Genomic DNA, 107894 nt, shown 5'->3' with positions numbered 1-107894 from the left:
TTGAGAACCGCGACGAAATTGTCGGGTGGGTCGATGGCGCGGTGCAGGCCATCGTGAAGTTCGTCGATGCAGCCGATTCGGCAGCGCAGGCGGTGGGAGGATGGCAAAACGTCTTGCTCGCGCTGGGGGCGCTCAAGATTCTGTCCTGGGTGAGTTCCCTGCTGGATCTGGCTTCTGCATTGGGGGCCGTGGCTAAGGCTCTCGGAACCCTCGGTGGCGCTGGCGCGGCGACTGGTCTGGGTGCGTTGAGAGGCCTGGGACCTGTGGCGTTGAGAGCGGCGGGACCTGTCGCGGCAGGCGCCGCGTTGTTGGTCGGTAGCAAGGGCTTGAACTCAGGCGAGGATGAAACCTTGGCGGCGATGAGAAATCCCGCGCTGAAGAGCCGGGAGGTTATCGATGCGGTCAGGTACTTCGAGTCCAAGGGCTATGCCCGGGAGGCTGCCGTGGGACTGGTGGCCAACCTGCAGGCCCAAAGCAACTTGGACCCCAGGGCCGTGGGTGCGGATGGCGTTTCTGCCGGCATCGGACTATGGAATCCGCGACGCCAGGCCGAGTTCAAGCGCGTATATGGCATGGACATGCGCGAGTCCACGGTCGAACAGCAGCTGGATTTCGCCGCCTGGGAGTTGAAGAACACCAGGCGTAGGGCTGGAGTACATCTGGCCGCTGCTGCCACCCCGGCCCAAGCCGGCGTGGCCGTGTACCGCCACTTTGGATTAAGCAAGTCCGAGGGGGACAGTTCAAGCGAAGAGCGCAAACTCGTCGCCGCTGCCGGGGCAATCCATGGGACGCTTTTCCTCGAAGATCAGGAACGTGGCGCCGCGGCTGCGGCTACTACAGCTGCGGCAGCGCAAGCCAGCGCTGCCGGCATTCCGAGCAGCACGACGACCACCAACAATACGTCCGAAACGCATATCCACGGCCCCATCACGATCATGACCCAGGCGACGGATGGTCCGGGCATCGCTCGGGAATTGGGGAGGACAGGGCGTGGCCACAATCTCGTCCAACAAGGCAATTCGGGGATGTTCTGATGCCATTCATTCCTTATCCCGATGTCCCGAGGAGTCCGGGCGTACCCGCGGTCTTCCGCGAGACGACCATTCCTTCCATCCCTCAACAGGCCGACTTCGGACTTGCAGCGTTGACCGATCAAATGTTCAGTCCTCCCCGTTGGGGCGTGTACGGCAAGGACGGGCGGCAGGTTCTGGTCTTCGAAACCTTCGTGAGCATCAAATTCAATCAGAGCGGCCAGATATCCAGCTTTCCCGTGGAGCAAGGCGGCTTCTCGTCCTTCAACAAGGTAGACACGCCCTACGAAGCGACCATCAAGCTGGCGCATGCCGGCGACCAGGCGTCGCGCGACATCATGTTGTCCGCGCTGAAGCGGATCGTGGGCAGTACAGAGCTGTATGCCGTCGCGACGCCCGAGATCGTCTATCCCTCGGCCAATCTGGTGAAGTACGAGTACAGCCGCGGCGACCGGAACGGGTCCAACCTGCTGCTGGTCGAGCTGACGCTGCGTGAAGTCCGGCAGACAGCGGTTTTGCAGTCCTTGGCCACGCGCGAGCCCAGCGGCGCGGGCGAGCAGAGTAACGGCCAGGTGCAGGCGTTCGAGATTGATGCCTATCCCCGGCGAGACCAGAACAAGGTGGGAGAACTGGAGCCTATCCAATGAAAAGGATTCCGCTAAAGCCCGCGCCGGCGCAAACGCTCAGCGTCGTGCTGTCCGGCCAGAACTGCCAGATCTCCGTCTACCAGAAGTCGACAGGGGTTTATCTGGATCTTGAAGTCGACAATGCGCCGATAGTGGCGACGGTGCTGTGCCATGACCGGGTGCGGCTCGTGCGTTCCCGCTATTTGGGCTTTGTCGGCGATCTGGCGTTTGTCGATACCCAGGGGCATGCCGATCCGCAGTACCAGGGGCTCGGATCGCGTTTTGTCCTGGCCTACATGGAGCCGCTGGAGCTATGAGCCTTGTCAAACGCCGGATAGACGTGACCATCAGCCTGGGGCTGGGGAAGCTCGGCGACGAGAAGGGGCCGGATATTACGCTTAGCGGTTACCGCGCTTCAGTGAATATCCCAGCCCACGCCGCAGGCGAAAGCAGTCGGGTGAAGCTGCTGATCTATGGGTTGAATCAGGAAATGATGAACAGGCTGACGGCGATCGGACTTAAGTCCAAGGAGCGCCGGGGGAAGAACCTTGTCAGCATCAGCGCCGTGGATGATCTCAGCATCGCGCGGGTAGTTTATGAGGGAGACATCGACGCTGCATGGGCGGACTATGAAAAAGCCCCTGAGGGCGTGCTCAATGTCCTGGCGCAAGTCGCCGGTGCCAAAGAGATGAAGCCCGTGCCTGCCAAGTCATATCCGGGTCCCACGGGAGTCCATGGGATCGCGAGCGAAATTGCAGAATCAATGGGCTATGCCTGCGAAAAATATGGGGAGGATATCGTCCTTGCCAACCCGTATCTGTCCGGGACCGACATGGATCAAATGCGCAACTGCGCCCAGGCCGCGCGCATCAATTACACGATTGACCGCGGCACGCTTGCCATCTGGCCCCCCGATGGTTGCAGGAAGGGCGATCCGATCGCCATTTCGCCGCAGACGGGTCTCATCGGTTATCCGGCGTTCACGGGCAGCGGCATTTCGCTCAGAAGTCTCTACAACCCGGATTTCTCGGTGGGAAAGAAAGTGCTGGTGACGAGCGCGATCGAGGTCGCGAATGGCGAATGGACGATAACGGGCTTGTCACATCATCTGGAGGCTGAGGTCCCCGGCGGCGCCTGGCTGTCCCAGGTCAAGTGCGAAAGGAATCTCCATGGCTGAGCAATACGGATACGCAGGTCTGGCGCAAGCCGGCCAGGGCGACAGCGAGTACGGGGCCTTGCAGTTCCTCATCAGCCAGGCCCTGCTCCGAGTCAGCACGGCGACGCTGGTCAAGGTGGTGTCGGTGACAAACGCAGGCGGGCTGTCGCCCGTGGGCTTCGTCGACGTGCAGCCGCTCATCAACCAGCTCGATGGGGCCGGCAATGCCGTGCCACATGGCGTCCTGCATCGCCTTCCTTACTTCCGCCTGCAGGGCGGAGCGGACGCCATCATCCTGGACCCGAAGGCCGGCGATATCGGGATGGCGGCTTTCGCGAATCGGGACATCTCGCTAGTGAAGACTTCGAAGGCGCAGAACAACCCTGGTTCCTGGCGTTCGCACGACATGGCGGATGGACTGTATTTCGGTGGTCTGCTGAATGGGACGCCGGTCCAGTACGTGCAGTTCACGGCCGGCGGCATCAACGTGGTCTCACCCTCCAAGGTGACAGTCAGCGCGCCCGACATCGAATTGAACGCCAGCGCGCAATGCGCGTTGAACTCTCCCCAGATCGTGCTTAACGGCACGGTGCGGCAGGGCGGCGGATCCTTGGGCGGCACGTCCACCTGGCAAGGCGACATGAACACGCTGGGTACGCTGCGCAACAACGGCAAGGACGTGGGCAGTACCCACACGCATTCCGGCGTGCAGAGCGGGCCGGCAAATACGGGAGCACCCAATTGAACACCATGCTGCTAGACCGGACGGCCTGGGATCTGGTGCTCGACGCCGCGGGCAATATCGCGCTGGCGTCCAAGCCCTACGCCGTCGCGCAGGACGTCGCCAGCGCCATCAAGCTGTTCAAGGGCGAACTGTTCTACAACACCCTCCCTGGCGTTCCCTACTGGGAAGAATTCCTGGGCCATCAGCCGCCGCTGGCCTTGGTGCGCGAGCACGTCAGGCGTGCCGCGATGACGGTCCCCGAAGTGGCCAGCGCCAACTGCACGCTGACCTCCTACACCGACCGCGCCCTGGCGGGCTACGTCGCAATCACCCTGCAAGACGGAACGACGCAAACCGTCAGTTTCTGAGGAAACCATGCCGAACAACTCGAAAGTGCCGCGCGTGCAGTTCACGCCGGAAGGGCTGGTGCTGCCCAACGAATCCGCCATCCTCGCGGGTGTCCTCTCGGATATGGACGCCGCGTTCGGCGGCGGGCTGAATCCCGCGCTGGAAACGCCCCAGGGCCAGTTGGCCTCCAGCACCACCGCCATCATCGGCGACAAGAACAACGAATTCGCGGCCTACGTGAACCAGGTCGACCCGGCCTTCGCGCAAGGGCGCATGCAGGACGCCATCGGGCGGATCTACTTCCTGGACCGAAAGCCTGGCACGCCCACCGCCGTCATTGCCACGTGCACAGGCCTTGCGGGCGTGACCATCCCCGTGGGCGCCCGCGCCCAGGCGGTGGATGGCAATCTGTACCTGTGCACCCAGGCGGGAACTATCCCTGCCAGCGGGCGCATCGATCTTCCCTTCGCCTGCTCGGTCGATGGACCGGTGGATTGCGCGCCTGGCGCACTGAACCAGATCTATCAGGTCATCCCCGGTTGGGACTCCGTGTCGAACGCCGACGCCGCAACGGTGGGCAGCCATGTCGAAAGCAGGGTGGAGTTCGAGGAGCGCCGGCGGCAGTCGGTGGCGCTGAACGCCCGCGGCTCGATCCCCGCGATCTACGCCAACGTGGCGAACGTGGAAGGCGTTATCGATGTATATGTGACAGAGAACGATCTCGCCGTGCCGAAAACGGTAGGCGGCGTCGTCCTGCGCTCGCATTCCATCTGGGTAGCGGTGACTGGAGGAGAAGCGGCAGACATCGCGGATGCCATCTGGCGCAAGAAGAGCAACGGTTCCGACTACAACGGCAATACCTCCTACACCGTGGAGGACAAGGAGGGCTACGCCTATCCCTATCCCTCATATGTCGTGACGTGGGAAACGCCTGCGGCATTGCCCGTGCGTTTCGCGGTGCAGCTGGCTGACAACCCGGCCCTGCCATCGGACATTGTGGCTTTGACCAAGCAGGCGATCGCGGACGCCTTCAACGGCGGGGATGGCGGGCAGAGAGCGCGTATCGGTTCGACCATCTATGCGAGCCGGTTCTATGCGCCCATTTCGGTGCTGAGCCCGGCGGTCTCCATACTTTCCTTGCTTCTGGGGGCGGCAACGCCGTCGGCCGCCAGCCTGGCCGTTCCGATCAACCGCCGGCCTACGGTGACGGCGGATGATATCTCGGTGACCTTGATATGAGCGTCGCGCCGAAGCCGGGGCTGGTGGCCCGCACCCTCATCAGCCAGTACGCCAACAGTCCCACGCTGGTCCAGTTGATCAACGACATGGACGACTACATCAACCCGGACGCCGATTTCGACTCCTTCCATGACTTCGTCTGGAACGTCGAGACCGCGCAGGGCTTCGGGCTGGACATCTGGGGCAGGATCGTCGATGTCGGCCGGATGCTGACCATCCCGGGCGACGTCACCTACCTGGGGTATGACGAGGCGCTGAACTGGCAGCCCTTCAACCAGGCGCCGTTCTACACAGGCGAGCAGGCGACGCAGACGTATCGGTTGGCCGACGATGCGTATCGCACGCTGATCCTGGTCAAGGCGCTGGCCAATATTTCGGATTGCACTTCGCCCAGTTTGAACCGGCTGCTGTCGAAACTGTTTGCGGGGCGCGGGCGTTGCTACGTCTCGGACACCGGAAAGATGGAGTTCCGCTATGTGTTCGAGTTTGCGCTGGCACCCCATGAGATCGCCATCCTGACTCAGTCCGGCGCGATACCCAAGCCGGCGGCGGTCCTGGCGAACATTCTGCAGGTCGATCTTTCCACCACGTTCGGATTCCACGAGGCGCTGATGCAGCCGTTCGGCTCGGGCGTATTTTTCACTTCTTCGGGGCTTATCAATGCAAGCTAGCAATGCACCCAACAAATCGGCCGTCCCGTTTGCGAACAGCGGGACGAAGAACACCATTCCTGTCGCATCGCAGACTGGAGTAACGCCCGGACTAGCGTCTTTCACCGATGGGTTTCCGCCTTTGACGATGACGCCGCTGGCGGCGGGAGGGGTTCCCCCGTATGGCGCCGATTTCAACGGGATCTTGAACTTCCTCAGTGCAGCTGTGCGTTGGGGGCAGGCCGGGGCCGGCTACTCCTACGATGTCACGTTCAGCACGGCCATAGGAGGCTATCCCAAAGGGACCGTGCTGAAGCAGGCGGCCGCGAATGGATACTGGCTGAATCTGGCTGACAACAACATGGGCAATCCCGATGCAGGCGGGGCGGACTGGATAGGGCTTCCCGCGGGCATTGCCTCTACCGCCCAGGCGCGGGCGCTGACTGATGACACGACTGCCATCACGCCACTCAAGATGGCACAAGCCTTGGCCGCCGTTACCGGGTATCAACCCTACACGTCACCCGGCGTGTATACCTTCGACAAACCGGCCGGTACGTCAAAGGTATACGTACGCGTCTATGGCGCCGGCGGAGGCGGTGCATGCGGTGTGGCCACGGCGCCAGGGCCAAGCGGCGGCGGTCAGGGTGGCTACTGGGAAGGGCTGTTTGATATCTCGGCGGTTTCGTCCGTCACTGTCACGGTCGGGGCGGGTGGCGCGGGTGGCCCGTCCGTCGGTACTAACGGCACGGCTGGCGGAGCGTCGTCGTTCGGCACTTATTGCTCGTGCGAGGGCGGCGATGGCGGTCTGCTTATCGCCAACAGTCCCGCAGGGGGGATCGTGGCAGGAACGACGGGTTTCGGGTGGCGGGGCGCATACGGTAATTGCCCGCAGTACGGGAGTGGAACGGCGCCCCTCTACGGGGGCGCCGGCGGCGGCGGATGGTCGCCGTTCGCGGGCGCTGACCCGAGCCGTGTTCCTGCGCCTGGCATGGGCGGCGGTGGGCGCATTGCCACTGCCGGCGCGGCAGGCGCCCATGGCGCCGTTCTTATTCAATGGTGAGAGATATGAGACAAATTTGGGCGCATATTCAGGGTGGCGTGGTCGCTGAACTGACCGACGTCGATCCCATGGGGCGATTCCATCCCGACTTCATTTGGGTGGGCGTGAGCGGAGAAGTCATGATTGGCGACTCGTTCAATGACGGAAATTTCTCTCGACCGGAGCCATCGCCTCTGCCTGTCAAGACACGCTACACCTCAAGGGAATTCGTTCGCCGTTTTTCCATGGACGAGCAGTTGGCAATCCGCCAGGCGCAACTTGCCGACATGGAAGTCGGCCTTGTCTACGACGATTTCAACCGGGCGGACTTCATCGACCTGGAGGACCCAGCCGTCGCTGCGGGGATCGATCTGTACGTCAGCAAAGGTTTGCTGCTGCCGAAGCGGCGCGATGAGCTTCTTGCGCCAGATATCTGACCGTTCCATGGCGTACAGATGTCTTCAATACCATCTGGTGTATGCACAGGCCGCGCTTCGCGGGGTCATTTCTTTTCCAAAAGGAGGCGAAATTGAACGTCCAAGATTTCGATGCCCTTGCGGCAAAGTTCGCCGGCGTTCTGGGGGCCGCTGTTTCGATGCGCTATTTGCAAGGATCGTGGCCGGCCAGGCTGAGCATGGCCGCAAGCGGTTCGCTGGTGGCGTATTACGCGGCCCCGTATCTATCGCTGCTGCTGGAGATTCCGGAAGGCCTTGCCGGGTTCTTGACTGGCATGTTCGGCATGGCCGTCGTCTCTCGCGGATGGGATGTGGTGCAGGCTGTTCCCATAGGCGCGTTGTGGCAGGCCGTGATCGACCGAGTGCGCGGCAGAGGGGCCTGACGTGCATCGTTCTATTCATCCGGAGAACTCATCCGTGAGCGCGTTTCAGCTATCACTACGCAGCGTGGATCGCCTCGTCGGTGTGCATCCTGACCTGGTCGCGATTGTCAAACTGGCGATTCAACGAACGCTGACCGATTTCATCGTGATCGAGGGAGTCCGAACCATAGCGCGGCAACGCGAGAACGTGGCCAAGGGCGCCAGCCTGACGATGGCCAGCTACCACTTGCCGCAGGCGGATGGCTGGAGCCATGCTGTGGACCTTGCCCCTCTGATTGATGGGGCGATTCCCTGGAGCAACTGGCAGGCCTTTGTAGATCTGGCCATTGTGGTCAAAGCATGCGCAGCGGAACGCGCGGTTCCCGTGGAATGGGGGGGCGACTGGAAGACGCTCAAGGACGGACCGCACTTCCAGATTCCGCGCGATTGGAAGGGGAGCGCGTGATTCCATCCCTGCGCGCCTTGGCGCCTTACCTGATCGGAGCGACCTTGATGGTCGTCATCGTCCTGGGCGTGCGTTGGTATGGCGCCAACCAATATCAGGCCGGTATCGACCAGGCAAACGCCGATCACGCACTGGCCGAGCTCGCCGAGTTCAAGCGCCAGACGACACGCCTGGGCGGGATCTCCGACACCCTGGAGGGCGCGCTCGCCGCGCTGCGCAACACCGCTCCCAAGACCATCGAGAGGTATACCCGTGTCGAGATCCAGAGCCCTCTGCCTGCTGGCTGCCGCATTGACGCTGAGCGGCTGCGGTACATCAACGAAGCCGGCCGTCTGGCCAATTCTGCCGGCCAATCTGGCGCAGCCGTGTCCGCCGGTGCCGGACGTGACGAGCGATAGCTGGGATGATCTAGCGCGCAGCTATATGGCCTTGGCTGTTCAGTATGGGGAGTGCGCGGCACGGCATCGCACGGTGGTGCAGGCGTGGGAAAAATCCTGATGCGGCCTGACCATTCGTGTGAAGGCGTCGTCTTGCAAAAGTGCATGGAGATTGTCGAGAGCAGTCCGGCGGGCCGTCGCTCCGGACCGTCTTTCACCACCCCAAGCAAAAGCCCGCAGGCACAAGCCGCGGGCTTTTCATTCCTACCCTTCAAAAGGACTCTTCTTCTTCCTGCGATTCACTGGCCGGAGAATTTCACCTGACTTGAGCCGGTACACGTCCTTACCCTCCCAGATCACGGTGCCGCCGGTGGACAGGCGGCATTGCAGCACTATGTGTGGATCGGGACTGTCGTCCGTCGCGGGTTCTTGAATGATATGTCGCTCGATCCGGTATTGGTCTCCAGCTGCCGAGACCGCAATCACATCCTCCAGTCGTCTACATGAGATTGACATGATGAGCCTCCTTCACTGCGCCACGTTGAAACCTGTGGTGCCGAGGTCATCGTCTCGATTGGCCGTATCGCTGTCAATGCTGCTGGGGCCCATCATCCAAGCGTATGCACGGCGCTTCCCCAGGAAGCGTCGTGCATACGCATGAGGCGGTGCATGCGTTTGATCTAGGCTGTTTTCAAGGCCGGGCGGGCGTTGAAATGAGGTCGCGGTTTGATGTATCGGCAGTCGCCGCGCAGCCTGGACCCGACCTTATTCAAGCTTCACATTGGCGGACTGGATGACGCCGCGCCACTTCTTGTAGTCTGCCGCGATGGTCTGCGAGAACTGCGCGGGCGTGGTGGGCATGGCAGTTGCGCCTTGCGCCGCCAGCGCATCCTGTACATCCTTCAGCGCGAGGATCTTGTTGAGCTCCGTGTTCAGCGTCTGGATGATGGGCTTGGGCGTGTTCGCGGGGGCCAGCAGTCCGTACCAGACGCGCACGTCGAAGTCGGGATAGCCGGACTCGGCGATGGTGGGCACGTCGGGCATGGCCGGGCTGCGCTTGAGCGAAGTCACGGCCAGCGGGACGGCGCTGCCGGCCTTGATCTGCGGCGCGGCCGAGGGGATGGACGTGAAGATGACGGGCACCTGGCCGCCGAGCAGGTCGGCCATGGCCGGTCCCGATCCCTTGTACGGGACATGCACCAGCTTGATGCCTGCCTGGAGCTGCAGCAGTTCCGCCGCCAGGTGGGTGATGGTGCCCGCTCCCGGCGAGCCGTAGTTGATGGTTCCGGGCGCCTTCTTGGCGGCGGCGATCAGGTCCTTGAGGGATTTGTACGGGCCGTTCTTGCCGGCCACGATCACCAGCGGGGCTTCGCCGACGATGCCGATGGGCTCGAAGTCCTTGACCGGGTCATAGGCCAGCTTGGCGTAGAGCGAGGGGGCTACGGCCAGGTTGTCGACCTGGCCCATGACGATCTCGTAGCCGTCGGGCTTGGCGCGCGCGGCGGTGGTGATGCCTATGGTGCCGCCGGCGCCGGGCCGGTTCTCGGCGACGACGTTCCATTTGACCGAGTCGGACAGCTTGGCGGCGACGGTGCGCGACAGGAAGTCGGTGCCGCCGCCCGGGGTGAACGGCACGATCACCCGTATGGGCTGGTTCGGGTACTGCTGTGCGGCGGCGGGGGCGCAGGCGGCGAGCGCGCAGGCCGAGAGCATAAGGGCACGTAGCATGGTTGTGGTCTCCATTCCTTGGTGGGCGCGTCCGGTCATGATCGCCAGACGTCGGTTGCTGCGGATGCTGCTGATGCGTACTGCGGATTCTTGGGGGGCGGCGGGCGGGTTCAGGACCTGGCAGTCTAGACGACTCCTTTCTCGCGTAGTTCGCGGATCCGGGCGCCGGACAGCCCCAGTTGCTCCAGGACGGCGTCGGTGTCCGCGCCCAGGGCCGGCGCGGGGCTGCGGGCCTGGCAGGGCGCTTCTGCAAACTTGATTGGAAAGCCCAGCATACGCACTTGCTGGCCGTCGGGATGTGGAACGTCCATGGCCATTTCCTGGTCCGCCACCTGCGGATCGTTGAACACTTCCTGCAGGTTCAGTACCTGTCCGCAAGGTACGCCGTATTGGTTCAGGCGTTCGATCCAATAGTGGCTGTCCCTCTGGCGGGTGCGTGCTTCGATAGCTGCCTTGATGGACGCACGGTTCAGCATGCGGTCGGCGTTGGCCAGGAACTCCGGATGCGCGCGCAGTTCGGGCAGTTCCAGCGCGTCCAGCAGTTTCTCGTACATGGCGTCGTTGGACGGGGCGATCGCGACCTGGCCGTCGGCGGTCTCGAACAGCCCGTAGGGCGCGACGATGCCGTGGTCATTGCCGGTGCGCGGGGGCAGTTCGCCGCTGGCGAAGTAGTTCGACGCCTGGAAGCTGAGCAGTCCTATCATGCTGGACAGCAGGCTGACGCTGATGGAGTCGCCGCGGCCGGTGCGTTCGCGGCGCAACAGCGCGGCGACCACGCCCAGCGCGCCGTTCAGGCCGGCGACCAGATCGCTGATGGGCGGGCCGGCGCGCATGGGCGGATCGTCCTCGCCGCCGTTCAGGCTCATGAAGCCGCTCATGGCCTGGGCGATGAAGTCGAAGGCGGGCCGGTCGCGATAGGGACCGGAGGTGCCGAAGCCGTTGATGCTGCAATGGATGATGTCGGGCCGCAGGGCCTTCAGGGCCTCGTCGCCGAAGCCCATCTTGTCCATGATGCCGGGCCGGTAGTTCTCGATCACGACGTCGCAATGCGGTATCAGCTGACGCAGGATGTCCTTGCCTTCCGCGCTGTACAGGTCCAGCGTCACCGAGCGCTTGTTGCGGTTGTAGTTGGCGAAGTACCAGCTCAGGCCGTCCTTGACCACGCCCTGGCGGCGGATCGGATCGCCCTCGCCGGGGGCTTCGATCTTGATCACTTCTGCGCCCATGTCGGCGAGGATGGAGGTGCAGTACGGCCCCGAGATGATGCGGGTCAGGTCCAGGACGCGGATTCCGGTAAGTGGCATGGTGTGCATCTGCTCAGGTTTTGGTTTTCGGTCAGCCGCCCAGTCCTGGCAGCCATAAGGTCAGTGGAGGAAAGGCGCAGATCAGCGCAAGCACGATCAGCGACCAGATGAAGAAGGGAATGATCTCGCGCACGATGGGGCCTATTGGAGTGCGGCCCACGGCGGATGTGACGAACAGCAGGATGCCGACAGGCGGGGTCAGCATGCCCGTCATCAGGTTCAGGATCAGGATCATGGCGTACTGGATGGGGTCCATGCCCAGCTGGACGCCGATAGGCAGCAGCGCCGGCAAGGTGATGATCATCGCCGGCAGCGGCTCCAGGATCTTGCCCACCAGGATCAGGAACACGTTCACCGTCAACAGCACGACCCAGGGCTGGTCGGAAATGCCCAGTATGCCCTGGGCGATGGTGGCCGCCACGCGCGACTCGCTGATCAGCCAGCTGAACGGCCCGGCGGCTGCCAGCAGGAACAGGACCACCGCCATGGTGCGTCCGGCCGAGTAGAACGCCGACCCCAGTTCGCCCGGCTTCAGTTCCCGGTACACGGCCAGGCCTACGAGCAGGGCGTACATGGCAACGAACGCGGCCGCCTCGGTGTCGGTCAGGAGGCCGAAGCGTATGCCGGCGATGATCAGGACCGGCATCATCAGCGCCCAGATGGACGCGCGCGTGACCTTGGCCCGTTCGGGCCAACTGGCCCGCGGACGCGATTTGTAGCCGTGCCGCCGCGCCTGCCAGGCGCAAATCGCCATGTAGCCTGCCAGCAGCATGAAGCCGGGAATGATGCCGGCCAGGAACAGGCGGATGATGGAGAGGTTGGCCAGCACCGCGTACACGATCATCGGGATCGACGGCGGCAGGATGGGGCCCAGCATGGCGCCGCAGGCGATGACGGCCTCGGGATAGCCGCGCCGGTAGCCCTCCCGCTTCATCGAGGGGATCATCGCGGTGCCGATGGCGCTTGCGTCCGCCACGGCGGAACCGCTGATGCCGGCCATGACCAGGTTGGTGGTCAGGGACACTTGCGACAGGCTGCCGCGCATGTGCCCGACCATGGCCATGGACCAGTTGATGAGCCGCAAGGTGACACCGCCGCGGTTCATGAGTTCGCCCGCCAGGATGAACAGCGGAATCGCGACCAGCGCGGTCTCGTCTATGCCGCCCAGCATCGAGAGCGGAGCCTGCGCGATATCGACCCCGCCGCCGCCCTTGAACAGCATGCCGATCAGGGCCGCGGTGATCATCGCGAAGCCTATGTCCAGCCCCAAAAGGATGAGCACAACGAAAAGCACGACGGAGAAGAGAATCATGGATGCGTTCCCGGAGTGTCGGGCTCGTCGCGCGCGAAGGCGTCATGCGGGGGAGGAGCGTTGGGGATCAGCAGGCGCAAGGCCAGGAACAGCATGAAGAGCACCATGCCCACGGTCAGCGAGGCGTAGCTGACCGCGTAGGTGAACGGCGTTCCCACAATGTCCTGGAAGTTCCCCACGGCAACCACGTCCAGGCCCTTGTAGAACAGGGTCGCGGCCAGCGCCAGCAGCAGGGCATCGAACAGGCGGTCGCGCGCGCGCCGCAGGCGTTCCGGCAAATGGCGGTCGATGATGTCTATCACCACGTTGCGCCGTTCGCGCAGGGCCATGGCGGCGCCGACGAACGCACACCACAGCATGCCTATGCGCGCGACCTGGTCCCAGGCGTCGAACTGCGTTTTCAGCAGATACCGGTCCAGTACCTGGGCGAAGCAGAACACCAGCACCATGGCCAGGGTGAGGGCGACCGCGAGCCGGCCGATCCAGCACACGCTACGGTCGGCTCGCAGGACCAGGCCGCGCCAGCCGGATGTGGCATGAGCCGCCGGGCGTACCGTCGTCGCGGGCATGGGCGCGGCCATCTCCTACTCCTGCATCTTCTGGATGCGTTCGACCATGCCGGCCGGCCAATCCTTGCCTTCGTACTGCTGATAGACCGTGGCCAGGGCCGCCTTGAACGCGGCCTTGTCGGGCTGCGTGTACGTGACGCCGGCTTGCTTCAGGATCTTGACCGCGTTGTCGTCCAGCTCCTGGTCCAGCTTGGTGGCGACCTTGCCGCCGGCCTTGGCCGCCTCGGTCAGCGCCTGGCGCTGCTTGGCGTCCAGGCTTTGCCAGACGCGTTCGGAAATGAACCAGCCGGTCAACTCGTAGGCGTGATCGGTGGCTGCCCAGTACTTGGCTTCTTCATGGAAGCGCAGCGGAATCGACAGGTCGAAGCCGTTGTCCTGGCCGTCTATCATGCCGCGGCCCAGCGCGGTGTAGATCTCGGTCATGCCCAGCGGCACGACCTGCGCGCCGAGCTTCTCGAAGGTGGTTTTCAGGATGGGAATGGACGGAACGCGCAGCTTGAGGCCCTTGACGTCCTCTGGCTTGTTGATCGCGCGCGACACGGTTTGCAGCGCGCGCGGCGAGCGTATGCCGAAGGCCGCGAATACCCGAACTCCGGATTTCTTGGCGACATCGTCGAAAATCTGGGCGAATTCGTCGCTGTTGATGATGCGCTCGGCCTGTTCGCCGCTCTTGAACAGATAGGGCGCGTACAGGATGTTCAGCGGTTGGGCGCCGCGCAGGAACACGACGGAGCCCAGGCCGAAGTAGCCCATGTCCAGGGTGCCTAATTGCATGGAAGACAGGATCTTGCTGATGTCGCCCAATTGCCCGTCTGTATAGATGTGCACTTGCAGGTCGTTCTGGGATTGCTTGGCGGCTTCCTCGGCGAAGGCGCGCATGGCGTGGTCCCAGGGGCTGTTGGACGCGGCGATGGTCGCGATCTTCATTTCCCGCGCCTGCGCCTCGTCCAGGGGCGCGAACACCCCGGCGAGGGTGACCGACAGCGCCAGCAGGGATGCCGAGGCACGGACCAGGAACGGCGAGTGTTTTTTGTTCATGATGTCTCCTCCGGAATGCGGATCCGGCCTACCAGTTCCAGTGCACGGGTTTGATTCCCGCCACCGGCGAATCGAACACCGCCAGGCTGGAACCATTGATGCAGCCCATGTATGCGGTCTTGCGGTCGGGGCCGCCGAAAGCCAGGCTGGTGATGTTCTGCAGCCGCTTGCTGTGGTTGTCGTAGACCATGGGGCGGCTCAGGCGGTTGGCCAGGAACTCGGCTTCCAGCCTATCGATGTGCGCGGCGTCGCCGTCTTCCAGCACGAGCTGCTGGTGTCCTTTGGGGCTGACCCGTATCACCCGGTTGGAGACCACGCTGACCACCCAGATGTGGCCTTCTTCATCGACCGCCATGCCGTCGGGATAGGTACCCTTTCCGAATTCCGTGATGACCGTGCGTTCGCTGAGGTCGCCGTTGGCGCCGATGCGAAAGCGCAGCAGGCGCCGGCCAAAGGTTTCGTTGACGTACAGGTGCGTGCCGCCGGGATCGGTGCGGCATTCGTTGGTCCAATGCACGTCCTGCGCGACGATGCGCGTGCCATGTTCATCATGCAGGGCGATGAAGCCGTCGGCGATGTCGCGGCGGAACTGGTGGTCGCCGCGGCGCACGGTGCTGACGCAGATCCACAGGCGCTCACGGTCGTCCAGCCAGACGAAGTTGACGCTGGGCAGGCGCACGCCGTCGATTTCCATGATGTAGGGCGCGGCGGCGCCGTCGCGCTGCACGCGCCAGACGCCGCCGTCGTCGGCCAGGTTCGCCACGGCGAACGAGCCGTCGCGCAGCAGCGCGAAGCCGTTGGGGATCAGACCGGGCTGGGCGCCGATCAGGCGGGCGTTGCCGTTGGGCAGGATGTGGCGTATGCCGCCGGCCTTGTCCGACACGTAGAGATCGCCCGCCGCCGTGCTCAGCACGCATTCGGGGCGGTTCAGGTTGACGCCGGTCTCGCGCACGGCCGAGAGGCCGATCAGCGGGTCGCGATTCGAGTCTCTGTCCATGCGGCCTCCTTAACCGACCGCGCCAGCGGCCACGTTGTAGTCGTGCAGACGCAGGCGCGGCCCCGCCTTCATCAGCTGGCCGGGCAGGCCGCGGCCGACGATGCCTTCCAGCCGCTGGGCCACCTTGATCAGCGCGCCCAGGTCGATGCCGCTGTCCACGCCCATCTCGTCCAGCAGGTAGACCAGGTCTTCGGTACAGATGTTGCCGGTGGCGCCGGGCGCGAACGGACAGCCGCCCAGCCCCGCCAGCGAGGACTCGTACGAGGTGACGCCCGCGCGCAGGCCTTCCACCACGTTCACCAGGCCGATGCCGCGCGTGTTGTGGAAGTGCAGTGAGATCTTGACGTCGGGATGGTCGGCGCGCAGCGCTTCCACCGTGCTGCGCACCAGTTTGGGCGTGGCCATGCCGGTGGTGTCTCCCAGCGTCACGGCATTGAAGCCCTGCCGGACGAAATGGTCGAAGATGGTCCGGATGCGGTCCAGGTCGACGTCGCCGTCGAAGGGGCAGCCGAAGGCGACGGCGATCGCGCCCTTGCGCTTGATCGGATGGCCCTTCAGCAGTTGCGCGATGTCCTCGATGTCGCGCAGCGATTGCTCGACTGGGCGATTCAGGTTCTTGGTGTTGTGGCTTTCGGTGGCGGACAGGAACACGACGATTTCGTCGGCCTGCGATTGCAGCGCGCGTTCGACGCCTTTGCGATTGGGCGCCAGCGCGCCCAGCACGACGCCGGGGCGCTTGCGCACGCCCTGCAGCACTTCCTGGGCGTCGCGCATCTGCGGCACGGCTCGCGGCGAGACGAAGGACGTGGCTTCGAAGTGCCGCACGCCGGCGTCTATCAGCGCGTTCAGGATCTGGATTTTGGTGTCGGTGGGCACGAATTCGGACTCGATCTGCAGTCCGTCGCGCAGGCCGACTTCCACGATTTCGACTCGGTCTGGAAGGCTCACGGCTTCTGTCTCCTGGCGCCCGGATCCTGCGCCCGCAAGGGCCTCGCGCGGCGACGTCCGGGACATGGGTTGTCGGTCACTATCTTCAGTGAAGGACCCAGGCGGGACAAATCGTGAATCTTCGGCGGGGTATCGCGAAATGCGATGGCTGCAGCCGCATGCTTCGCGCGCGGGCAGACCTGGTTGCCTTATTGCTGCGTTGCGGCTTGGACGATCAGGTGATCCAGCAGCAGCCGGGCGGCTCCCGACAGCGATTCGTTGCTGCGCACGCACAATTTCAATTGGCGGCGCGCCCAGGCATCGGTCAGCGGAACGATGCAAAGCTCGTCACACACATACGCGGACAGGGCCTTGGCAGGCACGATGCCTATCCCCAGGTCCGCGCGCACCATGGACACCAGCGCGTCATAGGACGTGACCTGGAAGCGCAGCCGCAGCGAGCGGTTCATGGAGGCAGCCTCGCGCGTGAACAGATAGTTCGCGGCGCTGCCCCGGTGCATGCCCACGTGGTCGTAATCCAGCGTATCGGCGAACGACACTTGCAGGTGCCGCGATAGAGGGTGTCCCGCTGGCGCGACCAACGCCATGACGTCGCGATGGTAGGGAAAGATATCCAGTCCGTTCTCGTCATCGGACTGCGTGTAGACGCCGATGTCGGCGGCGTTGTCGATCACGGCGCGCGTGACGCCGGCGCTGACGGATTCCTCAAGATCGATCTGCACGTTGGGATGCTGCGTCAGGAAGCGGCGCAGCTCCATGGGCAGGAACTGGGCGATGGAGGACAGGTTGGCCGCGACGCGCACCCGGCCGCGCAAGCCGGTGGAGTAGTCGCGGATCTCCGCGGCCAGATCCTGGGTTTGATGCAGCAGGGTGCGTGCGCGCCGCGCCAGCGCATGGGCGGCGCTGGTCGGCTCCACGCCGCGCGCATGGCGCTGGAACAGCGGCACGTCCAGGACGCGTTCGAGCTCGGACAGGCGCTTGGAAAGCGCGGATGGTGCGATGTGCTCGCGCGTGGCGGCAGCGGCGATGCTGCCTTCTTCCAGCACTGCCAGGAACACCTGCAGGGTATATAGATCCAGACGAGGGGTCATGGGTAGCCGCGCATAGACACGTTCGCGAGGATAGCGGGTGTCTCGCGCGGCGGACCTAGGGGATTACGCCTAGCCGATTTCCACCCAGCCCGGCGCCGCGTCCTGCGCCAGCAGCTCGCCGACGGTGGTCACGGCTATCCGGCCGTCGGCTGTTCCCAGGGCCAGTTGTTCGCCATGCGCGTCCATGGCGTGGACCAGCGTAGGCAGACCGTCCAACCGCATTGCGGCGCGCAGCCGGACTGCGCCCGACGCGGCGTCCAGCAGCAACAGTCCACCATCCAGGAACGCGGCCGCGATCAGCCCTGGGTCGGGCAGGAAAATGACCGCGCTGGCTGACGCGGTGGTTGGATGGCGCCAGAGTTCGCGGTCCCGGTCCAAGGGTTTGCGGTAGATGAAGCCGGTGCAGGCGACATGGACGGCGGGAGAGTAGTGCCGGCCGCTGACGACCAAGCCCGCGCCTTGCGCATCCTCGAGATAGCAGCCGCAAAGCTCCATGGCGTGGCTGTCGGGCTTGCCATTGGCCTTGAGCACGGGCCAAAGCGGTTTGACTTGGCCGTCGGGCGCGACCATGCACAGGCGTTTGGCCTCGTGGGAGCTTGCCGGCGTGCCCTGCACGCAGAACAGCGACGGTGCGCCGCTGATGCGGAGGTAGTGATTGAAGCAGTCGTAGTGTCCCAGGTCCACGCGCCGTTCGGCGCCCGAATGCAGGTCGCGCAACCGGTCCTGCGCGTTCCTGGCCGGGGGGACGCGGTTCATGCGGCCCAGCAATACACCGGAGGACGATGCCGAGAATGTGAATTCGCCGTTGTACTCGGCGACGAGGTTCAGTCCTACGTCGGTCAGCGAGTAGAGCCTGGCGTCCTGGCGCCACATCATGCCGGGCCGGTTCGAAGGCTCCACGACGTGCACGTGGATGCCGGCAGCCCGGATGATCTCGGTTCCGTAGCCGGGGCCTGTGTATGTTGCGACCGGGCCGCCGCCGAGGTCATGGATTTCGAGCAGGCAGCCGTCGTGCGCGACGGCGATGCGTCGGCTGTCCAGCCACGCGAGATCATGGATAGCGCCGCGGTTCGCCACCGAAGGCAGACCCAGCCATTGCGCAAGGCGGGCATCGGGCGCCGGCGTGTCGACGGACGGCTCGTCCGTTGACGAGAATTCATCGCGGGAGAGTTCCAGATCCTTGGAACAGGCGGAGGGCCAACTCGCTTCGTCGCAGTGGATGCGCACCGCAAACAGGGTGTTGAACGCGGCGTCGGGTACGTCCTCCGGCAGTCCCTGCCATTCTTCGTCCCAGGGCCGGACCCACGCTTCGATCTGGTCGCCGGCGGCGTTGTAGGCGCAGCGCACGACTTCGGGGATACGGCTGAAGAACCGCTGCCGCCGGCCGCTACGCCAGTCCCAGGCGAGCAGGTCGCCTTCGAACAGGTAGCCGCCGTCATAGCTGCCGGCGCCAATCGCAACGACGCTCTGGGCCGGATGGAAGGCCACGTCGTTGATGGGGAAGCGCAGATCGTCGAGGGCGGCGAAAGGGGCGACGCCGCCGCGGCGGTACAGGGCGACGCGGTATCGCAAGGCTTGTCCGCCATAAGCGGCGCGCGCGCGCGGATTGGCCAGCAAGGGAAACTCGGAAGCCACGGCGGCGATTTCGCCGGTCGGGTCGAAAAAGACTCCGGTAATCTTGCCGCTGCCTCGCAGCGGCGGATCCGTGATCATGGCCATTGCCAGTTCTCCGCGCAGCTGCGCCTTGTCTATGCCGAATGCTAGCGCAGGTTGCGCAGTCATTCCGTCTGTGCCGCTAGCGTTCGGCCACCGTCCGGAGCAGGGGAGAATCGAACATGGCGGCAGGCGAAATGATGGGCTCATCCCAGGGGATGTCCCGCCCGTAGCGTTCCTGCATCTTGGCACGCACCGCCGGGGAAGAAAGGTCGAAGCGCTTGAGCGGCGCGAGCGCCCCGATTTCCACGCCCAGCGCGCGCTGATAAACCTTCCAGACCAATTCCGAGCAGTAGATCCTGTCGTCCGACCAGGCAAACACCAGATCGTAAGGCTTGCCCAGGAACGCGGCGCCGGCGTTTGCCAGCTGTGTCCGTGCGGCCGGCGTGAGCCGCGCATCGTCGTGCAGGCGCTTGACCACGTAGTGGCCGCGTTCGCCTTGCGCGGCCCATTGTCCGAGTGGCGTGTAGCCGACGCTGGCCGCGGCCTCCAGCACGTGGGGGCGGCCCTGGCGCATGACGATCATGCCCATGTGGCTATATGGCGAATGCGTAGCCTGTTGGATGGCCAGGCTTTGCGCAGAGCGGGATTGCTGGAAAACCAGGTCGCCCGTCTGGACGTCGTCGGTCGCTGCTGCAGCCAGGGAAAGCGCGGACAGTATGGCCGTCGTGGCGGCGCGCGCCCATGGCGCCGGGCTCATGTGCGGGCCCGGCTGGCAGCCGGCGTCTCCTTCTTGGCGCGCGGCTTGGCCGCGGGTTTGGGGTCTTGGACGGGAGCGTCGAACTCCTGTTTGTTGCGTTCGCCCCGCGGGGTATTTTCCGGATGCGGCTTGGGAAAAGCCCAGGGCTTGGTTTTCTGATCCATTGCATGTACTCCTTGCACAGGCGGAACAGTAGCATTAGCCGTGGCGCTGGGTAAGTGAGGGTTGACGTCAATATTCATCACATCGTGATTTTCTGGTGAAAAAACGATGAATTCGACCCACTCCAGCCCTTTATGTTCCGCCCTGACGGATCAGAACCTCTCAACACTGACAGGACGCTCCCCGTGGTGTGGGCGCGCGCGCTAGCCGGCTTCCGGCCGGTCTTCCTGCCAGATGCGGTCGAACTGCTCGCGTGCGTGGAGCGCCCAGTCGTCGATGGCGCTGCGCACGTCGTCCGCGGTGGGCTTGCGATCCGCGGGCAGATTGCCGCCCGTGACGGTGCCCAGCGAGGTGATGAGCAACTCGTTGGTATTGGCGTCGCGCAGGGCGGCTTCGAGCAGCAGGCGCGCGGACTGGTCGCGGTAGCCGGCCGCTTTGACGGTCTGGCCGATCACGAAGCCGATGGGGATGTATTCCATCATCCTGGGGTCGCGGTCGTTGCGGAACGTGCCGGTGATGGCGGCGCTCAGGCGCAGCGCGTGCGGTGCGGGCCGCGTCAGCAGTTGATAGCCGGCCTGTTCGAACTCGCGCCGGAGCGCCTCGTTCAGGTAGGCCAGCGCGCGCTCGCGCATGGCGCTGTCGCCCTTCATGTCCAGTTCGTCCGGCCGGTCGCCTTGAATGTATTGCACCGGTTCCAGGATGAGCTTTTTCTGATACTGGCTGGCGATGGGCGGACCGGGCCGCACCCAGACCATGCCGGCGCTCCAGTCGGGATCCTGCTTGAGGCGGCTTTGGTTTTCGCCCAGGGAGGTGGAGTAGTTCTGCGGCTTGGGCAGGTTGCTGCAGCCGGCAAGGCCGATCACGGCACAGCAGGCGGCCAGAGCGAGGCGGATCTTCATGTTCTTCTCTTTTCCTGAAAGTGAGGCTCGGCGCGGCGGGCGGAAAGGGCCGCACGCGCGCCGGGGGCGGGCCAATTATTGCTCCATTCCGATCCGGTTTTGCCGCTACGGCCAGGATGAAACTCCTGTTCCGCCGGAAAGCAGAATTCCATTTTGGGAAAAGCGGGTGCTGTTTTGGGCAAGCGGAAGCGCCGTGCCGGGTAGGCCGTAATAGCTGCCGCAAGATGCCGCCGCGGGACTACGATGGACGAGTGAACATAGGGAGACAACTATGGACACCGCCAAGCAGTGGTATGCCGCCGTCAAGGACTGGCAGCGGACCCGCGATGAGCTCACCGCCGCAATCGCCGCGATCAAGTGGCCGAATCCCACACAGGATTGCCTGGACACTTACGACCGCGCCTACGCCAATGAAACCGGGGCGCGCGACCGCATGAACCAGGCGTACGAACGCGTGCGACGATAGCCGCGCGCGCATCTGCTTCGAGGCCACGGCGCGCATTGCTACACTGCCGCGCATGACGGACCAACTACAGAAATTCATGATCAGGCTGGCCCGGCCCGAGGATGCAGCGTTGCTGGAAGACCTGCTGATGCGCACCTACGAAGGCACATGGATGCCCGAGATGACGGCGGAAAGGGACCGGCAGTTCCGCGCCAGCGGCAAGACGGCCGGGTACGTGCGCACAAGGGGAAACCTCTTCATGGTGTGCGAGATCGACGGCGTGCCGGCGGGCATGGCGGACTGGGAGAACGACTTCATCCGGGCCTTGCATGTGCACCCCGCAAGGCAGGGCCAGGGCGTCGGCGGCGCCTTGCTGGCATGGATGGAAGCCGCCATCCGCGACGCAGGATTCGGGCGCGCGCGGCTCGAGACGGACTCCTTCAACCAGCGGAGCCGCCACTTCTACCGCAAGCACGGCTACGCCGAAATCGAGACCTATCCCGATGACGAGTGGGATAGCGGCTTCACCACCATCCTGCTGGAAAAGCGGCTGCCGGCATGATGCTTCTGGCTCCATGAAAAGAACCTGAGCTGGTCCTGGAAATGGAGCCACGATGGCGGTATGTTGTGGTTTTACCCGCTACCGCCGAATCCGCCATGTACCTGCCGTCCGCCTTTCGAGAAGACTCGCTCGAAGTCCAGCATGATTTCATCCGCGCCCATCCCCTTGCGGTGCTCACGACCAGCGGGGAGGGCGGGCTGATGGCGAACCACATCCCCTGTCTGCTGTATCCCGAGGGGCCGCATGGCGTGCTGCGCCTGCATGTGGCCCGCGCCAATCCGCAGCTTGCCGACCTGGCGTCGGGGCGGGAATGCCTGGCCGTTTTCCATGGGCCGCAGGCCTACGTCACGCCGTCCTGGTATCCGACCAAGGCCGAGACGCACAAGGTCGTGCCTACGTGGAATTTCGTCGCCGTGCATGTGTGGGGCACGCCGGAGGTCCAGGACGATCCGGCCTGGCTGCGCGCGCAGCTCGATGCGCTGACCGCCAGCCAGGAAAAAGCGCGCGCGCAGCCTTGGCGCGTGGCCGACGCGCCGGAGGATTTCATCGCGGCGCAGATGCGCGCCATCGTGGGCGTGGAGATTCCCATCACGCGCATCGAAGGCAAATGGAAGGTCAGCCAGAACCGCACGGTTGCCGACCGGCGTGGCGTGGCGGAAGGCCTGGCGGGTGAAAACGGCGATGCGGTCATGGCCGGGCTGGTTGCCCGCCGGGGCGGGCTGGAGTAGTCCGCCCCAGGGCAAAACTGACGATGGCGGCGGCCTGCAGGCTGGCTGCCAAGGCCAGGAACCAGAGCAGCGGCTGTCCGGCCTGTTCCGACCATGCCCGCAGCAGGCCGAACAGCGCCGGCGCGAAAGCGTAGGCGCCTTGCGACATGGCGACGATCAGCGGCACCACGCGCTGCGTGTCCTCGCGGGCGAATTCGGTCTGCGCGATCAGCGGCGGCAACGAGGTCGCATTCCCTATGCCTGAGCCGAACAGCAACACGCCCAGCCAGATGGCCCAGGCGTGTTCAGCGGCCAGCATCAGGACCAGCGACCCGGCGATCTGGATGGCGTAAGCCACGCAAGCGACTTTGCGCCGGTCTGCGCCGGCGGGCATCAACCATCCCACCAGCGTGCGCCCGCCGATGGCCGCGGCCGTCGCCATTCCCATGGCCAGGCCGGCGGTTTGCGCGCCCAGCAGCGGCGCCAGCAGGGACAGCAGATGCGCGATCAGACCGATCTGGGCGAACAAGCCCAATGCCATGCCGGCGGCCAAAGTAAGAAAGGGCCGGTTGCGCCACAGGTCCACCACCGGCGCAGGCGTTGCGGCGCTTATGGCCGCCGCTGGCGCCTGGGTTGGCCCCAAGGCGCCGTCGGGATGCTGCCCGAGCTGTTGCGGCGTAACGGCAAAAACCTTGCACGCAAGCACGGCGATCACCGCCACCATCGCCACGCCTACCCACAAGGCCGCCTGGGCGAATCCTGCGTGGCTGATCAAGTAGACCCACAAGGGCGAAAAGACGATGCCGCCGACGCTGGCGCCGTTGTAAGCCATGCCCAGCGCGGCGGGCCGTTGGCGCACGAACCAGGGCGAGATCAACGCGTTGACGGCTGCGGCGCCCAGCGTCACCCAGCCCATGCCCGAGAACAGCGCGGAGGCATACAACTGCCAGGGTTGCGCGGCCGTGGCCCAGCCGCCCACGCCCAGCGCCAGCAGCACGGCGCCGCCCAGCGTTACCGCGGGCACGCCGCAGCGCCGGTACAGGCGAGGCAGATTGGCAACCACCACGGTGCCGCAAAGAAAGTGCAGGGTGACGGCGCCGGACACCAGGGCCACTCCCCAGCCGGTGCGCTGCGCCACCGCGTGCAGGAACACGGGCGGGCCGTAGAAGCCGACGCCCCAACCGAAGACCGCCAGCGCGAAGGTGGCGCAAAGAACGGTCCAGCCGAAGAATTTCCGGGATGCGCGCATGGGGGGGCCGGCTGTCTTGTTGTGTTGAGTGGCAGTATGCTTGAATCTGCACACAACACTTTGGCCTGGAGCGAATCATGGAATCCGAGTTCGCCGACATCAGTCTTTCCGCCGTGGCGGGCGCCATCGCCGACCCGGCGCGCGCGCGCATGCTGTGCGTGCTGCTGGATGGCCGCGCCCGCACGGCGACCGAACTGGCCGCCGCTGCCGACATCGGCGCCTCCACGGCCAGCAGCCATTTCCAGCGTTTGCGGGAGCAGGGCCTGGTGGAAATGGCCGTGCAGGGCAAGCACCGCTATTACCGCCTGGCGAACAGCGAGGTCGGACATGCGCTGGAGGCCCTGCTGGTGGTGGCCGGCGCCGAACGGGTGCCGTTCAAGCCGAGTACGCCTTCCGCGCTGCGCGAGGCGCGCACCTGCTACGACCACATGGCGGGCACGCTGGCCGTGCGCATCCACGACGCCATGCTGTCGCGCCAGTGGCTGGCGGCGGACGGGCGCGACTACGTGTTGACGCCCCTGGGCGAAGCGGCGCTGGCGCAGATAGGCGTGGACGTGGCGCAGGCGCGCCAAGGTCGGCGGCGTTTCGCGTGTTCCTGCCTGGATTGGAGCGAACGTCGTTCGCACCTCGGCGGCGCTTTGGGCGCGGCCCTGCTGGATGCGCTGACGCGCCGCGGCTGGATCAGCAAGGCTCTGGATTCGCGCGCCTTGGGCGTCACGAAAAAGGGCGAAAAGCAGTTTCCCGCCTTTTTCGGCCAGGCCGATGAGCAGCCCGCCGCGGGCGCTGCGCAGCGGGGGCTGCATGTCGCCGCGTAGCGGCGGCGCGACCGGCATGGACATGCGACAAGGTGTGCATATGCAACAGATCTAGGGAAATCCCCGTGAGCCGATGCGGGAGTGGCGGGTAACTGCGGCCCACATCGCGCCGCAAGCCGCGTCAGGCCTCGCCATGCGGTGCAGGCAGATCCCATGCGCACCGGCCGCAGAAAATGGGGACATAATTCTTGCGGTGCAACAGTGTTTCTATTTTCTGCCTGCGTTACAAAACATATCCGAACTGTCATAGACAGCCAGGGTATGCTGGGTCGCACAAAGAGGGCATCCGAAGTGCATCAGAACAATTTGATCTACAAGGGATACCGGCTGACGGCCAAAGTGTCCCGGGGCGCAGACGCCGAGGTTCAGGCGCAATCCAGCGGCCCCGTATTTATTGCGTCAGTGATGGTGGTCCAGGCAGGCGCCGTGCTCGAAGGCGGCGACGAATATCCGGTCCCGCGCTTTGCCGAGGGCGGTTTTGTCTACAGTCCGCGCGAAGCGGTGCATGCTGCCATCCTGCATGGCCGCGAAATCGTCGACGGCCTGACCAACATGCCAGCCTGACGCTGGCCTAGCCGGAAAAGACTTCCCGCCAATCGCGCGTCTTGGCCAGCGTCTGCACGCTCGCCGACTGTTCCAGGATGGTCACGGCCTTCTTGAACTCCTCGGCCGAGGCGCCATCCTCCAGGATGACCATGCGCGAGTTACGCGCGTCCGCCATCTTCACGTCCGACATCTTGCCGTGGGTCTGGTAGACCTGCGTCCAATCCATTTTCTTGCCGGCCTTCAGGGCGATGGGCTCGATGTATGTCAGCGCGGTGCTGCTGGCTGCGCGCACGGCGAAGGCGAAATCCGCCGTGTGGCCGCTGCTGCCCTTGGCGCGCGCGCCCTTGACCATGCGGTTCGCGCCCACGCCTGCCGCCAGCGCCCGTCCGACCAGCGCACGGAACCGCAGCTGGCTGAACTTGGGCATCCACTTGGCGCATTGGAACGACAGCGCCATCGCCAGCTTGACCGCATCCCACAGGGCTTCCTGCAACTGCTCATTGGGGCCGGACGCGACGATGGCGCCGTCGCGGTCGAAATGCGCCAAGCTGACGCCCGGGGTTTCGTTCAGGATGTCGATGCGCTTGGCCGCCAGGTCGATGCCGTAGCTGGACGCATGCATCGAGGTCTCACAGGCGTCGGTCAGGTAGAACGTGGATTCGTCGGGATGCGCGATGAAGAAGGCCGCGTGCTGTCCGTCCAGGCCCAGCGTCATGGGCGATATGGCGCGGATGGCGTGTTCGCCCGCCGGCAGGACGGTCCAGCCGGAGGCTTCCAGGAAAGTGCTCATAGGATCAGTTCGATTTGGCGGCCTTTGAGGGGATGCGCGAATCCGCCGGTCAGCGTCAGATTCGCCCGCGGCAGGAAGTACTGCATCAGCGCGCCGATATTTTGCAGGGCGGGCACGATGGGTTCGGCATAGCCTTCGCCTTCGTCCACCCAGATGTGTTCATGGCTGCGGTCCGCAAGCGGCTTGCGGTACTGCGGCCGGCCTTCGCCCACCAGGCTGGTGTGGAAGGAGTCGTCGGTGTCCACGCCGAACACGCGGTGCGGGCCCACGAAGAGGCTGGCGCAGAACGCCTCGGCCAGGAAGATGGTGGCCTGGCCGTGCACGGCCGTGCGCGCGCCGCGATAGATCGCGCGGAAGATCACGTCTTCGCGCACGTCGCCCTTGACCCGGCAGGCACAGGCGAATTCCAGCCATTGGAGATTGCTGGCGGCGGGCTTCGGTGCCCAGGCGATCGGTTTTACGGTTTCCTTGGGTTCGGCAAGAATCTCTTGCACCTCATCAACGGTGATTAACGGTTCGAACTTGTTGGCCATGGAACTGATCTAGGGTCTTGTAAATGCGCGCGCCGGACAGCGCGCCTGGCATGCGCGGCGCGGCGGCGGGCGCACGCGCAACACTGCGAGGGGGCGTCATCTTACAAGATGAAGACCGCGCCGCTCTTTTTGCTGTATGGATGTACAGCGCAAGCAGCGGCGCGGCGTCGGACGCTCACACGTCTACAGCGAGGTGGCGCCGAAGGTGTCGCATTGCTTGATGCTGCCGCTCTCCAGCCCGCGCTTGAACCAGCGCACGCGCTGGGCCGACGATCCGTGGGTGAAGGAATCGGGCACCGCATAGCCCTGGCTTTGCTTCTGCAGGCGGTCGTCGCCGATCGCGGTGGCGGCGCCCAGCGCCTCTTCCACGTCGCCGCTTTCCAGGATGTTGCGCGCCGCGTTGGCGCGTTGCGCCCACAAGCCCGCGAAGCAGTCGGCCTGCAATTCCATGCGCACCGACAAGGCATTGGCCTGGGACGGATTGCGGCGGCGCAGATTATCCACCTGGTCCGAGATGCCGAGCAGGTGCTGGACATGATGTCCGACCTCATGGGCGATCACATAGGCCTGGGCAAAATCGCCCGGCGCCTTGAAGCGGTTCTGCAGTTCGTCGAAGAAGGCGAGGTCGATGTAGACCTTGCTGTCGCCCGGACAGTAGAACGGCCCCATGGCCGATTGCCCGGTGCCGCAGGCCGTGGGCGTGGCGCCGCGGAACAGCACCAGCTTGGGCGCCACATACTGGCGGTTCAGGTCCTTCTGGAAGATGGCGCTCCAGGTGTCTTCGGTTTCGCCCAGCACCTTCGAGACGAAGATGGCCTGCGCATCGTTGGCGGGCGGACGCGTGGCGGGCCCCTGCTGTTGCTGCGCGGGCGGGCCTTCGGCCATCTGCAGGACCACGCTGGGATCCACGCCGAAATACATGGCGACCAGGGCCAGCACGATCGTGCCTATGCCGATGGTGCCGCGGCCGCCGATGCGTGGGCCGCTTGAGCGGCGGTCTTCCACATTGTCGCTTTCGCGCGAGTCATCAAGGCGCATACTGTTTCTCCGGGCGGGTCGGCGTTCCCGCCATTTTGCATCGCCGCGCTTTACTGAGCGGCCTTCAAGAGTGTTAGGATAAACCCATGGCCCTGTATTTCTCCATTCATCCCGCGAATCCGCAACCGCGCCTGCTGAAGCAGGCGGCCCAATGGCTGGCCGATGGCGGGCTGGTCGCGGTGCCTACCGATTCGAGCTATGCCGTGGTCGCGCGGCTGGACGACAAGAATGCCGCCGACGGACTGCGCCGCCTGCGGGGCCTGGACGAACGCCATCATCTCACGCTGCTGTGCCGCGACCTGGCCGAAATCGGCCACTTCGCGCGCGTCGACAACCGCCAGTACCGCCTGCTGAAGGCTGCGACACCCGGGCCCTGGACCTTCATCCTCGAAGCCACCAAGGAAGTGCCGCGCCGCGTCTCGCATCCGTCGCGCAAGACCATCGGCATCCGCGTGCCGGATCATCCCGTCATGCTCGGCCTGCTGGATCAGGTGGGGGCGCCTTTGCTGTCCACCACGCTCATCCCCAAGGACGAGGCCGAAGCGCTGAATGACGCGGAAGAAATCCGCGAACGCTACGACCACGACCTGGCGGCCATCATCGATGCGGGCGCCTGCCCGCAATCGCCGACCACCGTGATCGACCTCACCAGCGAAGAGCCGGTGGTGGTGCGCGTGGGACGCGGCGACCCGGCCACGCTGGGTCTTGCCTGATCGCGCCGGCCGCGTCGCCTTGCGGGCCGGCACGTGCCGGCTCGCGGCTCATCTACAATCCGGTTCGCCATGAATGACATCATCCAAACCATTGCGGTCTACGCGATACCGGTCATCTTCGCCATTACCCTGCACGAAGCCGCGCATGGCTTTGTCGCGCGCATGTTCGGGGATCCCACGGCCTATGAGGCCGGGCGCATCAGCCTGAATCCCGCGCGGCACATTGATCCGGTCGGCACGCTGCTGGTGCCGGTGGCGATCCTGCTGGCGTCCAAGCTGCTGGGCAGTCCGGGCATGCTGTTCGGCTGGGCCAAGCCCGTGCCGGTGGATTTCGGCCGTTTGCGCCGGCCCAAGCAGGACATGCTGTGGGTGGCCCTGGCAGGCCCCGCCGCCAACCTGTTCATGGCGGTGCTGTGGGCGTTTTCGCTGCGCATCTTCCTGGAGTCCGGCCTGCAGGAATCGTTCTGGTTCGAAATGGCCGTGGCCGGCGTGAACGTCAACCTGGTGCTCATGGCCCTGAATCTGCTGCCCATCCTGCCGCTGGACGGGGGACGCATCCTCTTCAGCCTGCTGCCCAACCGCCTGGCCTGGCAATACTCGAAAATCGAGCCGTATGGCCTGGTGATCGTTGTCATCCTGCTGGTGACGGATGTGCTCTGGCTTTTGATGCGCCCCGTGCTCGCCCTTGGGACGACCATCGTCCAGTGGTTTCTGTAGGATTTCAGCCAATATCCGTTAAACTCAACGGTTTCATTGATTCTGGCCCCGGGGCATCCCGCCGCGGGGTGTTGGAGCCCTACATTTATGGCATCCCCTGCAACCGCCGCAGGCGTTAATTTCCAAGGCAGCATGGTGGCCCTGGTCACCCCCATGCAGCCCGATGGCAGCCTGGACTACGCTGCCTACCGGTCGCTGATCGACTGGCATATCCAGGAAGGCACCGACGCGCTGGTGGTGGTTGGCACCACCGGGGAGTCGCCCACGGTCTCCATGGAAGAACATGCGGAACTGATCCGCGTTGCAGTCGAACACGCAGCGGGCCGCATTCCAGTCATCGCCGGCGTGGGCGCCAACTCCACCGACGAAGCCATCCACCTGACGCGCCACGCCAAGGCCGTGGGCGCGCAGGCCGGCCTGTCGGTCGTCCCCTATTACAACAAGCCCTCGCAAGAAGGCCTGTACCGCCACTTCCGCACCATCGCGGAAGCCGTCGATCTGCCCACCATCCTGTACAACGTGCCGGGTCGTACCGTTGCCGACATGAGCAACGAAACGGTCCTGCGCCTGGCGCAGGTACCGGGCATCATCGGCATCAAGGACGCCACGGGCGACATCGCCCGCGGCGGCCTGCTGTTGCGCGAAGCGCCAGCCAGTTTCCAGGTCTTCAGCGGCGATGATCCCACCGCCGCCGCCCTGATCCTGCTGGGCGCGCGTGGCAATATTTCCGTCACGGCCAACGTGGCGCCGAAGCTCATGCGTGAGCTCTGTGCCGCCGCCCTGGCTGGCAATGTGCCTAAGGTGCGTGAACTTAATGCGTACCTGGCGCGTCTGAACAAGGCTTTGTTCGTTGAAGCCAACCCCATCCCTGTCAAGTGGGCGTTGGCCGAAATGGGCCGCAGCGCACTGGGCTACCGGCTGCCGCTGGTTGAACTGGGAGCGCAGCACCACGCGACCGTGCGTACCGCGCTCCAGGAAACGGGCCTGCTCTAAATATCGTGAGGATACGTATGAACAAGCGTCATGCCGGTTTGTCGGCATTGATGTCTCTGGTGTTGTTGGCCGGTTGCAGCGAGGTCAATCAATTCCTGGGCAATGAAGAGTCCGTCAATTACAAGAGCGCAGTCACCCAGCGTGGAGAGCCTCTCAGCATCCCGCCCGACCTGACCCAGGCCAACGCCGATCCGCGCTACCGCGCGCCGGCTTCGGGCTCGACCACCTATTCGCAGTTCCAGCAGCAGGGCCAGGCACAAGCCAGCCAGCCGAAGACCAGCAACGTGCTGCCCGGCCGCCAGGACATGCGCGTCGAGCGCGACGGCGACCTGCGCTGGCTGGTGGTGGATCGTCCGCCTGAAGACATCTTCCCGCGTCTGGTCGACTTCTGGACCGAAAGCGGCTTTACCGTGGCCAGCAACAACCCGAGCGCCGGCCTGATCGAAACCGATTGGGCGGAAAACCGCGCCAAGATTCCGGAAAGCTGGCTGCGCCAGGCGCTGGGCATGATCCTGGAATCGGCCTGGGATAGCGGCGAGCGCGAGAAATTCCGCACCCGCGTCGAACGCGTCAACGGCCATACCGAGGTCTACGTCAGCCATCGCCAGATGCTGGAAAAGCGCGTGGGCGCCGACGGCAACCAGGTGCAATGGCAGAACGGCAAGGAAGATCCGGGCCTGAACGCCGCCATGCTGGCGCGCATGATGGTCTACCTGGGTTCCGACGTCGACAATGCCCGCAAGCTGGTGCAGCAGGCCGAGGCCGCGCCGCAGAAGCCCGCCGTGCAGCAGGACGTCCGCGCTCAAGGCGCCTCGCTCGTCGTCAGCGAATCCTTCGACCGCGCATGGCGCCGTGTCGGCGTGGCGCTGGACGGCGGCGGTTTCGCCGTGGACGACCGCGACCGTTCCGCTGGCGACTACTTCGTCCGCTATGTCGACACCGACACGGGCGAGAAGATCGAGCAGCCGGGCTTCTTCAGCCGCATGTTCTCGGGCGACAAGAAGGCCGAGGCGCCCCAGTACCGCATCCACCTGGCCGCCAGCGGCGAACAGACCACGGTGACCGTGCTGGATGCCAATGGCGCCCGCGACAACAGCGCCACCGCCCAGCGCCTGCTGAGCGTGCTGAAGGACAAGATGTAAGACCGGCCCGGTTCTGCGCTCATGCGCAGGTCTGCGCAAGAGAGGCCCCGCTGGGGCCTCTTTTTTATTTGGGCGCGGTTTGCAAGGGCTTTGCAGACTGCGGGACGCGCGACCCCCGAGCCGCGATGCGCTGCGGTTGCGGTGTCTTGCTTATAAGCATCTGGACGTAAAAAAGCCCTGGCTGCGAACAGCCAGGGCTTTTTCTTGCGTCCTCAGAGCGGGGGTTCGTCTCTGCTTTTTTATTAGGACGCGGGCGTGGTCGAGCCGCCCGGGGTGGTCGAACCGCCGCCCGGCGTGGTGTTGGGCGTGGGCGCCGGAGCCGGCGAGGTGGCCGGGGGCGTCGTGGTGGGGGCAGGCGTGCTGGCGCCCGGAGCGGGGTTGGTCGCGGGCGCCGGGGCATCTTCCTTCTTGTTGCAGGCGCTCAGCGCGACGGCCAGCACCGAAGCAATAATCAAGGTTTTGCTCATCATTTTTAGACTCCTGTAGATGACGACTCTTGAAACCCCATTAGGGGAAACCAGAAGTCAGGCTACAGGAACACGCGAGCGCAACGCGTATGAAAGTTAAAAAGGTCGCATCCTAACGGCAACAAACCTTTCAGCTTCGTGTTATCTCTTTCTTGATGTGTCCCGCGTATCAGACCTGATTTCCTTCTGTACAGGACTGATACGCGAGGGTGTCCGGATGCTACGCAGACTCGTAGCGGATCCAGCCCGAGTCCAACCAGTCCGCCAGGCAGGAGCGCGCTTCGTCGGTGAGGCGGGCGCAGGACGGGTCCGAGCAATCCAGGCTGCGAGCATCCGCCAGCGTGCGCAAGGCGGCGTCGGCCGGCGTCATGGCGGTCTCGCCATTGATGAAGAGCTGCTTGCCGCGATACAGCATGCGGCTGCGGCGGTCCAGCACCAGCCTGCCGGTGGCAGGCCAATCTTCTTCCAGGTCCACGTCCAGGCCCTCGGGCGCGTCGAACACGCTGAGGTTGCTGGGTTCGGTCAGCCAGCAGCCCAGGAAGCGCGAGGCCAGCGCATCGTCGAAGCGCAGCTTTTCCACGGTTTCCAGCGTCGCGGCCACCAGCGCGTCCGGCAGGGCTGCGGGCGTGTCGACGGCGGGCTGGCCGGGGTCGCGATAGACGGCGGACAGTTTGGGGCCGGGCAGGGCGGGTTCGCCGTAGGGGCCGCCCAGGAGGCCGACGCGCGCCATGACCTGGTCCGCGGCCGCTTCCAGCAGCCCGCGCGCCAGCGTCGCCTGCGTGGGCGCGCGAAAGCCGATGGAGATGGTCATGCAGCCGTCGCCCACGGCGACGCCGTCATGGGCGGCCTGCGGCGGCAGGTAGAGCATGTCGCCCGGGGCCAGCACGGCGGTTTCCTCGGGCTCGAATCGGCTCAGGATCTTCAGCGGCAGGCCTGGTTCCAGCGACAGGTCCTTCTGGCGGCCATAACGCCATTCGCGCTCGCCCGCCGCCTGCAGCAGGAACACGTCGTAGCTGTCGAAGTGCGGACCCACGCCGCCGCCGTGGCTGGCGATGCTGATCATCACGTCGTCCAGGCGCGCGTCGGGGATGAAGCGGAACAGCTGCATCAGTTCAGATGCGGCGTCGCTGTGCAGGTCCACGCTTTGCACCAGCAGGGTCCAGTCGCCTTCATTGTCCTTGGGCAGGCGTGCGAAGGGGCCGTTCTCCATCTGCCATTCGCCGTTTTCGCGCCAGATCAGGCGCGACTCCACGTCGTCGCGGCGCGCCAGCTTCTTGATGGCGGCGATCGTGAGCGGAGGCTTGAATCCGGGAATGGCCTGGCGGATCAGCAAGGGCTTGCGCTGCCAATGGCGGCGCATGAAGTCGTTGGGGCTCTGATTGCCCAGCAGGGCCAAGGGATGGTCGAGGTTCATTGCAGGTGCTTCTTCAGGCGGTAGAGGGCGTCCAGCGCTTCGCGCGGGGTCAGGCTGTCCGGGTCGACGGCGGCGAGTTCCTCGCGCAGGGCGTCCAGGGCTTCCAGGTCGTCGGTGCGGTCGGCTTCGGCATAGGCCTGGGCGTCGGCGTCCGCCGCGGCCGCGAACAGGCCCAGTTGCGGCGTGGGGGCGCCCTGGGCTTCCAGGCGTTCCAGTTCGCGCGTGGCCTGGCGGATCACGGCGGCGGGCACGCCCGCGCGCTGCGCCACCTGGATCCCGTAGCTGCGGCTGGCCGGGCCTTCGCGCACTTCATGCAGGAATACGATGCCGCCGGCTGATTCCGCCGCGGCCAGGTGCACGTTGGCCGAGGCCGGCTGTTCCGCGGGCAGGCGGGTCAGTTCGAAATAGTGGGTGGCGAACAGCGTCAGCGCGCGGTTGTGGGCCAGCAGGCGGCAAGCAATGGCCCAGGCCAGTGCCAGGCCGTCATAGGTCGATGTGCCGCGGCCGATCTCGTCCATCAGCACCAGACTGTTGGGCGTGCTGGCCGACAGGATGGCGGCCGCTTCGGTCATTTCCATCATGAAGGTCGAGCGGCCGCCCGCCAGGTCGTCGGCCGCGCCGATGCGGGTGAAGATGCGGTCGATCTTGCCGATGCGGGCGCGCGCCGCGGGCACGAAGCTGCCGATGCGCGCCAGCAGCACGATCAGTGCCACCTGCCGCATATAGGTCGATTTACCGCCCATGTTCGGGCCGGTGATCAACAGCATGCGGCGCGCCGGCTCCAGCCGGCAGCCATTGGGCGTGAAGCGTTCGATGGCATGTTCCACCACCGGGTGGCGGCCGGCCTCGATGTCGATGTCGGCCTGCTCGGACAATTCGGGCGCGATCCAGTCGTGGCGGCGGGCGTGTTCGGCCAGGGCGGCCAGCGCGTCCAGTTCGGCCAGCGCGGCGGCGCAGTCCGACAGCGGCCGCACGTGTTCGGCCAGCACGTCCAGCAATTGCTCGAACAGCCATTTCTCGCGCGCCAGCGCGCGGTCCTGGGCCGACAGCACCTTGTCTTCCCAGGTCTTGAGTTCAGGCGTGATGTAGCGTTCGGCGTTCTTCAGCGTCTGGCGGCGGCGGTAGTCCTCCGGCACCTTGGCAGTCTGGCCCTTGGTGACTTCGATGTAGAAGCCGTGCACGCGGTTGAACTCCACGCGCAGATTGCTGATGCCGGTGCGCTCGCGTTCGCGCGCTTCCAGCTGCACCAGGAAGTCGCCGCCGTCGGCGGCAAGGCCGCGCAGTTCGTCCAGTTCCGCGTCAAAACCGGCAGCCAGCACGCCGCCGTCGCGGATGGCGACAGCGGGTTCGGCGGCGATGGCGCGCACCAGCAGGGCGGCCAGGGCCGGATCCACCGACAGGTGCGAGATCAGTTCGCCCAGCCGCGGCGAGTCCGCCATGGGCTCGACCAGGTCGCGCAGCGCCGGCAGGGCTTGCAGCGCGTCGCGCAGGCTGGCCAGTTCGCGCGGTCGCACCGAGCGCAGCGCCAGCCGGGCGGCGATGCGCTCGATGTCGGGGAAGGCATTCAGCGCGCCGCGCAGGGACTCCAGCAGGCCGGCCGAACCAAATCCAGCCGCGCCAAAGCCGGCCGCGCCAAAGGTCTGCTCCATGTCCATGCGGCCCGCCAGCAGCGCCGAGATGGCTTGCTGGCGCGCCAGCGCCTGCTCGTTCTCGCGCAGCGGATGGTGCAGCCAGCGGCGCAGCAGCCGGCTGCCCATGGGCGTGCGGCAGCCGTCCAGCAGCGAGAACAGCGTCGGCGAATCTTCGCCGGACAGCGTCTGCGTCAGTTCCAGGTTGCGGCGCGTGACCGGGTCCAGCAGCACGTACTGGCCGGGGCGCTCCGCCGACAGGCTTTGCACGTGGGCCAGGGCCTGCGACTGGGTGCGGGCCGCATAGCGCAGCAGGGCGCCCGCGGCGCAGATGCCGGCCGGCATGTCCTCGATGTCGAAACCCGCCAGCGTGTCGGTCTTGAAGTGCGCCAGCAGATGGGCGCGCGCGCTGTCGCCTTCGAAGTGCCAGTCGGGCACGCGGGCGCGGGCGCCTTCGAAGGGAAAGTCGAATTCGGCGCTCTCGGCGCAGACGATCTCGGCCGGCGCGATGCGGTGCAGTTCGGATTCCAGCTGCGCGGGTGCGCATTCGGTCACGCGGAATTCGCCGCTGGCCAGGTTCAGCCAGGCCAGCCCCGCGCGCGGCGCGCGTGCCGTGCCGCCGACGAATACCGCGGCCAACGCGCGGTCCGCCTTGGCCGGCAGCAGCGCGTCGTCCGTCAACGTGCCGGGCGTGACGATGCGCACGATGCGGCGCTCGACCGGTCCCTTGGAGGTCGCCGGATCGCCGATCTGCTCGCAGATGGCGATGGACTCGCCCATGGCGACCAGCCGCGCCAGGTACTGCTCCATGGCGTGCACCGGCAGCCCGGCCATCGGGATCGGCGTGCCGTTGGACGAGCCGCGCTTGGTTAGCGTCAGGTTGAGCAGACGCGCGCCGCGCTCCGCGTCTTCGTAGAACATTTCATAGAAGTCCCCCATGCGGTAGAACAGCAGCAAGGGGCCAGCCTCCGCCTTCAGGCGGAGGTATTGCTGCATCATGGGGGTGTGGCCCGGGTGGGCGTCGGCGGCGGTGTTTTGCGTTGCGGAATTCATGCCCGTGATTGTATCGGGCGCGTGGACCGCTGCGGGGAGGGACGGATGCTGGTTTTGTCCGGACCTCACTTGTTCATGATATTGCCCAACTTCTTGATGACCTCGTGCCCTGTGTCGGCGCAGGTCTCTGCTGCCCCAGGTCGCATCAATATGGCCATGCCGACTGCTCGGTCGCCGGCGCTTGGCGAGAACAGAAGCAATTGAATTGCTACGCCGGCAGGCAGGGCGGGCGTACGGAAAATGAGGCCAGGAAACCGACTGAACCGGCCCGAAACCGGCTGAAATTGCTTTGCGCAAAACCGCTGCATCCGCTCACGGGAATAGTCGCTATGGTGGTCGCCACGCCGCACAACAACGCGGCGGTGACGGCATCAGCCTCCACGCCATAGGGATCAAAATGAAAATCGCACCCATGTTGTCTTTCGTCGTGCTTGCCGTGTTCGCAGCCGCGACCGCGCAGGCGGAAAGATGCACGTCCAATCTGTCGGGTGGGCAAGACTGCACCTATGACGACGGCACTACCTCGCGGAGCACGTCCAACCTGAGCGGCGGCTACGACACGACGTACAGCGACGGGCGGACTTCGCGCAGCACATCCAACTTGAGCGGTGGCTTGGACACGAGGTACAGCGACGGCACCACCTCCCGGAGCACATCCAACCTGAGCGGCGGCTATGACACGACTTACAGCGATGGGCGGAACTCGCGCAGCACGTCCAACTTGAGCGGTGGCTACGACACGAGATACAGCGATGGCGCCAGTTCCCGAAGTACGTCCAACCTGAGCGGCGGCTACGACACGACGACCAGCAAGGCGAGAAACAACAAAGCCGATACCCGTCATCCAGCAGGCGCCCGCTGAATTGAAGAGAACGGGCGGTGGTCTCGTCGAAAGCCGCAGGCCGCGGGCATGGCGGCCTGGTCGCAGGTTCCTGCGAAAGAGAGCGATTGCAATCGCCGTCAGTTCTGCAACGGCGGTTCAAACGGCTTGTTCAGGACCGGCTACTTGATCTTGCTGCAGCGAAAGGCCTCGATGCCTTTTTCCACATAATGCGGTTCGCGTGCGCAGGCCGCGCGCATGGCCTGGTTTGCCAGGCTCATGAGGTTGGCTGCATTGGTCATGGCTTCCAGACCGTCGGCGCCCGGGCCGATCTTGTCGAAGCGCGCCTTGAACTCGGCGGCTTGCTTGCTGTAGGCGTAGGCGCGCATCACATCCGTATAGGCAATGGCCCGGGAAATGTCGCCCTCCGTGGGCTTTTTCTCGGCGCCGAAGGCCGGGCCGGACAGCAGAGCTAGGGCGAGCAAGGGGATGAGGGTGGTTTTCATGTTCGTCATCAGGAATTCTCTTGCGGGTTGTCCGATGGGAGGCCGGTTGGCGAGGCGCATGGGCGATCCGCCTGGCGCCGCCATCACCACATTTTGCAGGTCGTGCCGTTGTTGACGAGGTCGCCGCCGACGACGATGCCCTTCTCGTCGACGTGGAGCATGGTGTAGCAGCTGGCGACGCCGGTGCGGCGCTGGTAGATGGTGCCCGTGTTGTTGCCGAAGCCGTAGCTGACGCCGCCCGGCGGGGGAACGTAGAAGCTGCCGACGGCCTCGTCCCACGAGACTTCGCCGGAGGTCTGCCACATGTAGACCAATTGCCCGATCGGCAGGTCTTCACTGGCGTACACGCGATCGGGGACGCCCCACTCGGTCACGATGTCGTTGACTGGCTTGCCCTTGTGGCGCAGCATCGCCACGTCCCAGGTGGTGCAGGCGCTCAGCATGGCGCCGCACAGGCAGACTAGCAGGGCCTTGAGAAAACTGAATCGCACTTTTTCTTCCTTGTTCAGATGCTTGACAGGTGCCCTACGCGCCGCATGATGCCAGCAGGTCGCCGACATGGAAAGTGGGGGGTGTGGCGTGCATTCCACATCCCGCGTGCGCCGGAACCCGGCCCAACGGAAAACGCCCCATTGCTGGGGCGTTTCTTGGGCACTTGTGATTTTACGTTTTATTACAGTTGAGGGGCGTTGGATCCGACGCACGCGGACCTTGCCTGTACCTCATTTGTTCATGATGTTCCCCAACTTCTTGATGACCTCACGCTCCGTCTCCGCGCTGGCCTGGGCGGCCTTGGTGTAGGTCGCGGTATCCATGTATTGCGGCGATACGCCGGACTGGCGCAGCAGGGCGAGGAAAGCCTCGTCCTTGAGCGTGTCGCGGAAGGCGCCGTCGAGCTTGGCGATAACGGCCGGGTCCATGCCTTTGGGGCCGGCGATGCCGAAAGGCGAGGTGTGCACCACGGGATAGCCGGCTTCCTTCAGGGTGGGCACGTCCGGCAGGTCGGGCGAGCGCTTGTCGCCCAGCGACGCGAGGATGCGGACCTTGCCAGAGGCCACGTAGGGCAGGATGGTGCTGGCGCCGACCAGCACCTGGATGTGGCCGCCCAGCATGGCGGTCAGCGCGTCGGCGTCGCCCTTGTAAGGGACGTGGGTCCACTTGGCCTTGGCGGCTTCGCCCAGCTGCACCATGGCGATGTGCTGGCTGCTGTAGGCGCCCGGCGTGCCATAGGAAATCGTGTCGGGCTTGGACTTGGCGTAGGCGACCAGGTCGTCCAGCGTCTTCCAGGGCGAGTCCGCGGCGACTGCGACGTAGTAGTTGTAGCCGGCGATCATCGAGATGTAGGTCAGGTCCTTGATCGGGTCGTAGCGCGTGCCGGTGATGTGCGGCATGCGGAAGATGCCGATGGGCACCATGGTGACGGTATAGCCGTCGGGCGCGGTGTTGAGCATCTGGGTCGCGCCCAGCGTGCCGTTGGCGCCGGTCTTGTTTTCGACCACCACGGTCTGGCCGAGGCGCTTGCCGGACTGCTCGGCCAGGGCGCGGCCGACCACGTCGGTGACGCCGCCGGCGGAGTAGGGGATGATCAGGCGGATCGGGTGGTTGGGGAAGTCCTGCGCCAGCGCGGGGGCGCTGCTTGCGCTTGCCAGGATCATCATGCCTGTTGCCAGGATCTTCTTCATGTCATTCCTCCTTTGTGTGCCGCCGGCTCGCCGGCCGGCTCCAGGTCTAGCGGGATGCCTGGTATTGAACGTCAATCGATGATGCGCGCCCGGCTTGCGCCGAAGCCGATGCGCTGGAAACCCTCGCGGCTGCAATGGGCCGTCAGGGTGACTTCGTCTCCGGCCTCCAGGAACAGCCGGGTTTCGCCCGAGGGCAGGGTAATGGGCTGTTTGCCGCCGTGGGTCAGTTCGAGCAGGCTGCCGTGGCCGCTGTCGTCGGGCGTGGAGATGGTGCCCGAGCCCAGCAGGTCGCCCGGGCGCAGGTTGCAGCCGCCCAGCGTGTGCTGCGCCACCATCTGCGCCGGCGTCCAGTACAGATGGCGCGCATCGGATGCCGCCAGCCGTTGCGGCGCTTGCGAGCGTTCGCGCATCAGCGGCGTGGACAGCCATGCTTGCAGCGCGATGGCCAGTCCGCCCGTGGCGGCGTCGTCGGCGTTGCGCAGATAGGGCAGCAGTTCAGGATCGCCATCGCCGCGCGCCATCGCGGCGCTGCGGAACGGGGCCAGCGCTTCGGCAGTCACCACCCAGGGCGAAACCGTGGACGCGAAATTCTTGCCCTGGAAGGGGCCCAGCGGCTGGTATTCCCAAGCCTGGATGTCGCGGGCGGACCAGTCGTTCAGCAGGCCATAGCCCGCCACATGGCTGGCGGCCTGCTCCAGCGGCACGGGCTCGCCGAGCGCATTGCCGGGGCCGATCCATATCGCCAATTCGAGTTCGAAGTCCAGTTGCGCGGACGGCCGGTAGGCCGGGACGTCGACGCCGGCCTCCGTCCTCACCTGGCCGCGCGGCCGTCGCACGGGCGTGTCGGAGGCGCAGATGGAGGAGGCGCGGCCGTGATAGGCGATGGGCACGTGCCTATAGTTCGGCATCAGCGGGTTGTTGGGCCGGAACAGCTTGCCCACGTGGCTGGCGTGATGGATGCCGGCATAGAAATCGGTGTAGTCGCCCACGTCCGCAGGCAGCAGCAGTTCGCATTGGGCTTGCGGATGCAGCAGGCGCGCGGCCAGCGCCGCGTGCCGCGCGCTGGCCGGGTGTGTGGTGTCCAGCAGCGCGAACAGGGCGTGCCGCACGGCCTTGCGGGCGGCGGCGGGCAAGGCCATCCAGTCGTTGAGCCTGTGCGTCGATAGCGCTTGGCGCGCGACCGGCTCCAGCCCGTCCAGCAGGCCCAGTTCCACGGCGGCCCGGACATCCAGCACCTGCTCGCCGATGGCGACGCCGATGCGCGGCGTGCCGCCATCATGGCGGAACACGCCCATCGGCAGATTCTGCAGCGGGAAATCCGGATGGCCGTCGGCGCCGTCGACCCAGCTCTTGGCGGTGGGCGCGTGGGTGTGGTCCAGCATCTTGTACTCCTCGGGGCGTTATCGGTATCGCTGCGCGGCCTGCGTGCATGTTCAATGGAGGCCGCCGCTGCGGCTTCAGGCTGCAGTGGTGCCGCCGTCCATGGCCCAGGCCACGCCGCGGACTTCGTCGGCGTCGGGCGAGCAGAAGAATTCACACAGGCCGGCGATCTGTTCCAGGGTGACAAACTTGCCCGAAGGCTGGCGCAGGCCGAGCAGCTTGTTTGTGGCCGCGGCATTGTCCAGCCCTTCGCGTTCGGCCAGCGCGTCGATCTGCTTTTGCACCAGCGGCGTGTGTACCCAGCCGGGGCAGATGGCGTTGCAGGTGATGGCGGTCTGCGCGGTTTCCAGCGCCACGGATTTGGTCAGGCCGATCAGGCCGTGCTTGGTGGCGTTGTAGCCGGTCTTGCCTGCGCGGCCGCGCAAGCCGCTGATGGACGCCATGTTGACGATGCGGCCCCAGTTGCGCGCGCGCATGGCCGGCAGCGCGGTGCGCATGGTGTGGAAGCTGGCCGACAGGTTGACGGCGATCATGTCGTCCCACTTGTCGACCGGAAAGGCCTCGATCTGGCTCACATGCTGGATGCCGGCGTTGTTGACCAGGATATCCAGCGCGCCATAGACCTGGTTCAGCTCGGCCATCATGGCCTCGATCTCGGCCGGCTTGCGCAGGTCGCAGGGCTGGAAGCGGACCGGCACGCCGTAGGTATCCCGGAACTCGGCGCAAAGCGCGTCGGCCGCGGCAGCGTCGGCCAGGCCATTGAGCACCAGCGTCGCGCCGGAGCGCGCCAGGCGCCGCGCCACGGCCAGGCCGATGCCGCTGGTCGAACCGGTTACCAGGGCCACCCGCCCCGAAAGATCAGCCATGCTTGTCTCCACGCTGTGTGGTTATTGGATGCGTGGCAGGTTAGGGCTTGGGGATTGAGTCGTCCAATTTATTATCGGAACATCATTTATATTCATGGAATATCAATTGCCGATACCCGACATGGAACTGCGCCACCTGCATAGCTTCATGGTCCTTGCCACGGAACTGAACTTCACCCGCGCCGCCCTGCGCTTGCATATCGCCCAACCGCCTTTGAGCCAGCGCATCCGCGAACTGGAAGACGAATTGGGCGTGAAGCTGTTCGACCGTAGCACCCGCAAGGTCGCGCTGACGGTGGCGGGCCGCGTGTTCCTGGACAGCATCCAACCCATGTTCCGGCAGTTGGACGGCGCCGTGGAGGCCTGCCGCAAGGCCGGCCGGGGCGAGACCGGCAGTCTGCGGGTGGGCTATACCGGACGCGCCAGCCATGTGCGCCTGCCGGGGCTGGTGCGCGATTGCCGGCGGCTATACAGCGATATCGCGCTGGACATCCAGGGGCCGCTGCCGACTGGCGAACTGCGTCTGAAGCTGCTGGACGGCACGCTGGATGCGGCGCTGTGCTTTCTGCCCCTTGAGGGCAAACACATCGTGTCGCACGGATTCATGCTCAGCGAGTTCTCCATCGCGCTGACCGACGCGCATCCGCTGGCGGCCAAGATCGAACTGGGCGTTGAGGACCTGGCGCAAGAGCCATTCATCGCCTATCCCTCGGGCAAGGGCTTTCACCTGCGCGGCGCCATGGACGCCATTTGCCTGGAGGCGGGCTTCCTGCCGCGCGTGGTGCGGGAAACGGAAGCGTCCCAGACCCTGCTGTGCCTGGTCGCGGCTGGCACCGGCGTGGCCATCATTCCGCGGGACATCGAGTCCCTCAACATGGAGGGCGTGGTGTTCCGCCCGTTGCCGGCGGACGCGCCCAAGCTGCAGCATGGCATCGCCTGGCTGGAGACCAACCGGAATCCTGCGTTGAGTCGGCTGCTGGCGTTGTGCGGCGTCGAAGCCGGGGCGGTATGAGGCGTCCGGCAGCCGCTTGCGCCCGCCAGTCCGGGGACGGCACAATCGCAGCGCGCGGCCCTGTTTCCGCCGCCGGAGTTTCTTCCCCATGCAGGTTTCATCCGTCCCGGCCACGCTCGACGCCAGCGAGCGCATCACGATCGCCAGCGGCCCGCACCAGGCCCAATTCGCGCCAGGCGGCGGCGGTCGCCTGACCCGGTTGTCCACCGGCGCGCACGACTGGATCGTGCCGCTGACCGACACGCAATGGCCCGCCGGCCGCTGGCCGCGGGCGGGCTCATACCCGCTGGCGCCGTACTCCAACCGCATCCGCGACGGCGTGTTCACCTTCAACGGCGCCAGGCACGCGTTGCAGTCCGTGCCCGGCCGGCCCCATGCGATCCATGGCGCGGGCCTGTATCAGGCGTGGAGCGTGCGCAGCCTGAGCGCGGACAGCGTCGACCTGGTGTTGGCGCAGCCCGCCGGCGTGTTGGGCTGGCCCTGGCCATTCGAATGCGTGCAGCGCTATCAGCTGGACGCGCGCGGCCTGAGCGTGGCGCTGGCCATCGTCAATCTGGGCGACACGCCCATGCCCTGCGGCCTGGGGCTGCATCCTTATTTCACGGCCGAGCGCGTCACGCTGCATGCGCGCCGCGAGTGGACGGCGGACGCGGAGGGACTGCCTGCCGGCAGCAAGGCCGTTCATGTGCGCGAACTGCGGCGCTCGGCCAGCGGCTGCGATACCTATCTGTCGCAGTGGGAGGGGCGGGCCACCCTGCATTGGCCCGATGGGCATCAGCTGTCGCTGCATGCCGATCCGGCCTTTGCGCACCTGGTGGTGTACACGGCGGCCGGCTCGGAGTTTCTGTGCGTGGAGCCGGTCACCAATGTGGCGGACGCGTTCAACCTGGCGGCGGGCGGCGAGGCGCGCACCGGCATGCGGGTGCTGGAACCGGGCGCGCGCTTCAGCGCGACCGCTTTGCTGGGCCTGGAGCCGCCCCGGCCGGCGTGTTCCTGATGGCTGCAAGCGGCGCTTGGAAAGCGCCGCTGCCTGCGGCGATAATCCGGGCAAACCAAGATCAGGAGTCCTCGAATGAAAAAGCTCAGCACCGAACAATTGCAGGCCGCGGCCGAGACCCTGCGCCGCGTGCAGGCAAGGCTGGCCCGCGCCGGCAACCTGCCGCTTGAGCCCACCCTCTACGCCTGCGCGCAAGGATTCCGCCGCAACGTGCCTGATTACCTGTGGTCCTGGTTGTCGGGCCTGCTGGCCCCGCACAAGAGCCTGGGTGCGTGGATGGATGCGCATCAGCCGGGCTGGCGCAGCGGCAAGACGCCCGCCGCGGTGGTTTACGCGCGCAGTGAAAACGGCTGGTTGGAGTGGCTGATCGCCGAGCTGGAGGCCGAGATCAACGATCCTCACGCCCGCGCCAAGCGGGAAGGGCGCGCCTGACGGCGTGCGCGCGAGGCGCCTGCGGTCCGGACCGCAGGCCGGCCCGCTGTCTCAGGCCCGCTCGGGACGCGAGCGGCGCAGCAGCAGGAACAGCAGTTCCAGCACGGCGGCCGCCAGCAGGGCGGCCAGCACCGAACCCAGCACCAGCGCGTCCCACAGGCGCGGGGGGCCTACGCGGAATTGGATGGTGTCGAAGACCAGCCCCGCCGTGATGCCGGCGACGATGACGGCCTTCCAGCCTTGCAGGGGCGCGAGCCTCAGCATCAGCAGGGTAAAGGCCACCATACCCCAGAGCAGGGGTTCAAGCGTCTGATTGAGAATGTGGTCGAGCAGAAGAGACTCCCGATGGCGTTGCGCATGCGGTTGCGCGCAGTCGAGTTTGTACTGCTTTCTGCTTGCAATTGCGAGATGCCCCGCCGCGGTTGGCGGCGAGGCATGGCGCGGGCTTCCTAGAAACCTTCCAGCACGATCTTCCCCTGCGCCTTGCCGCTTTCGATGAAGGCGTGGGCGCGGCGCAGGTTTCCGGCGTTGATCTTGCCGTAGTGCGCGCCCAGCGTGGTGCGCAATGTGCCTTCGTCGATCAGGCGCGCGGCCTGATTCAGCAGTTCGTGCTGCGCGATCATGTCGGGCGTGCCGTGCAGCGGGCGCGCGAACATGAACTCCCAATGCAGCGACGCCGACTTGGATTTGAGCAGACGCACGTCGATGGCGGCGGGATCGTCGATCAGGGCGATCTTGCCTTGCGGCGTAATCGCTTCGGCCATCTGCGCGAAGTGCTGGTCGGTCTGGGTCAGGCCGGCGATGTGGCTGACGTGCTGGAAGCCGATGCGCTTGAGTCCGGCGGTCAGTGGCTGGCTGTGGTCGATGACGTGATGCGCGCCCAGTTCGCGTACCCAGGCCTGCGTTTCCGGACGCGAGGCGGTGCCGATCACCGTCAGGCCGGTCAGCTGGCGCGCCAGCTGCACCAGGATGGACCCCACGCCGCCCGCGGCGCCGATGACCAGCAGGCTGCCCTGGCTGGGCGCGCCGTTGTCCAGCACGCGCAGCCGGTCGAACAGCAGTTCCCAGGCGGTGATGGTGGTGAGCGGCAGCGCCGCGGCCTGGGCGAAGTCCAGGCTGGCGGGCATGCGGCCGACGATGCGCTCGTCGACCGCATGCAGCTCGCTGTTGGCGCCGGGGCGGTTCAATGCGCCCGCATACCAGACGCGGTCGCCGGGCTTGAACAGGCTGGTCTTGGCGCCGACTGCGCGCACGATGCCGGCGGCGTCCCAGCCTATGACCTCGGGCTGGCCGTCCTGGGGCTTGCGCTTGGCGCGGATCTTCACGTCCACCGGATTGACCGAAATGGCGCGGACCTCGACCAGCAGGTCGCGCTCGCCGGGCACGGGGTCGGCAAGGGTGATGTCCTGCAGCGCCTCGGGGTGGTCGGCCGGCAGGTTCTTGAAGTAGGCGATGGCTTTCATGGGTTCAGGCCGTGATCAGATGATGGAGCGCACCACGCCGCCGTCCACGCGCAGCGCGGCGCCATTGGTGGCCGCGGCTTGAGTCGAGCAGGTGTAGACGACCATGTTGGCCACTTCTTCCACCGTGGCCAGACGCCGCAGCAGCGAAGTGGGGCGGTGCTGGGCGATGAAGTCGCGTTCCATCTGGTCTTGCGTCACGCCTTGCTCCTTGGCCATTTCGGCGAAGAAGTCCGACACGCCTTCCGAACGCGTGGGGCCGGGCAGCACGGCGTTGACGGTGACGCCGGTGCCGGCGGTCAATTCGGCCAGCCCGCGCGACACGCCCAGCAAGGCGGTCTTGCTGACGCCGTAGTGGATCATTTCCGCGGGGATCTGCACGCCGGATTCGCTGGAGATGAACACCATGCGGCCCCAGCCGGCGGCCAGCATGCGCGGCAGGTAATAGCGCGACAGGCGCACGCCGCTCATGACGTTGGTGTCCAGCATGTATTGCCAGTCGTCGTCCGTGATTTCGGTAAAGGACTTGGGCGCGAAGTAGCCGGCGTTGTTGACCAGGATGTCCACGTCGGGATGGGCGGCCGAGATCGCGGCCGCGCCGTCGGCGGTGGCGAGGTCGGCCTGCACGGTGCTCACGCGGGCAGCGGGAAACTGCTTGGCGAGCGAGGCCGCGGCCTGCGCCAGCTTGTCGGCGCTGCGGCCATGCAGCACGACTTCGGCGCCGGCCTCGGCCAGGCCCGCCGCGATGGCCAGGCCAATGCCGCCGGACGATCCGGTGACCAGGGCCTTCTTGCCGTTCAGTTCGATTTTCATGGGGTGACTCCTTGCGTGTTGGGGAATGGAGCCATGATTACCTAGTCCAGAGCGGCGAAAAAGCGGCTAGCATCGCACTCAGTTTCAATAATTTTTTGAAAATGAGGCCGGCATGGTGCGCTTCGAGGATCTGAGGATATTCATGGCGGCGGCGGACCAGGGCAGCTTTTCCGCCGCCGCGCGCGAACTGGACCTGACGCCCGCGGTCGCCAGCGCGGCGCTCAAGCGCCTGGAGCTGGCCCTGGAGGCGCGCCTGTTCGTGCGTTCGACGCGCAGCCTCAGGCTGACCAGCGACGGCGAACGCTATCTGGAGCATGCCCGCTCGGCGCTGTCGGCGCTGGAAGCGGGCCGGAATGCCGTGGCGCGTAACAAGACGGAGATCTCCGGCACTCTGTCCTTGTCGATTCCGTCCGACCTGGGGCGCCATGTGTTGCTGCCCTGGCTGGACGAGTTCCAGGAACGGCATCCGCGCGTCAACCTCCAGGTGCGCATCAGCGACCGCCTGGCCGACCTGTACCGGCAGCCGGTCGACCTGGCGGTGCGCTATGGCACGCCGAACGACTCCGGGCTGGTGGCGCTGCCGCTGTCCGAGCACAACCGCCGCGTCGTCTGCGCTTCGCCCGTCTATCTGGCGCGCCATGGCGTGCCGCAAGCGCCCGATGACCTGCGCCGCCACAACTGCCTGTCCTTCGTGCTGGGCGAAACCCTGCACGACCGCTGGGCCTTCAGGCATGAGGGCGCCGCGCTTACCGTCCCGGTCAAGGGCGACCGCGTGGGCGATGACGGCGAACTGGTGCGCCGCTGGGCGCTGGCCGGCCATGGCCTGGCCTACAAATCGCGTTATGACGTGCTGGCCGACCTGCGGGCGGGCCGGCTCATCGAAGTCCTGGCCGACTACACCGGCGAGCCCTCGCCGCTATATCTGCTGTGCGTGCACCGCATGCTGCTGTCGCCGGCGGTCAAGCGCCTGCGCGAGTTCCTGCACGAGCGCTTCAAGGCGTTCGAGGCCGGCTAGCCCGGCCTCACAGATCGCCTTCCGCCTCAATGCGCATGGCTGGCCCGCTGGTTCGCCGCGCGCGTGCGGGCGGCCTTCTTCGCGGCCGCGGAGCGGCCCGCGGCGCCCTTGGTGGCGGCAGCCTTCTTGGCCGCGGCCGAGCGGGCGGCGGCGCTGCGCTTGGATGCCGCGGCGCTGGCCTGCCGCGACAAGGCGGTGCGCGACGCGGGCTTGGTGCTTTCCTTCTTCAGGGCGGTGGTGGTGGCCTTGGCGCGTTTGGTGGACTTGGCATGTCCGTCATGGGCCGCATCGCTGTCCTGCTTGGCCTTGCGCTTGGTCGCGGCGCTGGCCTTCTTCGGCGTGGGCAGCGCCACGCCTGCGCGGCGCGCCTTGGACAGCCCGATCGCGATGGCCTGCTTGGTGGAGCGCACGCCGTGCTTGCCTTCGCGCACGTGTTCGATTTCCTCGCGCACGAATTCTCCGGCCTGCGTGGAAGGGGATTTTCCTTGGCGTTTGTCGCGCGCTGCTCGTTCCAGGGTTTTTCGTTCAGGCATGACGACACCTCCTTGCTTGCGTTGCGGGAACGCGCTCCGCCGCGCCGAGGCCGGTGCGACGGAACTCGTAACACCACTCTAGCGCCGTGGGCGTATGCTGTGTGTTCGAATGGATTGCCGGTCGTAAGCGCCGGAACACCGCCGCCAGACCGACGATGCACGACTCACCCCCAAGCGGAGACGAGCTATGTCGAATCATGTCTACAAGCAGATCGAACTGGTGGGCTCTTCCACCAAGTCCACCGACGATGCCATCGCCCAGGCCATCGCGCGCGCGTCCGAGACGCTGCGCAACCTGGATTGGTTTGAAGTCACCGAGGTGCGCGGCCACATCAAGGACGGCAAGGTGGCGCACTGGCAGGTCGGCTTGAAGATAGGCATGCGGCTGGAAGGGAACGAGTGAGTCCGCTTGCTGCTCCTTTCTTGAGCACGCCTTCCAAGTGATTGTCGGATAAGGGTTTTTTCAGCTTGTTATCCGACTGTGCAGAGGCTTGTCCACATTCGGTGGGGACAAGCCTGTCTCGCTTTGGTCTCCCGCTGTCCTCGATCATTGCGGCATCGTTGGGCCGAGGGAAGTGAGCGTTTCTTGAGCGGTCCCTTCAAGTGCTTGGCCTGTAAGGCTTTTTGTCGGCTACCCGCATACTGTCCTCAGGCTTATCCACATTTGCCGGGGACAACCGGGGCGCTTCGATACGGCGTTTGAGCCATTCTTGACCACCCCTTGCAGGCGCTTGATATGCAAGGGGATTTCCGACCTGCCCTCATACTGTCCTCATGCTTTTCCACAGAACGCGGGGACAAATCCACATTGCCGCACGGCTGCGGCGCAAGTCCGCCGGTTCATCCCGATTTCAGTGGATAAGTGGGCAAAAAATCATCCAAAAGGATGATTGCGCATTTTTTGATCGGCGCTTGCAAGTGATTGGCGGCACAAGGATTTTTCATTCTGCCCCAAGGCTGTCCTCAACCTTCTCCACAGATGGCGGGGATAAGTGTGAGCCGCAGTATGTGAGCCCCCACGCCGCACGCGCTGCGCTCGCTTGCTGCCCCCCGAGGGGGCTGGCCCGCCTTGGGGCGGCCCGGCGGCGGGCCGGCCCTCGAGCTGCGCTGGCTGCGCACAGTGGCTGCCGGATTCTCCGGTAATGCTCAATGAACCAAAAAAAAGCCCCCCGACGTATCGGGGGGCTGGATCGCCCGGAGGTAGACGGGCGATCTCTGCCGGCCGGGAGGAGCCCGCGCCGGCAGCGGCGGCGATCAGGCGTTGAACTTCTTGATCCAGTCCACGTAGCGGTCCACCCAGCCTTGCAGGAATTTGCGGGTGCCTTCGTTGGTGATGTTGTACTGGTCGTCGACCAGGCCTTCCGTGAACTGCAGGAAGACTTCCGGCGTGGTCAGGGCGTTGGCACCCTCGGCGGCCAGGATGTTGCGCAGGTGCTGCTGCATCAGCGCGGTGCCGGCGGCGCTGGGCGAGGTGCCGACGATGCCGACGGCCTTGCCGGTCCAGGAGTTCTGGCCCCAGGGACGCGAACCCCAGTCGATGGCGTTCTTGATGGCAGCCGGCACGGAGCGGTTGTGCTCGGGCGAAACGAACAGGATGCCCTGGGCGTCGGCGATCTGCTGCTTGAGCTTGGCGGCGGGGGCGGGCAGGTTGTTCTCGTTGTCCTGGTTATAGAGCGGCACGTCGCCCAGGCTCACGTATTCGAACTTGAAGTCCGCGGGCACCAGCTTTTCCAGCGCGCGGGCCAGCCGCAGGTTGAACGAGGCAGCGCGCAGGCTTCCGACGAAAACGGCAATCTTGTAGGTGCTCATGGGGCGCAGGCTCCAAGGGTTGGACGGGAATCTCAGTGTAGACCTGTACGCAGGCACGCTCAATCACGATCGCGGATATGGTTATTCAGGATCATGACGCCCTGATGTCGTCGCAGCCGTGGCCGCGAGAGGCACCAGCGTGGTGCGGAATGCGGGTGCTTCACCATAGTGGTGTGCCGCGCGGTGCACGATCTCGCGCGCCCCGACCCGGCCTCATGCCATGGCGCGGCGGCGGCGAGGGCAGGCAGTCCTGGCATGGCGCTTGCTAGGGTTAATACTGCATGAGTACCGCATAACAAGCTGCGCGCCGTCCCAGGAGTTCCGCCATGTCCAGTTCCGCCGTTTCCGCCCCGATCACCTTGTTGGTCACCCGGCACATCACCCCCGAACGCTATGGCGATTTTCTGTCCTGGATGCGCCAGGGCGAAATCCTCGCCGCAGGCTTTCCGGGCTTTCTCGGCTCGGGCGTGCTGCAGCCGCCGGAGGGCGGAGACCAATACCAGATCGTGCTGCGCTTTGCCGACGCGGCCAGCCTCGGCCGCTGGGAAAACTCGCTGCCGCGCCGCATGTGGCTGGAGCGCGGCGCGGCGCTGGTGCGCGCCAGCCATGAGCGCCGCGTCAGCGGCACGGACGATTGGTTCGCGCCCAGGACCAGCGCGCCGCCGCGTTGGAAACAGGCCGTCAGCATCTGGCTGGCCTATTTTCCGGTGCTGCTGGCGTTTTCCATTCTGGCCAGCGAACCGCTGAGTCTCCTGCCAGTATTCTGGCGCGTGCTGATCACCAGCGTGGCCCTGACGCCCGTCATGGTGTACCTCTGCATGCCCCTGGTGTTTCGCCTGCTGCATCGCTGGCTGCGCGCGGACTGAAGCGCGGTCCGCGCGAACCGTTTGCTTGGGGCTGACGTCAGGCCGCGCGCGCGCCGCGGGCAGTATGCAGGCGGTGCAGCGTGATCTCGCGCGCCGCGGCCTGACTGCCCTGGATATGCGCGTGCAGCAGCGCCACCGCGCGCGGCGCGTCGCCGGCCAGGGTGGCTTCGAGTATGGCTGCGTGTGCTGCGTAGACTTGGCCGACGCCTTCGGGCAGGGTGAATTCCAAGCGCTGCACGAGGCGGAGGCGTTCGGTGGCGGCGCGATGCACGCGTGCGATCTCCGGGTTGCCTGCGGCGGCGACCAGATCGATGTGGAAGCGCTCGTCCAGATCCGCCAGCCGCTCGCGGTCGCTGGAGCGCTCGCTTTCGTCGATCAGCCAGAGGTCGGCCAACGGGCGCAGCGCGCGCTGCCGCCCAGTGGCGCTGGCGGACACGCACAGCGCCTGCACGGCGGCCGCTTCCAGCACGCTGCGCAGCTCGTAGAAATGGTCCAGCGTGTTGAAGTCCAGCGGCTTGACCAGCCAGCCGTTACGCTGCCGCACCTCCAGATAGCCTTCCCGTTCCAGGCGGAACAGGGCCTCGCGCACCGGCGTGCGGCTGACCTGGAGGCGGTCGGCGATTTCGGTTTCGGTAAAGCGGTCGCCCGGCGCCAGCCGGAAGTCCAGAATGTCCCGCTTCAGCGCGCCGTATGCGGTATCGGCCAGCGTGCGCGGAATGTCGATGATGGCGAAGGCGGTTCCCATGTGATGGCCTCGGATCGGTGGTTCAAAGAGCGCGGGCAGCGTTGCAGGCGGCGGACGGGTTGCGGCGGATCATGCGGGACTCCTGGTGTGCGGGGGGATAGTGGCGCTGGTCGACCAGCTGGCATACCAGGTATCAAGCAAGAGCCGTGCCAACTGCTGGTCCTGCGGCCCGCGCCTGGGAGCGGAGCGGGCGGGCCCCGCGCTGGTGCCGCGCCTGCGTCACTTTGATGCACGACGCACCATGGCAGCGGATGCGGCGCGGTCCGTACCGCGTCTGGTCTTATGGCGGTAGCATGTGGACGGATCGGAGCTTGCCGCTCCGGGGTTCTGAACCCTTGCGCGATGCCTTGCCGCGTCGTACCGAGATGAATACGCGTTTTGTCGAAGCCTTTCTGTGGTCGGCGCGCCTGGGCAGTTTCCGGGCGGCAAGCGACCGCCTGCACATCACCCAGGCCGCCGTGGCCAACCGCATCGCCTCGCTGGAAGAAGACATAGGCGCGCGCCTGTTCGAGCGCGATGCCAAGGAACTCAGGCTGACCGCCACCGGCACCCGGTTGCTGGACTACGGCGAGCGGCTGCTGGAGATCCGCCAGCAGATCCTGTCGCTGGGCAAGGGCGGCGACGAGGTCTTCGGCCTGGTGCGCATCGGCGCCATCGAGACCGTGGTGCATACCTGGCTGATAGGCTTCCTGACCAATCTGCGCTCCACCTATCCGGGCATCGAAGTGCAGCTCACTTCCGAGACCACGCGGGCCCTGCACCGTGGCCTGCGCGAAGGCGCGCTGGATATCGCATTGCAGACGGACCTGCTGAACGACAGCGGCATCATCAGCACCGCCTGCCTGCCCATGGAGATGGGCTGGGTCGGGCCGGCCGGCGACGAGGAAGCGCTGACCACGCAGCAGTTGCTGAGCGAGCCGGTGCTGACCATGAGTCCGGGATCGCAGCCGCACGAAGCGCTCAAGGCCCTGTACCGCGAAGTCGGCATGCCGCAGGGCAAGGTGCATTGCGTCAGTTCGATCTCCGCGCTGGCGCGGCTGGTGCGCAGCGGCTTCGGCCGCGCGCTGGTGCCGCTGCCGCCCATCTACGAGTACGTGGCGCGCGGCGAAGTGCAGATCATCCGCTGCGACATCCCGGTGCCGCCGCAACTGCTGGTAGTGAGCTATCTGGAAAGCGCCGGGTCGGATGCGATCCGGCTGGTGGCCGAACTCGCCAGCCGCGCTTCGGACCAGTTCACTTCCTCGGTCATTGCGCCGCGATTGGGCTCGGCGCAATAGTGTTATCCCTAGGGCGTCTTTCAGTAATTCTGTTGCCGCGCAGAAAAATTACTCGTTTGTCCGCCGCCAGCCGGCCGGCTGAAGATGGAGCCTTCCGCAATCGAAGGAATTTCCTGTCTTCCGCCCATGAGCACGCACACCGAATCCTCTCTCCCGCCTCACGGCCTGCTGGTCGTCGCCACTGACGCCGACCCCGCCCACGAGGCGGATTTCAACCGCTGGTACGACCGCGAGCACGTGGAAGAGCGCGTGCGCATCCCCGGCTTCCTGTCGGGCGCGCGCTACCTGTCGCGGCAGGGGGGGCGCAAGTACCTGGGCCTGTACCGCACCGAATCGCTGGCGGCCTTCACCACGTCCGACTACCGCGCGGCGTTCGAGCGCCAGACCGCATGGTCGGTGACCAACCTGGACCGGATGCGCGATCCCATGCGCCGCGTCTGCGCCGTGCGGGCCGTGACCGGCTTCGGCTCCGGCAGCGAACTCGTGGTCCTGCCGCTGCCGGCGACTGGCGACGGCGAGGCGCAGGTCGTCCGGGCCAGCGCGCTGGGCGCCCAGCTGGCAGAGGCCGACGGCTTCGTGCAGTCCTATCTGCTGGTGCCGGATGCGGCGCTCAGCACGCCCCTGCCGCGCGAGTCCACCGAAAACCGCGTGCTGGCGCCCCTGTTCGTGGTGGAGGCGAGCTCCGCGGCGGCCGCCCATGCCTTGCGCGACCAGGCCTGCAGCGCCTTCGATACCGATCCGTCCGGCGCCTGGCTGCTGGAACTGGGCTGGAAGCTGACGGCTGCCGACCTGCGCTAAGCCCGTCGCGGCCTGGCAGCAAACATCATATTCAAGGGGAACCCCATGGCTGAAGAAACCCTGTACGACGCCGCGGCGATCAAGACCGCGGCGGCGCCCAACAAGATGCGCAGGCTGGCTCTGGCCAGTTCGGTCGGCACCACGCTGGAGTGGTACGACTTCACCATTTACAACCTGATGGCGGCGCTGGTATTCAACGCCATCTTCTTTCCGTCCTTCGACCCGCTGACGGGCACCATCCTGGCGTTTTCGACCTATGCCGTGGGCTATGTGTCGCGGCCGCTGGGCGGCTTTGTCTTCGGGCATCTGGGCGACCGGCTGGGGCGCAAGTTCGTCCTGGTCGCCACCCTGGTCATCATGGGCATTTCCACCGGCCTGATGGGGCTGTTGCCGACCTATGCGTCCTGGGGCGTGTGGGCGCCGGTGGCGCTGGTGGCCTTGCGCTTCGTGCAGGGCGTGGCTCTGGGCGGTGAATGGGCGGGCGCGGTGCTGCTGTCGATGGAGCACGGCACGCCGGACCAGCGCGGACGCAACGCCTCGTTCACGCAGATCGGACCGTCCTGCGGCACCTTGATAGGCACGGGCTTCATCGCAGTGATCTCGGCCTTCCTCAGCCCCGAGGACTTCCAGGCCTGGGGCTGGCGCGTGCCGTTCGTCTCCAGCGTGGCGCTGGTGCTGTTCGGCCTGTGGCTGCGCCGCGGCGTGGAGGAAACGCCTGTGTTCCTGGAAATGGAGCAGAAGCGCGAAACTGCCGCTACCCCCATCAAGGAAGTGCTGGTGCAGTACTGGCGCCAGTTGCTGATCGCCGGCGGTTCGCGCATCGGTTCCGACGTGCTCTATGCGCTGGTGGTGGTGTTCACGCTGACCTACGTGACGACGGTACTGCACTTGTCGCGGCCGATGGCTCTGACTGCCACCATGCTGGGCGCCGCGCTGAACGCGCTTGCGGTGCCGCTGTGCGGGCATCTGTCCGACAAGATCGGCCGACGTCCGGTGTACCTGGCGGGCGCGGTGCTGGGCATGATCTGGGCCTTTGTCTTCTTCGTGCTGATGGATACCGCGCATCCCATCGCCATCTGCGCGGCGGTGGTGGTGGGCCTGCTGATCCACGCGCTGATGTACGGCCCGCAGGCCGCATTCGTCACCGAGCAGTTTCCGGGCCGCGTGCGCTATGCGGGGTCTTCGCTGGCGTACACGCTGGCCGGCATCGTGGGCGGCGGGTTCGCGCCGCTGATCATCGCCAGCCTGTTCAAGTCCTGGAACTCGACCTTTGCGATCTCGCTGTACGTGGCGGCCGCATTGGCGGTGACGGCGGTGGCGGTGCTGGCCGCAAGGGAAACGGCCAAGTCTCCCTTGCAGCGCTGAGGCTCCTGTGAAAGGCTGTCGCCGTCCGGACTTGCGTCCGGGCGGCGACAGGCCATTCAGGCAATGCTGCGATGGGCCAGCGGCTCGCCTGCGAGCCAGCGATTGAAGTTGTCGACGAACAGGGCGCGCACGCGCGCGGCATTGCCGTCCGAGAACCCGGCGCTGTGCGGCGTGACGATGACGTTGGGCAGTCCCCACAGCGCCGAATCCGGCGGCAGCGGTTCATGCTGGAACACATCCAGGAAGGCGCCGCCCAGGCGCCGGGCGCTCAGCGCCGCGATCAGTTCAGGTTCGTCGATCACGTGGCCGCGGGCCACGTTGACCACCATGGCGTGGGCGGGCAGCGCGGCGAGCGCGTCGCGGCCGACCAGGTTGCGCGTGACGGGCGTGAGCGGGCAGGCCAGCACCAGCCAGTCGGCAGCGGGCAGCAGGGACGGCAGGTCGCTGTAGCTCACGGTATGGCGGGCCTGCGGCACGGACGCGCCGCTATGGCGCGCGACCGATATTTCCAGCCCGAGCGCGCCCAGCAGCGCGCCGATGCGCTGGCCTATGCCGCCCCAGCCCACCACCACGGCATGCTGGCCGGCCAAATCCCGGGGCGTGCGCGCATCCAGCAGCGGACGCCAGGCGCGGTCGCGCTGGTCGGAGGCCAGTAGTGGCAGGCGGCGCGCGAGCGCCAGCACGCCCGCGATGGCGCTCTGCGCGACGACCGGATCGCTGGCGCCTTGCGAGGTGGTGACCGCCACGCCGCGAGCGTGCAGGCTCAGGTAGATCTCGCGATCGGCGCCGGCCGAGTGCACATGCACCCAGCGCAGCGCCGGCGCGTGCCGCATCGCCTCGTAATACAGCGCCGTGGATGGCTGGATCTCGAACTTGGTCGAATGGCCCGTGATGTCGCGCGAGACGAAGGCGGCCTCGGCAGTCATGGGCTGGCCCGCCACCGGGTGGACCAGCCCATAGCGGCCGGCGGCCGGCGTACGGTCCAGCGCCAGGCGCAGCGACGGGGCTTCGGCCGGCGAGCACAGGATGCGGATGTCGGAACCTTGCGTCATGGCACCGGCTTCAATGCGCTTCGGGGGCGAACTTGCGCACCAGCACCGCCCACTTGTCGTGTTCGCGCTTGATGAAGGCGCCGAATTGCGCGGGCGTGCCGCCAACCGGCTCGGCGCCTTCGCGCAGCATCTGTTCGTTGAGCGCCGGCAATGCCGCATTGACCTCGCGGTTGACGACCTCCACCACCTGCTGCGGCGTACCCTTGGGCGCGAAGAAGCCGAACCAGGAACCGGCGTCAAAGCCCGGGTAGCCTGATTCCGCGATGGTGGGCAGTTCCGGAAGGGTGGCGGAGCGCTGCGCGGTGCTGACCGCCAACGCGCGCAGCTTGCCGGAACGGATATGTCCTATCACCGACGGAATGGTGGCGAACATGAAGTCGATGCGCCCGGCCAGCAGGTCGTTGACCGCGTCCGCGCCCTTGTAGGGCACGTGCGTGGCGTTGACGCCCAGCTCGTCCATCAGCATGTAGCTCGACAGATGCGAGGACGTGCCCACGCCGGTGGAGCTGTAGTTGAGCTGGCGCGCGCTCTTGACGTACTTCAGGAAGCCCTGGATGTCCTTGGCGGGGGAGGAGGGCGGCACCACCAGCACATTGGGCACGGTGGCGATCTGCACCATGGGGATCAGATCGGTCAGCGGACTGTAGGGCAGCTTGTTCAGCGAGGGATTGACGGCGATGGGACCCACGGAATTGACGATCAGGGTGTGGCCGTCGGCCGGGGCGCGCACCACGAACTCCGTGCCGATGTTGCCGCCCGCGCCCGGCTTGTTCTCGACCACGAAGGGCTGGCCCAGCTTCTGCGTCAGGGTATTGGTGACGCTGCGCGTGAGGGTGTCGGTGGTGCCGCCGGGCGAGAATGCCACGATGACCTTCACCGGCCGGTCGGGATAGTCCGCGGCCGCGGCCGGCGCCAGCGTACAGACGCCAGCCAGCGCTGCGGAAGCGAGCAGGGCTCGTGCAGTGTTCATGATGTCTCCTCGCGTGGGTATGGTGGTGTTTTCGATGGCGCCGTGCCGCCACGCCGGCCGGCGCCTGCAAAATCGAAAAAACTCAGTCGCGATAGCTGGGGTCCAGCCGGTCCAGCTTGCGCAGCAGGGCGGGCCACTCCATCACGCCATAGGGCCGGCGCGTGCCGGGCTGATAGTTGTTCCAGGTTTCCTGCAGCACCGACGCGGCCACGGGTTGCAGCCGCGCGCCCGTCGCCATGGCCGCCAACTGGGAGCGGCAGGCCAGCTCCAGGCGGTGCATCCAGTTGAAGGCTTCGCCCACGGTGCGGCCCACGGTGAGGGCGCCGTGGTTGCGCAGGATCAGCGCTTCGCCCTGGCCCAGGTCTGCCAGCAGCGAGGCTTGTTCCTCGACGCCGAGCACCACGCCCTGGTAGTCGTGGTAACCGATCTTCAGGAAGCGCATGGCGGTCTGGGTCAGCGGCAGCAGCCCGCATTCGAGCGAGGACACGGCCATCGACGCCCAGCTATGGGTATGGATCACGCAATCCACTTCATGGCGGTGCGCATGCACCGCGCTGTGGATCACATAGCCGGCCTTGTTGATGCCGTAGTCCAGCTCGCCGAAATCGGGCCGCGCCAGGATGCTGCCGTCCAGGTCCACCTTGATCAGGCTGGAGGCCGTGATCTCCTCGTACATCATGCCGTAGGGGTTGATCAGGAAGGCGTTGTCTTCGCCCGGCACGCGCGTCGAGATGTGGTTGGCCATCATGTCGGCCATGCCGTAGATCTCGACCAGGCGGTAGCAGGCTGCGAGGTCGACGCGGGCCTTCCATTCCGCCTCGGTGCAATGCGGACGCATCGAGGCTATGCGCAGGCGTCCGCCGGCTTGGGTGTCAGTGGTCATCGGAATTCGTGAAGCTCCATTGCCGCCGCACCATGCCACGGCATCCATGCGTGGCAATTTATCTGCGGAGCCGGGCAGGGCCTAGCCATGGCCCCGGCATGGGGGCATCACGAATCGAGAAGGGTTGCGCCGGGCCAGCCGCCGTTGCGCACCAGGGCGCGCATCACGTCCAGCAGCACCACGCGCGCGGCCAATGCTGCCGGCGACAGTTCTTCGTCGTTGATGCAATAGACCAGGTTGCGGCGGAACAGGAAGGGATCGTCGATGGGATGCATGCTCAGCAGCCCGGATTCGACCCGGGCCACGGCCGCGCCGGGCTGGATGGTGGCCAGCGGATTGGCCTGCACCAGATCCATCAGCGTGGTCAGCCCGTCGACTTCGACGCCGATCCAGGGCTCCACGCCGGCACGTTCGAAGGCGGCTTCGACCCAGGCGCGCAGGCCATGGGCCTTGCTGGTCACGGCCTGCGGCAGGCTGCCCAACTGCGCCATGGTGACGGGCTCCCCGTCGGGCAGCGCAACCATGCCGCGCCGGGCCAGCAGGAACAATCTTTCGTCCAGCACCGGGATGGCGCTGCGGCCCTGGCTGCTGTCGTTCTGGAACAGCACGGCCAGGTCGAGCCGCCGCCCCGTGAGCAGTTCGCCCAGGTTGCCCGACAGGCCCTCGACCAGATGCAGCCGCACGTTCGGATAGCGCTCGGCCATGGCGGCGTAGAACGGCCGGGCCAGCACCGATGCGGTGGTGGGTGCGAAGCCGACGCTGACCATGCCGGCCAGCCGCGCCTCGCGCGCTGCGGCGATCGCGTTTTCCGCATGCCGCAGCGTCAGCTGCGCCTGGCGCAGGAAGGCCGTGCCGGCCGGTGTCGGCACCACGCCCCGCGGCGTGCGCACCAGCAGCCGCGTGGCCAGTTCGCTCTCCAGGCGGCTGATCTGCTGGCTGAGCGCCGAGGCGACCACCTCCAGCTCGCGCGCCGCGCGGCCGATGCTGCCCAGTTCTGCGACGCGGACGAAGTAGCGGAGTTGGCGGAGTTCCATGGCGGGAGGCTGGGTGGAGTTGGGGATAGTAGTCGCTGCGGATGCGCGCGCGCCGCTTTGCCGTCTCGGGGAAAACCTGTCTGCCGGTTCAAAGAAATGTCAGGTATCTGACTTTATTCTGAACACCAAACGAAAATTGTTTACACTCTCATCCTCAAAATTCGAGGTTGAGCGGGCCGCCGTGGGGGCGGTTGCCGTTCGAGTTACGGGAGAAAGTCGATGCGCAAGTTGCTGTTGGGAGCGGTGTTGGCCGCCGCGGTGTTCGGGGGGACGGCCCAGGCCGCGGTGGAACCCAAGGCCGTGGTCGCCACGTATTCGGATCTGGCGCTGGCCGGCTACGAAGATTCGCTGACCTCCGCCAAGACTCTGCGCACCGCCATCGACGCCCTGATCGCCAAGCCCAGCGCCGAAACGCTGAAGGCCGCGCGCGAAGCCTGGCTGGCGGCCCGCGTGCCGTACCAGCAGACCGAGGCCTATCGCTTCGGCAACCCCATCGTCGACGACTGGGAAGGCCGCGTCAATGCCTGGCCGCTGGATGAAGGCCTGATCGACTACGTGGATGCGTCCTACGGCACTGAGAACGACGAGAACGCCTACTACGCCGTCAACGTCATCGCCAACTCCAAGATCTCGGTGGGCGGCAAGACCGTCGACGTCAGCAAGATCACCCCCAAACTGCTGTCCGAGATTCTGCACGAGGCCGACGGCAACGAGGCCAACGTCGCCACGGGCTACCACGCCATCGAATTCCTGCTGTGGGGGCAGGACCTGAACGGCACCGGCCCCGCGCCGGCCGACCGCAAGGGCACGCCGCAGGAACGCCATGCCGGCAACCGCCCGCACACCGACTTCGATACCAAGCAATGCACGGGCGGCCACTGCGAGCGTCGCGTCGAATTCCTGAAGGCCGTGACCGATCTGCTGGTGACGGACCTGGAAGAGATGGTCGGCAACTGGAAGAAGGACGGCGCCGCGCGCAAGGCCGTCGAGGAAGATCCGAAGGCAGGCCTGATCGCCATGCTGACCGGGCTGGGCAGCCTGTCCTACGGCGAACTGGCCGGCGAACGCATGAAGCTGGGCCTGATGCTGCATGATCCCGAGGAAGAGCACGACTGCTTCTCGGACAACACGCACAACTCGCACTACTACGACCAGATTGGCATCCGCAACGTCTACCTGGGCGCTTACACCCGCATCGACGGCAAGACCGTCAAGGGCGCCAGCCTGTCGGAACTGGTCAAGGCGCGCGATCCCAAGCTGGATGCCGAGGTGCGCGCCAAGCTGGACGCCACCGTGGCCGCCATGCAGGCGATGAAGACGCGCGCCGAAACGGTCGAAACCTATGACCAGATGATTTCGGACGGCAACAAGGAAGGCAACGCCGTGGTGCAGGCTGCCATCGACCGCCTGGTCGATCAGACCCGCAGCCTGGAGCGCGTGATTGCCCTGCTGGACCTGGGCAAGGTCGCTATCGAAGGTTCCGACAGCCTGGATAAACCTGACGCCGTATTCAAGTGAAACTCGTTTTAGCCGCCGTACTGGCGGCGTCGGCCCATGCCGGCGCCGCCGCCGCTCCAAGCGGGCGCGACGACCTCACGCCCGAGGATCTCAAACGCGTGACCGCCATCACCGCGCCCACTCGGGACTTTTCGAAGGTGGAAACCTTCGAGACCATGCAGGCCGGCGCCACTACCACCAACAAGCTCATCAACGCCGACATCTTTTCGCAGCCGTCGGCCAACATGAGCTTCGAGGGGCGCCAGGAATTCCAGGTCGGCAACGGCCTGTTCCGCAAGGACTGGGTCTCGGCGCCTGCCTCCACCCAGGCCTCGGACGGCCTGGGGCCGCTGTTCAACGCACGTTCCTGCCAGGCCTGTCACACCAAGGACGGACGCGGCACGGTGCCGGGTTTCGATCCCCTGGAGCGCACCGATGCGGTGGCGTTGCTGCTGCGCCTGGCGGTGCCGCAAGGCCCTGACCGCGGCCACCCCAAGCTGGCCCCGGGTGAGATCGCGGCCCTGCCAGAACCCGTGTACGGCGTGCAATTGCAGAACTTCGCGGTCGCGGGCCTGCCGGCCGAAGGCCGCATGGAGATCGAATACCAGCCGGTCCCGGTCGCGCTCAACGGCGGCGAAACCGTCACCCTGATGAAGCCCGCCTACCGCATCGAGAACCTGGGCTATGGTCCGATGCGCGCGGACACGCAGATCTCGCCGCGCCTGGCGCCGCCCATGATCGGCCTGGGCCTGCTGGAATCCATCCACCAGGCCGACATCCTGGCCAATGTGGGCGCGGACAAGCGCGATGGCATCGTCGGCAAGGCCAACTGGGTCACCGACGTGCGCACCGGCGCGCGCGTGCTGGGCCGCTTCAACCTGAAGGCCGGGCAACCCACGGTGGAGCAGCAGAGCGCTGCCGCCTTCTCCAACGACATGGGGCTGTCGACGCCCTTGTTCCCCAAGCATTCCGGCGACTGCACGCCCTCGCAGAAGCAGTGCCTGGACATGCCGCACGGCGCGCAGCCGCGCTTTGGTGCGGAAGAAGTGCCGGCCAAGCTGATGGACTTCGTCACCATCTATTCCACCAACCTGGCCGTGCCACAGCGGCGCGACGCCGACGATGCGCGCGTGCTGGCTGGCAAGAAGCTGTTCTACGAAGCCAATTGCGTCGCCTGCCACGTGCCCAAGTACGTCACCAGCCGCAACGCCAAGCAGCCCGAACACCGCTTCCAGCTGATCTGGCCGTACACCGACATGCTGGTGCACGACATGGGCGAGGACCTGGCCGACGGCGTGTCCGACGGCGAAGCCAATGGCCGCGAATGGCGCACGCCGCCGCTGTGGGGCATAGGCCTGACCAAGACCGTGAATCCCAACGCGACCTGGCTGCACGACGGGCGCGCGCGCACCTTGCTGGAAGCCGTGCTGTGGCATGGCGGCGAGGCCAAGCCCGCGCGTGACCGCGTGGTGGCGATGACGCCCGAAGAACGCGCCGATCTCATCCGTTTCCTGGAGTCGCTGTGATGGCCGCAATAGCCCCGCGTGTATTGAAACTGGCCGCGGCTGCGGCGCTGGGCGGCATCACGTCCTGGGCTGTGCAGGCCGCGCCGCCCGCGGATCTGGGCGAGCGCCTGGCGCGTGATTACGCGCGACCGGCGGTAGCGAAAATGGCGGACGCGGCCTTGGCGCTGGATGGCGCATTGGGCGGCTGGTGCGCGCAGCCCGGCGCGGCCAACGCGGCGCGCGTCAAGCAGGCGTTCGAGAACCTGGCGCTGGCCTGGTCCGGCATCGAGTTCCTGCGCTTCGGCCCGCTGGTGCAGGCCAACCGCTACGAGCGCCTGGCCTTCTGGCCCGATACGCGCGGCGTCATGCCCAAGCAGGTGCAGGCGCTGATCGCCGCCCAGGATGGCGCCTTGCTCGTGCCCGGCGCCCTGGCGGGACGCAGCGTGGCCGTGCAAGGCCTGCCCGCGTTGGAATACGTGCTGTACGGCGAGCCGGCCTTGCTGCGGCAAGACGGCGGGCAGAACTTCGCCTACGCCTGCGATTACGCCCGGGCGGTGACCGCCAACGTCAGGCAGATCACGCGCGACGTGGCCCAGGCCTGGAGCGCCGAGGGCGATTTTGGCCGGCAGTTCGCGCAACCCCAGGCCGGCAACGACTTGTACCGCGACCAGCAGGAGGTGGCGGCCGAAGCGATGAAGTCCCTTTCCACCGGGCTGCAGTTCGCGCGCGACGTGAAGATCCTGCCCGTGCTGGGCGATACGCCCGAAGCGGCGCGGCCCAAGCGCGCCGCATTCTGGCGTAGCCAACTGTCCACGCGCCTGCTGGCGGCCAACCTGGACGGGCTGCAGGCCTTCTACCAGGCGGGCGCCTATGCGCTGCCCAAGGGCGACGCCTGGATGGCCGAGTCCGTGCGCGGCGAGCTGGCCAGTGCGGCGCGTACGCTGCAAGCCGTGCCGGTTCCGCTGGAGCAGGCGCTGGTGCAGGAGGAAGGGCGTCGTCAGCTGACCCTGGCGGCGTTGACCCTGAAGAACGCCAAGGCCATCGTCGATGAGAATCTGGCGCCGGCCCTGGGCGTCACGATCGGATTCAACGCGCTCGATGGCGATTGACCGGCGCCGCTTCCTGTCGCTCGCGGCGGCGATGGGCCTGGCGCCCGCGGCCGCGCTGGCGGCTGCTCCCAAGGACGGCGAAGTCCTGTACCTGAGCGCGCGCAAGCGCGGCGGGCGCGATGAAACCGCGCTGCTGGACGAGGCTGGACACGATAGGCTGGTGGTGCCCATGCCCGCGCGCGGGCACAGCTTCGCCATCGATGCCGCGGGGGAAAGGGCAGTCGTCTTCGGCCGTCAGCCGGGCTTCTTCGCGCTGGCTTTCTCCTTGCGCGGCGGCGAGCCGCAGGCTTTGCCCATGCACGAGGAACGTCACTTCTTCGGCCACGGCGCCTACATGGACGGCGGCCGGCTGCTGGCCGCCACCGAAAACGATTTTGAAGCGGGCCGGGGCGTGCTGGGCCTGTACGACGCCTCGCCCGGCGGCGCCTACCGCCGTATCGGCGAGTTCGACAGCGGCGGCATCGGTCCGCATGAAGTGGTGCTGATGCCCGACGGCAAGACGCTGTGCGTCGCCAACGGCGGCATCCTGACGCATCCCGATTACGGCAAGCTGGAACTGAATCTGGACACGATGCGGCCCTCGCTGGCCTACATCGACGCGGCCAGCGGCGAACTGCTTGAGAAAGTGGAGCTGGATTCCTCCTTGCACCGCCTATCCATCCGCCACCTGGCGCTGGCCGCCGACGGCAGCGTCTGGTTCGGCTGCCAGTACATGGGTCCGGCCTCCGACCGGCCGGCGCTGGTGGGGCGGCACCGGCGCGGCGCGCGGCTGGAACTGTTCGAAGGGCCCGCGCAGGCGCTGCGGCAGATGCGCAACTACGTCGGCTCGGTGGCGGTGGACGCGGCCGGCGCCGTGGTCGCGACCTCCAGTCCGGTGGGCGGACAGGTGATCTACTGGGACGCGGCCAGCGGCCGTTGCCTGGGCACGACCGAACTGGCGGACGGCTGTGGCGTGGCGCCGGCGGCCGGCGAGGGCTTCCTGCTGAGCAGCGGCCTGGGGGCGATGCTGCGCATCGACGCCTCGGGCGCGGAAAAAACCGTGCTGGCGCCGTCGCGCGAGGTGTCCTGGGACAATCATTTCCGCAAGATCCCGGCGCGGGCTTGATCCGCCGTGCTTACAAAGCTTGACACAACAGGGCCGCGATGCGGCCCTGATCGCAAGCGCCATCTGATAAAGTTTTCGGCTGCTTTTTTCAGGCCGCAAGGCGCCCGCTGCCGGGCTGCTCTCGCGGCCTCAACTTTTCCGCAGGAGTATCCATGGAAGAAGCCTTGAAAGAATTTAACGCCTGGGCTCCCAAGCTGGTGGACCTGGGCCTCAATCTGGCGGTTGCGCTGCTGATCCTCATCATCGGCTGGTGGGTGTCGTCCCTGCTGGGCAGCTGGGTACGCCGCGCCGCGACGCGCTCCAGGAAGATCGATCCCACCATCGTGCCCATGTTCTACAGCACGGTGGTCTGGACGGTGCGCATCTTCACTGTCATCGCGGTGCTGGCGCGCTTCGGTGTGCAGACGGCCAGCCTGATCGCCGTGCTGGGCGCCGCCGGCCTGGCCGTGGGCCTGGCCTTGCAAGGCACGCTGCAGAACATCGCCGCCGGCATCATGCTGCTGATCCTGCGCCCGATACGCGCCGGCGAATACGTGGCGCTAAGCACGGGCGTGGACGGCACGGTGGAAGAGGTCGGCCTGTTCCTGACGCGCCTGGTCCAGGTCGACGGCATCCATCTGACCTTGCCCAACAGCACGGTGTGGAACGCCACCATCACCAACTACAGCCGCAACAAGACGCGCCGCCTGGATATCCCGGTGCCGGTGCGCTATGGCGACAATCTGGAAGTCGTGGTGGCCAAGCTGCGCGCCATCGTGGATGCCCGCCCGGAAACGCTGAAGGATCCTGAACCGCTGGTGAAGGTGGTCGACTACAAGGAAAACGGCGTGGTCGTGAACGTGCGCGTCTGGACCGAATCAGCCAAGTATTGGGACCTGCGCTGGGGCCTGTACCAGGACATCCGCAAGTCGTTGGAAGACGCGGGCTTCCAGCCGCCGATTCCCATGCGCGAGATCCAGAACGCCAAGCCCGGAGCGGCGGCCTGAAGCGGGCCGATCTCTGCTGGAATGACAACGGGCGCCTTCTGGGCGCCCGTTTTTTTTGCTGGCTGCAGCAGGCTTCAAGCCTGCATCGACAGGCGAGCCAGCTCGGTCTTGATCCAGCCGGCGATTTCGCGCTGGCGCTGGGCCGGCATGCGGTCGATGATGGCCGTGACGCTGACCGCCAGGATCGGCGCGCCCTGCGCGTCCAGCAGCGCGCAGCCCACGCCCAGCGCGCCGCGCACCGCGTGGTTGCCCACCACGGAATAGCCGCGGGCGCGGGTGTTTTCGATCAGGCGGAACATTTCCTGCGGCGTCATGCCGCCATATTCATCCAGCCGGCCGGAGTTGCGCTCGACGATGCCGCGCGCGATGTCGTCGGGCAGGGCGGCCAGCAAGGCCATGCCGCCCGAGCCCACGCCCAGCGGCTGGCGCTTGCCGGCATAGGTGGCCAGGATCTGCACCGGATAGCTGCCGATCTCGCGATGCAGGCTGATGGAGTCGTCCTCTTCGCGCACGACCAGGAATACCGCGTCGCCGGTGCGGTCAGCCAGACGGCGCAGCACGGGCAGCAACTGGCGCACGCGCGGATCGCGCGAGCGCGTGTCCGGGTCCACCGCCAGTTGGGCGCGGTACTTCTTGGTGCCAGTCACGGCCAGCACCAGCCCGGCGTCGAGCAGGGCGGCCAGCAGGCGGTAGATGGTGGGACGCTGTATGCCCGTGAGACGGGCGATATCGGTCACGCTCAGGCCATCGGGGCCCTGGTCCCGCAGGGCGGCCAGGACGGCCAATCCGCGCCGCAATGTGCGTGGACCTGCGGCCCCAGCGTCGCTATCTTGCATGAAAATCTCTGAAAACTCGGGTTATTACGGAATGTTCAAGGGAAAACCACTGTCCGTGCCGTGGACTCTACCTTGATGCAGTGCATGTGTATAGCTCAGAATGCAGCATCGAACAATTCAAATCGTCCACTCAGTGGACAGTACCTGCACGGAGACTCTATGACTACAGGTCAAAAGCCTGGACTGCGGCGTATCGCCGCCACCCTTCTGGCTACCGCCGCAAGCGCATTCGCGATGGGTTCCGCCCATGCCGCCTATCCCGACAAGCCCGTCCGCATCGTGGTCGGTTTTTCCGCTGGTGGCACCACTGACGTAATCGCCCGCATCATGGCCAAGGAACTGACCGAAAGCCTCGGCCAGTCCTTCGTGGTCGAGAACAAGCCGGGCGCCGGCAGCAACATCGCCACCGACCAGGTGAAGCGCGCGGAACCCGACGGCTACACGCTGCTGTTCGTGGCCGTGACCAGCGCCATCAACCAGACGCTGTACAAGAACGTCAATTTCGACCTGACCAAGGATTTCACGCCGGTGGCGCTGGGCGCCAAGGTGCCGAACATTCTGGTGGTGAACCCGCAAGTGCCCGTGAAGTCGGTGCAGGAACTGGTGGACTACGCCAAGAAGAATCCCGGTAAGCTGGCATTCGCCTCGTCCGGCAGCGGCACCTCCATCCACATGGCGGGCGAACTCTTCAAGATGCAAACCGGCATCGACGTGCTGCACGTGCCCTACAAGGGCAGCGCGCCGGCCGTGACCGACCTGATCGGCGGCCAGGTGCAGTTCATGTTCGACAACATGCCGTCGGCCTGGCCCCACGTGCAGTCGGGCAAGCTGCGCGCCCTCGCCGTGACCACCACGGAACGCTCCAAGAGCGCTCCTGACGTGCCGACGATGAAGGAATCCGGTTTCGCCAACTTCGACGTGTCCTCGTGGTTCGGCCTGATCGCGCCTGCCGGCACCCCGCCGGAAGTCGTGAACAAGCTCAACGCGGCCATGGTCAAGGCGCTGGACAAGCCCGAAGTGCAGCTCAGCTTCGAGAAGCTGGGCGCCGTGGGCGTGAAGACCACGCCGGCCGAATTCGGCCAGTTCATCAAGTCGGAAGTGGAAGGCTGGGCCCCGGTGGTCAAGGCCTCGGGCGCCAAGGTGGACTGATTTTCGATTTCCGGGCGGCGCGCCGCCCGGTAAACCTTGCTAGGGGACAGGCGTGAGCCTGCCCCTATTTTTTTGCCCCGCCGTTGCGGCGCGCCGTGGCCAGCATGGCGGTGCAGACCCCGCGCATCATGTCCACTTCGTCGCGGCTCAGCGCGTGGCGCGAGAACAAGTGCCGCATGCGCGGCATCAGCTTCTTGGGGTGGGCGGGATCCAGGAACTGCACGCCGATCAGCGCCTCTTCCCAGTGCGCCAGGAACGCCTGTACGGCTTCGCTGGAGGCAGGGGCCGCGCCACGCGGCGCTTCTTGCGCGGTGGAGGCGGGCAGCAGCGCCGCGCCCTGATCCACCAGCAGCGCGTAGCGCAGCTCCCAGGCGGCCAGCTGCAGGGCCTGGGCCACGTTCAGCGAGCTGTACTCGGGATTGGCCGGAATGTGGCAGATGCGCTGGCACAGCGCGATCTGGGCATTGGTGAGGCCGGCGCGTTCGGTGCCCAGCACCACGGCGGCGACGCCCTCCGCCGTCTCGCCCAGATGGGCGCGGGCCAGCTCGGCCGCCTGGCGGATGTCGCAAGGCGGCGGCCCCAGGTCGCGCACCCGGGCGGTCAGCGCGAAAGCCATGGTGACCGGTGCCAGCGCTTCTTCCAGCGAGTCGTGGATCCGGGCGTTTTCCAGCACGTCCAGGGCGCCGCTGGCGAGCGCCACGGCCTCCGGTTGGCTTGTTACATCTGGAAATTTAGGCTCGACCAGCACCAGTTCGGAGAAGCCCATCGTCTTGATGGCGCGGGCCGCCGAACCCACGTTTCCGGGGTGGCTGGGGTTCACCATAATGAAGCGAACGCGTGAAAATGCTTGAGTCATTTAAAATGGCACGTTTGGCTTAGTGCCTTCCTGGTTTTTTGGGTCGATTTCCCCTATGGGGGACTGCGGCGGACCGGGGGGCGGCAAGCGGCCTACCATCAAGCCAACTCATCGCATTCGTACGGAATTTTATGCACCCGATGCTCAACATCGCCATCAAGGCGGCCCGGCGTGCCGGCACCATTATCAACCGTGCCAGCATGGATTTGGAACGACTCAGCGTGGCTCGCAAGGGGCCGCGGGATTATGTCACGGAAGTCGATCGCGCCGCCGAGGAGTCGATCGTCGAGACGCTGCGCGCGGCTTACCCGGACCACGCCGTCCTGGGCGAGGAATTCGGCCTGCAAGGCCCCGATCAGGCCGAGTTCCAGTGGATCATCGATCCCCTGGACGGCACCACGAACTTCATCCACGGCCTGCCCAACTACGCCGTGTCCATCGCGCTGACGCACCGCGGCCAGGTCACGCAGGCGGTCATCTATGACCCGACCCGCAACGAACTGTTCACGGCCAGCCGTGGCAGCGGCACCTTCCTGAACGACCGCCGCGTGCGCGTCTCGGGCCGCACCCGCTACCACGAGGCCCTGCTGGGCGCGCACTGGCCCAACTCCGGTGATCCGGAACAAGGCTCGGCGCGCTTCCGCCAGATGGCCGAAGGCAGCACCGGCGTGCGCCGCCTGGGCTCCACCGTGCTGGACCTGGCCTACGTGGCCTGCGGCCGCCTGGACGGCTTCTGCGGCGTGGGCCTGAAGGCCTGGGACCTGGCCGCGGGCAGCCTGATGGTGCTGGAAGCCGGCGGCCTGGTCGCCGACTTCGACGGCGAGCAAGGCTGGATGGACACCGGCAACGTGCTGGCCGCCAGCCCCAAGATCTTCACGCAGATGCTGTCCTCGCTGAATCCGCCTTCGGCGGCTTGAGGCCGGGCGGCTCCGCCTGAAAGAAAAAAACCGGCCCGATGGCCGGTTTTTCATGCGCGCTGGAAGTTCAGCTTATCTGGCCTTGCGGCATCACTCTCCCATCCAGCAGCACGAACCAAGCGCGCAATCCCAGCTCCCGCACCACCTCCTGCGTCGCCTCCAGCGGCATGTGCGAGAAAGCCGTCGACAGCGCGTCCGCCATGGTTGCGCACGGCGCCATGACGGAGACGCTCAGATACCGCGGCCGCGCGTGGCCCGTGCGCGGATCGAGCAGATGGGTGTACTGGCCCGCGGCATCGATGGCGGTGCCATAGCCGCCGGAAGTCGCCAGGGCCTGGTTCCCCATGCTGGCGCTGGCGAGCAGGCGCGCCGGGTCGCGCGGGTCGGCAATGCCGACCTTCCACGGCTGCGGCGCGGCGCGGCTGTCCAGCCCCTGTATTTCGCCCATGTCCACCAGCGCCCGTTCCAGCCCGCCGCGTTTGAGCAGGTCGGTGACGCGGTCGGTGATGTAGCCCTGGGCGATGCCGTTGAGCGTGATGCCCATGCCGGGCCGCAGCATTTCGATGCGGTTGCTGTCCAGCATCACGTCGGCATGGGACACGCGCGACAGCGCCTGCGCCACGGCCTCGGGCGGCGGGCCGTCCGGAGAGGCGCCAGGCTGCGAGAAGTGGTCGGCATACAGCTGCCATAGCGGCTGCACGGTGGGGTCGAACATGCCTGCGGTCAGCTCGCTGTAGCGCCGGCTTTCGCTCAAGAGCCGCAGCAGATCGGCCGGTGGATTTTCCAGGAAGCCCTGGCGGTTCAGGATCGAGAGCGCGCTGTCGTCGCGATACAGGCTGAAGATCGCCTCGAGCCGCCGCAGTTCCTGCAGGGACTGCGCGATCAGGCGCTGGGCAACCGCTGTGTCGGGATGGTAGAGGCGCAGTTCGGCATCGGCGCCCAGCGCCGTGCCTTGCCAGGTGACGGGGGCGACCGAGGCGGCGGCGCGGCGCGCGGCGACGGGGGCGAGCGCCAGCGCGCTGGCTGCGGCGGCGATGCCGATGAAACGGCGGCGGGTGTGGTTCATGGCGATAGGCCTGTGGGGGCGCGGACTATTGGGCGAAGACATAGCTTTCCGGCACGTCGGCAAAGGTGACGACGCGGCCGCCGTGGGCGTCGGCGAAAGCCTGGGCGCGGTCGCGCTGCGAGAACGGGATGGCGTCTTCAGCGCCCATGCCGCCGATGTAGCGGCCTTCGATGACGTAGTACGCCTGGCGCGCGTCGATCCAGGCGGCCGGGTCCGGCGCGCCGCCTGCGCCCGCGGTGGACATGTCGTTGACGTAGATGGCGCTGATGCCTTTGGGTTCTTCAGGCAGCAGGGTGTAGGCGAACACCTGCTTGATCGAGGAGAACCATACCGGCGCCGCCTGCCCCTTGATGAAAATCTGCCCCTTGGGGCCGTTGTGTTCGTTGAGCGCCATGCCGCAGTAGTGGCCGACGGACTCCGTGCTCACGGCTTGGGGCGGGGGCGCGGTTTCGGGAGCGGCGCCGCTGCCGCAGCCCGCGGCGAGCAGCAGGATGGAAATGGCCAGGGCGAGTTGCAAGCGTTTCATAGCGGCTTGTTCCTGAAGGCCGCCGTCGCCAGCAGGAACGGCACGGCGATCCACAGCAGCAGTGCCGCGATCAGCGCGGCAATGGGCAGGCTGGCCTGGTCGCTGACGCCCGCCATGCCGGCGTACAGCGAAATGTTCTCGAAGCCTGTCAGGTTCAGCAGGCGATATACGTCCGAGGGATTGAGCAGCAGCAGCACGTTGAGCAGGCCGGGGCTGACGTGGCGGCCCTGGTCGGCCGCCAGCACGCCCAGCAGCGCCATGTCGTAGATCACCACGAAGAACAGCCAGACGCCGACCGCGATGCCGGCCGCGGTAGCTCGCTCGCGCACCAGCGAACTGATCAGATAGCCCATGGCCAGGAAGCTGGCGCCCAGCAGCACGCTGGCTCCGATCAGCAGCGCGAAAGGCTGCCAGGCGCTGGCGTCCAGGCCGCCATAGGCCCATTGCAGCGCCAGGCCGGCCGAGCCGTAGCCCGCGCCCGTGGCCAGCGCCAGGATGGCCAGGTGGCCGATGAACTTGCCGATCAGCACCTGCCAGCGCGACACCGGATAGCTGAGCAGCAGCGCCATCGTGCCCCGGTCGACTTCGCCGACCACGGCGTCATAGGCCAGCAGCATGGCGATGAGCGGCACCAGGAAGATCGACAGGCTGGACAGGCTGACCACGGTGACGGTCAGCGGTTCGGCCTTGACCGTGCCGGTGGGCGAGCTGCCCAGCAGCCCCAGCGCCAACGCCAGCGCGGCCAGCAGCAGGGCGGTCGCCAGTACCCAGCGGTTGCGCAGGCCGTCGCGGATTTCCTTGCCGATGATGGTGCATACCGCATTCATACGTCTTCCCGTTCAAGCAGATGTGCATAGATGTCGTCCAGGCCCGGGACCTGGATGTCGAGGTCGGCAATGGTGGACGACAGCGCGCCTATGCCGCGGATCGCGTCGACCTTCCCGTTTTCCTGGCAGGCCAGCTCGAAGCGTCCGGCCTCGATGCGGCGCCAATCGCCGCCGGGCGGCGGCGCGTCGGCGTCGGCGAATGTCAGGCGGATGCGGATGGGCAGCCCGGTGGAACGCCGCAGCGCCGACATCGCGCCGTCGGCGATCTTCCTGCCCGCCTTCATCACGACGATGCGGTCCGCATGGCCTGCCAGTTCGGACAGAGCATGGGTGCTCAGCAATATCGTGGCGCCAGCGGCGCGCAGCTCATGGACGATGTCGTAGAACATCAGGCGCGAGGCCGGGTCCAGGCCCGTCGTGGGCTCGTCGAACAGCAGCACCCGGGGCTGGCCCAGCAGCGCCTGGGCCAGCGCCAGCCGCTGCCGCATGCCCTTGGAGTAGCCGCCGACGCGGCGGCGCGCAGCGCCCGAGATGCCGACCTTCTCCAGCAGCGCGGCATTGCCGGACAGGGGCTGGCGCTTGAGCCTGGCGTAGAACGCCAGGGTTTCCTCGCCGGTCATGGAGGGATGCAGCGCCACGGTTTCGGGCAGGTAGCCGATCCTGCCGCGCAGGCGCGCGGCGGCCGGGCTGTGGGCGTCCTGGCCGAAGATTGCGACGCGGCCGCGGGTGGGGCGTATCAGCCCCAGGATGAGTTTGATCATCGTGCTCTTGCCGGCGCCGTTGTGTCCGGCGAGCGCGACGCATTCGCCTTCGCGCAGTTGCAGATCCAGGCCGTCGATGGCCTGGTGCGCGCCATAGTGCTTGCTGACGCCGGTAAGCGCCACAAGGTCGGTGCTCATGGTGATTCCTTGGAGCTTGCGGTGGGCGGGGGCTGCATCAGCGGGGCGCTGTCGATCACGCCGCCGGGCAGGATGGCGGGAAACTGCGACTGCGCCCAGCGCACGATGGAAATCGAGGGACTGTTCAACAGGATGCGGGCCGCCGGCGCGCGCCACAGCAGCTGGTCGACCACATCGTTCGGCCGGTAAGCGGTGTCGGCGATGCCGTCGCCGTCCAGGTCGAAGGCGGTGTTGTCGCTCCAGTAGTTGCCGCGGCCGTCGACCGACCAGTCCAGCGTCCGGGTGCCGACGTACTTCACCTGGTTGCGGTTGTTGATGAAGGCGTTGCCGGAGATCCGGTTGCCTTCCGATCCGGCGGTGAAATGCACGCCGATGTCGCAGTTGGAAAAATGGTTGTCCAGAAAGGTGTTGCGGTTGGCGTTGTAGATGAACACGCATTTGCCGGCGCGGTCCACCGTGTTGTTGGCGATGGTGGAATGGTTGGCGTAGTTCAGCATCAGGCCTTGCTCATGGCTGTCGAGCGCGACGTTGTCGCGCACCACCAGCCGGTGCGAATACATGATGGCGTAGGCGATGTCGGTGCCGGTCGAGACGTTGCCGCTGATCTCGCTATCGTTGGTGTACATGTAGTGCACCGCGTAGCGCAGATCGTGGAAGCGGTTGCCGCTGAAGGTGTTGAGCTTGCTGGTATTGACGAAGATGCCGTCGCGCCCAGCCGAGATGTCGTTGTCCAGCACGCGCGTGCCGGGCGTGTTCCAGAGCGTCACGCCGTTGCCTCTTTCAGCTACGCGCAGCTCCTTGTTGCCCACGATGCGGTTGCCGCGGACGGTCGCGTCCGCGGGGCCCCAGACGTGCACGCCCACGAGGTTGTCCAGGATGTCGTTGCGCTCCACCAGCGCGCGGTGCGCTTCGCGGTCCAGGAAGATGCCCGCGTCCATGTCGGACAGGCTCAGGCCGGAACGCGTGACGGTCAGGTTGCGCAGGGACACGTCCGCCGCCTGGACCCAGACAGTGCGCCCCTGGCGCGTGCCGGCGATGATGGCCGAGCGGTCCGCCGGGCCTTCCAGCGTCAGCGGCTTGTCGATGACGAGGGCGCCGGCATAGGAGCCCGGCGCCAGTTTCAGCACGTCGCCGGCCTGGGCGGCGGCGACGGCCGCCGCCAGGTCCGCGCCGGCGGCGATCTCGAGCGTCGCCGCAGCCGCCGCGCCCGGCAGCGCCAGCCCGGCGGCCGCCAGCAGCACGGCGCGGGCGGCCTGGCCTGCGCGCATCGTCAAGGTTGCGGCGAGCTGCATAAGCGCTACACGGCCTTCTTGGGATGCACGACCATCTGGCCGGACATCTCCATGTGCAGCGCGTGGCAGAACCACTGGCAGTAGTACCAGTACACGCCCAGACGGTCCGCCGTGAAGGTGACCGAGGCGGTAGCCTGCGGTCCGATTTCCATGGCGATGCCGTGGCCTTCCAGCGTGAAACCGTGCGTCAGGTCCTCGATCACCTCCATGTTCGTGACCACCACGGTGACCTCGTCGCCCTGGTTGACCTCGAACTTCTTGATGCTGAACATGGGCGCGACCGCCATCATGTACACGCGCACCTTGTTGCCGTCGCGCACCACCTTGGCCGCATCGTCCAGCGACACGCCGTCCTTCTTGGCCATCTGGCGGGCGTCTTCCCACATGGGGTCGTCGCGCTTCCAGACGCTGATGGGATGGACCTTGGAGCGGTGCACCAGGCACATGTCATGCGGCTCGGCGAAGCTGGGGCCGTCATGCACCAGCTTCATTTCGTCGCCCGAAATGTCGATGAGCTGGTCGTTCTCGGGCTTGAGCGGGCCGACGTTCAGGAAGCGGTCCTTGGAGAACTTGTTCAGCGACACCAGCCACTTGCCGTCGGCCTCGCGGGTTTCGCCCATGGTCGAATGGTTATGGCCGGGCTGGTAGTGCACGTCCAGCTTCTGGATGATCGGGTCGACCTTCTCGCCCTTGTAGGCGCGCTTGGCCTTGTCAATGTTCCACTTGACCATCTGGCTGTCGATGAACAGCGTGGTGTAGGCGTTGCCGCGGCCGTCGAATGCCGTGTGCAGCGGGCCCAGGCCCAGCTGGGGTTCGGCCACCACGCAATCGCGCGGCTTGATCTTGTCGTCGAACAGGTCGTCCAGCGTGCGCACGTCCAGCACCGTGACGGTGGGCGAGAGCTTGCCGTTCAGCACCAGGTGGATGCCGTCGGGCGCGGCGTTGCAGCCGTGCGGCGAGTTCGGCACCGGAATGTAGCGGGTGTACTTGGAACCGTGGCGCCCATCGATCACCGGCACGCCGCCCATGGTCTTGAAGTCGCCGTTCTTGACGGCTTCTTCGATGCGCTTGATATTGAAAACCACGACCCAATCCTGCTCGTTGGCCGAGGCTTCTTCCACCGTGACGCCTTTCTCCGAGTTGTAGCAGGTGGAGAACGAGTACTTGCCCTGGTAGTCGGCGTCGCCGTTGTCCAGGTTGCCGTCGACCAGCACCTGCCAGGCGACCTTCATGGTGTCGCCGTCCAGCGCGGTGTAGATGGCGAAGAAGTTCTTCTTGGGATCGTCCGTCACCTTGCCGTCGTTGGGCAGGGGGATGATGTGCTCGCCGTTGGCGAACACATAGCCCGTGCGCGGGTAGCGCTGCGGCCGCAGGCCGTGCACGCCGGACACGTTGGGCAGTTCGGTGATCTTGTCCGTCTTCATCACATCCAGGCGGATGCGGGCGACGCGGTTGTTGGCCTTGTCGTTGATGTACAGATAGCGGCCGTCGTAGGTGCGGTCGGTGAACGAGAGATGCGGGTGGTGGGCGTCGCCGTTGATGAACACGCCGCCCTTGTCCTTCAGGTACTCGCGCGTCTCGGGGGTGAGTCCTTCGGTCAGGATCTTGCGGCTTTCGTTGGTGCGGCCCCAGCCGGTGGCGCTGCAATGGTTGAAGACCGGTATGCGGACCAGTTCGCGCATGGACGGCAGGCCCAGCACGCGGACCTCGCCCGATTGGCCGCTGGAATTGAAAGCGTAGTATTCGTCCAGCTCGCCCGGGGCGACATGGCCCAGCACGCCATTGGCGCCGCCCTTGGCGTCCTTGCCGTGGGCAGTGGAGATCTGCGCGCCCGCCACCAGGCCTGCGGCGCCCGTGATGGCTGCGGTTCCGAGGAAGCTGCGGCGGGTGAGGCCGGCCTTGTCGGGGTTCTTGTCGGACATGGATAACTCCTTGGTAGGGACGGCGCCGGGCGCCGCTGTGCGGAAAGTGGGTTCAGGCGCCGGGTTCGCTGTTCGGGTTCGGCGCGCGGTGCATGACGATGACTTGCTCGGCTGGTTCGGCCGCCGGTGCGCGGCGGCGCTCCCGCTTGGCTTTCTTCTGGATCAGGTGCGGACACTTCTGTTCGTGGTGATAGAGCATCTGGCAGTGCAGGCACTGGATGCATTCGTTCGGATTGATCTCGCCGGTGGGATCGATCGCCTGCACCGGACATTCGAGATTGCAGCGCTGACAGGGGTTGCCGCAGTCGCGGTAGCGGCGCAGCCAGTTGAAGATGCGCAGGCGGGCGGGGATGGCCAGCGCGGCCCCCAGCGGACAGAGGTAGCGGCAGAAGAAGCGCTCCACGAACAGGCCGGCGGCCAGCAGCGCCACGGCGAACGCGACGAACGGCCAGTAGCGCATGAAGCGCAGGATGATCGCGGTCTTGAACGGTTCGACTTCGGACAGCTGCTCGGCCAGCGCCAGGTCGTACAGCGAAAAGCCGAACAGCAGCAGGAAGATCACATACTTCAGGGTCGACAGGCGCTGGTTCACGCCGTGGCTGATCTTGAGCTGGCGCACGCCCAGGCGGCGGGCGATGCGGTTGGTGAGTTCCTGCAGGGCGCCGAAGGGGCACAGCCAGCCGCAGAAGGCGCCGCGGTTCCAGAACACCATGGAGATGGCGGTGGCGCACCACAGGATGAACACCAGCGGGTCCATCAGGAAGTATTCCCAGCGGAAGTCGCTGCGCAGCGCCGAGAAGAAAGTCAGCACGTTGACGATGGACAGCTGGGCCTGGCCGTACCAGCCGATCCAGAACAGCGCGAACGCCAGGAATGCCAGCCGCAGGCGGTCATGCAGCAGGGGGCGGCTGGTCAATTGGTCCTGGAAGAAAAAGATACCCACCAGCACCAGCAGCGCCACGGTCAGAACCGCGACCTGTCCGGCCTTGCCATGCCATATCTGTTTCCACAGCGCGGGCGCTGGTTCCTCAGCCTGGGTCGGGACGGCTGCGGCGGGAGTCGGGGGAGCCGCGGACGCTTGCGCGCCAGCGGCCGGACGGGTGTAGGCCGCCGGCAGTTCATAGCCCAGGTCGAACGTCACGAAGGCCTTGTCGCTGACGCTGAGCACGCGCTGCACCATGAGCTGCAGGCGCCAGGGCGCGACCGGATCCAGCGCGGCGTCCTCGGGCACCACGAACAGCGCCACTTCGCGGAACGCCGGCGCGCCCTGCGCGGCTACGTCGGCCAAGCGCTGGTGGTTGCGGTCGCGGAAGCGGAAGCTGCCTTCGTCCTGGATGATCTCGATGCGGTCGAAGATGCCGCCGCGCACATAGCCCGACCCCTTGAACGAGTAGGCGCCGTTGCCGGCCACCAGCACGGCCTGCTGGCCGGGCTTGAGCCTTTCCTTCAGGCGCTGCCATTCCGTGTCGCCCAGCAGGCTGCGGCCGATCGCAGGCACGCTGACCAGCGCGGCGTACAGGTCGATGAAGCCGTCCGCGTCCGCGCTGCCCTCGGCGCTTGCCGCGCTGGTTGCCGCATCGTTCCTGCCGGATTCGCGGAACGCCCGGTTCACGTCCTCCGGGCTCAGCCGCAGGTTGCGCACCGCCTTGGCCTCCAGCAGGTCCTGCCAGGATTGGACGGCATCGCGCGTTTCGTCCACCACGCGGGCCGCGGCGGGCGCGGCCTGCTGCGCCGGGGCGGCAGTCTTGTCGATGCCGTAGGCGCGGGCCACGGCGATGGCCGAGCGCGTAATGCTGTCGCCGATCACCATCAGGGTGACGGTCGCGCCGCTGATGATGTCCACCGGCGGCGGCGCGCCATGGCGGGGAGGGGAGTCCACGAAGTTCAGCCCGACATAGCCGCTGATGAAATGGTCGACCTTGGACTGCGGAATGCCGATGAGCACGATGGGCTCGTGGTGTTCCACCAGCCGGGCGCCGACAATGCGCCCGTCGTTCGCCAGGCCGACCAGCACGTCGATGGGCTTGCTGGAGTAACCGCGCGTGTTGACGACATCAGAAGTCAGATAGACCACGCCCAGCTGGCGCGCGCCCGCATAGACCTTGGCGGCCATGGGTTTGCCGGCGGGCGGGTCGGCGCGGTCCGCGCCGGGGAAGATCTGTCCGATCGGGGTGCCGCCCAGGAAGTCGGGCAGGCGCTGGGCCTGCGCGGTGGTGGCGGCCTGCGCGCATAGCAGCAGCAAGGCCAGCAGAACCGCATGAATGAACCAGGTGTACCGCTTGATCCCACGCCCCGCCGCTATGCTGCCTTGCATTTTCGGACTCTGCTGATTGTGTTTGTTTGCAGGCATGCTAAGAACATGCGGCGTCGTTCGTATTGCGGTTTGTCAATCGGCTCGCGCGCGCAGGCCGCTTGGCGGCAATACCCTCATGTGGCGTAGGGGATATCCCCGTTTTGAAGGGGGTGAACGAGGCGCTATTGATGTCCGTCAATAGTGCGGCTTGCGGGGCGCCATAGACTTGTGCGTGGCGGCAGCGACGCGAGGCATGTGCCTCACGCGTGTCGGAAGCGCCGCCAACGTTTACGGAGAATCTCCATGCTGGCAAAAGCCACCCTAGCCATCGTCCTGTCCGCAGCCAGCCTGCCCGCGTTGGCCGCTCAGTGCGAAGCAACCATAGAAAGCAACGACGCCATGCAGTACAACCTGAAGGAAATGGTCGTCGACAAAAGCTGCAAGCAATTCACCGTGCACCTCAAGCACGTCGGAAAAATGGCCAAGGTCGCCATGGGCCACAACTGGGTGCTGACCAAGGAAGCCGACAAGACGGCCGTGGCCACCGACGGCATGAACGCCGGCCTGCCGCAGGATTACGTCAAGGCGGGCGACACGCGCGTCATCGCCCACACCAAGGTCATCGGCGGCGGCGAGTCGGATTCGGTTACGTTCGACGTTTCCAAGCTGACTCCGGGCGAGGCTTATGCCTATTTCTGCTCTTTCCCCGGCCACTGGGCCATGATGAAGGGCACGCTCAAGCTCGGCAGCTGACCGGCTCTCTGCCAGACGCGAAGACCGGCCAGGGGCCGGTTTTTTTTGTTTTTTTGCAATGGGGCCAGGCTGCGGATGCCCTGGTTCGCCAGGCCTAAACCGCGCCGGCCTCAGGCATAAGGACGGGGCTCGTCACCGGCGTGTCACGGATTTTCCAGGTACGATTACCGGTCGTGTAACTTCTGGAGCTCCTGATGGAGTGGCTGCTGGACCCTACTGCGTGGGTCGGCTTGCTTACCCTGGTCATCCTTGAGATCGTCCTGGGGATCGATAACCTGATTTTCATCGCCATCCTGGCGGACAAGCTGCCCCCGGCGCAACGCGACCGCGCGCGCATCATGGGCTTGAGCCTGGCGCTCATCATGCGTCTGGGCCTCTTGTCGGTCATGTCATGGCTGGTCACGCTGACCACCCCCCTGTTTTCCATCGGCCCGCTGTCATTCTCGGGCCGCGACCTGATCCTGATGATCGGCGGCCTGTTCCTGCTGTTCAAGGGCACCATGGAACTGCACGAGCGCCTGGAGGGCTCCCAGCACGGCGGCTCGTCGGGGCCGCGCGTGTACGCCAGCTTCTGGGTGATCGTGACGCAGATCGTGGTGCTGGACGCGGTGTTCTCGCTGGACTCCGTCATTACCGCGGTGGGCATGGTGGACCATCTGGCCATCATGATGATCGCCGTCATCATCGCCATCGGCATCATGCTGCTGGCGTCCAAGCCGCTGACGCGCTTCGTCAACGCCCATCCCACGGTGGTGGTGCTGTGCCTGGGCTTCCTGCTGATGATCGGTTTCTCGCTCCTGGCTGAAGCCTTCGGCTTCAAGGTGCCCAAGGGCTATCTGTACGCGGCCATCGGCTTCTCGGTCGCGATCGAAGCCCTCAACCAGGTGGCGCGCCGCAACCTGCTCAAGCTGGACGCGCGCCGGCCGATGCGCGAACGCACCGCCTCCGCGGTGCTGCGCATGCTGGGCAAGCGGCCGCCCGCCGACGAGCCCGACCTGCCTAGCGCGAACGGCCCGACCATCCCGGCCTTCGGCGTCGAGGAACGCAACATGGTCAGCGGCGTGCTGACGCTGGCCGAGCGCTCCATCCGCTCGATCATGACGCCGCGCACGGATGTCTCCTGGGTCAATATCGACGACGATCCCGAAACCATCCGCCGCCAGCTGACCGAAGCACCGCACAGCTTCTTCCCGGTTTGCCGCGGTTCGCTGGATGAGGTGCTGGGCATCGCCCGCGCCAAGGACCTGGTGGCGGATCTCATCACCGAGGGCAGGGTGCGCCGCAACCGGCTGCGCGACCCCATCATCGTGCACGAGTCCATCGGCATCCTGCGCCTGATGGACACGCTCAAGCGCTCGCGCGGCCAGCTGGTGCTGGTGGCCGACGAGTTCGGCGCCATCGAGGGACTGGTGACACCGATCGACGTTTTCGAGGCGATTGCCGGTGAATTCCCCGATGAGGACGAACTGCCCGACATCGTCGCCGATGGCGACAACACCTGGAAAATCGATGGCGCAGCCGACCTGCACCATGTCGAACAAGTGCTGGAAACCGAAGGCCTGGTCGATGACGCCCAGGATTTTTCAACCCTGGCAGGGTACCTGCTGTCGCGCTTCGGGCACCTGCCCAAGCCGGGCGACGTCTGCGAATACGAAGTCCACCACGAGCATTTCCGCTTTGAAGTCCTGGAAATGGACGGCCGCCGCATCGCACTGGTGCGCGTGGAGAAGCGTCCCCAGGAAATGCTGGCCGACGACGAATCCCTAGCCAACGATTAACTAGAACCGACCTCCCATCGTGACCGAAAACACCCTATACCTGATCAAAGCTTTTGTCCTGGGCATCATCGAAGGCCTGACGGAGTTCATTCCCGTGTCCAGCACCGGCCACCTTATCCTGGTGGGCGATTGGATCAACTTCGAGTCCAGCCAGGGCAAGGTGTTCGAGGTGGTGATCCAGCTGGGTTCCATCCTGGCGGTGATGTGGGTGTTCCGCGCGCGGCTGCTGACGCTGATCCGCGGCACGCTGACCGGCGTGCCCAGCGAGGTTGCCTTCACCCGCAACCTGATCATCGCCTTCCTGCCGGCCGCCGTCATCGGGGCGATCTTCATCAAGGCCATCAAGAGCGTCTTCTATCACCCGGCCGTGGTGGTCGTGACCCTGGTGCTGGGCGGCCTGATCATGCTGTACGTGGAGCGCAAGACGCACCACACGCCCGGCGACATGCCGGGCGCAGCCGACGACACGGCGTCGGACGAGCGGGCCACGGCCCGCACGCTGGAGCAGATCACCTGGAAGCAGGCGCTGGGCGTGGGCGTGGCGCAATGCCTGGCCATGATCCCGGGTACCTCGCGCTCGGGCGCCACCATCATCGGCGGCATGATCGCTGGCATCCAGCGCAAGACGGCCACCGAGTTCTCGTTCTTCCTGGCGATGCCCACGATGCTGGGCGCGGCAGTCTACGACATGTACAAGAACATGGAGCTGCTCACCCAGCACGACCTGACGGGCATCGCGGTGGGCTTCGTGGCCGCGTTCCTGAGTGCGATGGTGGTGGTGCGCGCGGTGCTGCGCTTTGTTGCCAACCATACCTACCGCGTGTTCGCGTGGTACCGGATCATCTTTGGCGGCATCGTCGCCGCCTGGATCTTCACACGCTGAGCGCCGAGGACCCTGCCGGCGCGCCGCCGGCAGCAGCAATGACGAGGGCCGCTTGCGCGGCCCTCGTTGTTTTTCGTCGCGACGTGGCGTGTCCGGGAGCTACGCTTCCGTTTCCAGGTCGTAGAACTGCAGGCCGTCCTGGTCGATGACCAGCCAGCCGCCGCGCGCCGGCGAAACATGGTCGCAGTCCCAGTCGGGCAGGACCCAGCGTTCGCGCTTCTTGCCGTCGACTTCCAGCACGTGGCGGGCGGGGCGATGGGTATGGCCATGCACCAGCACGCGCACCCCGGTGTCGCGGAAGACGGATTCAATGGCGGCGGCGTTGACGTCCATGATTTCCATGGACTTCGTCTGGTTGGCGGCCTGGCTTTCGCCACGGGCCTGCTGCGCCATCGCCAGCCGTTCGGGAATCGTCTTGGCCAGGAACTCGGCTTGCCAGCGCGGATCGCGGACCATCTTGCGGAACTGCTGGTAGGCGGCGTCGTCCGTACAGAACTCGTCGCCATGGGTCAGCAGGATCTGGCCATAGTCCGTTTCCAGCAGCGCCGGCTCGGGCAGCAGCTTGGCGCCCAGGGCCTGGGCCAGTTCTTCCCCGATGAGGAAGTCGCGGTTGCCGCGGCCCAGCCAGACCGGAATCCGGCTGGCGGTGTCGCGCAGCGCCGCCAGCGCCGTGGCGAGCCACGGCGGCGCGGCGCGGATCACGTCGTCGCCGATCCAGGCATCGAAGATGTCGCCCGGCAGCAGCAGGGCGCCGGCTTCCTCGCGCGCGGCCTCCAGGAAGGCCAGGAAGGCCTCCGAGGTGGCCGGCGTGGCCGGTCCCAGATGCAGGTCGGACGCCAGCCAGATGGGGCCGGACAGCGCAATCTTATTCAAGAACTTCGGCCTTCTCGATGATCACGTCTTCGTTGGGGACGTTCTGGTGGAAGCCCTTGTTGCCGGTCTTCACGTTCTTGATCTTGTCGACCACGTCCATGCCTTCGGTCACGGTGCCGAACACGGCATAGCCCCAGCCATTGGGCGTGGGTGCGGTGAAGTTCAGGAAGTCGTTGTTGGACACATTGATGAAGAACTGCGCCGTGGCCGAGTGCGGATCGCTGGTGCGGGCCATGGCCAGGGTGTACTTGTCGTTTTTCAGGCCGTTGTTGGCTTCGTTTTCGATGGGGGCATGGGTCTGCTTCTGCTTCATGCCGGGCTCAAAGCCGCCGCCCTGGATCATGAAGCCATCGATCACGCGATGGAACACCGTGCCGTTGTAGAAGCCTTCCTTGACGTAGGTCAGGAAGTTCTCGACGGTCTTGGGCGCCTTGGCGGCATCCAGGGTGATGACCATGTCGCCTTGGTTGGTTTGGAGCTTGACGCGGGGGTTGGTGCTCATGGTTTTTGTGCCTTCAGAGGTGGAGGTGGAGGAATTGGCCGCAGGGGCGGCGCTGACGAGCGCTGGGGCGAATGCGGCCAGCGCGAACGAGCACGCCGTCAGGCGCAGCAGGTGTAGGGGGGAGTAGCGGGACATCATTTGCCGTGTTTATCCTTCAGCATGGTTTCGACTTCGCGGACCTTTTCCTGCATGCCGGGCACGCCGTCGCTGGCGGCCTTCTTGTAGGTGCTCAGGGCCTGCAGAAGTTGCAGGTCGCCCATATTGGCGCGGGCAGCGGCGTAGTTCGGGTCGGCGCGCAGGGCCATCGACAGGGCGTCCTGCGCGCGGTCGAGCTCGCCGCGGCCAGCATATAGAGCCGCCAGGTTGTTCCAAGGTTCCGGAAGCTCCGGAAAGCGGGTGGTCATCTCGGTGTAGATGTCGATGGCCTCGTCGGTGCGGTTCAGGGCGGCCAGCGCGCGGGCGTGCTGGAACATCAGCTGCACGTCGGTGCCGCGCTGGTCCTGGATCTGCTCCTGGCGCTTTTCGATCATGGCCAGGGCTTCTTCGTTGTCGCCGTGGTTCAGCAGGCGCTCGATGTGCGTCGTGATCTGCGAGGGCGACGGCGTCAGGCGCGTGTCGACGCCAGGCTTGGCCGCTTCCAGCAGCTTGGCCAGGCTGTCCCAGCCGCCCTCGGGCGGGATGGGATCCAGGGTGGTGCGGCTGGCGTTGGGGTTGGTTCCACCGCCGCCGGCCATCGACTGGGCCAGAGAGGCTCCAACCGGCGCGCCCGCAAGGGCCAGGGCGAGCAGGGCGACGCGAAAGCGCGGCTTGATAGTCACTTGGGCATCCGTTAAAAGTCTTGGCAGGTCAACGCTTACGCGCGTGACCGGGCCGCTTGCTATACTTGACGACCGCCATTTTAGCCCCGGTTGTGTTTTGGCTCGACATCGGGGACGAAGCCCGGCGATATCGTTCGTGGAACCGGCTTGGAATGCGGGACTTCGAAGGCGGGCTCGGAATGGTCAGCGCCAGTGGGATTATGGCCTGGGATCGAAATCCGGCCCGGCGGCACGCGCCGAAGGTATTTTCCTTCGGCAGCAACTTTCCGCAACCGCCACGGAAAATTTAGACAAAGCCTATAAGCGCCATGCTGCAAATCTACAACACGTTGTCGCGTACCAAAGAACCGTTCAAGCCGGCCCAGGCTGGTCAGGTGCGCATGTACGTGTGCGGCATGACCGTCTATGACTTCTGCCACCTGGGCCATGCCCGCATGCTGGTGTCGTTCGACGTCGTGCAGCGTTGGCTGCGCGCCAGCGGCTTGGCGGTCGACTATGTGCGCAACATCACGGATATCGACGACAAGATTATCCGTCGCGCCGTCGAGACCGGCCGCCGCATCGGCGAAGTCACCGAGTTCTACATCGATGCCATGCACGCCGACGAGCGCGCGCTGGGCGTCCAGACGCCAGACCGCGAGCCGCGCGCGACCGAGTATGTCGGCGAGATGCTGGACATCATCGGCAAGCTCGAACAGAACGGCCTGGCCTACCAGGCCGACGATGGCGACGTGAACTACGCCGTGCGCGGCTTTCCGGGCTACGGCAAGCTGTCCGGCAAGACCCTGGACGACCTGCGCGCCGGCGAACGCGTGGCCGTGGGTTCGGCCAAGCGCGATCCGCTGGATTTCGTGCTGTGGAAGTCCGCCAAGGCGGACGAGCCGGCCGACACCAAGTGGGAATCGCCCTATGGGCTGGGCCGCCCGGGCTGGCACATCGAGTGCTCGGCCATGAGCAAGTCGCTGCTGGGCCTGCCGCTGGACATCCACGGCGGCGGTCCGGACCTGAAATTCCCGCACCACGAAAACGAGATCGCCCAGACCGAGGGCGCTTTCGGCGGCGCCCTGGCCAACATCTGGATGCACTGCGGCCCGCTCATGGTCGACTCGGACAAGATGTCCAAGTCCCTGGGCAATTTCCGCACCATCCGCCAGACCATCGCCCAGGAAGAGCCAACGGCCGACCAGGCCGTCTACCGCGTCAACCCGCGCGAAGCGGAAATGGTGCGCTTCTTCATCGTGCGCAACCACTACCGCAGTTCGCAGAACTACACGCCCGACAATCTGATCGACGCGCAGAACGCGCTCGACCGCCTGTATCAGGCGCTGCAGAACGTGCCTGCCGACGCACAGGGCATCGATTGGAACGAGCCGCAGGCCCAGGCCTTCAAGGCGGCCATGGACGATGACTTCAACAGCTCGGGTGCGATCGCGGCCTTGTTCGAACTGGCCTCCGAGGCCAACCGCGGCAAGAGCGCGCGCAGCGCCGGCCAGTTGAAGGCGCTGGCGTCCCTGCTGGGCCTGCTGCAGCAGGATCCGGCGGCTTACTTCCAGTCGCCCACCCGTTATTCCGCTGCGGCCATGGAACAGGGCGAGCGCCGCGTGCTGGACGCCGAGGCCATCCAATCCCTGATCGACGCGCGCGCCGCCGCCAAGGCGGCCCGAAATTTCGCTGAAGCCGACCGCATCCGCGTGGAACTGCGCGAGGCCGGCATCGAGCTCGACGACAAGCCGGGCGGCGTGACGCAATGGCGTCGGGCTTGAACCCGCAGGACCCGCCCGCCATGTCCACTGTCGACCTCGAGATTCCCAAGCCCGAGTATTGGGAAGCCGCCGTAGCCCATCTGATGCGGCGCGACCGCATCCTGAAAAAGATCATCCCCCAGCATCCCGAGGTCTGGCTGACTTCGCGCGGCACGCCTTTCGTGACGCTGGCGCGGGCGATCATCGGGCAGCAGGTATCCAGCAAGGCGGCTGACACCGTCTGGACCCAGTTCATCGACGCCGTGGGCAAGCGTCCCACGCCCGTCGCCGTGCTGCGCGTCGGCCTGGAAGGGCTGCGCGCGGCGGGGCTGTCGCAGCGCAAGGCCGAATACGTGCTGGACCTGGCCGTGCATTTTGGCGAGCGCCGGGTCCATCCCGAGAAATGGGCGGCAATGGACGACGAAGCCGTCATTTCCGAACTGACTGCCATCCGCGGCATAGGCCGCTGGACGGCGGAGATGTTTTTGATTTTCAATCTGCAGCGGCCTGATGTTCTGCCGCTGGATGATCCTGGGTTGCTCAAGGCAATCTCGCTACACTATTTCAGCGGCGAGCCTGTCTCGCGCTTCGAGGCTCGCGAAGTCTCGTTGGCGTGGCAACCCTGGCGTACCGTGGCGACCTGGTATCTGTGGCGCAGTCTGGAACCGGCTCCGGTTCAGTACTGACGCACGCCAGTCCGCCCATCTACGGAACCACACTACATGCGCAATACATTTCTGGAATTCGAACAACCGCTCGCCGAGCTTGAGAACAAGATCGAGCAGCTGCGCTACGTGCAGGCCGATTCGGCCGTGGACATCTCCGACGAGATCGGACGTCTGCAGCAGAAGAGCCAGACCTTGGCCAAGGAAATCTACGCCAAGCTCACGCCCTGGCAGACGGCCCTGGTCGCCCGCCATCCCCAGCGTCCCTACACGCTGGACTACGTGCGCGAAATGTTCACCGACTTCCATGAGCTGCACGGCGACCGCATGTACGCCGACGACCAGTCCATCATCGGCGGCCTGGCGCGCTTCAACGGCACGCCCTGCATGGTCATCGGCCACCAGAAGGGGCGCGACACCAAGGAACGTGCCGCGCGCAATTTCGGCATGCCGCGTCCGGAAGGCTATCGCAAGGCCCTGCGCCTGATGCGCCTGGCCGAAAAATTCGGCATTCCCGTGTTCACTTTCGTGGACACCCCGGGCGCCTATCCCGGCATCGGCGCCGAAGAGCGCGGCCAGTCCGAAGCCATCGGCCACAACCTCTACGCCATGGCCGAGCTGAAGGTCCCCGTGATCTGCACCATCATCGGCGAAGGCGGTTCGGGCGGCGCCCTGGCCATTGCCGTGGGCAATGCCGTGCTGATGCTCCAGTACGCGACCTACGCCGTGATTTCGCCTGAAGGCTGCGCCTCGATCCTGTGGCGCAGCGCCGACAAGGCGCCCGAGGCCGCCGAGGCCCTGGCCATCATCGCGCCGCGCCTGAAGGACCTGGGCCTGGTGGACCGCGTGGTCAACGAACCGGTGGGCGGCGCCCATCGCGACCCGCGCGTTATGGCCCGCCTGCTGCGCCGGGCGCTGGGCGACGCCCTGCGCCAACTCCAGGGCATGACGCCCGAACAGCTCGTGGAACAGCGCGTCCAGCGCCTGCTGTCCTACGGCGCCTACCAGGAAGTGCGCGCCTGAAGCAGGCAGGGTGCCGGCCCATGTGCCGGCGCCACGGCCTCGCGCCACGCGCCATCCCTCAATGACCGCCCGCCAGACGCCCGCCACCACGCACCGGGCCGAGGCGGGCGTCGTTCATTCCCTTCCCGTTTCGTCCGAACTGGCCACGGCTCTGCGCCGGGCCTTGCTGGCTCTGCCTGAGCGTCCGCCGCGCATCGCCGTGGCGCTCAGCGGCGGCGCAGATTCGGCCATGCTGGCCGTGCACGCGGCCACCGTGGCGCGCGAACTGGGCATGGACCTGTGGTTGTTCCATGTGCATCACGGCCTGCAGGACGCCGCCGATGCATGGACGCAGCATGTGCGCGCGCTGGCGGATCTGCTCGCGTTGCCGCTATCCGTGGCGCGCGTCGAGGTGGCACAGGCTACGGGCAAGGGCATCGAGGCAGCGGCGCGCGATGCCCGCTATGCCGCGCTGGCGCAATTGGCGCGAGAGCAGGGCGTGACGCATATCCTGTTGGCCCATCATCGCAACGACCAGGCGGAAACCGTCTTGCTGCGCCTGTTGCGCGGCACCGGACTGGTCGGCATGGCGGCCATGGCGCCGCTGTCTCGACGCGATGGGCTGGTCTACCTGCGTCCTTGGCTGCAGATCGGCCGCGAGGCGATCCTGCATGCGGCGGGCGCGGTGGCGCAAGCCAGCGGCTGGGGGCCGGTGCAGGACCCCACCAATACCGATCCCCACTACACCCGCGCCGCCTTGCGCGAATTGCTGGCTCCGGCGCTCGACGCCCGCTGGCCCGGGTGGCGCGCCATCGTCGCACGCCACGCGCGGCACATGGGCGAGGCGGCCGAGATTCTGGACGAGGTGGCGCGCGAGGATTTCGCCGCGCTTGATCCTTCCGCGGACGGCGCCAGTTTTTCGCTGCGGGCGTGGCGCGAACTGTCCGAGGCGCGCCAGGCGCATGTGCTGCGCCATTGGCTGGAGCGCAACGGCGCCCGCATGCCCACCGACGCCAGGATGCGCGATCTGCTGCGCCAGCTGCGCGGGTTGCACAGCCTGGGCCATGATCGCCAGCTGCGGGTGGGGCAGGCCGGCCACGTCATCCGCTGCCACCGGGGCAGGGTCTGGGTCGAACCCAGGGAGTAGGCGGCCCCGTCCCGCTTGGTGTCCCCCAAAAGTCGCGGCGTGGACGGAATTTTGCACACGCTGCGCAAATTTTTACCGTCGCGCTAGAATATACGGCTTTGCCCGTCAACCTTTTGCGGCGGGTTCCCAGCCAGAGTACGAGATGTCCTTGATCGTTCACAAATATGGCGGTACTTCGATGGGCTCGGTCGAGCGCATCAAAAACGTGGCGCGCCGCGTCGCGAAGTGGCATGCCGCCGGCCACCAGGTTGTTGTCGTTCCGTCGGCGATGGCAGGCGAGACCAATCGCCTGCTCGGTCTGGCGCGCGAGATTACGCCCCAGCCCGACAGCCGCGAGCTCGACATGATTGCCGCCACCGGCGAACAGGCCAGCAGCGGCCTGCTGGCCATCGCGCTGCAGGCCGAAGGCGTGCCGGCGCGCAGCTATGCCGGTTGGCAAGTGCCCGTGCGCACCGATTCGTCCTTCACCAAGGCGCGTATCTCGTCGATCGACGACGAGCGCATCCGCGCCGATCTGGACGCCGGCCGCGTGGTCATCGTCACTGGCTTCCAGGGCATCGACCCGGAAGGCCACATCACCACGCTGGGCCGTGGCGGTTCCGACACCTCGGCCGTGGCCGTGGCGGCCGCCATCAAGGCCGACGAGTGCCTGATCTACACCGACGTGGACGGCGTCTACACGACCGATCCGCGCGTGGTGCCCGAAGCGCGCCGCATGGCCGTCGTTTCCTTCGAGGAAATGCTGGAAATGGCGTCGCTGGGCTCCAAGGTCCTGCAGATCCGTTCGGTCGAATTCGCCGGCAAATACCGTGTGCCGGTCCGGGTCCTGTCCTCGCTGACCGACCCGCTTATCCCGCTCGCAGAAGAAATGGTCTCGGGCACGCTGATTACTTTTGAGGAAGACGAAAAAATGGAAGCCGCCGTTGTCTCCGGCATCGCCTTCAGCCGCGACGAAGCCAAAATCACCTTGCTGGCCGTTCCGGACAAGCCCGGCATCGCCTTCTCCATCCTGGGTCCGGTCGCCGCCGCCAACATCGACGTCGACATGATCGTGCAGAACCAGTCCGTGGCTGGCACGACCGACTTCTCGTTCACGGTCAACCGCAACGAGTTCGCCCGCGCCGTCGATCTGCTCAAGCGCGAAGTCATCCCCGCCGTGGGCGCGCGTGAGCTGTCCACCGACGAAAAGGTCGCCAAGGTCTCCATCGTCGGCATCGGCATGCGCTCGCACGTGGGCGTGGCCAGCCTGATGTTCCAGACGCTTTCGCAAGAAGGCATCAACATCCAGATGATCAGCACCAGCGAGATCAAGACCTCGGTGATCATCGACGACAAGTACATGGAACTGGGTGTGCGCGCGCTGCACAAGGCCTTCGGCCTGGACCAGGCGCCTGGCGAAAAGGCCTGACAGAAGACTCCGGCACGATTTTTTTTGCGATGTATGCCCGATAGCGGGCAAGAGTGAAAAAAGTCGTGCTAGAATCTCGTTCTCTTCGGAGATGTGCCCGAGAGGCTGAAGGGGCTCCCCTGCTAAGGGAGTATGTGGCTAAAAACTGCATCGTGGGTTCGAATCCCACCATCTCCGCCAGATTCTCTCCGATCTGGCTTCGGTCAGCACCGGAGATAAAAAACCCGCAATCACGCAAGTGATTGCGGGTTTTTTCATGGGCTCGCGACAAGTATGCGAGCGAGCCTGCCTCGCATGAGAAAATCGCAGATTCCCTTTCTGGCGCGGATCCCTTGAAACACCTGCTCGCCACGCTCGACCGCTTGGACGATTTCGATGAAGTCATTGACGTGCGCACGCCGCTCGAATTCGCCGACGACCACATTCCCGGCGCGATCAATGCGCCGGTGCTGAGCAATGAAGAACGCGTGGTGGTGGGCACGCTGTACAAGCAGGTCTCGCCCTTCGAGGCCTCGCGCGTCGGCGCGGCGCTGGTGGCGCGCAATATTGCCACGCATCTGGACACCACCTTCGCGGACCGGCGCCAGGGCTGGCGTCCGTTGATCTATTGCTGGCGCGGCGGCACGCGCTCCGGCTCCATGACCACGATGTTCAACATGATAGGGTGGCGCGCGCGCCAGCTCGACGGCGGCTACAAGACCTATCGCCAAGCCACGCTGGACGCGCTGGAAAGCCTGCCCTTGGACTTGCGCTACGTCGTGCTGGCCGGACCCACCGGCAGCGGCAAGACGCGCTTGCTGAACGCCTTGGAGCAGGCCGGCGCACAGACGCTGGACCTGGAATGCCTCGCCTCGCATCGCGGCTCGCTGCTGGGCGCCTGGGCCGGCGTCGCGCAGCCTTCGCAAAAGGGCTTCGACACGCGGCTGGCGCAGAGCCTGCGCGCGTTCGATGCATCGAAGCCGGTATTCGTCGAAGCGGAGAGCCGCAAGATCGGCGCGGTGGCCTTGCCTGCGGCGCTGTTGACGGCGGTGCATGCGAGCCCTTGCGTCGAGGTCCACTCCAGCCGCGAGGACCGGGCGGCTTTCTTGCTGCAGGACTACGCGCATCTGTTCGAAGATCCGGAATCGCTGAAGGCGCAGCTCCAGCGCATGGTCGGTCTGCATAGCCGCGAGCGGGTGGGCAGCTGGCTGGCCCTGGTCGACAGCGGCGCGCGCGCCGCGCTGGCGCAGGAACTGATAGACCGGCACTACGACCCGGCCTATGCCCGCAGTTGCCACGCGCACTTCACGCAATTGCCGCAAGCGCTGCGGCTTGAGTTCCGGCCCAATGATGGCGATGTGGTGGAGCAGGCGAGGGCGTTGCTGGCGAAGCTGGATGGGGCGGGCAGGACGGCTTGAGCGTGCTCGATCGGGCATGAGTCCGTCGCAGCCTTGCTCGGATTTATCAGCGTCTGACTTGCGCGCTTCGTGAAATAACGCTATTATTCAAGGCTTGCTTTTAAACGCAAATGCGCCCGTAGCTCAGCTGGATAGAGTACCTGGCTACGAACCAGGGGGTCGTAGGTTCGAATCCTGCCGGGCGCACCAAGTTTGATCTGGATTGGTTTTAATCGGCCAGTGCGGCATTGAATAAAGCGTGTGAATAGCAAGAGCAGTAAAAACGGCAAGATTTTTCTGATATAATTTTGCCTCTTTGCCGGAGCGCCCGTAGCTCAGCTGGATAGAGTACCTGGCTACGAACCAGGGGGTCGTAGGTTCGAATCCTGCCGGGCGCACCAAGTTCACTTGGTCAATACAGCAAAGAAAATGGAAAGGCCTTTGATCTCGTATCGAAGGCCTTTTTGTTTTGCGCCGCCGTCTAGAAGCGGATTGTCACGCCCGCCATCGGGCCTTGCAGCACGGCATCGAACTTGAAACCGCCGCTGCTGTAGTCCACGCCCAGCGCGCGGTAGCCTATCGCTGCCGAGACATTCTTGCTGAAGTTGTAGCCGAGACCCAGGCCCACATCCCAATCCGCTTCCGCGCCGCCCGCGCCGATCAGGCCCCAGCCGGTGATGTAGTACTTCGAACTCAGGACATAATTTCCGCGCACGCCTACCAGGCCGTCGACCCAGGTGGCGCCATCGCTGCGCGTTCTGCCATTCAGGTGTGCACCCTTGAGCGTGATGTCGGTGTCGACCGACCAGACGCGCAAGCCGGCCACCACGTCCAGTTGATGCGGCGAGTTTTCCAGCACGGAATAGCCGACCCCGAGCAGTCCCGCGAAGGTGGAAGTCTTTACGTCCGCGCTGCTGGCCAGCAAGCCATGCGGCGTATCTCCTTGCGTGCCGATCTTGGTGTAGATCAGGTCGCCGAATATGCTGTAGCGGCCTTTGCGCGCATCGCCTATCAGCATGGCGCCGAAGTCGAGGTTGTCCAACAGTTTGTCGAAGTCCGCGTGGACATCGATGACGGGCGAACGCGATGCCGACGTCTTGCCGGACAGGCCGGCGGCCCAGAAGTAGGGCGTGACCGAAAACTGCCATTCATTTGATGGCAGGGAGCCCGCCGCGGAAGCCGGATCCGCTTCGGCGCCCAGCGCGGCCCCGGCTTGCAGCAGCCCGCAAGCCAGGCAGCCCATGATTATCTTTTTCATCGCAAACCCTCCCCAAGCCGCGGGCGTGATGAATCGAATCCATCACGCCCGCCGTGGACGCAAAGCCGGTCTGGCGCCGGCGGAGTGCAGCGCCGGTATCAGCTGACCCTTCTTACGGGAGGCAAGGTCCAGGAGCCGTCGATGATTGACGGGTTGCTTTCGTTGGGCCAGTAGAGGCGCATCATCAGGATGAACTTTCCCTTGGGGGCGGGCAGCCAGTTCGACTCCATGTCGGGGCCGGGCGATTCGTGCTGGATGAGCAGGTCGATCGAACCGTCCGGCTTCGCCTTGAGGGCTTGGCGCGCGCTGATCGAGTAGCGGTTCAGAGGGTTGTCGACGAAGAAGTAGGCCGCGTCATACATCGTCAGCGACCAGAAGCCGGAGACGGGCGGAGTGAGGCCCTTCTTGAACGTCAGCACATATTTTTCGGAACCGTTGTAGACGCGCTTGATGGCGCCGGTGTCGGACTTCAGGGAGGTGGGGTAGATGGCGTCCTGCGGGCGGTTGGCGCCCAGGCCTATCGCGGTGATCAGGGCCCGCTGGATGTAGTTGGTACCGTAGATGCCCGTCTTGGTCGTGAACCCCCAGCCGTCGATGTCCTGGATGTCGCCGTCGCTGGCCTTGAAGTGCGTCATGATGCGCCCGAATCCGACTTGCGGGACGCGCTTGGCAATGGCGGGGTCGAGTTGGTTCTTGTCGAAGTCCTGGCCGGGCACGATGCCTATCGCAGCCATCTTCGCAACGATGGGCGCGTCGGCGGCGCTCGGCGGATTGCGCTTCAGCAACTGGGCAAACAAGCTGAAGTACTCGACCGCGTCCATGTTGTTGACCTGGTCGCGCACCGAGGTTTTCATGTCGATGGCGGGGTCGACCTTGCCCGGTGGCGGATTCCAGTTCTTGCCCCATGCGCTCAATGGACAGAGCTTCACTTCGTCCTGCAACTTGTGCACTAGCGCATAGTCTTCCGGCGTACCCGTACAGTAGATGCGGCCCAGCAGCCAGACCATGCTGGTGGGGGATTTGTAGTGGGTCATGCCTTGCGGAATCGCGCCCTCCCATCCGGGGCCGCTGACTACGTAGGTTTGCGGCCCTGTGCCTGTCGTGCGCTTGCCGGGCACGTCGAACACCGTGGTCCAGCCGTCCAGCATCGGGAACAGGGCATAGCGTCCGTTCATATCGGGCAGGCTGACGACCCAGGGCTCGTCGCCGACGTCGAAGAAGGAAGTGGTGTAGAGCGTGTCGGCGTTCGGCGCGGTCACGTCCCGGAACTTGGCGTCGGGATACTGGCGCAGCTTGATGAGATGCCCCATCGGCGCCCGGGTCCCCTTGGGCTCCGCGACATTGGTGATGACTCTTCTGGTCATCTCCATCGTCACCAGCGGATAGGCATAGACGTAGACATCCGTTGCCAGTCCGAACTGCTCGTCGCCTTCGGGAAAATCCGCGACCAATCCATCGGCGGCTCGGGCTGGCGTGCCCAGGACGCTGGTTGCGAGTAGGGCAAGGCCACCTGCATTCAATGTGCGGCGTGTCAGCTTCATAGGATCGCTCCAACGAAATCATGGTTTGAAAAATCACGAATAGCCGCGGCGCAGGCGAGGCTGCGCCCGGCCGATGCCTTGCGTTACCGTTGCCGGACGTACTTTCCGATTTCCCGCGCTGCGCCCGTGGTCCATTCATCGATCAGCGGTTGCAGCTTGGACAGGCGCACGCCGCCCGCGCCCTGAGTGGCGTTGGCGACCTTCTCGCCGGTGCCGCCGCGCACGGAGGCATACAGCAATTCGTCCGTCATGCTGTCCGTGACCCGCGATTCGATGGCGACAGTCGCGTTGCGCGCCATGCCTCCTTCCATGGCGGCCCGCGCCTCGGTCATGACCAAGGCGATGGGAATGTATTGATAGGCGCGCAGCGCTTGCTCCGAGGTTCCCACCGCGGTGATGGCGATGCGTATATGGGCGACGCCAGGTTCGGCGCGATCAACCAGCCTCACCTGCTCGCCGACCTTGCGTCGCAGCGTTGCGTTGACCGCATCGCGGATCTCGGTGAGGGTTTCCAGGGAAACGTCCGCGGAAGGCTGCGGCTCTGGGTAATACACGACAGGCTCCAGCCAGACCGCGGTATAGCGCGATGGGTTGAAGTCGGGATTCAGGTAGACCAGGCGGGTGCCGCCGTCAGGAGCGGGCGCCTGGTGCAGAAGCGAGTAATCCGGAAGGAAGCCGGATTCCGTCGTTTTCGGGGTGGTGGAACAGCCGGCCGACAGGATCGCGGCGGCGATGCCGATGAGAAGCGCGCCCGAGGAATTCTTGATCTTCATGCAAGTTCCTTCTGACGATATGGGGCATGGGAGCCCCGGCTGCAGGCGTCGGCGAGAGGTCCCGTGCAAAAGTTGCTTTCCGCTCGTGGGCGCATGTTTTGACCTATATGCACAGGAAACCAATTATTTCCCGAACCCGGAAGTTTCGCAATGCCGCTGCATGAACTGGGTTTTCTGAACTATTTCCTTTGCGTGCGTTTTGTGGAAAGCATTGCACGGAAAGGGTCCGTCAGAGTCTGGATGCGCCGGCTGCTGGATACGGGTGGGTGCCGGTTTGGTCGGGCCGATTTGCGCATGCTTTATTTTTCATGGTATAAACACGCCTCTTTCGGAGCGCCCGTAGCTCAGCTGGATAGAGTACCTGGCTACGAACCAGGGGGTCGTAGGTTCGAATCCTGCCGGGCGCACCAAGCTTCTTGCTTGGTTTACACAGAAAGAAAATAGAAAGGCCTTTGATCTCGGATCGAGGGCCTTTTTTGTTTTGCGGCGGGAATGTCGCGTCAGTGCGGAGCAGGTGGGACTGACGCCTGGACTTGGGCTTGGGCTTTCTCGTCCGCGTCGAATCCCCAGTCGCCGACCGTGTACCAATCGTCTCCCAGCGTCTCGGCGGGATGCATGGTGCGGCCGGAGCCGTTGCCGCAAGCCATCGAATCGGTAGGGCAATAGCGGTCGCAGCCCCAGCATATGCGTTCGGGGTGCTTCGGGTGCAAGGGAAACTTCTTGGCCATGCCGGGTGCCTGTTGCCTGAGGGCGCCGCGGCGGCGGCGCCGATCTTTCCATGTATGCATCCAGCGTACTGCCGGGCGTGCACGGAATTCCTTGATCTGGCTCAAGCGCGAGCGCCTGCGGCGCACGTGCGCAATGTCGCGCGCCGGGCGGCTGTCTTGCAGGATTTGGGGAAGGGACCGCCGCCGCGGCAGCGGTCTCCTGTGCCTAGTGGCGTCGTCGGTCCACCGCCGTCAGTGAGGTGCCGCTCTTGACGAGCCGATAGGTCTGTCCGCCTAGCCACGAGACCTTTTCGCCCGTGCTGGTGCGGCATATGCAATGCGTCTTCGGATCGAAACGCGAGGTACCCAAGGCGGAGTACGCGTCGGGGTCTGAGACAAATCGTTCAATGCGGTAGAGCGTGCCGTCCGGCGCGGTGGCGAGGACGTCGGTCAATCGTCTTGCGGTGCCGAGCATATGCGATACCTCCATGCGCGGGCCATTGGATATACGGCGCCAAAGTCGTTCGGGCATTTCAGTGCGCCGGGGCGGGAAGCTTGGTGTTCCCGCGCCAGGCGCTAATGAAAGTGCCCTCCAAACAATGAATCGTCGAGCTGGTCGGGAGAGACGCCCAGGGCTTCGGATACGCGGTCCAGGATAACCTGCCTGGGCCGTGGGCGCGGCCTTTCCAGTTCGATATAGATGGAGTGGTCCACCCCCAGACGTGCAGCCATATCAGCGGTGCTGATATTGAGATGCTCGCGCCAGGCGCGTATCAGGCTCCAGTCGTTGCCGGTTTTTAGATTGACGACAGCTAATGGTAAATGACTCTGCCCCTGCGCGGGGGCTTTGCGCGGCGCGGCTTTGTTGCGCGCGTCGCGCAGGCTGCCCTTGGCGGCAGCGCTCTTGCGCGAATCGCCGCGAGGCGTGGTGGTTGCAGCTTCGGCCGTGAAAATGGCGCCGCCATTCAATTGGCGATATTGGTTGTCGCCGATCCAGTGCAGGGTTTCGCCGTTATCGAGCATGCATTCGCAATCCAGGTGGTAGTTGCTGGGCATGCTTTCAAGTTGGGCGATGGTTTCCGTGGTCGTGGCATGGCGCACCACACGGTGCAAGACACCGTCCGGCGAGCGCACAAACACGTCGGGAAGTCTCCAGGAAAACGGAATGATAATCTCCACGGCGAAGCCTATCCGCCACTGTATCCCGGGGGTGCTGGTGGTGGGATTTGGGGTTTCCCCTCGCCTGACTTGAGTACATGATTGTGCGCTACATCAGCGCTCAACATCTTCACAAATCTTCACTGCGCGCGGGGCTATCATCGCCGCGTTGCCCGCTGTCCGGGGCGTACTGTTCGAGTGTAGGCGATGCATCTGGCTGCGGCTGGAATCGTGGATGCGCGGCCGCGCGCGAGGAGGGTGGCGTGGTGGGCGCTGCTGGCGGCGTGCGCGCTGCATGCGGTGGTGGCGGGGCTGTGGTGGCGAGAGCGGATCGAGCCCGCAGGCATGCGCGCCGCGCGCGCGCCGGAACTGCCTTTCTTCGTGGATCTGCTGCCCGCCAAGGCGCCGTCGGCGCCACCGGTACAAAAGATGCAGGACAGGTCCGGATCCGCGCCTGCTCAACCGGCCCGCATCGACATGCCGCCGGTTCCCGCGGTGGCGCCGCGGCAACGATCCGGCGCGCGCAGGGCGCCCGCGCCATCCGCGCCGCAATCGGACGGGACGCCCGCTGCATCGTCAGACGCGCCAGATCCCCGACGCGATTTCGGTTGGCGTCCGGAAGACGCGCAAGCGGCGGGCATGTCGCGCGCGCGTGGTGAACCTGCCGTGCGCCTCGGGCCCAAGGCGCCAGTTGAACAATCCGAGATCGCGCGGGGCATCGCCAAGAGCGCGCGGCCGCCGTGCAAGAACGCGCATGCGGACATGGGCTTGCTGGCCTTGCCGTTCTTGCTGGCCGATACCGTTACGGACCGGGGCTGCAAGTGGTGAGGCCGATTTGAAGCAGGTCTGATACGCTGCACGCGCGGGACTGGGCCAGCCGGGAAAGCCCCGCTCGATTACCTGGGCGGCGGCAGGGGCAAGGCTGCGCATCTATCCTGAATCATGGATACTATTTTTCCAATCTGGGATTTCCAGAATTCATGGAGAGACGCAATGCCCGAATCTCAAGGCGGCCTGGACAGGCTGCGCCGCTTCATCGCCACCGCCACCCGCCTGGCCTCGCCGTCCGCGCTGGCGCAGACCCCGGAACTGCAGGCCGCGTTCGCCGACCTGGTGCGCCATGACGACTGGTTGCCCGAGGCCTGTACGGCGCCGCATCCGCAGTACTACCAGCAATACCTGCTGCACTGCGATCCGCTGGAGCGGTTTTCGCTGGTGAGCTTTGTGTGGGGGCCGGGCCAGTTCACGCCGGTGCACGACCACGAGGTCTGGGGCTACGTGGGCATGCTGCGCGGGGCCGAGGTCAACCAGCGTTATGTGCGCGGGCTGGACGACAGCGTCGCGCCCGCGGGCGCCTCGACCACGCTGCAACCGGGCGACGTGGAGCGTCTGTCGCCCGCCGAAGGCGACATCCATCGCGTGTCCAACGCTTATGCGGACCGCGTGTCCATCAGCGTGCATCTCTACGGCGGCAACATCGGCGCCGTGTCGCGCCATGTCTACGATCCCGCGACGGGTCAGGCCAAGCCTTTCGTGTCCGGCTATTCGTCGGCCAGCCTGCCGAACCTGTGGGACCGCTCGGAAACCGTGCGGGCCGCCCTTGCCGGGGGCGCAAGCTAGCACCTGTTCGCGCGCGGCGTCTCGTGCTATTTTCTTGTCCTAAATATTAGGAAAATAAATAATGGACAAGACGCTGCTCAAAGGTCTGATGGTGCTGGAGGCGGTGACCGACGTGGACAATCCGCCGCGCACCATCGATGCGTTGGCCGCCCGTGTCGGGCTGACCCGCAGCAATACGCACCGCACCTTGCAGACGCTGATACACGCGGGCTACGTGATCAAGGACGATGACGGCGGCGGCTATCGCGGCGCGGTGCGGTTGTTTGAACTGGCGGCGCGCCAGCTGGCCCAGCTGGACGTGCGCAAGCTGGCCGCGCCCTTCATGCGCACGCTGGCCGACCAGACCGGCGAAACCGTGCACCTGTCCGTGCTCGACGGTTTCGACGTGGTCTACGTGGACAAGATCGACAGCCCCCAACCCATACGCGCCTATTCGATGGTGGGCGGGCGCGCGCCGGCCTACGCCGTCGCCACCGGCAAGGCGCTGCTGGCCTACCAGGCGGAAGGTTATGTCGAGCGTTACGCCGATAAGCTCGTGCGCCATACGCCATCGACCATCGTGTCCATGCCGCTGTTGAAGGACGAGCTGCGCAAGATCGCCCGCACCGGCTACGCGGTCAACCGCGGCGAATGGCGCGAAGGCGTGGGCGGGCTGGCCGTGACCTTGTTCAACAGCCTGGACCAGCCCGTGGCCGCGATAGGCATCTCCGGTCCGCTGGACCGCCTGAGCGCGGCCAGGATGAAGCAGCTGGCGCCGGACGTGGCTGCCTGTGCCCAGTCCATCTCGCAGGGGATGGGCTATCGCCGGGGCTATCTGGACCAGTAGCGGGCCGCGCCATCATTTGGCCGCCGACAGACGCACCACCTCGGCCCAGCGGGCGACTTCCTGCTTGAGTACGCGGCTGGTGTCGGCGGGCGTGGTCGCCACGGCGTCGGCGCCCAGCTTCTGCGCGGCCTGCTGCACGGAGGCCATGGCGGCGGCCTTTTGCATGCCGGCCGAGAGCTTGTCCACCACCGCGGGCGGCGTGCCTGCCGGCGCCAGCAGCGCGTAGGTGGTAGCGACCGAGTAGTCCTTCACGCCCTGCTCGGCCAGCGTGGGCAGATCCGGCAGCGCGGTGGCGCGCGTGGCGGTGGTGACGCCCAGCAGGCGGATCTTGCCGGTCGCGACCTGCGGCAGCAACGCAGGCAGCGTTTCGATCACCATGTCGATCTGGCCGCCCAACAGGTCGGTGATGGCGGGGCCGCTGCCGCGGTACGGCACATGCATGAGCCGGGTGCCGGTCACGACCTGGAAGAGTTCGCCGGCCATGTGCTGGGAAGTGCCGGGGCCGGCCGAACCGAACGTGATGGTGCCGGGCTTGCTCTTGGCCAAAGCGATCAGCTCCTGAATATTCTTCGCGGGAATCTTGCTGCTGTTGACTGCTACTGCCATGGGCATGCTGGTGGCCATCGACACGCCGACGAAGGCGGTGCCGAAGTCATAGCCGGGCTTGTCCGGCATGGCCGCATGGATCGCGTGGCTGCCCACGGCGCCCATCAGCAGGGTGTAGCCGTCGGCCGCCGACTTGGCCACGTATTCCGCGCCGATCTCGCCGCCCGCGCCTGCCTTGTTTTCCACGACCACGCCCTGTCCCAGGTAATCGCCCAGGTGCTGCGCGTAGATGCGCGCGGCGGCATCCGTCGCGCCGCCGGGCGGGAAGGGGACCACCATGCGCACGGGTTTCGTCGGCCAGTTGTCGGCCGAGGCCGCGCCGCCCGCCAAAACAAGCACCATGCCTGTCAGGGCAATGCGCCACGTTTTCTTCATGGAAGTCTCCTTGGTGTCGGTGGGGCCGGCATGCGCAGGGGCCGCGGTCCTTTTATTAAATCCTAATATATAGGACTCGTGTATCAACAAATGGTTTACTTAGAATTCCACAGGGTGATATGCTGGTCAACAATTAAGCGCTGCACCTAGGGATTGCACTAGGAATTTCGCGAAGATATGCCGGCCTGCAGTGGCTCTTCGCTGGATGATGCCAGCCTGGAAGGCGTGCTCTTATAATATTTTCTTTGTCCCAAATATTGAATTTTCATAACGAGAGGTCAGACATGACACCCAGTTCGGCGCTGGCCGGCATCACGGTGCTGGAAATTTGCAATGTCGCGGCGGGGCCTTTTTGCGGCATGTTGTTGGCGGACATGGGCGCCGACGTGATCAAAATCGAAAATCCCGAAGGGGGCGATACATTGCGCAGCTGGCCGCCCATTTCCGAGGGCTATAGCGAGAACTTCGCGTCTCTCAACCGCAACAAGCGTTCGGTGACGCTGAACCTGAAGGACCCGGGCGACGTGGCCCTGGCGCGCGAACTGGCACTTTCCGCCGACGTGCTGATCGAGAACAACCGCCCGGGCGTGATGGATCGCCTGGGTCTAGGCTATGCGCAGCTGCGCGAGGCCAATCCCAAACTGGTCTATTGCTCGATTTCGGCCTACGGCCAGTCGGGACCGCGCTCGCAGGAAGGCGGATTCGACCTGACCATCCAGGCCATGAGCGGCCTCATGAGCGTGACCGGCGAAGCCGGCGGCGAACCCGTGAAGTGCGGCGTTCCCGTGGCGGATTTTTCGGCTGGCCTGTATGGCGCCTTCGCCATCGCGTCGGCCTTGCGCGCGGCCCAGGCGAGCGGGCAGGGCACGCATATCGATGTGCCCATGCTGGGCGCCACCTTGGGTATCGCGGCCTTGCAGACTTCGGAGTTCTTCGGCAGCGGCAAGGACCCCGTCAAGCTGGGATCGGCCCATCCGCGCAACGCGCCATATCAGGCCTTCCGCTGCAAGGGCGGCTACTTCGGCATGGCGGCGGGCAACCAGGCCTTGTGGAAGGGCGTGTGCGCAACGGTGGGCCGCGAGGACCTGCTGGCCGATCCGCGCTTTACCGACACCAGCGCCCGCGCGCGCAACCAGGCGGCGTTGCGCGACATCCTGGAATCGATCTTCGAAGCCGAGGACGCGCAGACCTGGCTGGCGCGCTTCCGCGCGGCCGGCGTGCCCTGCGCGCCCATCAACACCTATTCCGAAGTGCTGGCCGACCCGCAGGTGGAGCACATGGGCTGGGTGCAGCCCGTGGATCTGCCCAATGGCGTGCGCACGCGCACCTTCGGCCTGCCGGTACGGTTCGATGGGCAGACCACGGCGCTGCGCCGCCGTCCTCCGGCCCTGGGCGAACACAACGATGAAGTGCTGGGCGCGCTGCGCGCCGGCAAGAAGGAGGCGGCGGCATGAGCGGCGTTCTGCGCATCGACAAGCAGGGCGCGGCTCAGGTGCTGACGCTGGCGCGGCCCGACAAGATGAATGCCTTGTCGGCCGAACTGGTGGAAGCGCTGATCGCCGCGCTGGATGAGGCCGAGTCGGACGGCGCCCAGCTCATCGTGCTCAAGGGCGAAGGCAGGAACTTCAGCGCGGGCTTCGACTTCGGCGGCTGGCAGGAGCAGAGCGAAGGCGATCTGCTGCTGCGCTTCGTGCGCATCGAGATGCTGTTGCAGCGGCTGGCGGCCTCGCCCTGCCTGACGCTGGGGCTGGCGCATGGCCGCAACTTCGGCGCGGGCGTGGACCTGTTCGGCGCCTGCAAGTGGCGCATCAGTACGCCGGACGCCACCTTCCGCATGCCCGGACTGAAGTTCGGGCTGGTGCTGGGCACGCGCCGTTACGCTGCCCTGGTGGGCGCGGAGCGCGCGCGCACGGTGCTGGAGCAGGCGGCCACGTTCAGCGCGGAAGAGGCCTTGCGCGACGGCTTCGCCAGCCGCCTCGCGGATGCGCCGGATTGGCAGGACGTCGAGCGCGAGGCGCTGGAGGCCGCGTCCGCGCTGAGCAGTGCGAGCCGCGTGCAGTTGTACGCGGCGCTGTCGGCGGAAACGCCCGACACCGATCTTGCCCGCCTGGTGCGCTCCGCCGCCCAGCCGGGATTGAAGTACCGGGTGGCCGCGTATCTGCAGGCGCGCTGACCGTAAAAAAACAGGCAGGGAAGGAGACATCATGGCATCGGGTTTCAATCAGAAGAACAAGCAGTGCACGTTGACGGAGCTGGCGGCGCTGGTGCCCAACGGCGCATCGATCGCATTGGGCGGCAGCTTCTTGCACCGCGGACCGTTCGCCTTCGTGCGCGAACTGATCCGGCAGGGACGGCGTGACCTGGAACTGGTCAAGCAGTCGCCGGGCTACGACGTGGACATCCTGTGCCGCGCCGGCGCGTTGCGCCGCGTGCGCGCGGGCATCGTCGCCATGGAAGGGAACTTCGGCCTGGCGCCCTGGTACCGCAAGGCCGTGGAACGCCGCGAGATCGAACTGGAAGAACATGCCTGCGCCAGCCTCACGGCCGGCCTGCGGGCGGCGGCCTTCGGCGTGCCGTTTCAGCCTTGCGGCGGCCTGCATGGCAGCGGCCTGCCCGAGCTCAATGGCTGGAAGTGCCTGGACGACCCCTATGGCAGCGGGCAGCAGACCTGGGTGGTGCCGGCAATCCGCCCGGACTTCGCCGTGATCCATGCTTCCGAAGTGGACGCGCTGGGTAATGTGCGGGTGCATGGCACGGCGCATTGGGACCGCATCATGTCGCGCGCCGCTGGCAGCGTGCTGGTGGTGGCCGAGAAGGTGGTCGACAGCGCTGTGTTCGAAGCCAATCCGGAATCCACGCTGGTGCCGTTCTTCATGGTGCAGGCGTACGCCGTGGCGCCGCAGGGCGCATGGCCGGGATCCTGCTGGCCGGACTACGCCATCGACTATCCGGCGGTGGAGGCATACATGGACAAGCAGGGCGATCTGCAGGCGCACATGGCGGCGGCGCCCGAATCGCGGGAGGTGCAGCATGGCTGAGCAATGGTCGGGCTTTTCGTACATCGTCACCAATCTGGCGCGCTTCATCCGGCCGGACGAGATCACGTTCAGCGGTGTGAACTCGACCCTGCCCATGCTGGCCTGCCTGCTGGCCAAACGCGCGTATGACTGGGATTTCGTCTACATCAACGTGGCCGGCGGCGTGAACCCGCGGCCTTCGCAGGTCCCCATCTCCAGCTCTGATCCGGTGCTGGCCGAGCACACGGCGTCGATCTTTTCCAACGAGGATTTCTACGACCTCTGCACGCGCGGCCGCATGGACCTGACCTTCCTGGGTGCGGCGCAGATCGACGGTGCTGGCTGCGCCAACAATTCCTGCATCGGCGACTGGCATGAGCCCAAGGTGCGCCTGCCGGGCGGCGGGGGCGGCGCGGTGATGCTGCCCACCGCCAGGCGTGCCTGCACCTGGCGCACCGAGCATTCGCGCCGCACCTTCGTGCCGAAGCTGGACTTCATGACGTCCTGGGGCGGATTCCATGGCGTGGTCACGCCGATCGCCGTGTTCGTCAAGCGCGACGGGCGGCTGGCCTTGCAGTCCTGGCACCCGGAGTCCAGCCTGTCCGAAGTGCGCGAGCGCACCGGTTTCGAATTCGATGCCGGCGGCGCCGAGCCGTCTGCGCCGCCTACCGCGGCCGAGACGCGCGCCTTGCGCGAGCTGGATCCCGACGGGCAGTTCGAACGCGACGCCGCCGTCGCGCTGCGCTAGGAGGTCGCCATGACGCTTGCCGACGCCACGCTGGTGGCTGCTTTCGCGCGCCTGTGGAGCCAGCCGCAATGGGCCGAACGACCCGCTATCGTGACTGCGGACGGCACGCTGACATATGCCGATCTGCGCCAGGAGGTCGGGCGCATCGCGGGCGGCCTGCGCGCCGCTGGCGTGGCGCGCGGCAGTTATGTGGCGATCGCGATGGAGCGGTCGCTGGGGCAGGTGCTGGCGATTCTGGGCGCGATGGCGGCGGGCGCCTGCCCGTGCCCGTTGGAGCCGCGCTTGTCGGATGCGGAGACTGCTCGCCGCGTGGCGGCGGTGGGGCTGGATTGGGTGCTGCACGACGCGGCCAACGCGGGGACGGCGCGGGCCAGCGGCCTGGCGCCAGACCGCTTGCTGGATGCGGCCGGCGTGGCGCGAGGCCCGTTGGATTGGACAGGCGGCGCCGAGACCGCGCCCGGCGACGCGGGCCTGCTGCTGTTCACCTCCGGCAGCACCGGCAATCCCAAGGGCGTGCTGCTGAGCCACCGCGGCTTGGCGAACAATGCGCGCGGCGTGTTGGCGCATACCGGCTTGACGCAGGATGACCGGCTCTTGCACGTGATGCCGCTGCATCACACCAATGCGCTCAACAACCAGATCTTCGCGCCGCTGCTGGCGGGCGCCTGCGTGGCGCTGGCGGGACGCTTCCGCGCGGACGACATGCCGGGATTGCTGCGCGGGTTCCAGCCCACCATCATCACCGGCGTACCCACCATGTACGCGCGCATGCTCGAACTGCAGTTCGACCCCGCAAGCCTGGCGGCGTTGCGCTTTGCGCGCTGCGGCTCGGCGCCGATCACCGAAGCCCTGCACAGGCGCATCGAAGCCTTCCTGGGCTGCCCGCTGGTGGTGTCCTACGGCCTGTCGGAAGCCACCTGCACCTCCACCATGAACCCGCCCGCCGCGCGCCGCGTGGGCTCGGTGGGTACGGTGCTGGCCGGCCAGAGCGTCACCTTGCGCCTGCCGGACGGCGCCGAGGCCGCCCCGGGCAACGAAGGCGAGATCTGCATCGCGGGCGACAGCCTGATGCTGGGCTATGTGGGCGTGGACAGCGCCGGCGCCGGCGCGCCGCAGCTGCTGCATACGGGCGACCTGGGACGTTTCGACGAGCAGGGGTATCTGAGCATCACCGGCCGCATCAAGGACGTGATCATCCGCGGCGGCGAGAACATCTCGCCGGCGCTGATCGAAGGCGTGGTGACGGGCCTGCCGGGCGTGGCCGCCTGCTGCGTGGTGGGCGCGCCCGACGAGGATCTTGGCGAGGTGCCCGTGATCTTCGTGCAGCGCGCGGGCGACGCCGCGCCGGATGCGTCCGGCATACAGGCCGAGGTGCTGGCGCGCCTGGGCCGGATCTATGTGCCGCGCGAGGTGTTGTGGATCGAGCGCCTGCCCGAGAACGCGGTGGGCAAGGTCGACCGCAAGGCGCTGGCGCGCCAGTTGGCGCCGGCGGCCTTGCGGTTGTGAGCGGGCAGGGCGCGCGCGCTTCGCGGCGCGCGGCTATTCGACCTTGCCGATCCGGTTGACCGCCCCTTCCAGCGAAGCCGAGTCCTTCTTCCAGTACTCGTCGAAGGCCGGCGCGTCGAGGTACTGCACGGGACTGCCGGTGCCGGCGATGCGGGCCTGGACCTCGGGGTTGTTGGCGATGTCCTTGACGGTCTGGCGCAGCTTGTCGATGACCGCCGGCGGCGTGCCGGCCAGGGCGAACACGCCTGACCACTGCACGAAACTGATGTCGTAGCCCTGAGACTTGAAGGACGGCACCTCCGGCAGGCTGTCGAGCTTGCCGTCGCCCCAATGCGCCAGCGCCTTGACGCGACCGGCCTGGATCAGCTGCATGACGCTGGACGGCCCGGTGGCCAGGGCATCGACCTGGCCGCCCACCAGGGCCTGCACGGCTGGGCCGGCGCCGGTGAAGGGCACGTGCATCATCTTGATCCCGGCTGCGTTCTGCAGCATCTCCATCGGCACGTGCATGGTGCCGTAGATGCCGGAAGAGCCGTAGCTGAACTTGCCCGACTGCTTCTTGGCCGCGTCGACGAATTCCTGCAGCGTCTTGTAGGGCGCATCCGCGCGCACTACCAGCACGGTGGGATCGGCGGTAATGCGCGCAATCGGCACGAACTGATCCAGCTGATAGGCCGGCTTGCGTTCCAGCAGACGGTCGGCGGCGGGCAGGATGGAAATGGACGACAGGCTCATCAACAGCGTGTAGCCGTCGGGCTTGGCGCGGCCGGCCTGGCCGATGCCGATGGCGCCACCCGCGCCGCCCTTGTTCTCGATGACGACGGCCTGGCCCAGCTTGTCGCCCATGGCCTGGGCCAACGGCCGCGCGATGGTGTCGGCGACGCCGCCGGGCGGGAACGGCACCACCATGGTCACGGGACGTTCAGGATAGCCGGCAGCCAGCGCATTCGCGGCTCCCAGCCATAGCAAGGCAGCCGCGGCCGCCCGGTAGCAACGCAGATTCATGTCTCACTCCTTGTGCTTTTACTGCCGAGCCGCCCCGTGTTCATCCCGGGGCTCTTACGCTCAGACGAAGCGGTTTTCTATCTGGCCGATGCCGTCGATCTCCACCCGCACCACATCGCCGTGCTTGAGAAACTGCGGCGGGTTCAAGCCCTGGCCCACGCCAGCCGGCGTGCCGGTGGCGATGACGTCGCCCGGATACAGCGTGATGCCGCGCGAGCAGGTTTCGATCAGCGTGGGGATGTCGAAGATCAGGTCTTCGGTGTTGCCGTCCTGGCGCAGCTCGCCGTTGACCCAGCAGCGCACGCGGGTCTTCTGGCCGTCCAGTTCGTCGGCCGTCACCAGCCAGGGGCCCATGGGGCAGAAGGTGTCGAAGGACTTGCCCAGGTCCCATTGCTGATGGCGCATCTGCACGTCGCGCGCGGTGACGTCGTTGACCACGGTGTAGGCGATGACGTGGCTCATGGCCTCGGCGCGGGAAATATTGCGGCCGCCCTTGCCGATCACCACCGCCAGTTCGGCTTCGTAGTCGATCTTGTCGGAGACGCCCACGGGCAGTTGCACGTCAGCCCACGGACCGACCACCGTCTGCGGCACCTTGGTGAACACGATGGGCCAGGATTCGGGGTTGGCGTCGTTGTCCTTGAAGACGGAGTCGCGCAATTCCTTGGCGTGGGCGTGATAGTTGCGCCCCACGCAGAACAGGTTGCGCCGCTGCGCCGGCAAGGGCGCTTCATGCTCCACCTGGTCCCAGCGGTAGGACGAGCCGATCTTGCCCGGCAAGGCGCGGCCTTCGGCCAGCCACTCCACGGCCGTCAGCGCGCCGGCCGCCGCGAGTTCGCGCGGGAAGTCCAGGGCAGTCACGCTGGCGCCGTCGTCGGCAACCACGCCGATGCGGCGTTCGCCATTGATCCGGAATACTGCAATTTTCATGCTTGCTCCCTGGGCGGTTCGGGCCGCCTTGTTTAATACCAAAAAGTACCAATTACTTAATTTTTCAGGCCCAATTTCACAAAAGAATATACCAACTGAACCAATTCTCCTATAAAAATTAATAGTTTTCGGGCGCTTATTGGTCTGAATTGGTATCATCTGGCCGCTAGCCATTCTGGAAAGGTCCATGGACAAAGCTTCCGCCCTGCGCGCGGTCATCATCGAGAATCTGCAATCCGGCGCGTGGGCCCCCGGCCATCGCCTGCCCACGGAACGCGCCCTGAGCGAACAGTTCGGCATCAGCCGTTCAACGGTGCGCCGCACCCTGGCGGAATTGAAGAACGAAGGCCTGATCTCGCAGCGCGTGGGCAGCGGCACCTATGCCAATCCGCCCTCGACCCTGGCGCAGGCTGAAGGACTGCTGCGTGCCGAAGTGCTGTCCACCAGCCCGGCCGAATTGATGGCGGCGCGGCTGGTGCTGGAGCCGGCCATTGCGGCGTTGGTGGTGCAGCACGGCAACCCCGCCGATTTCGCGGCCATGCAGGACGCCTGTGCGCGGGCCGAGGCCGCCGACAGTTTCGAAGCGTTCGAGATCTGGGACGCCAGGCTGCACGAATTGATGGCTACGGCCACCCACAACCTCTTCATCGAAAAAGTATTCGCGCTGATGACGGCGGCGCGGTCGCAGGCGACCTGGGGCGCCTTGAAGCGCAAGAGCCTGACGCCAGAGCGGCGCGCGTCGTATCAGGTGGAGCACCGCGAAATCGTCGATGCGCTGCATGACCGCGACGCCGAGCGCGCCATGGAGGCGGTGCGGCGGCATCTGCTGCACGTCAGGGATAATTTGCTGGGATAGGGGCCGCAGCGTCCGCAGGCCCTGGCACGGGCTCTGCGGCTGCTACGGGATCGATGGCCGACGGCAAGGCCGGCCGGCGTCGGACAACCGGTTCAGGACTGCCCGCGCAGCCTGGCCAGTTCGGCGGATAGTTCGGCCACCAGGGCCTGGGCGCGCGCCAGCGGGTCGTGTTCCCCAGCCGGGATGTCGGCGGGGGCGGCGGGGGACTGCAGCCGGGGCTGCACGCTTTCATGTCCCATGCTGACGTCCACGTCGAACACCAGTTGTTCGGCGCGGTGCCAGGTCGTGAACCATTCCAGCGGCCGGTCATGCTGGTCCATGCCCTGGCCTTGCAGCATCAGCAGGGGCGTGCCGGTTTGCGTACCCAGCAATTTCGCCAGCGCCTGGTCGGCGGCGACTGCCCGGATCTGATTGCGTCCGGCGCCGGGACGCAGGCCGAAGCGCCGCGTCAGCACGCCGTGCAGGGACGCGTCGGTCAGATCGTCGGCGCGCAGGCCGGGCACGGCGTCGACGGGCAGCCAGGTGCGCACGTAGGCCAGCGGCGCGTCGGCCACATGGCGCAGGCGTTCCAGCATCAGCAGCTGCGTGGTGCCGAAGAAGGCCGCCACGTCGGCGGGCGGCTGGGCACGCGCGAAAGCCAGCACGCGGGTCTGCAAGGCAACGCCGGACTGCGCGAATTGCTCATACAGGCCGGTGGACCGCTGCACCAGCCGGCGGTGCTCCTGCGGTGCAGCCACGCTGGCGGGGCGCCCGGTTTCGCGCTGGATCAGGCCTTCGGTGGCCAGAGCCGCCAGCGCCTGGCGCACCACGCTGCGCGCCACGCCAAAACGGTCGCACAATGCTGCCTCGCTGGGCAGCACGGCGCCAGCCGCGAGCTTGTTCGTGCGGATATATCCGCGCAGCAGGGTCGCCACCTGGGCGTGCAGCGGGATATCGCCGGAGCGGTCAAGTACGGGCAATGCGTCGTGCGTGGCGGGCGCCATGGGAATCAACCTCCGGTTTGTGCCCGCGCAGTTTCCCACACATGCGTCCAGCCCGGGGCCAGATGCGCGGCGCGCTCGGCGGCCAGGATCAGGCTGTCCTCGCGGGCGATACCCTTGCCGGCGATGTCGAAGGCGGTGCCGTGGTCCACGGACACGCGCACGACCGGCAGGCCCACCGTGATGTTCACG

Annotated in this window: 114 protein-coding genes and 4 tRNA genes (2 of these 118 cut by a window edge); 61 read left to right on the top strand and 57 right to left on the bottom strand. The window is 66.0% G+C overall.

The window, feature by feature from the left end; translation table 11 throughout:
• The 13 genes from IPU70_RS15370 to IPU70_RS15310 form a co-directional block, all read left to right on the top strand.
• Positions 1 to 1034, top strand: partial view of a phage tail tip lysozyme gene (locus tag IPU70_RS15370; RefSeq protein ID WP_207468429.1) — the 3' portion only. 631 nt of this gene lie to the left of the window's left edge; only the last 1034 of its 1665 coding nucleotides appear in the window; its start codon lies off the left edge, out of view; the stop codon is at positions 1032 to 1034.
• A 122-nt stretch (positions 1035 to 1156) separates the two neighbouring features.
• The gene (locus IPU70_RS15365; protein ID WP_207468427.1) at positions 1157 to 1678 is read left to right on the top strand and encodes a phage baseplate protein; all 522 of its coding nucleotides are present in this window, start codon (positions 1157 to 1159) and stop codon (positions 1676 to 1678) included.
• A complete protein-coding gene (locus IPU70_RS15360; RefSeq protein ID WP_207468425.1) occupies positions 1675 to 1974 on the top strand; it encodes a hypothetical protein in 300 nt (99 codons plus the stop codon). Before IPU70_RS15365 ends, IPU70_RS15360 begins: the two co-directional genes overlap by 4 nt.
• Positions 1971 to 2834 (top strand): hypothetical protein, encoded by an 864-nt coding sequence (locus IPU70_RS15355; protein WP_207468423.1) that lies wholly within the window; start codon positions 1971 to 1973, stop codon positions 2832 to 2834. The genes IPU70_RS15360 and IPU70_RS15355 overlap by 4 nt, the downstream gene beginning before the upstream one ends.
• On the top strand, positions 2827 to 3558 hold the full coding sequence (locus IPU70_RS15350) for a Gp138 family membrane-puncturing spike protein (protein WP_207468420.1): 732 nt from the start codon (positions 2827 to 2829) through the stop codon (positions 3556 to 3558). Before IPU70_RS15355 ends, IPU70_RS15350 begins: the two co-directional genes overlap by 8 nt.
• A 5-nt stretch (positions 3559 to 3563) precedes the next feature.
• On the top strand, positions 3564 to 3905 hold the full coding sequence (locus IPU70_RS15345) for a hypothetical protein (RefSeq protein WP_242702525.1): 342 nt from the start codon (positions 3564 to 3566) through the stop codon (positions 3903 to 3905).
• Positions 3906 to 3912: 7 nt separating this feature from the next.
• The gene (locus tag IPU70_RS15340) at positions 3913 to 5124 is read left to right on the top strand and encodes a baseplate J/gp47 family protein (protein WP_207468417.1); all 1212 of its coding nucleotides are present in this window, start codon (positions 3913 to 3915) and stop codon (positions 5122 to 5124) included.
• The gene (locus IPU70_RS15335) at positions 5121 to 5795 is read left to right on the top strand and encodes a DUF2612 domain-containing protein (RefSeq protein WP_207468415.1); all 675 of its coding nucleotides are present in this window, start codon (positions 5121 to 5123) and stop codon (positions 5793 to 5795) included. The genes IPU70_RS15340 and IPU70_RS15335 overlap by 4 nt, the downstream gene beginning before the upstream one ends.
• Positions 5785 to 6837 (top strand): hypothetical protein, encoded by a 1053-nt coding sequence (locus IPU70_RS15330; RefSeq protein WP_013395247.1) that lies wholly within the window; start codon positions 5785 to 5787, stop codon positions 6835 to 6837. The genes IPU70_RS15335 and IPU70_RS15330 overlap by 11 nt, the downstream gene beginning before the upstream one ends.
• Positions 6838 to 6842: 5 nt before the next feature.
• A complete protein-coding gene (locus tag IPU70_RS15325; protein ID WP_013395246.1) occupies positions 6843 to 7253 on the top strand; it encodes a hypothetical protein in 411 nt (136 codons plus the stop codon).
• 92 nt (positions 7254 to 7345) lie between these two features.
• Positions 7346 to 7654, top strand: a complete 309-nt coding sequence (locus IPU70_RS15320) for a hypothetical protein (RefSeq protein ID WP_207468413.1) — start codon at positions 7346 to 7348, stop codon at positions 7652 to 7654.
• Positions 7655 to 7688: 34 nt separating this feature from the next.
• Positions 7689 to 8099: a M15 family metallopeptidase gene (locus IPU70_RS15315; RefSeq protein ID WP_207468412.1), complete on the top strand. Its 411-nt coding sequence runs from the start codon at positions 7689 to 7691 to the stop codon at positions 8097 to 8099.
• 47 nt (positions 8100 to 8146) lie between these two features.
• Positions 8147 to 8497 carry a hypothetical protein gene (locus tag IPU70_RS15310; RefSeq protein WP_242702512.1) on the top strand — a complete coding sequence of 117 codons (351 nt, stop codon included), beginning with the start codon at positions 8147 to 8149 and terminating at the stop codon, positions 8495 to 8497.
• Between the two features lie 744 nt (positions 8498 to 9241).
• Here the strand turns inward: IPU70_RS15310 and IPU70_RS15305 are convergent.
• From IPU70_RS15305 to IPU70_RS15250, 12 genes are all read right to left on the bottom strand, one after another.
• Positions 9242 to 10204: a tripartite tricarboxylate transporter substrate binding protein gene (locus IPU70_RS15305; RefSeq protein ID WP_207468408.1), complete on the bottom strand. Its 963-nt coding sequence runs from the start codon at positions 10202 to 10204 to the stop codon at positions 9242 to 9244.
• 125 nt (positions 10205 to 10329) lie between these two features.
• Positions 10330 to 11508 carry a CaiB/BaiF CoA-transferase family protein gene (locus IPU70_RS15300; protein WP_242702511.1) on the bottom strand — a complete coding sequence of 393 codons (1179 nt, stop codon included), beginning with the start codon at positions 11506 to 11508 and terminating at the stop codon, positions 10330 to 10332.
• A gap of 31 nt (positions 11509 to 11539) precedes the next feature.
• A complete protein-coding gene (locus IPU70_RS15295; protein ID WP_207468404.1) occupies positions 11540 to 12820 on the bottom strand; it encodes a TRAP transporter large permease in 1281 nt (426 codons plus the stop codon).
• Positions 12817 to 13401 carry a TRAP transporter small permease gene (locus IPU70_RS15290; protein ID WP_207468402.1) on the bottom strand — a complete coding sequence of 195 codons (585 nt, stop codon included), beginning with the start codon at positions 13399 to 13401 and terminating at the stop codon, positions 12817 to 12819. The genes IPU70_RS15295 and IPU70_RS15290 overlap by 4 nt, the downstream gene beginning before the upstream one ends.
• A 3-nt stretch (positions 13402 to 13404) precedes the next feature.
• The gene (locus IPU70_RS15285) at positions 13405 to 14427 is read right to left on the bottom strand and encodes a TRAP transporter substrate-binding protein (RefSeq protein WP_207468400.1); all 1023 of its coding nucleotides are present in this window, start codon (positions 14425 to 14427) and stop codon (positions 13405 to 13407) included.
• A gap of 28 nt (positions 14428 to 14455) precedes the next feature.
• Positions 14456 to 15424, bottom strand: a complete 969-nt coding sequence (locus IPU70_RS15280; protein ID WP_207468398.1) for an SMP-30/gluconolactonase/LRE family protein — start codon at positions 15422 to 15424, stop codon at positions 14456 to 14458.
• A gap of 9 nt (positions 15425 to 15433) precedes the next feature.
• Positions 15434 to 16372 (bottom strand): hydroxymethylglutaryl-CoA lyase, encoded by a 939-nt coding sequence (locus tag IPU70_RS15275; protein ID WP_207468396.1) that lies wholly within the window; start codon positions 16370 to 16372, stop codon positions 15434 to 15436.
• A 188-nt stretch (positions 16373 to 16560) separates the two neighbouring features.
• A complete protein-coding gene (locus IPU70_RS15270) occupies positions 16561 to 17463 on the bottom strand; it encodes a LysR family transcriptional regulator (protein ID WP_207468395.1) in 903 nt (300 codons plus the stop codon).
• Positions 17464 to 17532: 69 nt separating this feature from the next.
• The gene (locus tag IPU70_RS15265) at positions 17533 to 19245 is read right to left on the bottom strand and encodes a hypothetical protein (RefSeq protein ID WP_242702510.1); all 1713 of its coding nucleotides are present in this window, start codon (positions 19243 to 19245) and stop codon (positions 17533 to 17535) included.
• Positions 19246 to 19258: 13 nt separating this feature from the next.
• Positions 19259 to 19876 carry a YiiX family permuted papain-like enzyme gene (locus IPU70_RS15260; protein ID WP_207468393.1) on the bottom strand — a complete coding sequence of 206 codons (618 nt, stop codon included), beginning with the start codon at positions 19874 to 19876 and terminating at the stop codon, positions 19259 to 19261.
• Positions 19873 to 20040, bottom strand: a complete 168-nt coding sequence (locus IPU70_RS15255; protein WP_207468392.1) for a hypothetical protein — start codon at positions 20038 to 20040, stop codon at positions 19873 to 19875. Before IPU70_RS15255 ends, IPU70_RS15260 begins: the two co-directional genes overlap by 4 nt.
• A gap of 201 nt (positions 20041 to 20241) precedes the next feature.
• Positions 20242 to 20937, bottom strand: a complete 696-nt coding sequence (locus IPU70_RS15250) for a DUF3313 domain-containing protein (RefSeq protein ID WP_207468391.1) — start codon at positions 20935 to 20937, stop codon at positions 20242 to 20244.
• 271 nt (positions 20938 to 21208) lie between these two features.
• Here IPU70_RS15250 and IPU70_RS15245 point away from each other — a divergent pair, with 271 nt between their 5' ends.
• The 3 genes from IPU70_RS15245 (at position 21209) to IPU70_RS15235 (ending at position 22672) form a co-directional block, all read left to right on the top strand.
• On the top strand, positions 21209 to 21403 hold the full coding sequence (locus IPU70_RS15245) for a hypothetical protein (RefSeq protein ID WP_207468390.1): 195 nt from the start codon (positions 21209 to 21211) through the stop codon (positions 21401 to 21403).
• Between the two features lie 52 nt (positions 21404 to 21455).
• Entirely contained in the window at positions 21456 to 21944 is a 489-nt protein-coding gene (locus IPU70_RS15240) for a GNAT family N-acetyltransferase (RefSeq protein ID WP_207468389.1), read from the top strand.
• A 95-nt stretch (positions 21945 to 22039) separates the two neighbouring features.
• Entirely contained in the window at positions 22040 to 22672 is a 633-nt protein-coding gene (locus IPU70_RS15235) for an FMN-binding negative transcriptional regulator (protein ID WP_207468511.1), read from the top strand.
• On the opposite strand, the gene IPU70_RS15230 is transcribed toward IPU70_RS15235, so the two are convergent.
• A complete protein-coding gene (locus IPU70_RS15230) occupies positions 22632 to 23900 on the bottom strand; it encodes an MFS transporter (RefSeq protein ID WP_207468388.1) in 1269 nt (422 codons plus the stop codon). The two genes, IPU70_RS15235 and IPU70_RS15230, sit on opposite strands and share 41 nt — an antisense overlap.
• Before the next feature lie 77 nt (positions 23901 to 23977).
• Between IPU70_RS15230 and IPU70_RS15225 the strand changes: the two genes are divergently transcribed.
• Positions 23978 to 24715 carry a helix-turn-helix transcriptional regulator gene (locus tag IPU70_RS15225; RefSeq protein WP_207468387.1) on the top strand — a complete coding sequence of 246 codons (738 nt, stop codon included), beginning with the start codon at positions 23978 to 23980 and terminating at the stop codon, positions 24713 to 24715.
• A 291-nt stretch (positions 24716 to 25006) separates the two neighbouring features.
• A complete protein-coding gene (locus IPU70_RS15220) occupies positions 25007 to 25279 on the top strand; it encodes a hypothetical protein (protein ID WP_041655905.1) in 273 nt (90 codons plus the stop codon).
• A 7-nt stretch (positions 25280 to 25286) separates the two neighbouring features.
• Here IPU70_RS15220 and IPU70_RS15215 read toward each other — a convergent pair whose 3' ends face one another.
• The 3 genes from IPU70_RS15215 to IPU70_RS15205 form a co-directional block, all read right to left on the bottom strand.
• Positions 25287 to 26051 (bottom strand): DUF1828 domain-containing protein, encoded by a 765-nt coding sequence (locus IPU70_RS15215; protein ID WP_207468384.1) that lies wholly within the window; start codon positions 26049 to 26051, stop codon positions 25287 to 25289.
• A complete protein-coding gene (locus IPU70_RS15210) occupies positions 26048 to 26584 on the bottom strand; it encodes a hypothetical protein (protein ID WP_207468383.1) in 537 nt (178 codons plus the stop codon). The genes IPU70_RS15215 and IPU70_RS15210 overlap by 4 nt, the downstream gene beginning before the upstream one ends.
• A gap of 183 nt (positions 26585 to 26767) precedes the next feature.
• Positions 26768 to 27622 carry a neutral zinc metallopeptidase gene (locus tag IPU70_RS15205; protein WP_207468381.1) on the bottom strand — a complete coding sequence of 285 codons (855 nt, stop codon included), beginning with the start codon at positions 27620 to 27622 and terminating at the stop codon, positions 26768 to 26770.
• A gap of 86 nt (positions 27623 to 27708) precedes the next feature.
• Between IPU70_RS15205 and IPU70_RS15200 the strand changes: the two genes are divergently transcribed.
• From IPU70_RS15200 to bamC, 4 genes are all read left to right on the top strand, one after another.
• Positions 27709 to 28335: an L-threonylcarbamoyladenylate synthase gene (locus IPU70_RS15200; RefSeq protein ID WP_207468379.1), complete on the top strand. Its 627-nt coding sequence runs from the start codon at positions 27709 to 27711 to the stop codon at positions 28333 to 28335.
• Between the two features lie 69 nt (positions 28336 to 28404).
• Positions 28405 to 29052: a site-2 protease family protein gene (locus IPU70_RS15195; RefSeq protein WP_207468377.1), complete on the top strand. Its 648-nt coding sequence runs from the start codon at positions 28405 to 28407 to the stop codon at positions 29050 to 29052.
• A gap of 87 nt (positions 29053 to 29139) precedes the next feature.
• Positions 29140 to 30045: a 4-hydroxy-tetrahydrodipicolinate synthase gene (gene dapA / locus IPU70_RS15190; RefSeq protein ID WP_207468375.1), complete on the top strand. Its 906-nt coding sequence runs from the start codon at positions 29140 to 29142 to the stop codon at positions 30043 to 30045.
• A gap of 17 nt (positions 30046 to 30062) precedes the next feature.
• Positions 30063 to 31187 (top strand): outer membrane protein assembly factor BamC, encoded by a 1125-nt coding sequence (gene bamC, locus IPU70_RS15185; protein WP_207468373.1) that lies wholly within the window; start codon positions 30063 to 30065, stop codon positions 31185 to 31187.
• Positions 31188 to 31429: 242 nt separating this feature from the next.
• Here bamC and IPU70_RS15180 read toward each other — a convergent pair whose 3' ends face one another.
• The 3 genes from IPU70_RS15180 to mutS form a co-directional block, all read right to left on the bottom strand.
• Positions 31430 to 31657 (bottom strand): hypothetical protein, encoded by a 228-nt coding sequence (locus tag IPU70_RS15180; RefSeq protein ID WP_013395215.1) that lies wholly within the window; start codon positions 31655 to 31657, stop codon positions 31430 to 31432.
• Positions 31658 to 31874: 217 nt separating this feature from the next.
• Positions 31875 to 33068: a cupin domain-containing protein gene (locus IPU70_RS15175; RefSeq protein ID WP_207468372.1), complete on the bottom strand. Its 1194-nt coding sequence runs from the start codon at positions 33066 to 33068 to the stop codon at positions 31875 to 31877.
• Positions 33065 to 35749, bottom strand: coding sequence for a DNA mismatch repair protein MutS (gene mutS / locus IPU70_RS15170; protein WP_371818952.1), 2685 nt, complete (start codon positions 35747 to 35749; stop codon positions 33065 to 33067). The genes IPU70_RS15175 and mutS overlap by 4 nt, the downstream gene beginning before the upstream one ends.
• A gap of 397 nt (positions 35750 to 36146) precedes the next feature.
• Here mutS and IPU70_RS15165 point away from each other — a divergent pair, with 397 nt between their 5' ends.
• A complete protein-coding gene (locus IPU70_RS15165) occupies positions 36147 to 36611 on the top strand; it encodes a hypothetical protein (protein ID WP_242702509.1) in 465 nt (154 codons plus the stop codon).
• Between the two features lie 140 nt (positions 36612 to 36751).
• Here the strand turns inward: IPU70_RS15165 and IPU70_RS15160 are convergent, their stop codons facing one another.
• From IPU70_RS15160 to IPU70_RS15140, 5 genes are all read right to left on the bottom strand, one after another.
• Positions 36752 to 37084, bottom strand: a complete 333-nt coding sequence (locus tag IPU70_RS15160) for a hypothetical protein (RefSeq protein WP_013395211.1) — start codon at positions 37082 to 37084, stop codon at positions 36752 to 36754.
• Between the two features lie 74 nt (positions 37085 to 37158).
• A complete protein-coding gene (locus tag IPU70_RS15155) occupies positions 37159 to 37566 on the bottom strand; it encodes a hypothetical protein (protein ID WP_013395210.1) in 408 nt (135 codons plus the stop codon).
• A gap of 231 nt (positions 37567 to 37797) precedes the next feature.
• The gene (locus IPU70_RS15150) at positions 37798 to 38757 is read right to left on the bottom strand and encodes a tripartite tricarboxylate transporter substrate binding protein (protein ID WP_207468370.1); all 960 of its coding nucleotides are present in this window, start codon (positions 38755 to 38757) and stop codon (positions 37798 to 37800) included.
• A 71-nt stretch (positions 38758 to 38828) separates the two neighbouring features.
• On the bottom strand, positions 38829 to 40139 hold the full coding sequence (fahA, locus tag IPU70_RS15145) for a fumarylacetoacetase (protein WP_207468369.1): 1311 nt from the start codon (positions 40137 to 40139) through the stop codon (positions 38829 to 38831).
• A 75-nt stretch (positions 40140 to 40214) separates the two neighbouring features.
• Positions 40215 to 41003 carry a 3-hydroxybutyrate dehydrogenase gene (locus IPU70_RS15140; protein ID WP_207468367.1) on the bottom strand — a complete coding sequence of 263 codons (789 nt, stop codon included), beginning with the start codon at positions 41001 to 41003 and terminating at the stop codon, positions 40215 to 40217.
• 94 nt (positions 41004 to 41097) lie between these two features.
• Here IPU70_RS15140 and IPU70_RS15135 point away from each other — a divergent pair, with 94 nt between their 5' ends.
• From IPU70_RS15135 to IPU70_RS15125, 3 genes are all read left to right on the top strand, one after another.
• The gene (locus IPU70_RS15135; protein WP_207468366.1) at positions 41098 to 42015 is read left to right on the top strand and encodes a LysR substrate-binding domain-containing protein; all 918 of its coding nucleotides are present in this window, start codon (positions 41098 to 41100) and stop codon (positions 42013 to 42015) included.
• Between the two features lie 88 nt (positions 42016 to 42103).
• The gene (locus tag IPU70_RS15130; protein ID WP_207468364.1) at positions 42104 to 43012 is read left to right on the top strand and encodes an aldose 1-epimerase; all 909 of its coding nucleotides are present in this window, start codon (positions 42104 to 42106) and stop codon (positions 43010 to 43012) included.
• 75 nt (positions 43013 to 43087) lie between these two features.
• On the top strand, positions 43088 to 43444 hold the full coding sequence (locus IPU70_RS15125; RefSeq protein WP_013395204.1) for a hypothetical protein: 357 nt from the start codon (positions 43088 to 43090) through the stop codon (positions 43442 to 43444).
• Between the two features lie 51 nt (positions 43445 to 43495).
• On the opposite strand, the gene IPU70_RS15120 is transcribed toward IPU70_RS15125, so the two are convergent.
• The 3 genes from IPU70_RS15120 to IPU70_RS15110 all read right to left on the bottom strand — a co-directional run bounded on the left by IPU70_RS15120 (position 43496) and on the right by IPU70_RS15110 (position 45717).
• Positions 43496 to 43729 (bottom strand): hypothetical protein, encoded by a 234-nt coding sequence (locus tag IPU70_RS15120; RefSeq protein ID WP_013395203.1) that lies wholly within the window; start codon positions 43727 to 43729, stop codon positions 43496 to 43498.
• A gap of 164 nt (positions 43730 to 43893) precedes the next feature.
• A complete protein-coding gene (locus IPU70_RS15115) occupies positions 43894 to 44907 on the bottom strand; it encodes a zinc-binding alcohol dehydrogenase family protein (protein WP_207468363.1) in 1014 nt (337 codons plus the stop codon).
• A 15-nt stretch (positions 44908 to 44922) separates the two neighbouring features.
• The gene (locus IPU70_RS15110; RefSeq protein WP_207468361.1) at positions 44923 to 45717 is read right to left on the bottom strand and encodes an SDR family NAD(P)-dependent oxidoreductase; all 795 of its coding nucleotides are present in this window, start codon (positions 45715 to 45717) and stop codon (positions 44923 to 44925) included.
• Between the two features lie 112 nt (positions 45718 to 45829).
• On the opposite strand from IPU70_RS15110, the gene IPU70_RS15105 reads away from it, so the two are divergent.
• Positions 45830 to 46732, top strand: a complete 903-nt coding sequence (locus IPU70_RS15105; RefSeq protein WP_207468359.1) for a LysR family transcriptional regulator — start codon at positions 45830 to 45832, stop codon at positions 46730 to 46732.
• Positions 46733 to 46758: 26 nt separating this feature from the next.
• Here IPU70_RS15105 and IPU70_RS15100 read toward each other — a convergent pair whose 3' ends face one another.
• Positions 46759 to 47265, bottom strand: a complete 507-nt coding sequence (locus IPU70_RS15100; RefSeq protein WP_207468358.1) for a DUF6496 domain-containing protein — start codon at positions 47263 to 47265, stop codon at positions 46759 to 46761.
• 187 nt (positions 47266 to 47452) lie between these two features.
• Between IPU70_RS15100 and IPU70_RS15095 the strand changes: the two genes are divergently transcribed.
• Positions 47453 to 47668, top strand: coding sequence for a dodecin (locus tag IPU70_RS15095; protein ID WP_013395198.1), 216 nt, complete (start codon positions 47453 to 47455; stop codon positions 47666 to 47668).
• A gap of 851 nt (positions 47669 to 48519) precedes the next feature.
• Here the strand turns inward: IPU70_RS15095 and IPU70_RS15090 are convergent.
• Complete coding sequence (locus IPU70_RS15090) at positions 48520 to 49074, bottom strand: NADPH-dependent FMN reductase (RefSeq protein ID WP_013395195.1); 555 nt, start codon at positions 49072 to 49074, stop codon at positions 48520 to 48522.
• A gap of 326 nt (positions 49075 to 49400) precedes the next feature.
• Between IPU70_RS15090 and IPU70_RS15085 the strand changes: the two genes are divergently transcribed.
• Positions 49401 to 49940 (top strand): antibiotic biosynthesis monooxygenase, encoded by a 540-nt coding sequence (locus IPU70_RS15085; RefSeq protein ID WP_207468356.1) that lies wholly within the window; start codon positions 49401 to 49403, stop codon positions 49938 to 49940.
• A gap of 37 nt (positions 49941 to 49977) precedes the next feature.
• On the opposite strand, the gene IPU70_RS15080 is transcribed toward IPU70_RS15085, so the two are convergent.
• Positions 49978 to 50685, bottom strand: a complete 708-nt coding sequence (locus IPU70_RS15080) for a GntR family transcriptional regulator (RefSeq protein ID WP_207468355.1) — start codon at positions 50683 to 50685, stop codon at positions 49978 to 49980.
• A gap of 365 nt (positions 50686 to 51050) precedes the next feature.
• On the opposite strand from IPU70_RS15080, the gene IPU70_RS15075 reads away from it, so the two are divergent.
• From IPU70_RS15075 to IPU70_RS15065, 3 genes are all read left to right on the top strand, one after another.
• Entirely contained in the window at positions 51051 to 51962 is a 912-nt protein-coding gene (locus IPU70_RS15075) for a LysR family transcriptional regulator (protein ID WP_207468353.1), read from the top strand.
• A 126-nt stretch (positions 51963 to 52088) separates the two neighbouring features.
• The gene (locus IPU70_RS15070; protein WP_207468352.1) at positions 52089 to 52760 is read left to right on the top strand and encodes a DUF4286 family protein; all 672 of its coding nucleotides are present in this window, start codon (positions 52089 to 52091) and stop codon (positions 52758 to 52760) included.
• A gap of 45 nt (positions 52761 to 52805) precedes the next feature.
• The gene (locus IPU70_RS15065) at positions 52806 to 54125 is read left to right on the top strand and encodes an MFS transporter (RefSeq protein WP_207468350.1); all 1320 of its coding nucleotides are present in this window, start codon (positions 52806 to 52808) and stop codon (positions 54123 to 54125) included.
• Positions 54126 to 54181: 56 nt separating this feature from the next.
• Here the strand turns inward: IPU70_RS15065 and IPU70_RS15060 are convergent, their stop codons facing one another.
• The 4 genes from IPU70_RS15060 to IPU70_RS15045 all read right to left on the bottom strand — a co-directional run bounded on the left by IPU70_RS15060 (position 54182) and on the right by IPU70_RS15045 (position 58064).
• Positions 54182 to 55177: a D-2-hydroxyacid dehydrogenase gene (locus tag IPU70_RS15060; protein ID WP_207468349.1), complete on the bottom strand. Its 996-nt coding sequence runs from the start codon at positions 55175 to 55177 to the stop codon at positions 54182 to 54184.
• Positions 55178 to 55187: 10 nt separating this feature from the next.
• Entirely contained in the window at positions 55188 to 56147 is a 960-nt protein-coding gene (locus IPU70_RS15055; protein ID WP_207468347.1) for a tripartite tricarboxylate transporter substrate binding protein, read from the bottom strand.
• 82 nt (positions 56148 to 56229) lie between these two features.
• Positions 56230 to 57030: a class II aldolase/adducin family protein gene (locus tag IPU70_RS15050; RefSeq protein WP_207468345.1), complete on the bottom strand. Its 801-nt coding sequence runs from the start codon at positions 57028 to 57030 to the stop codon at positions 56230 to 56232.
• A gap of 107 nt (positions 57031 to 57137) precedes the next feature.
• Positions 57138 to 58064: a LysR family transcriptional regulator gene (locus IPU70_RS15045; RefSeq protein ID WP_207468344.1), complete on the bottom strand. Its 927-nt coding sequence runs from the start codon at positions 58062 to 58064 to the stop codon at positions 57138 to 57140.
• Positions 58065 to 58283: 219 nt separating this feature from the next.
• Here IPU70_RS15045 and IPU70_RS15040 point away from each other — a divergent pair, with 219 nt between their 5' ends.
• The 5 genes from IPU70_RS15040 to IPU70_RS15020 all read left to right on the top strand — a co-directional run bounded on the left by IPU70_RS15040 (position 58284) and on the right by IPU70_RS15020 (position 64266).
• On the top strand, positions 58284 to 59582 hold the full coding sequence (locus tag IPU70_RS15040) for an imelysin family protein (protein WP_013395185.1): 1299 nt from the start codon (positions 58284 to 58286) through the stop codon (positions 59580 to 59582).
• Positions 59579 to 61087: a di-heme oxidoredictase family protein gene (locus tag IPU70_RS15035; RefSeq protein ID WP_207468342.1), complete on the top strand. Its 1509-nt coding sequence runs from the start codon at positions 59579 to 59581 to the stop codon at positions 61085 to 61087. Before IPU70_RS15040 ends, IPU70_RS15035 begins: the two co-directional genes overlap by 4 nt.
• The gene (locus tag IPU70_RS15030) at positions 61087 to 62175 is read left to right on the top strand and encodes an imelysin family protein (RefSeq protein WP_207468341.1); all 1089 of its coding nucleotides are present in this window, start codon (positions 61087 to 61089) and stop codon (positions 62173 to 62175) included. The genes IPU70_RS15035 and IPU70_RS15030 overlap by 1 nt, the downstream gene beginning before the upstream one ends.
• Positions 62165 to 63280 (top strand): DUF1513 domain-containing protein, encoded by a 1116-nt coding sequence (locus tag IPU70_RS15025; protein ID WP_207468339.1) that lies wholly within the window; start codon positions 62165 to 62167, stop codon positions 63278 to 63280. Before IPU70_RS15030 ends, IPU70_RS15025 begins: the two co-directional genes overlap by 11 nt.
• A gap of 152 nt (positions 63281 to 63432) precedes the next feature.
• The gene (locus tag IPU70_RS15020; RefSeq protein WP_207468337.1) at positions 63433 to 64266 is read left to right on the top strand and encodes a mechanosensitive ion channel family protein; all 834 of its coding nucleotides are present in this window, start codon (positions 63433 to 63435) and stop codon (positions 64264 to 64266) included.
• 74 nt (positions 64267 to 64340) lie between these two features.
• Here IPU70_RS15020 and IPU70_RS15015 read toward each other — a convergent pair whose 3' ends face one another.
• A complete protein-coding gene (locus IPU70_RS15015; RefSeq protein WP_013395180.1) occupies positions 64341 to 65102 on the bottom strand; it encodes an IclR family transcriptional regulator in 762 nt (253 codons plus the stop codon).
• Positions 65103 to 65261: 159 nt separating this feature from the next.
• Between IPU70_RS15015 and IPU70_RS15010 the strand changes: the two genes are divergently transcribed.
• Entirely contained in the window at positions 65262 to 66251 is a 990-nt protein-coding gene (locus IPU70_RS15010; RefSeq protein ID WP_207468336.1) for a tripartite tricarboxylate transporter substrate binding protein, read from the top strand.
• Positions 66252 to 66315: 64 nt separating this feature from the next.
• Here IPU70_RS15010 and IPU70_RS15005 read toward each other — a convergent pair whose 3' ends face one another.
• The gene (locus IPU70_RS15005; protein WP_207468334.1) at positions 66316 to 67107 is read right to left on the bottom strand and encodes an RNA methyltransferase; all 792 of its coding nucleotides are present in this window, start codon (positions 67105 to 67107) and stop codon (positions 66316 to 66318) included.
• Positions 67108 to 67238: 131 nt separating this feature from the next.
• Between IPU70_RS15005 and IPU70_RS15000 the strand changes: the two genes are divergently transcribed.
• On the top strand, positions 67239 to 68024 hold the full coding sequence (locus IPU70_RS15000) for an inositol monophosphatase family protein (protein ID WP_013395177.1): 786 nt from the start codon (positions 67239 to 67241) through the stop codon (positions 68022 to 68024).
• A gap of 67 nt (positions 68025 to 68091) precedes the next feature.
• Here the strand turns inward: IPU70_RS15000 and IPU70_RS14995 are convergent, their stop codons facing one another.
• From IPU70_RS14995 to IPU70_RS14965, 7 genes are read right to left on the bottom strand one after another with little or no spacing between them, the layout of a single operon-like run.
• Positions 68092 to 69090, bottom strand: coding sequence for an FAD:protein FMN transferase (locus IPU70_RS14995; protein WP_207468332.1), 999 nt, complete (start codon positions 69088 to 69090; stop codon positions 68092 to 68094).
• Between the two features lie 25 nt (positions 69091 to 69115).
• Entirely contained in the window at positions 69116 to 69616 is a 501-nt protein-coding gene (locus IPU70_RS14990; protein WP_207468330.1) for a nitrous oxide reductase accessory protein NosL, read from the bottom strand.
• Positions 69613 to 70443, bottom strand: a complete 831-nt coding sequence (locus IPU70_RS14985) for an ABC transporter permease (RefSeq protein WP_207468328.1) — start codon at positions 70441 to 70443, stop codon at positions 69613 to 69615. Before IPU70_RS14985 ends, IPU70_RS14990 begins: the two co-directional genes overlap by 4 nt.
• Positions 70440 to 71342 carry an ABC transporter ATP-binding protein gene (locus IPU70_RS14980; protein WP_207468327.1) on the bottom strand — a complete coding sequence of 301 codons (903 nt, stop codon included), beginning with the start codon at positions 71340 to 71342 and terminating at the stop codon, positions 70440 to 70442. The genes IPU70_RS14985 and IPU70_RS14980 overlap by 4 nt, the downstream gene beginning before the upstream one ends.
• On the bottom strand, positions 71339 to 72634 hold the full coding sequence (locus IPU70_RS14975) for a nitrous oxide reductase family maturation protein NosD (RefSeq protein WP_207468326.1): 1296 nt from the start codon (positions 72632 to 72634) through the stop codon (positions 71339 to 71341). Before IPU70_RS14975 ends, IPU70_RS14980 begins: the two co-directional genes overlap by 4 nt.
• 5 nt (positions 72635 to 72639) lie before the next feature.
• Positions 72640 to 74556: a TAT-dependent nitrous-oxide reductase gene (nosZ, locus tag IPU70_RS14970; protein ID WP_207468325.1), complete on the bottom strand. Its 1917-nt coding sequence runs from the start codon at positions 74554 to 74556 to the stop codon at positions 72640 to 72642.
• 52 nt (positions 74557 to 74608) lie between these two features.
• Complete coding sequence (locus IPU70_RS14965; RefSeq protein WP_242702508.1) at positions 74609 to 76870, bottom strand: NosR/NirI family protein; 2262 nt, start codon at positions 76868 to 76870, stop codon at positions 74609 to 74611.
• Positions 76871 to 77152: 282 nt separating this feature from the next.
• Between IPU70_RS14965 and azu the strand changes: the two genes are divergently transcribed.
• From azu to IPU70_RS14950, 3 genes are all read left to right on the top strand, one after another.
• On the top strand, positions 77153 to 77602 hold the full coding sequence (azu, locus tag IPU70_RS14960; RefSeq protein ID WP_013395169.1) for an azurin: 450 nt from the start codon (positions 77153 to 77155) through the stop codon (positions 77600 to 77602).
• A gap of 194 nt (positions 77603 to 77796) precedes the next feature.
• Entirely contained in the window at positions 77797 to 79380 is a 1584-nt protein-coding gene (locus IPU70_RS14955) for a TerC family protein (RefSeq protein ID WP_207468324.1), read from the top strand.
• A 19-nt stretch (positions 79381 to 79399) separates the two neighbouring features.
• Positions 79400 to 80263 carry an undecaprenyl-diphosphate phosphatase gene (locus IPU70_RS14950; protein WP_207468323.1) on the top strand — a complete coding sequence of 288 codons (864 nt, stop codon included), beginning with the start codon at positions 79400 to 79402 and terminating at the stop codon, positions 80261 to 80263.
• Between the two features lie 99 nt (positions 80264 to 80362).
• Here IPU70_RS14950 and IPU70_RS14945 read toward each other — a convergent pair whose 3' ends face one another.
• The 3 genes from IPU70_RS14945 to IPU70_RS14935 form a co-directional block, all read right to left on the bottom strand.
• Positions 80363 to 81136 carry a UDP-2,3-diacylglucosamine diphosphatase gene (locus IPU70_RS14945; protein ID WP_207468322.1) on the bottom strand — a complete coding sequence of 258 codons (774 nt, stop codon included), beginning with the start codon at positions 81134 to 81136 and terminating at the stop codon, positions 80363 to 80365.
• The gene (locus IPU70_RS14940) at positions 81129 to 81638 is read right to left on the bottom strand and encodes a peptidylprolyl isomerase (RefSeq protein WP_041654179.1); all 510 of its coding nucleotides are present in this window, start codon (positions 81636 to 81638) and stop codon (positions 81129 to 81131) included. The genes IPU70_RS14945 and IPU70_RS14940 overlap by 8 nt, the downstream gene beginning before the upstream one ends.
• 134 nt (positions 81639 to 81772) lie before the next feature.
• The gene (locus tag IPU70_RS14935; protein ID WP_207468321.1) at positions 81773 to 82456 is read right to left on the bottom strand and encodes a tetratricopeptide repeat protein; all 684 of its coding nucleotides are present in this window, start codon (positions 82454 to 82456) and stop codon (positions 81773 to 81775) included.
• A gap of 308 nt (positions 82457 to 82764) precedes the next feature.
• Between IPU70_RS14935 and cysS the strand changes: the two genes are divergently transcribed.
• The 9 genes from cysS (at position 82765) to IPU70_RS14890 (ending at position 90197) form a co-directional block, all read left to right on the top strand.
• On the top strand, positions 82765 to 84219 hold the full coding sequence (gene cysS, locus IPU70_RS14930; RefSeq protein ID WP_207468319.1) for a cysteine--tRNA ligase: 1455 nt from the start codon (positions 82765 to 82767) through the stop codon (positions 84217 to 84219).
• A 20-nt stretch (positions 84220 to 84239) separates the two neighbouring features.
• Positions 84240 to 84884 (top strand): DNA-3-methyladenine glycosylase, encoded by a 645-nt coding sequence (locus tag IPU70_RS14925; RefSeq protein ID WP_207468317.1) that lies wholly within the window; start codon positions 84240 to 84242, stop codon positions 84882 to 84884.
• A gap of 36 nt (positions 84885 to 84920) precedes the next feature.
• Complete coding sequence (locus IPU70_RS14920; protein WP_059372051.1) at positions 84921 to 85886, top strand: acetyl-CoA carboxylase carboxyltransferase subunit alpha; 966 nt, start codon at positions 84921 to 84923, stop codon at positions 85884 to 85886.
• A 151-nt stretch (positions 85887 to 86037) separates the two neighbouring features.
• Complete coding sequence (tilS, locus tag IPU70_RS14915) at positions 86038 to 87012, top strand: tRNA lysidine(34) synthetase TilS (RefSeq protein ID WP_207468503.1); 975 nt, start codon at positions 86038 to 86040, stop codon at positions 87010 to 87012.
• Between the two features lie 142 nt (positions 87013 to 87154).
• Positions 87155 to 88420, top strand: coding sequence for an aspartate kinase (locus IPU70_RS14910; protein WP_041654177.1), 1266 nt, complete (start codon positions 87155 to 87157; stop codon positions 88418 to 88420).
• 87 nt (positions 88421 to 88507) lie between these two features.
• Positions 88508 to 88600: transfer RNA gene (locus IPU70_RS14905), tRNA-Ser, on the top strand.
• Between the two features lie 152 nt (positions 88601 to 88752).
• Positions 88753 to 89817 (top strand): tRNA 2-selenouridine(34) synthase MnmH, encoded by a 1065-nt coding sequence (gene mnmH / locus IPU70_RS14900; protein WP_207468316.1) that lies wholly within the window; start codon positions 88753 to 88755, stop codon positions 89815 to 89817.
• A gap of 112 nt (positions 89818 to 89929) precedes the next feature.
• A tRNA-Arg gene (locus IPU70_RS14895) sits at positions 89930 to 90006 on the top strand.
• Between the two features lie 114 nt (positions 90007 to 90120).
• Positions 90121 to 90197 (top strand) — tRNA-Arg (locus IPU70_RS14890).
• Between the two features lie 80 nt (positions 90198 to 90277).
• Here IPU70_RS14890 and IPU70_RS14885 read toward each other — a convergent pair.
• From IPU70_RS14885 to IPU70_RS14875, 3 genes are all read right to left on the bottom strand, one after another.
• Positions 90278 to 91054, bottom strand: coding sequence for a hypothetical protein (locus tag IPU70_RS14885; protein ID WP_207468314.1), 777 nt, complete (start codon positions 91052 to 91054; stop codon positions 90278 to 90280).
• A gap of 98 nt (positions 91055 to 91152) precedes the next feature.
• A complete protein-coding gene (locus IPU70_RS14880) occupies positions 91153 to 92595 on the bottom strand; it encodes a DUF1254 domain-containing protein (RefSeq protein WP_207468312.1) in 1443 nt (480 codons plus the stop codon).
• Positions 92596 to 92678: 83 nt separating this feature from the next.
• Positions 92679 to 93368, bottom strand: a complete 690-nt coding sequence (locus tag IPU70_RS14875; protein WP_207468310.1) for a DUF3313 domain-containing protein — start codon at positions 93366 to 93368, stop codon at positions 92679 to 92681.
• 333 nt (positions 93369 to 93701) lie between these two features.
• On the opposite strand from IPU70_RS14875, the gene IPU70_RS14870 reads away from it, so the two are divergent.
• Positions 93702 to 93778, top strand: a tRNA-Arg gene (locus IPU70_RS14870).
• A 90-nt stretch (positions 93779 to 93868) separates the two neighbouring features.
• Here the strand turns inward: IPU70_RS14870 and IPU70_RS14865 are convergent.
• From IPU70_RS14865 to IPU70_RS14855, 3 genes are all read right to left on the bottom strand, one after another.
• A complete protein-coding gene (locus tag IPU70_RS14865; protein WP_207468308.1) occupies positions 93869 to 94096 on the bottom strand; it encodes a DUF3079 domain-containing protein in 228 nt (75 codons plus the stop codon).
• A gap of 205 nt (positions 94097 to 94301) precedes the next feature.
• A complete protein-coding gene (locus IPU70_RS14860; protein WP_207468307.1) occupies positions 94302 to 94550 on the bottom strand; it encodes a hypothetical protein in 249 nt (82 codons plus the stop codon).
• 101 nt (positions 94551 to 94651) lie between these two features.
• On the bottom strand, positions 94652 to 95254 hold the full coding sequence (locus IPU70_RS14855) for a helix-turn-helix transcriptional regulator (RefSeq protein WP_207468305.1): 603 nt from the start codon (positions 95252 to 95254) through the stop codon (positions 94652 to 94654).
• Between the two features lie 186 nt (positions 95255 to 95440).
• On the opposite strand from IPU70_RS14855, the gene IPU70_RS14850 reads away from it, so the two are divergent.
• The 3 genes from IPU70_RS14850 to IPU70_RS14840 all read left to right on the top strand — a co-directional run bounded on the left by IPU70_RS14850 (position 95441) and on the right by IPU70_RS14840 (position 97679).
• Positions 95441 to 96061, top strand: coding sequence for a hypothetical protein (locus tag IPU70_RS14850; RefSeq protein ID WP_207468303.1), 621 nt, complete (start codon positions 95441 to 95443; stop codon positions 96059 to 96061).
• 165 nt (positions 96062 to 96226) lie between these two features.
• Positions 96227 to 96853 (top strand): cysteine dioxygenase, encoded by a 627-nt coding sequence (locus IPU70_RS14845; RefSeq protein ID WP_207468301.1) that lies wholly within the window; start codon positions 96227 to 96229, stop codon positions 96851 to 96853.
• 61 nt (positions 96854 to 96914) lie between these two features.
• Complete coding sequence (locus tag IPU70_RS14840) at positions 96915 to 97679, top strand: IclR family transcriptional regulator (protein ID WP_207468299.1); 765 nt, start codon at positions 96915 to 96917, stop codon at positions 97677 to 97679.
• A 12-nt stretch (positions 97680 to 97691) separates the two neighbouring features.
• Here IPU70_RS14840 and IPU70_RS14835 read toward each other — a convergent pair whose 3' ends face one another.
• Positions 97692 to 98660: a tripartite tricarboxylate transporter substrate binding protein gene (locus IPU70_RS14835; protein ID WP_207468297.1), complete on the bottom strand. Its 969-nt coding sequence runs from the start codon at positions 98658 to 98660 to the stop codon at positions 97692 to 97694.
• Between the two features lie 284 nt (positions 98661 to 98944).
• On the opposite strand from IPU70_RS14835, the gene IPU70_RS14830 reads away from it, so the two are divergent.
• From IPU70_RS14830 to IPU70_RS14810, 5 genes are read left to right on the top strand one after another with little or no spacing between them, the layout of a single operon-like run.
• Positions 98945 to 100114 carry a CaiB/BaiF CoA-transferase family protein gene (locus IPU70_RS14830; RefSeq protein ID WP_207468295.1) on the top strand — a complete coding sequence of 390 codons (1170 nt, stop codon included), beginning with the start codon at positions 98945 to 98947 and terminating at the stop codon, positions 100112 to 100114.
• The gene (locus IPU70_RS14825) at positions 100111 to 100833 is read left to right on the top strand and encodes an enoyl-CoA hydratase/isomerase family protein (protein ID WP_207468293.1); all 723 of its coding nucleotides are present in this window, start codon (positions 100111 to 100113) and stop codon (positions 100831 to 100833) included. The genes IPU70_RS14830 and IPU70_RS14825 overlap by 4 nt, the downstream gene beginning before the upstream one ends.
• A 31-nt stretch (positions 100834 to 100864) precedes the next feature.
• Entirely contained in the window at positions 100865 to 101698 is an 834-nt protein-coding gene (locus IPU70_RS14820; RefSeq protein ID WP_207468291.1) for a CoA transferase subunit A, read from the top strand.
• Entirely contained in the window at positions 101691 to 102425 is a 735-nt protein-coding gene (locus IPU70_RS14815; protein ID WP_207468289.1) for a CoA-transferase subunit beta, read from the top strand. Before IPU70_RS14820 ends, IPU70_RS14815 begins: the two co-directional genes overlap by 8 nt.
• A 9-nt stretch (positions 102426 to 102434) precedes the next feature.
• Positions 102435 to 103931 carry a class I adenylate-forming enzyme family protein gene (locus IPU70_RS14810; protein WP_207468288.1) on the top strand — a complete coding sequence of 499 codons (1497 nt, stop codon included), beginning with the start codon at positions 102435 to 102437 and terminating at the stop codon, positions 103929 to 103931.
• 33 nt (positions 103932 to 103964) lie between these two features.
• On the opposite strand, the gene IPU70_RS14805 is transcribed toward IPU70_RS14810, so the two are convergent.
• Positions 103965 to 104936 carry a tripartite tricarboxylate transporter substrate binding protein gene (locus tag IPU70_RS14805; protein WP_207468286.1) on the bottom strand — a complete coding sequence of 324 codons (972 nt, stop codon included), beginning with the start codon at positions 104934 to 104936 and terminating at the stop codon, positions 103965 to 103967.
• A 60-nt stretch (positions 104937 to 104996) separates the two neighbouring features.
• Positions 104997 to 105866 (bottom strand): fumarylacetoacetate hydrolase family protein, encoded by an 870-nt coding sequence (locus tag IPU70_RS14800; RefSeq protein WP_207468284.1) that lies wholly within the window; start codon positions 105864 to 105866, stop codon positions 104997 to 104999.
• A 187-nt stretch (positions 105867 to 106053) separates the two neighbouring features.
• Here IPU70_RS14800 and IPU70_RS14795 point away from each other — a divergent pair, with 187 nt between their 5' ends.
• The gene (locus IPU70_RS14795; protein WP_207468282.1) at positions 106054 to 106722 is read left to right on the top strand and encodes a FadR/GntR family transcriptional regulator; all 669 of its coding nucleotides are present in this window, start codon (positions 106054 to 106056) and stop codon (positions 106720 to 106722) included.
• A 92-nt stretch (positions 106723 to 106814) separates the two neighbouring features.
• Here the strand turns inward: IPU70_RS14795 and IPU70_RS14790 are convergent, their stop codons facing one another.
• Both IPU70_RS14790 and pdxA read right to left on the bottom strand, forming a co-directional pair.
• Positions 106815 to 107705, bottom strand: a complete 891-nt coding sequence (locus IPU70_RS14790; protein WP_207468280.1) for a GntR family transcriptional regulator — start codon at positions 107703 to 107705, stop codon at positions 106815 to 106817.
• Between the two features lie 5 nt (positions 107706 to 107710).
• Positions 107711 to 107894, bottom strand: the 3' end of a protein-coding gene (gene pdxA, locus IPU70_RS14785; protein ID WP_207468278.1) for a 4-hydroxythreonine-4-phosphate dehydrogenase PdxA. 869 nt of this gene lie beyond the right edge of the window; 184 of the gene's 1053 nt are visible here — the last part of the coding sequence; its start codon lies beyond the right edge, outside the window; its stop codon occupies positions 107711 to 107713.

The organism is Achromobacter sp. SD115 (genome assembly GCF_017355315.1).
In the GTDB taxonomy this organism is placed as follows: Bacteria; Pseudomonadota; Gammaproteobacteria; order Burkholderiales; family Burkholderiaceae_B; genus Achromobacter; species Achromobacter xylosoxidans_B.
Note: the sequence above shows the minus strand (reverse complement) of the source record. Positions and strands in the feature narration are given on the sequence as shown.

What these genes read in the sequence shown, in the direction of transcription:
- IPU70_RS15295 (WP_207468404.1), bottom strand. Translation starts at nt 12,820, where the DNA reads ATGATTCTCTTCTCCGTCGTGCTTTTCGTTGTGCTCATCCTTTTGGGG.
- IPU70_RS15075 (WP_207468353.1), top strand. Translation starts at nt 51,051, where the DNA reads ATGAATACGCGTTTTGTCGAAGCCTTTCTGTGGTCGGCGCGCCTGGGC.
- IPU70_RS14940 (WP_041654179.1), bottom strand. Translation starts at nt 81,638, where the DNA reads ATGAGCACCAACCCCCGCGTCAAGCTCCAAACCAACCAAGGCGACATG.
- IPU70_RS15355 (WP_207468423.1), top strand. Translation starts at nt 1,971, where the DNA reads ATGAGCCTTGTCAAACGCCGGATAGACGTGACCATCAGCCTGGGGCTG.
- IPU70_RS15175 (WP_207468372.1), bottom strand. Translation starts at nt 33,068, where the DNA reads ATGAACCTCGACCATCCCTTGGCCCTGCTGGGCAATCAGAGCCCCAAC.
- IPU70_RS15110 (WP_207468361.1), bottom strand. Translation starts at nt 45,717, where the DNA reads ATGAAAATCGAACTGAACGGCAAGAAGGCCCTGGTCACCGGATCGTCC.
- IPU70_RS15270 (WP_207468395.1), bottom strand. Translation starts at nt 17,463, where the DNA reads ATGACCCCTCGTCTGGATCTATATACCCTGCAGGTGTTCCTGGCAGTG.
- IPU70_RS15090 (WP_013395195.1), bottom strand. Translation starts at nt 49,074, where the DNA reads ATGAGCACCTACAAGATTGCCGTTTTCGTCGGAAGCCTGCGCGCTGCC.
- IPU70_RS15080 (WP_207468355.1), bottom strand. Translation starts at nt 50,685, where the DNA reads ATGGGAACCGCCTTCGCCATCATCGACATTCCGCGCACGCTGGCCGAT.
- azu (WP_013395169.1), top strand. Translation starts at nt 77,153, where the DNA reads ATGCTGGCAAAAGCCACCCTAGCCATCGTCCTGTCCGCAGCCAGCCTG.
- IPU70_RS14830 (WP_207468295.1), top strand. Translation starts at nt 98,945, where the DNA reads ATGACACCCAGTTCGGCGCTGGCCGGCATCACGGTGCTGGAAATTTGC.
- IPU70_RS15300 (WP_242702511.1), bottom strand. Translation starts at nt 11,508, where the DNA reads ATGCCACTTACCGGAATCCGCGTCCTGGACCTGACCCGCATCATCTCG.
- IPU70_RS14825 (WP_207468293.1), top strand. Translation starts at nt 100,111, where the DNA reads ATGAGCGGCGTTCTGCGCATCGACAAGCAGGGCGCGGCTCAGGTGCTG.
- IPU70_RS14875 (WP_207468310.1), bottom strand. Translation starts at nt 93,368, where the DNA reads ATGAAGATCAAGAATTCCTCGGGCGCGCTTCTCATCGGCATCGCCGCC.
- IPU70_RS15310 (WP_242702512.1), top strand. Translation starts at nt 8,147, where the DNA reads ATGGTCGTCATCGTCCTGGGCGTGCGTTGGTATGGCGCCAACCAATAT.
- IPU70_RS15345 (WP_242702525.1), top strand. Translation starts at nt 3,564, where the DNA reads ATGCTGCTAGACCGGACGGCCTGGGATCTGGTGCTCGACGCCGCGGGC.
- IPU70_RS15125 (WP_013395204.1), top strand. Translation starts at nt 43,088, where the DNA reads ATGAAAAAGCTCAGCACCGAACAATTGCAGGCCGCGGCCGAGACCCTG.
- IPU70_RS14845 (WP_207468301.1), top strand. Translation starts at nt 96,227, where the DNA reads ATGCCCGAATCTCAAGGCGGCCTGGACAGGCTGCGCCGCTTCATCGCC.
- IPU70_RS15135 (WP_207468366.1), top strand. Translation starts at nt 41,098, where the DNA reads ATGGAATATCAATTGCCGATACCCGACATGGAACTGCGCCACCTGCAT.
- IPU70_RS14800 (WP_207468284.1), bottom strand. Translation starts at nt 105,866, where the DNA reads ATGAAAATTGCAGTATTCCGGATCAATGGCGAACGCCGCATCGGCGTG.
- mutS (WP_371818952.1), bottom strand. Translation starts at nt 35,749, where the DNA reads ATGAATTCCGCAACGCAAAACACCGCCGCCGACGCCCACCCGGGCCAC.
- IPU70_RS15000 (WP_013395177.1), top strand. Translation starts at nt 67,239, where the DNA reads ATGCACCCGATGCTCAACATCGCCATCAAGGCGGCCCGGCGTGCCGGC.
- IPU70_RS15065 (WP_207468350.1), top strand. Translation starts at nt 52,806, where the DNA reads ATGGCTGAAGAAACCCTGTACGACGCCGCGGCGATCAAGACCGCGGCG.
- IPU70_RS15225 (WP_207468387.1), top strand. Translation starts at nt 23,978, where the DNA reads ATGGAATCCGAGTTCGCCGACATCAGTCTTTCCGCCGTGGCGGGCGCC.
- IPU70_RS15165 (WP_242702509.1), top strand. Translation starts at nt 36,147, where the DNA reads ATGAAAATCGCACCCATGTTGTCTTTCGTCGTGCTTGCCGTGTTCGCA.
- IPU70_RS15120 (WP_013395203.1), bottom strand. Translation starts at nt 43,729, where the DNA reads ATGGTGGCCTTTACCCTGCTGATGCTGAGGCTCGCGCCCCTGCAAGGC.
- IPU70_RS15005 (WP_207468334.1), bottom strand. Translation starts at nt 67,107, where the DNA reads ATGACTCAAGCATTTTCACGCGTTCGCTTCATTATGGTGAACCCCAGC.
- IPU70_RS14990 (WP_207468330.1), bottom strand. Translation starts at nt 69,616, where the DNA reads ATGAAACGCTTGCAACTCGCCCTGGCCATTTCCATCCTGCTGCTCGCC.
- nosZ (WP_207468325.1), bottom strand. Translation starts at nt 74,556, where the DNA reads ATGTCCGACAAGAACCCCGACAAGGCCGGCCTCACCCGCCGCAGCTTC.
- IPU70_RS15255 (WP_207468392.1), bottom strand. Translation starts at nt 20,040, where the DNA reads ATGGATCAGAAAACCAAGCCCTGGGCTTTTCCCAAGCCGCATCCGGAA.
- IPU70_RS15245 (WP_207468390.1), top strand. Translation starts at nt 21,209, where the DNA reads ATGGACACCGCCAAGCAGTGGTATGCCGCCGTCAAGGACTGGCAGCGG.
- IPU70_RS15160 (WP_013395211.1), bottom strand. Translation starts at nt 37,084, where the DNA reads ATGACGAACATGAAAACCACCCTCATCCCCTTGCTCGCCCTAGCTCTG.
- IPU70_RS14815 (WP_207468289.1), top strand. Translation starts at nt 101,691, where the DNA reads ATGGCTGAGCAATGGTCGGGCTTTTCGTACATCGTCACCAATCTGGCG.
- IPU70_RS15085 (WP_207468356.1), top strand. Translation starts at nt 49,401, where the DNA reads ATGTCCAGTTCCGCCGTTTCCGCCCCGATCACCTTGTTGGTCACCCGG.
- bamC (WP_207468373.1), top strand. Translation starts at nt 30,063, where the DNA reads ATGAACAAGCGTCATGCCGGTTTGTCGGCATTGATGTCTCTGGTGTTG.
- IPU70_RS14910 (WP_041654177.1), top strand. Translation starts at nt 87,155, where the DNA reads ATGTCCTTGATCGTTCACAAATATGGCGGTACTTCGATGGGCTCGGTC.
- dapA (WP_207468375.1), top strand. Translation starts at nt 29,140, where the DNA reads ATGGCATCCCCTGCAACCGCCGCAGGCGTTAATTTCCAAGGCAGCATG.
- IPU70_RS15070 (WP_207468352.1), top strand. Translation starts at nt 52,089, where the DNA reads ATGAGCACGCACACCGAATCCTCTCTCCCGCCTCACGGCCTGCTGGTC.
- IPU70_RS15265 (WP_242702510.1), bottom strand. Translation starts at nt 19,245, where the DNA reads ATGACTGCGCAACCTGCGCTAGCATTCGGCATAGACAAGGCGCAGCTG.
- IPU70_RS15340 (WP_207468417.1), top strand. Translation starts at nt 3,913, where the DNA reads ATGCCGAACAACTCGAAAGTGCCGCGCGTGCAGTTCACGCCGGAAGGG.
- IPU70_RS15150 (WP_207468370.1), bottom strand. Translation starts at nt 38,757, where the DNA reads ATGAAGAAGATCCTGGCAACAGGCATGATGATCCTGGCAAGCGCAAGC.
- IPU70_RS15020 (WP_207468337.1), top strand. Translation starts at nt 63,433, where the DNA reads ATGGAAGAAGCCTTGAAAGAATTTAACGCCTGGGCTCCCAAGCTGGTG.
- IPU70_RS14795 (WP_207468282.1), top strand. Translation starts at nt 106,054, where the DNA reads ATGGACAAAGCTTCCGCCCTGCGCGCGGTCATCATCGAGAATCTGCAA.
- IPU70_RS15060 (WP_207468349.1), bottom strand. Translation starts at nt 55,177, where the DNA reads ATGACGCAAGGTTCCGACATCCGCATCCTGTGCTCGCCGGCCGAAGCC.
- cysS (WP_207468319.1), top strand. Translation starts at nt 82,765, where the DNA reads ATGCTGCAAATCTACAACACGTTGTCGCGTACCAAAGAACCGTTCAAG.
- IPU70_RS14985 (WP_207468328.1), bottom strand. Translation starts at nt 70,443, where the DNA reads ATGAATGCGGTATGCACCATCATCGGCAAGGAAATCCGCGACGGCCTG.
- IPU70_RS15360 (WP_207468425.1), top strand. Translation starts at nt 1,675, where the DNA reads ATGAAAAGGATTCCGCTAAAGCCCGCGCCGGCGCAAACGCTCAGCGTC.
- IPU70_RS15210 (WP_207468383.1), bottom strand. Translation starts at nt 26,584, where the DNA reads ATGGCCAACAAGTTCGAACCGTTAATCACCGTTGATGAGGTGCAAGAG.
- IPU70_RS15215 (WP_207468384.1), bottom strand. Translation starts at nt 26,051, where the DNA reads ATGAGCACTTTCCTGGAAGCCTCCGGCTGGACCGTCCTGCCGGCGGGC.
- IPU70_RS14790 (WP_207468280.1), bottom strand. Translation starts at nt 107,705, where the DNA reads ATGGCGCCCGCCACGCACGACGCATTGCCCGTACTTGACCGCTCCGGC.
- IPU70_RS15010 (WP_207468336.1), top strand. Translation starts at nt 65,262, where the DNA reads ATGACTACAGGTCAAAAGCCTGGACTGCGGCGTATCGCCGCCACCCTT.
- IPU70_RS14860 (WP_207468307.1), bottom strand. Translation starts at nt 94,550, where the DNA reads ATGCTCGGCACCGCAAGACGATTGACCGACGTCCTCGCCACCGCGCCG.
- IPU70_RS15115 (WP_207468363.1), bottom strand. Translation starts at nt 44,907, where the DNA reads ATGAAAGCCATCGCCTACTTCAAGAACCTGCCGGCCGACCACCCCGAG.
- IPU70_RS15015 (WP_013395180.1), bottom strand. Translation starts at nt 65,102, where the DNA reads ATGCAAGATAGCGACGCTGGGGCCGCAGGTCCACGCACATTGCGGCGC.
- IPU70_RS15205 (WP_207468381.1), bottom strand. Translation starts at nt 27,622, where the DNA reads ATGCGCCTTGATGACTCGCGCGAAAGCGACAATGTGGAAGACCGCCGC.
- IPU70_RS15045 (WP_207468344.1), bottom strand. Translation starts at nt 58,064, where the DNA reads ATGGAACTCCGCCAACTCCGCTACTTCGTCCGCGTCGCAGAACTGGGC.
- IPU70_RS14805 (WP_207468286.1), bottom strand. Translation starts at nt 104,936, where the DNA reads ATGAATCTGCGTTGCTACCGGGCGGCCGCGGCTGCCTTGCTATGGCTG.
- IPU70_RS14820 (WP_207468291.1), top strand. Translation starts at nt 100,865, where the DNA reads ATGGCATCGGGTTTCAATCAGAAGAACAAGCAGTGCACGTTGACGGAG.
- IPU70_RS15280 (WP_207468398.1), bottom strand. Translation starts at nt 15,424, where the DNA reads ATGGACAGAGACTCGAATCGCGACCCGCTGATCGGCCTCTCGGCCGTG.
- IPU70_RS14975 (WP_207468326.1), bottom strand. Translation starts at nt 72,634, where the DNA reads ATGCAGCTCGCCGCAACCTTGACGATGCGCGCAGGCCAGGCCGCCCGC.
- IPU70_RS14980 (WP_207468327.1), bottom strand. Translation starts at nt 71,342, where the DNA reads ATGAGCACCGACCTTGTGGCGCTTACCGGCGTCAGCAAGCACTATGGC.
- IPU70_RS15100 (WP_207468358.1), bottom strand. Translation starts at nt 47,265, where the DNA reads ATGCCTGAACGAAAAACCCTGGAACGAGCAGCGCGCGACAAACGCCAA.
- IPU70_RS14885 (WP_207468314.1), bottom strand. Translation starts at nt 91,054, where the DNA reads ATGAAAAAGATAATCATGGGCTGCCTGGCTTGCGGGCTGCTGCAAGCC.
- IPU70_RS14925 (WP_207468317.1), top strand. Translation starts at nt 84,240, where the DNA reads ATGTCCACTGTCGACCTCGAGATTCCCAAGCCCGAGTATTGGGAAGCC.
- IPU70_RS14850 (WP_207468303.1), top strand. Translation starts at nt 95,441, where the DNA reads ATGCATCTGGCTGCGGCTGGAATCGTGGATGCGCGGCCGCGCGCGAGG.
- IPU70_RS14995 (WP_207468332.1), bottom strand. Translation starts at nt 69,090, where the DNA reads ATGAACCACACCCGCCGCCGTTTCATCGGCATCGCCGCCGCAGCCAGC.
- IPU70_RS14865 (WP_207468308.1), bottom strand. Translation starts at nt 94,096, where the DNA reads ATGGCCAAGAAGTTTCCCTTGCACCCGAAGCACCCCGAACGCATATGC.
- IPU70_RS15180 (WP_013395215.1), bottom strand. Translation starts at nt 31,657, where the DNA reads ATGATGAGCAAAACCTTGATTATTGCTTCGGTGCTGGCCGTCGCGCTG.
- IPU70_RS15140 (WP_207468367.1), bottom strand. Translation starts at nt 41,003, where the DNA reads ATGGCTGATCTTTCGGGGCGGGTGGCCCTGGTAACCGGTTCGACCAGC.
- IPU70_RS15235 (WP_207468511.1), top strand. Translation starts at nt 22,040, where the DNA reads ATGTACCTGCCGTCCGCCTTTCGAGAAGACTCGCTCGAAGTCCAGCAT.
- IPU70_RS14965 (WP_242702508.1), bottom strand. Translation starts at nt 76,870, where the DNA reads ATGCAAGGCAGCATAGCGGCGGGGCGTGGGATCAAGCGGTACACCTGG.
- IPU70_RS14880 (WP_207468312.1), bottom strand. Translation starts at nt 92,595, where the DNA reads ATGAAGCTGACACGCCGCACATTGAATGCAGGTGGCCTTGCCCTACTC.
- IPU70_RS15040 (WP_013395185.1), top strand. Translation starts at nt 58,284, where the DNA reads ATGCGCAAGTTGCTGTTGGGAGCGGTGTTGGCCGCCGCGGTGTTCGGG.
- IPU70_RS15260 (WP_207468393.1), bottom strand. Translation starts at nt 19,876, where the DNA reads ATGAGCCCGGCGCCATGGGCGCGCGCCGCCACGACGGCCATACTGTCC.
- IPU70_RS15200 (WP_207468379.1), top strand. Translation starts at nt 27,709, where the DNA reads ATGGCCCTGTATTTCTCCATTCATCCCGCGAATCCGCAACCGCGCCTG.
- IPU70_RS15230 (WP_207468388.1), bottom strand. Translation starts at nt 23,900, where the DNA reads ATGCGCGCATCCCGGAAATTCTTCGGCTGGACCGTTCTTTGCGCCACC.
- IPU70_RS15105 (WP_207468359.1), top strand. Translation starts at nt 45,830, where the DNA reads ATGGTGCGCTTCGAGGATCTGAGGATATTCATGGCGGCGGCGGACCAG.
- IPU70_RS15305 (WP_207468408.1), bottom strand. Translation starts at nt 10,204, where the DNA reads ATGCTACGTGCCCTTATGCTCTCGGCCTGCGCGCTCGCCGCCTGCGCC.
- IPU70_RS14920 (WP_059372051.1), top strand. Translation starts at nt 84,921, where the DNA reads ATGCGCAATACATTTCTGGAATTCGAACAACCGCTCGCCGAGCTTGAG.
- IPU70_RS14840 (WP_207468299.1), top strand. Translation starts at nt 96,915, where the DNA reads ATGGACAAGACGCTGCTCAAAGGTCTGATGGTGCTGGAGGCGGTGACC.
- IPU70_RS15240 (WP_207468389.1), top strand. Translation starts at nt 21,456, where the DNA reads ATGACGGACCAACTACAGAAATTCATGATCAGGCTGGCCCGGCCCGAG.
- IPU70_RS15250 (WP_207468391.1), bottom strand. Translation starts at nt 20,937, where the DNA reads ATGAAGATCCGCCTCGCTCTGGCCGCCTGCTGTGCCGTGATCGGCCTT.
- IPU70_RS15195 (WP_207468377.1), top strand. Translation starts at nt 28,405, where the DNA reads ATGAATGACATCATCCAAACCATTGCGGTCTACGCGATACCGGTCATC.
- IPU70_RS15330 (WP_013395247.1), top strand. Translation starts at nt 5,785, where the DNA reads ATGCAAGCTAGCAATGCACCCAACAAATCGGCCGTCCCGTTTGCGAAC.
- IPU70_RS14835 (WP_207468297.1), bottom strand. Translation starts at nt 98,660, where the DNA reads ATGAAGAAAACGTGGCGCATTGCCCTGACAGGCATGGTGCTTGTTTTG.
- IPU70_RS15050 (WP_207468345.1), bottom strand. Translation starts at nt 57,030, where the DNA reads ATGACCACTGACACCCAAGCCGGCGGACGCCTGCGCATAGCCTCGATG.
- IPU70_RS15095 (WP_013395198.1), top strand. Translation starts at nt 47,453, where the DNA reads ATGTCGAATCATGTCTACAAGCAGATCGAACTGGTGGGCTCTTCCACC.
- IPU70_RS15335 (WP_207468415.1), top strand. Translation starts at nt 5,121, where the DNA reads ATGAGCGTCGCGCCGAAGCCGGGGCTGGTGGCCCGCACCCTCATCAGC.
- IPU70_RS15025 (WP_207468339.1), top strand. Translation starts at nt 62,165, where the DNA reads ATGGCGATTGACCGGCGCCGCTTCCTGTCGCTCGCGGCGGCGATGGGC.
- IPU70_RS15350 (WP_207468420.1), top strand. Translation starts at nt 2,827, where the DNA reads ATGGCTGAGCAATACGGATACGCAGGTCTGGCGCAAGCCGGCCAGGGC.
- IPU70_RS14810 (WP_207468288.1), top strand. Translation starts at nt 102,435, where the DNA reads ATGACGCTTGCCGACGCCACGCTGGTGGCTGCTTTCGCGCGCCTGTGG.
- IPU70_RS14955 (WP_207468324.1), top strand. Translation starts at nt 77,797, where the DNA reads ATGGAGTGGCTGCTGGACCCTACTGCGTGGGTCGGCTTGCTTACCCTG.
- IPU70_RS15055 (WP_207468347.1), bottom strand. Translation starts at nt 56,147, where the DNA reads ATGAACACTGCACGAGCCCTGCTCGCTTCCGCAGCGCTGGCTGGCGTC.
- IPU70_RS15030 (WP_207468341.1), top strand. Translation starts at nt 61,087, where the DNA reads ATGGCCGCAATAGCCCCGCGTGTATTGAAACTGGCCGCGGCTGCGGCG.
- IPU70_RS15285 (WP_207468400.1), bottom strand. Translation starts at nt 14,427, where the DNA reads ATGAACAAAAAACACTCGCCGTTCCTGGTCCGTGCCTCGGCATCCCTG.
- IPU70_RS15325 (WP_013395246.1), top strand. Translation starts at nt 6,843, where the DNA reads ATGAGACAAATTTGGGCGCATATTCAGGGTGGCGTGGTCGCTGAACTG.
- fahA (WP_207468369.1), bottom strand. Translation starts at nt 40,139, where the DNA reads ATGCTGGACCACACCCACGCGCCCACCGCCAAGAGCTGGGTCGACGGC.
- IPU70_RS15130 (WP_207468364.1), top strand. Translation starts at nt 42,104, where the DNA reads ATGCAGGTTTCATCCGTCCCGGCCACGCTCGACGCCAGCGAGCGCATC.
- IPU70_RS15290 (WP_207468402.1), bottom strand. Translation starts at nt 13,401, where the DNA reads ATGGCCGCGCCCATGCCCGCGACGACGGTACGCCCGGCGGCTCATGCC.
- IPU70_RS15365 (WP_207468427.1), top strand. Translation starts at nt 1,157, where the DNA reads ATGTTCAGTCCTCCCCGTTGGGGCGTGTACGGCAAGGACGGGCGGCAG.